The organism is Breznakiella homolactica (assembly GCF_016616095.2).
Taxonomy (GTDB): domain Bacteria; phylum Spirochaetota; class Spirochaetia; order Treponematales; family Breznakiellaceae; genus Breznakiella; species Breznakiella homolactica.
Map to the genome: position 1 here is coordinate 3,627,350 of NZ_CP067089.2, position 115,343 is coordinate 3,742,692.

At 53.7% G+C, this 115,343-nt stretch carries 94 protein-coding genes and 1 tRNA gene (2 of these 95 running past the window's edge); 42 read left to right on the forward strand and 53 right to left on the reverse strand.

Features of this window, described 5'->3' with window-relative positions; all coding sequences use genetic code 11:
• The 3 genes in view from floA to JFL75_RS16395 are tightly spaced (at most 46 nt apart) and all read left to right on the forward strand, a layout consistent with a single transcriptional unit that may run on beyond the window.
• Positions 1-299: the 3' end of a flotillin-like protein FloA gene (gene floA / locus JFL75_RS16385; RefSeq protein WP_215627750.1), read on the forward strand. It extends 685 nt beyond the left edge of the window; 299 of the gene's 984 nt are visible here — the last part of the coding sequence; its start codon lies beyond the left edge, outside the window; the stop codon is at positions 297-299.
• A 3-nt stretch (positions 300-302) separates the two neighbouring features.
• Positions 303-854, forward strand: a complete 552-nt coding sequence (locus JFL75_RS16390; RefSeq protein ID WP_215627751.1) for a hypothetical protein — start codon at positions 303-305, stop codon at positions 852-854.
• 46 nt (positions 855-900) lie between these two features.
• Positions 901-2,328, forward strand: coding sequence for an AMMECR1 domain-containing protein (locus JFL75_RS16395; RefSeq protein ID WP_215627752.1), 1,428 nt, complete (start codon positions 901-903; stop codon positions 2,326-2,328).
• Positions 2,329-2,365: 37 nt separating this feature from the next.
• On the opposite strand, the gene amrB is transcribed toward JFL75_RS16395, so the two are convergent.
• From amrB to JFL75_RS16435, 8 genes are all read right to left on the reverse strand, one after another.
• A complete protein-coding gene (amrB, locus tag JFL75_RS16400; protein ID WP_223292680.1) occupies positions 2,366-3,241 on the reverse strand; it encodes an AmmeMemoRadiSam system protein B in 876 nt (291 codons plus the stop codon).
• On the reverse strand, positions 3,238-6,078 hold the full coding sequence (locus tag JFL75_RS16405; protein ID WP_215627753.1) for a DUF3160 domain-containing protein: 2,841 nt from the start codon (positions 6,076-6,078) through the stop codon (positions 3,238-3,240). The genes amrB and JFL75_RS16405 overlap by 4 nt, the downstream gene beginning before the upstream one ends.
• Before the next feature lie 125 nt (positions 6,079-6,203).
• Positions 6,204-6,449 (reverse strand): isocitrate lyase/phosphoenolpyruvate mutase family protein, encoded by a 246-nt coding sequence (locus JFL75_RS16410; protein WP_215627754.1) that lies wholly within the window; start codon positions 6,447-6,449, stop codon positions 6,204-6,206.
• A gap of 94 nt (positions 6,450-6,543) precedes the next feature.
• Positions 6,544-7,032, reverse strand: coding sequence for an HD domain-containing protein (locus tag JFL75_RS16415; protein WP_223292682.1), 489 nt, complete (start codon positions 7,030-7,032; stop codon positions 6,544-6,546).
• Positions 7,033-7,141: 109 nt separating this feature from the next.
• The gene (locus JFL75_RS16420; RefSeq protein WP_215627755.1) at positions 7,142-7,681 is read right to left on the reverse strand and encodes a methylated-DNA--[protein]-cysteine S-methyltransferase; all 540 of its coding nucleotides are present in this window, start codon (positions 7,679-7,681) and stop codon (positions 7,142-7,144) included.
• A gap of 13 nt (positions 7,682-7,694) precedes the next feature.
• The gene (locus JFL75_RS16425) at positions 7,695-9,155 is read right to left on the reverse strand and encodes a DNA-3-methyladenine glycosylase 2 family protein (RefSeq protein WP_215627756.1); all 1,461 of its coding nucleotides are present in this window, start codon (positions 9,153-9,155) and stop codon (positions 7,695-7,697) included.
• 88 nt (positions 9,156-9,243) lie between these two features.
• Positions 9,244-10,518, reverse strand: a complete 1,275-nt coding sequence (locus tag JFL75_RS16430; protein ID WP_215627757.1) for an RNHCP domain-containing protein — start codon at positions 10,516-10,518, stop codon at positions 9,244-9,246.
• 151 nt (positions 10,519-10,669) lie between these two features.
• Positions 10,670-11,029, reverse strand: coding sequence for a CD3324 family protein (locus JFL75_RS16435; RefSeq protein ID WP_223292683.1), 360 nt, complete (start codon positions 11,027-11,029; stop codon positions 10,670-10,672).
• A 524-nt stretch (positions 11,030-11,553) separates the two neighbouring features.
• Between JFL75_RS16435 and JFL75_RS16440 the strand changes: the two genes are divergently transcribed.
• The 12 genes from JFL75_RS16440 to JFL75_RS16495 all read left to right on the forward strand — a co-directional run bounded on the left by JFL75_RS16440 (position 11,554) and on the right by JFL75_RS16495 (position 23,498).
• Positions 11,554-12,171 carry a TetR/AcrR family transcriptional regulator gene (locus JFL75_RS16440; RefSeq protein WP_215627758.1) on the forward strand — a complete coding sequence of 206 codons (618 nt, stop codon included), beginning with the start codon at positions 11,554-11,556 and terminating at the stop codon, positions 12,169-12,171.
• A gap of 99 nt (positions 12,172-12,270) precedes the next feature.
• Positions 12,271-12,828 (forward strand): methyltransferase family protein, encoded by a 558-nt coding sequence (locus JFL75_RS16445; protein WP_215627759.1) that lies wholly within the window; start codon positions 12,271-12,273, stop codon positions 12,826-12,828.
• Between the two features lie 2 nt (positions 12,829-12,830).
• On the forward strand, positions 12,831-13,256 hold the full coding sequence (locus tag JFL75_RS16450) for a DUF2141 domain-containing protein (RefSeq protein WP_215627760.1): 426 nt from the start codon (positions 12,831-12,833) through the stop codon (positions 13,254-13,256).
• Positions 13,257-13,480: 224 nt separating this feature from the next.
• Complete coding sequence (locus JFL75_RS16455) at positions 13,481-14,965, forward strand: lyase family protein (protein WP_215627761.1); 1,485 nt, start codon at positions 13,481-13,483, stop codon at positions 14,963-14,965.
• A gap of 56 nt (positions 14,966-15,021) precedes the next feature.
• Complete coding sequence (gene guaB / locus JFL75_RS16460) at positions 15,022-16,458, forward strand: IMP dehydrogenase (RefSeq protein ID WP_215627762.1); 1,437 nt, start codon at positions 15,022-15,024, stop codon at positions 16,456-16,458.
• Positions 16,459-16,566: 108 nt separating this feature from the next.
• Positions 16,567-17,796, forward strand: coding sequence for an adenylosuccinate synthase (purA, locus tag JFL75_RS16465; RefSeq protein ID WP_215627763.1), 1,230 nt, complete (start codon positions 16,567-16,569; stop codon positions 17,794-17,796).
• Entirely contained in the window at positions 17,781-19,433 is a 1,653-nt protein-coding gene (guaA, locus tag JFL75_RS16470; protein WP_215627764.1) for a glutamine-hydrolyzing GMP synthase, read from the forward strand. Before purA ends, guaA begins: the two co-directional genes overlap by 16 nt.
• A 273-nt stretch (positions 19,434-19,706) precedes the next feature.
• A complete protein-coding gene (locus JFL75_RS16475) occupies positions 19,707-20,498 on the forward strand; it encodes a hypothetical protein (protein ID WP_215627765.1) in 792 nt (263 codons plus the stop codon).
• A gap of 44 nt (positions 20,499-20,542) precedes the next feature.
• Positions 20,543-21,112 carry a hypothetical protein gene (locus JFL75_RS16480; RefSeq protein ID WP_223292684.1) on the forward strand — a complete coding sequence of 190 codons (570 nt, stop codon included), beginning with the start codon at positions 20,543-20,545 and terminating at the stop codon, positions 21,110-21,112.
• A 119-nt stretch (positions 21,113-21,231) separates the two neighbouring features.
• Positions 21,232-21,696, forward strand: a complete 465-nt coding sequence (locus JFL75_RS16485) for a GNAT family N-acetyltransferase (protein WP_215627767.1) — start codon at positions 21,232-21,234, stop codon at positions 21,694-21,696.
• Between the two features lie 176 nt (positions 21,697-21,872).
• On the forward strand, positions 21,873-22,673 hold the full coding sequence (locus JFL75_RS16490; protein ID WP_215627768.1) for a hypothetical protein: 801 nt from the start codon (positions 21,873-21,875) through the stop codon (positions 22,671-22,673).
• 138 nt (positions 22,674-22,811) lie between these two features.
• A complete protein-coding gene (locus JFL75_RS16495) occupies positions 22,812-23,498 on the forward strand; it encodes a pentapeptide repeat-containing protein (RefSeq protein WP_215627769.1) in 687 nt (228 codons plus the stop codon).
• A gap of 138 nt (positions 23,499-23,636) precedes the next feature.
• On the opposite strand, the gene JFL75_RS16500 is transcribed toward JFL75_RS16495, so the two are convergent.
• The 7 genes from JFL75_RS16500 to JFL75_RS16530 form a co-directional block, all read right to left on the reverse strand.
• A complete protein-coding gene (locus tag JFL75_RS16500) occupies positions 23,637-23,960 on the reverse strand; it encodes a GNAT family N-acetyltransferase (RefSeq protein ID WP_223292685.1) in 324 nt (107 codons plus the stop codon).
• 46 nt (positions 23,961-24,006) lie between these two features.
• Positions 24,007-27,384, reverse strand: a complete 3,378-nt coding sequence (locus tag JFL75_RS16505) for a UvrD-helicase domain-containing protein (protein WP_215627771.1) — start codon at positions 27,382-27,384, stop codon at positions 24,007-24,009.
• Positions 27,385-27,428: 44 nt separating this feature from the next.
• Positions 27,429-28,091 carry a lysoplasmalogenase gene (locus JFL75_RS16510; RefSeq protein ID WP_215627772.1) on the reverse strand — a complete coding sequence of 221 codons (663 nt, stop codon included), beginning with the start codon at positions 28,089-28,091 and terminating at the stop codon, positions 27,429-27,431.
• Positions 28,092-28,232: 141 nt separating this feature from the next.
• On the reverse strand, positions 28,233-31,364 hold the full coding sequence (locus tag JFL75_RS16515) for a chromosome segregation SMC family protein (RefSeq protein ID WP_215627773.1): 3,132 nt from the start codon (positions 31,362-31,364) through the stop codon (positions 28,233-28,235).
• A 197-nt stretch (positions 31,365-31,561) separates the two neighbouring features.
• Complete coding sequence (locus JFL75_RS16520) at positions 31,562-32,929, reverse strand: hypothetical protein (RefSeq protein ID WP_215627774.1); 1,368 nt, start codon at positions 32,927-32,929, stop codon at positions 31,562-31,564.
• A 105-nt stretch (positions 32,930-33,034) separates the two neighbouring features.
• Positions 33,035-33,421, reverse strand: a complete 387-nt coding sequence (locus JFL75_RS16525; RefSeq protein ID WP_215627775.1) for a hypothetical protein — start codon at positions 33,419-33,421, stop codon at positions 33,035-33,037.
• Positions 33,408-34,796 (reverse strand): hypothetical protein, encoded by a 1,389-nt coding sequence (locus JFL75_RS16530; protein ID WP_215627776.1) that lies wholly within the window; start codon positions 34,794-34,796, stop codon positions 33,408-33,410. The genes JFL75_RS16525 and JFL75_RS16530 overlap by 14 nt, the downstream gene beginning before the upstream one ends.
• A 166-nt stretch (positions 34,797-34,962) precedes the next feature.
• Between JFL75_RS16530 and JFL75_RS16535 the strand changes: the two genes are divergently transcribed.
• Complete coding sequence (locus JFL75_RS16535) at positions 34,963-37,356, forward strand: asparaginase domain-containing protein (protein WP_223292686.1); 2,394 nt, start codon at positions 34,963-34,965, stop codon at positions 37,354-37,356.
• A gap of 49 nt (positions 37,357-37,405) precedes the next feature.
• Here the strand turns inward: JFL75_RS16535 and JFL75_RS16540 are convergent, their stop codons facing one another.
• Positions 37,406-39,199, reverse strand: a complete 1,794-nt coding sequence (locus JFL75_RS16540) for a hypothetical protein (RefSeq protein WP_215627778.1) — start codon at positions 39,197-39,199, stop codon at positions 37,406-37,408.
• A gap of 588 nt (positions 39,200-39,787) precedes the next feature.
• Between JFL75_RS16540 and JFL75_RS16545 the strand changes: the two genes are divergently transcribed.
• The 3 genes from JFL75_RS16545 to JFL75_RS16555 are packed head-to-tail and all read left to right on the forward strand — an operon-like array spanning position 39,788 to position 43,492.
• Positions 39,788-41,254, forward strand: coding sequence for a tetratricopeptide repeat protein (locus tag JFL75_RS16545; protein WP_215627779.1), 1,467 nt, complete (start codon positions 39,788-39,790; stop codon positions 41,252-41,254).
• A gap of 1 nt (position 41,255) precedes the next feature.
• Positions 41,256-42,314 carry a DHH family phosphoesterase gene (locus tag JFL75_RS16550; RefSeq protein WP_215627780.1) on the forward strand — a complete coding sequence of 353 codons (1,059 nt, stop codon included), beginning with the start codon at positions 41,256-41,258 and terminating at the stop codon, positions 42,312-42,314.
• Entirely contained in the window at positions 42,311-43,492 is a 1,182-nt protein-coding gene (locus JFL75_RS16555; RefSeq protein WP_215627781.1) for a TraB/GumN family protein, read from the forward strand. The genes JFL75_RS16550 and JFL75_RS16555 overlap by 4 nt, the downstream gene beginning before the upstream one ends.
• A gap of 103 nt (positions 43,493-43,595) precedes the next feature.
• Here JFL75_RS16555 and JFL75_RS16560 read toward each other — a convergent pair whose 3' ends face one another.
• The 10 genes from JFL75_RS16560 to JFL75_RS16605 form a co-directional block, all read right to left on the reverse strand.
• Positions 43,596-44,918, reverse strand: a complete 1,323-nt coding sequence (locus JFL75_RS16560) for a DUF58 domain-containing protein (RefSeq protein WP_215627782.1) — start codon at positions 44,916-44,918, stop codon at positions 43,596-43,598.
• Positions 44,915-45,889 carry an AAA family ATPase gene (locus JFL75_RS16565; protein ID WP_215627783.1) on the reverse strand — a complete coding sequence of 325 codons (975 nt, stop codon included), beginning with the start codon at positions 45,887-45,889 and terminating at the stop codon, positions 44,915-44,917. Before JFL75_RS16565 ends, JFL75_RS16560 begins: the two co-directional genes overlap by 4 nt.
• Positions 45,889-47,157, reverse strand: a complete 1,269-nt coding sequence (locus tag JFL75_RS16570) for a DUF4350 domain-containing protein (RefSeq protein ID WP_215627784.1) — start codon at positions 47,155-47,157, stop codon at positions 45,889-45,891. The genes JFL75_RS16565 and JFL75_RS16570 overlap by 1 nt, the downstream gene beginning before the upstream one ends.
• Complete coding sequence (locus tag JFL75_RS16575; protein WP_215627785.1) at positions 47,150-48,667, reverse strand: hypothetical protein; 1,518 nt, start codon at positions 48,665-48,667, stop codon at positions 47,150-47,152. The genes JFL75_RS16570 and JFL75_RS16575 overlap by 8 nt, the downstream gene beginning before the upstream one ends.
• Positions 48,660-49,625, reverse strand: coding sequence for a stage II sporulation protein M (locus JFL75_RS16580; RefSeq protein WP_215627786.1), 966 nt, complete (start codon positions 49,623-49,625; stop codon positions 48,660-48,662). The genes JFL75_RS16575 and JFL75_RS16580 overlap by 8 nt, the downstream gene beginning before the upstream one ends.
• Positions 49,622-50,350, reverse strand: coding sequence for an RDD family protein (locus JFL75_RS16585; protein WP_215627787.1), 729 nt, complete (start codon positions 50,348-50,350; stop codon positions 49,622-49,624). The genes JFL75_RS16580 and JFL75_RS16585 overlap by 4 nt, the downstream gene beginning before the upstream one ends.
• Before the next feature lie 12 nt (positions 50,351-50,362).
• The gene (locus tag JFL75_RS16590) at positions 50,363-50,872 is read right to left on the reverse strand and encodes a hypothetical protein (RefSeq protein WP_215627788.1); all 510 of its coding nucleotides are present in this window, start codon (positions 50,870-50,872) and stop codon (positions 50,363-50,365) included.
• A 156-nt stretch (positions 50,873-51,028) separates the two neighbouring features.
• Positions 51,029-52,846 carry an ABC transporter ATP-binding protein gene (locus JFL75_RS16595; protein ID WP_215627789.1) on the reverse strand — a complete coding sequence of 606 codons (1,818 nt, stop codon included), beginning with the start codon at positions 52,844-52,846 and terminating at the stop codon, positions 51,029-51,031.
• On the reverse strand, positions 52,843-54,657 hold the full coding sequence (locus JFL75_RS16600; RefSeq protein ID WP_215627790.1) for an ABC transporter ATP-binding protein: 1,815 nt from the start codon (positions 54,655-54,657) through the stop codon (positions 52,843-52,845). Before JFL75_RS16600 ends, JFL75_RS16595 begins: the two co-directional genes overlap by 4 nt.
• Positions 54,658-54,746: 89 nt before the next feature.
• Positions 54,747-54,819, reverse strand: a tRNA-Thr gene (locus JFL75_RS16605).
• A gap of 223 nt (positions 54,820-55,042) precedes the next feature.
• Here JFL75_RS16605 and JFL75_RS16610 point away from each other — a divergent pair.
• Both JFL75_RS16610 and JFL75_RS16615 read left to right on the forward strand, forming a co-directional pair.
• The gene (locus JFL75_RS16610) at positions 55,043-55,525 is read left to right on the forward strand and encodes a MarR family winged helix-turn-helix transcriptional regulator (protein ID WP_215627791.1); all 483 of its coding nucleotides are present in this window, start codon (positions 55,043-55,045) and stop codon (positions 55,523-55,525) included.
• Positions 55,526-55,616: 91 nt separating this feature from the next.
• On the forward strand, positions 55,617-56,510 hold the full coding sequence (locus tag JFL75_RS16615) for a diacylglycerol/lipid kinase family protein (protein ID WP_215627792.1): 894 nt from the start codon (positions 55,617-55,619) through the stop codon (positions 56,508-56,510).
• 45 nt (positions 56,511-56,555) lie between these two features.
• On the opposite strand, the gene JFL75_RS16620 is transcribed toward JFL75_RS16615, so the two are convergent.
• Genes JFL75_RS16620 through JFL75_RS16630 form a run of 3 tightly spaced genes read right to left on the reverse strand, consistent with a single transcriptional unit; the run spans position 56,556 to position 59,349 of the window.
• Complete coding sequence (locus JFL75_RS16620; RefSeq protein WP_215628641.1) at positions 56,556-57,191, reverse strand: Crp/Fnr family transcriptional regulator; 636 nt, start codon at positions 57,189-57,191, stop codon at positions 56,556-56,558.
• Positions 57,192-57,202: 11 nt separating this feature from the next.
• Positions 57,203-58,210 carry a cyclic nucleotide-binding domain-containing protein gene (locus tag JFL75_RS16625; RefSeq protein ID WP_215627793.1) on the reverse strand — a complete coding sequence of 336 codons (1,008 nt, stop codon included), beginning with the start codon at positions 58,208-58,210 and terminating at the stop codon, positions 57,203-57,205.
• 14 nt (positions 58,211-58,224) lie between these two features.
• A complete protein-coding gene (locus tag JFL75_RS16630) occupies positions 58,225-59,349 on the reverse strand; it encodes an amidohydrolase family protein (protein WP_223292687.1) in 1,125 nt (374 codons plus the stop codon).
• Between the two features lie 369 nt (positions 59,350-59,718).
• On the opposite strand from JFL75_RS16630, the gene JFL75_RS16635 reads away from it, so the two are divergent.
• Positions 59,719-60,555, forward strand: a complete 837-nt coding sequence (locus tag JFL75_RS16635; RefSeq protein WP_215627795.1) for a PHP domain-containing protein — start codon at positions 59,719-59,721, stop codon at positions 60,553-60,555.
• Here JFL75_RS16635 and JFL75_RS16640 read toward each other — a convergent pair.
• Complete coding sequence (locus tag JFL75_RS16640; RefSeq protein ID WP_215627796.1) at positions 60,552-62,141, reverse strand: YifB family Mg chelatase-like AAA ATPase; 1,590 nt, start codon at positions 62,139-62,141, stop codon at positions 60,552-60,554. The genes JFL75_RS16635 and JFL75_RS16640 overlap by 4 nt on opposite strands.
• 87 nt (positions 62,142-62,228) lie before the next feature.
• Here JFL75_RS16640 and JFL75_RS16645 point away from each other — a divergent pair, with 87 nt between their 5' ends.
• Together JFL75_RS16645 and JFL75_RS16650 are read left to right on the forward strand one after the other, a co-directional pair.
• Positions 62,229-63,815: a UTP--glucose-1-phosphate uridylyltransferase gene (locus tag JFL75_RS16645; RefSeq protein ID WP_215627797.1), complete on the forward strand. Its 1,587-nt coding sequence runs from the start codon at positions 62,229-62,231 to the stop codon at positions 63,813-63,815.
• A gap of 18 nt (positions 63,816-63,833) precedes the next feature.
• Positions 63,834-64,055, forward strand: coding sequence for a DUF3783 domain-containing protein (locus JFL75_RS16650; RefSeq protein WP_215627798.1), 222 nt, complete (start codon positions 63,834-63,836; stop codon positions 64,053-64,055).
• Positions 64,056-64,061: 6 nt separating this feature from the next.
• Here JFL75_RS16650 and JFL75_RS16655 read toward each other — a convergent pair whose 3' ends face one another.
• Both JFL75_RS16655 and JFL75_RS16660 read right to left on the reverse strand, forming a co-directional pair.
• Positions 64,062-67,073, reverse strand: a complete 3,012-nt coding sequence (locus JFL75_RS16655) for an insulinase family protein (protein WP_215627799.1) — start codon at positions 67,071-67,073, stop codon at positions 64,062-64,064.
• Between the two features lie 98 nt (positions 67,074-67,171).
• The gene (locus JFL75_RS16660) at positions 67,172-68,449 is read right to left on the reverse strand and encodes a flagellar motor switch protein FliG (RefSeq protein WP_223292688.1); all 1,278 of its coding nucleotides are present in this window, start codon (positions 68,447-68,449) and stop codon (positions 67,172-67,174) included.
• A gap of 214 nt (positions 68,450-68,663) precedes the next feature.
• Between JFL75_RS16660 and JFL75_RS16665 the strand changes: the two genes are divergently transcribed.
• The 3 genes from JFL75_RS16665 to JFL75_RS16675 are packed head-to-tail and all read left to right on the forward strand — an operon-like array spanning position 68,664 to position 71,675.
• Positions 68,664-70,019, forward strand: coding sequence for a helix-turn-helix domain-containing protein (locus tag JFL75_RS16665; RefSeq protein ID WP_215627800.1), 1,356 nt, complete (start codon positions 68,664-68,666; stop codon positions 70,017-70,019).
• 35 nt (positions 70,020-70,054) lie between these two features.
• Complete coding sequence (locus tag JFL75_RS16670; RefSeq protein ID WP_215627801.1) at positions 70,055-70,705, forward strand: cobalamin B12-binding domain-containing protein; 651 nt, start codon at positions 70,055-70,057, stop codon at positions 70,703-70,705.
• 10 nt (positions 70,706-70,715) lie between these two features.
• On the forward strand, positions 70,716-71,675 hold the full coding sequence (locus tag JFL75_RS16675; RefSeq protein WP_215627802.1) for a GTP-binding protein: 960 nt from the start codon (positions 70,716-70,718) through the stop codon (positions 71,673-71,675).
• Between the two features lie 45 nt (positions 71,676-71,720).
• On the opposite strand, the gene JFL75_RS16680 is transcribed toward JFL75_RS16675, so the two are convergent.
• Positions 71,721-73,451, reverse strand: a complete 1,731-nt coding sequence (locus tag JFL75_RS16680) for a DEAD/DEAH box helicase (RefSeq protein WP_215627803.1) — start codon at positions 73,449-73,451, stop codon at positions 71,721-71,723.
• A 556-nt stretch (positions 73,452-74,007) separates the two neighbouring features.
• On the reverse strand, positions 74,008-75,135 hold the full coding sequence (locus tag JFL75_RS16685; RefSeq protein ID WP_215627804.1) for an ABC transporter ATP-binding protein: 1,128 nt from the start codon (positions 75,133-75,135) through the stop codon (positions 74,008-74,010).
• A gap of 572 nt (positions 75,136-75,707) precedes the next feature.
• Between JFL75_RS16685 and JFL75_RS16690 the strand changes: the two genes are divergently transcribed.
• The 6 genes from JFL75_RS16690 to JFL75_RS16715 all read left to right on the forward strand — a co-directional run bounded on the left by JFL75_RS16690 (position 75,708) and on the right by JFL75_RS16715 (position 84,889).
• On the forward strand, positions 75,708-77,132 hold the full coding sequence (locus JFL75_RS16690) for an MGH1-like glycoside hydrolase domain-containing protein (protein WP_215627805.1): 1,425 nt from the start codon (positions 75,708-75,710) through the stop codon (positions 77,130-77,132).
• A gap of 10 nt (positions 77,133-77,142) precedes the next feature.
• A complete protein-coding gene (locus tag JFL75_RS16695; RefSeq protein ID WP_215627806.1) occupies positions 77,143-78,681 on the forward strand; it encodes a Ppx/GppA phosphatase family protein in 1,539 nt (512 codons plus the stop codon).
• A 37-nt stretch (positions 78,682-78,718) separates the two neighbouring features.
• The gene (gene ppk1 / locus JFL75_RS16700) at positions 78,719-80,842 is read left to right on the forward strand and encodes a polyphosphate kinase 1 (RefSeq protein ID WP_215627807.1); all 2,124 of its coding nucleotides are present in this window, start codon (positions 78,719-78,721) and stop codon (positions 80,840-80,842) included.
• A gap of 13 nt (positions 80,843-80,855) precedes the next feature.
• Positions 80,856-82,202 (forward strand): class I SAM-dependent rRNA methyltransferase, encoded by a 1,347-nt coding sequence (locus JFL75_RS16705; protein ID WP_215627808.1) that lies wholly within the window; start codon positions 80,856-80,858, stop codon positions 82,200-82,202.
• A gap of 100 nt (positions 82,203-82,302) precedes the next feature.
• Positions 82,303-84,444 (forward strand): cation:proton antiporter domain-containing protein, encoded by a 2,142-nt coding sequence (locus tag JFL75_RS16710; RefSeq protein WP_215627809.1) that lies wholly within the window; start codon positions 82,303-82,305, stop codon positions 84,442-84,444.
• Between the two features lie 115 nt (positions 84,445-84,559).
• The gene (locus tag JFL75_RS16715) at positions 84,560-84,889 is read left to right on the forward strand and encodes a hypothetical protein (protein WP_215627810.1); all 330 of its coding nucleotides are present in this window, start codon (positions 84,560-84,562) and stop codon (positions 84,887-84,889) included.
• Between the two features lie 171 nt (positions 84,890-85,060).
• Here the strand turns inward: JFL75_RS16715 and JFL75_RS16720 are convergent, their stop codons facing one another.
• From JFL75_RS16720 to hprK, 9 genes are all read right to left on the reverse strand, one after another.
• Positions 85,061-85,678, reverse strand: a complete 618-nt coding sequence (locus tag JFL75_RS16720; RefSeq protein ID WP_215627811.1) for a manganese efflux pump MntP — start codon at positions 85,676-85,678, stop codon at positions 85,061-85,063.
• Positions 85,679-85,791: 113 nt separating this feature from the next.
• Positions 85,792-86,733: a polyprenyl synthetase family protein gene (locus JFL75_RS16725; protein ID WP_223292689.1), complete on the reverse strand. Its 942-nt coding sequence runs from the start codon at positions 86,731-86,733 to the stop codon at positions 85,792-85,794.
• A 53-nt stretch (positions 86,734-86,786) separates the two neighbouring features.
• Positions 86,787-88,889 (reverse strand): FAD-dependent oxidoreductase, encoded by a 2,103-nt coding sequence (locus tag JFL75_RS16730; protein ID WP_215627813.1) that lies wholly within the window; start codon positions 88,887-88,889, stop codon positions 86,787-86,789.
• A 100-nt stretch (positions 88,890-88,989) separates the two neighbouring features.
• The gene (holA, locus tag JFL75_RS16735) at positions 88,990-89,985 is read right to left on the reverse strand and encodes a DNA polymerase III subunit delta (protein WP_215627814.1); all 996 of its coding nucleotides are present in this window, start codon (positions 89,983-89,985) and stop codon (positions 88,990-88,992) included.
• Positions 89,986-89,988: 3 nt separating this feature from the next.
• Positions 89,989-90,603, reverse strand: a complete 615-nt coding sequence (lexA, locus tag JFL75_RS16740; protein ID WP_215627815.1) for a transcriptional repressor LexA — start codon at positions 90,601-90,603, stop codon at positions 89,989-89,991.
• Positions 90,600-91,991: a sigma-54-dependent transcriptional regulator gene (locus JFL75_RS16745; RefSeq protein WP_215627816.1), complete on the reverse strand. Its 1,392-nt coding sequence runs from the start codon at positions 91,989-91,991 to the stop codon at positions 90,600-90,602. The genes lexA and JFL75_RS16745 overlap by 4 nt, the downstream gene beginning before the upstream one ends.
• Positions 91,988-93,700: a sensor histidine kinase gene (locus tag JFL75_RS16750; RefSeq protein WP_223292690.1), complete on the reverse strand. Its 1,713-nt coding sequence runs from the start codon at positions 93,698-93,700 to the stop codon at positions 91,988-91,990. The genes JFL75_RS16745 and JFL75_RS16750 overlap by 4 nt, the downstream gene beginning before the upstream one ends.
• Before the next feature lie 299 nt (positions 93,701-93,999).
• Positions 94,000-94,266 carry an HPr family phosphocarrier protein gene (locus JFL75_RS16755; RefSeq protein WP_215627818.1) on the reverse strand — a complete coding sequence of 89 codons (267 nt, stop codon included), beginning with the start codon at positions 94,264-94,266 and terminating at the stop codon, positions 94,000-94,002.
• A gap of 10 nt (positions 94,267-94,276) precedes the next feature.
• Complete coding sequence (hprK, locus tag JFL75_RS16760) at positions 94,277-95,266, reverse strand: HPr(Ser) kinase/phosphatase (RefSeq protein ID WP_215627819.1); 990 nt, start codon at positions 95,264-95,266, stop codon at positions 94,277-94,279.
• 164 nt (positions 95,267-95,430) lie between these two features.
• Between hprK and JFL75_RS16765 the strand changes: the two genes are divergently transcribed.
• The 4 genes from JFL75_RS16765 (at position 95,431) to JFL75_RS16780 (ending at position 99,354) form a co-directional block, all read left to right on the forward strand.
• Complete coding sequence (locus JFL75_RS16765) at positions 95,431-96,054, forward strand: redox-sensing transcriptional repressor Rex (RefSeq protein WP_215627820.1); 624 nt, start codon at positions 95,431-95,433, stop codon at positions 96,052-96,054.
• 78 nt (positions 96,055-96,132) lie between these two features.
• On the forward strand, positions 96,133-97,227 hold the full coding sequence (gene serC, locus JFL75_RS16770) for a 3-phosphoserine/phosphohydroxythreonine transaminase (RefSeq protein WP_215627821.1): 1,095 nt from the start codon (positions 96,133-96,135) through the stop codon (positions 97,225-97,227).
• 2 nt (positions 97,228-97,229) lie between these two features.
• Positions 97,230-98,402 (forward strand): 3-phosphoglycerate dehydrogenase family protein, encoded by a 1,173-nt coding sequence (locus tag JFL75_RS16775; RefSeq protein WP_215627822.1) that lies wholly within the window; start codon positions 97,230-97,232, stop codon positions 98,400-98,402.
• Between the two features lie 178 nt (positions 98,403-98,580).
• Positions 98,581-99,354, forward strand: coding sequence for a transglycosylase SLT domain-containing protein (locus JFL75_RS16780; protein ID WP_215627823.1), 774 nt, complete (start codon positions 98,581-98,583; stop codon positions 99,352-99,354).
• A gap of 39 nt (positions 99,355-99,393) precedes the next feature.
• On the opposite strand, the gene JFL75_RS16785 is transcribed toward JFL75_RS16780, so the two are convergent.
• Entirely contained in the window at positions 99,394-101,283 is a 1,890-nt protein-coding gene (locus tag JFL75_RS16785; RefSeq protein WP_215627824.1) for a glycoside hydrolase family 5 protein, read from the reverse strand.
• A gap of 94 nt (positions 101,284-101,377) precedes the next feature.
• Between JFL75_RS16785 and JFL75_RS16790 the strand changes: the two genes are divergently transcribed.
• Both JFL75_RS16790 and JFL75_RS16795 read left to right on the forward strand, forming a co-directional pair.
• Complete coding sequence (locus tag JFL75_RS16790; protein ID WP_215627825.1) at positions 101,378-102,253, forward strand: hypothetical protein; 876 nt, start codon at positions 101,378-101,380, stop codon at positions 102,251-102,253.
• Between the two features lie 22 nt (positions 102,254-102,275).
• Positions 102,276-103,442, forward strand: a complete 1,167-nt coding sequence (locus JFL75_RS16795) for a hypothetical protein (RefSeq protein WP_215627826.1) — start codon at positions 102,276-102,278, stop codon at positions 103,440-103,442.
• A 61-nt stretch (positions 103,443-103,503) separates the two neighbouring features.
• On the opposite strand, the gene JFL75_RS16800 is transcribed toward JFL75_RS16795, so the two are convergent.
• Positions 103,504-103,950 (reverse strand): PTS sugar transporter subunit IIA, encoded by a 447-nt coding sequence (locus tag JFL75_RS16800; RefSeq protein WP_215627827.1) that lies wholly within the window; start codon positions 103,948-103,950, stop codon positions 103,504-103,506.
• On the opposite strand from JFL75_RS16800, the gene JFL75_RS16805 reads away from it, so the two are divergent.
• Positions 103,951-104,172 (forward strand): hypothetical protein, encoded by a 222-nt coding sequence (locus JFL75_RS16805; RefSeq protein WP_215627828.1) that lies wholly within the window; start codon positions 103,951-103,953, stop codon positions 104,170-104,172.
• A gap of 12 nt (positions 104,173-104,184) precedes the next feature.
• On the forward strand, positions 104,185-104,571 hold the full coding sequence (locus JFL75_RS16810; protein WP_215627829.1) for a hypothetical protein: 387 nt from the start codon (positions 104,185-104,187) through the stop codon (positions 104,569-104,571).
• Positions 104,572-104,950: 379 nt separating this feature from the next.
• Here JFL75_RS16810 and rbp read toward each other — a convergent pair whose 3' ends face one another.
• The 8 genes from rbp to JFL75_RS16850 form a co-directional block, all read right to left on the reverse strand.
• Positions 104,951-105,244, reverse strand: a complete 294-nt coding sequence (rbp, locus tag JFL75_RS16815; protein WP_215627830.1) for an RNA-binding regulator — start codon at positions 105,242-105,244, stop codon at positions 104,951-104,953.
• Positions 105,245-105,559: 315 nt separating this feature from the next.
• The gene (radA, locus tag JFL75_RS16820; protein ID WP_215627831.1) at positions 105,560-106,936 is read right to left on the reverse strand and encodes a DNA repair protein RadA; all 1,377 of its coding nucleotides are present in this window, start codon (positions 106,934-106,936) and stop codon (positions 105,560-105,562) included.
• Positions 106,937-106,976: 40 nt separating this feature from the next.
• On the reverse strand, positions 106,977-107,492 hold the full coding sequence (locus tag JFL75_RS16825) for a hypothetical protein (protein WP_215627832.1): 516 nt from the start codon (positions 107,490-107,492) through the stop codon (positions 106,977-106,979).
• Positions 107,464-107,736, reverse strand: a complete 273-nt coding sequence (locus tag JFL75_RS16830; protein WP_215627833.1) for a hypothetical protein — start codon at positions 107,734-107,736, stop codon at positions 107,464-107,466. The genes JFL75_RS16825 and JFL75_RS16830 overlap by 29 nt, the downstream gene beginning before the upstream one ends.
• 3 nt (positions 107,737-107,739) lie before the next feature.
• Positions 107,740-108,165, reverse strand: a complete 426-nt coding sequence (locus tag JFL75_RS16835) for a hypothetical protein (protein ID WP_215627834.1) — start codon at positions 108,163-108,165, stop codon at positions 107,740-107,742.
• 420 nt (positions 108,166-108,585) lie between these two features.
• Positions 108,586-110,445, reverse strand: coding sequence for a molecular chaperone HtpG (gene htpG, locus JFL75_RS16840; RefSeq protein WP_215627835.1), 1,860 nt, complete (start codon positions 110,443-110,445; stop codon positions 108,586-108,588).
• A gap of 197 nt (positions 110,446-110,642) precedes the next feature.
• The gene (gene ilvB, locus JFL75_RS16845; protein ID WP_215627836.1) at positions 110,643-112,352 is read right to left on the reverse strand and encodes a biosynthetic-type acetolactate synthase large subunit; all 1,710 of its coding nucleotides are present in this window, start codon (positions 112,350-112,352) and stop codon (positions 110,643-110,645) included.
• 386 nt (positions 112,353-112,738) lie between these two features.
• Positions 112,739-114,148 (reverse strand): response regulator transcription factor, encoded by a 1,410-nt coding sequence (locus JFL75_RS16850; protein WP_215627837.1) that lies wholly within the window; start codon positions 114,146-114,148, stop codon positions 112,739-112,741.
• 521 nt (positions 114,149-114,669) lie between these two features.
• Between JFL75_RS16850 and JFL75_RS16855 the strand changes: the two genes are divergently transcribed.
• Positions 114,670-115,343, forward strand: the start of a protein-coding gene (locus JFL75_RS16855) for an alpha-2-macroglobulin family protein (RefSeq protein ID WP_215627838.1). It continues 5,254 nt past the right edge of the window; the window shows 674 of its 5,928 coding nt (coding positions 1-674); the start codon lies at positions 114,670-114,672; its stop codon lies off the right edge, out of view.

Here is a 115,343-nt window from a genome sequence, read left to right on the forward strand (position 1 = left end):
TCGATGTCGGCGCCAACGTAGGCGCCAAACTCCAGGCCGACCAGGCTGAGGCTGATAAGCGCCGGTTCCAGGCGGAAGCGGAAAAACGCCGCGCCGCCGCCCAGGCTCAGGAACAGGAAATGCTTGCCCTGGTCCAGGAAAACCGCGCCAAGGTTGTGCTCGCGGAAGCGGAGATCCCCCTGGCTATCGCGGAAGCTTTCCGAAACGGCCACCTGGGGGTTATGGATTATTACCGGCTTAAGAATATCCAGGCCGATACGGATATGCGTTCCTCCATCGGGACCTCCGGCGACAAATAAACTATGGAAGGTTTGTTCGACACCATTATTACCTTCATCCCCATCGCGATAATTATCGCCGTGCGGATCGCTGCGTCTAAAAAAAAGCAGAACGACGAGAAGAAGGAAAAAAAGGAGAGCACTTTCGCCAAGTTTATGGCTGACAAGATGAAGCCGCCCGAAAGTCCTCCTGCCCGGGGGCACTGGGAAGAAGATACCGATGATGACGATGATTTTTCTCCCTTTGCCCTGTCCAACGGAACCGGAACGTATTCAAAAACGGTTTTTTCCGGAACCGGAAAAGAACCGGTGCCTGTCCGTGCCAGTCCCGTAAAAAATGACTGGGAGTCCATATCCGAACCATTGTCAGAGTCAATGCCGGAATTCGTCCGTGCTTCCGTTTCCGCGGAAGCACGCTTAGCGGTGCCGGCAAAACCCGTTCCTGAAGCCGATGTTTCTCCTCAGCAGGAGCGGTCCCGCAAAGGCGCTTCCCTGCCGGAGAAACTGGAATCATTGACACCGATGCAGCGCGCCGTTGTCATGGCGGAAGTTCTCGGTCCGCCCAAAGGCGCCTGACTGCCGTACCGGACAGGAATTCCTGTCCGGTAATGGCTTCACCCAGATGGTAAAATATTCTGCCCCCGCTGCGATAGCCGGTTTCCTGTTTCTGCTTTTCTTTTCGTGTACCGCGCCGAAAAACGAAATACATCTCCATGACCGGCACGGGCTGTCTTACCCGCTGATACGGGAATATACCCGCGGTAAATCCGCGCCTCTGCTGGTGCTCATCGATTACCACCATGACGCCGGTCCTCTTGCTGACGGCCTTGTAACCAGCTTCAACTGGGCGGGAACCTTGCTTCTTGAAGGAAGCGTTTCAGGAATACTATGGGTCCCCGGGGTTTCCCTGCCGGAGCATCAAAAGCAGCAAAAGGCTGAATGGCTTGCGTCCAGTCTGAACCGCCTGCCGCCCGGTGACAGCGCGGATATTCTGGATCGAACTGGAATTTACGGCTGGGATGAATTAATCCGCATGAAACTTAAACAGCCCGCAGCAATCAGCATTGATCTCGATTTTTTTACCCTCAATGGAATTGGCGACAGCTCATTTATAAAGCAGGCTGCTGAATGGACGGCCCTCAATAATTCCGGCCTGGTAACGGTTGCGCTGTCCGCGGCGTATCAGAAAGATCCCGGGACCGCGTGGAAACTGCTGGAGGAATTTATCCGGGTTTACCCCGCGGACAGGACTGCATGGTTCCTTGAAGCGGACGGTTCTGATGTGTACCCGGAAAGCAATGAAGAGCGGAAAGCCTGGGAGCAATGGACAGAGCGGCAGGATGTTTTCCAGGGATTAGTTTACGGCTTCTATCCCGGTGAAACCCTGTGGATCAAAGCCCCTGCCGCGATTCGCGCGCTGCTGTGTGCGTTCAATATCCAGCCCGGGGATGATCCGGCGGCAGCGGTCCTGTCTTTCTGGAAAAGCCCGGATCTCGCGGCTCTTGAAAAACTATATCCGCCGGAGCGGATAGCGGATTTGTTCCGTACCGCCGCGGCCGGAATAGAAGACGCGTGGGCGGACAGAACCGCCGCGTATCCTGACCAGGCTTTCGCTTCTTTTGGTACCGCGGTCAGGCTGACGGACGGTACCGGGGACCGGGGCTGCCTGGCGCTGTATTCCGGGGTGTCCGATGCGGAAGCATCGGTCCGTTACTGCGCGTATGAAGCGGCGCTGGATCCCCGGTATATTCCGCTGCTCCCGGATGCGCGGGAAACCCTCGATGTGGAACTGTCCTTTTTCGGTGAATGGCGTGACATGGCCGGACCCTATGATTTCAGGCCCGGTATCGACAGCCTGCTTGTCACGGGCGGCGGCGAAACCGCCTTCCTTCAAGCCGGCGCGGCCGCGGACCGGATGGCCGAAAAGGAAGTCTTCCTCAGGGTTCTCCTCCGCAAGGCAGGAATTTCCGGGTCTCCGGAGGAATCCGGTCTGGCATTCAAAAAAGCGGAAACCCTTACCTTCCGCCGCCGGCTGGATCTTATTGAGTAAGGACCGGAAGACCGCCGCCGCCAATTCGGTTTAAACATCATTCCCAGAAATACGAAAAGAAATAACTGGTAATATCATCCTCCTGCTCCCCTGACAGCCGGTATGAATCGGTATGGTACAGGATACAGCTGCGGGTCCGCGGCGGCAGAAGACGGGCCAGTACATATATACCCGGAACATTGTCGCAGACCACGGCATACCATGAACGTGCGGAGGGTTCTGCAAAAAAATGTTCCGTCTTCGCGTCGTTCGCGGCGGTTGTTTCCCGGCCGCCGTGGTGTGAAAAATCCGTGGAGATCAAAAGAAAAAAATCATCCTTTGATTTTTCGCTGAAATACGGAGAGAGGGCGGCGGTTAATTTTTCCGCCATGGGCTGGTTGAGGGGTGCGTCCCCGGTATAGGCGATACAGACAGCCTCCGCTTCGGGAAAGTACCGCGCGATATACGGCATCAGCGTTGAGACGCCGTGCTCGTAAGCGAAAACCCGGTCATCCCCGGAGACGTCCAGTTTCCGGGATACATCCCGGACGATTGTACCGTTTGACCTCACATCCCCGGAACCGGTCCGCCAGCTGCCGGCGGTCAGGGAAAACCGCTCCGTGGAAAGTCCCCAGTGGGAAGGGCTCAGAATGAAGAAAACCGAAACCGTCCTTCTGGCGGCTAGTTCCCTGAACCACGCGTCGATGAGCCGGTCGGCCAGGATGTGGTGGCTTACCGTTCCGGCCCAGGGCACCGCGTCCTGCGGCGGCCGGTGCAATACCGGCGCAGACGCTGTCTTTCCCGGCAGGTCCCCAAGGGATTCCCAGGTATGGAAAAAAACCGGCTCGGCGGTTTCCTGCTTTTTTTCGCATGAAACCGCGCCGCAGAAAATCAGAATCCCCGCGGCGGCGGCAAAAAATTTCCGGACTGTCACTTCTGGGGCTTCGCCGGCGGCAGAAGTATTCCGTTCGTCCAGAAGGGCATGTATTTAGCCATATTGGTTTTGTCCGCGTATACGATGGATTTCCATGTTTCATTGGTCATGCGCTGGGACATGGGATAATTAAATTCAAAATAACTGAAACAGTACCCCATGGCGATCCGTTTGCCTCCCTGGGCATCGTTGAGCGGTATATACATCCGGTAGGGAATCCCCACGGCGGTTTCCAGTACCATTCCCAATTCCCCGTTGGTAAAGACATCCGCCACCAGCGCCATCCTGAACTGCTCGGTATCTTCCGCGTAGCCGCCCTGGGGTTCCTGAAACAGCACCATCTGGGCAAGCTCCAGGGGAATGGTCGGTATCCACCGGAGTTCCTTTTCATCTACCGGTTTGTTGTCAAACTCGGCCATGGCAATGCCGAGAGCCCGTTCACAGAGCCGGGAAAACCGCTGGAGCACCGAAGCGGTTCTCTCATCCAGCATATTGTATTGGGCAAGGGTTCTGTGGAGTATGTTTACGGACTGGACGGTTCCCCGCCAGAACGGGAGGTTCGGTTCAATATAATGAGCCGGGTGGGGTACCGGCTCGGTCCTGAATGTCGCTTCGTCATCACCGCCGGCCCGTTCCGCGTAGGACTGCTTCACATACAGAATCGTATCATGCCGCAGTTCCGCCCAGGTTCCGTGGGAGGCAAGCATGGACTTGATCCCCCAGAGGGGTGACTCGGTGAAATAAAACCCCGACCCGCTTTCAAACTGCGCCTGGGTTTTTATCTGACTCAGAACGGAATTGTAATAATTTCTTGTCCAGAACGTTTCATCATAAGAATCGAATTCCTTTTCCTGTTCATCCAGAATTTCCTTGAGACCGTCCATCACGGGATAATCGGAAAGTTCCAGCAGGGCGTCGGCGGTTTTTGATCCGAAGGCCTTCATGATATCCAGGCCCCGCACCATATCCCGGGGCATAAAACGGGGAGGGGAAACCGCGTGGTGTATTCCCGAATCATAGGTGAACCGCTGCCCGAACAGCCGCCATCCCATGGGCGGTTTCCGGTCTTCTCCGTCGCTGGGGCCCTTAAAGACTGATCCTCCGGAAAGCGCGGGCGGCCGCAGTTCACGGTGGGCTTTCGCGCCGAATGCCAGCACGGCTTCGGGGTCCGCGGCCCAGGATGAAAAGTCCCGGATGTTTTCTTTCTGCCAGAAGGGCAGGATTTCCTTGAAGCTTAAGTCATCGGACTCACCGATCAGCGCCGTAATCGGATCGAAAAGACTCTGCCATTCTTCATACAAAGCCGGATTATCCGCCGCTGTTTTCGTCAGAAGCATTGCCGCGGGGATCATTCCCAGGGCAAGTTTTACAGAATCGTCTTTTTCCCAGAGGGGCTGATTAAGCCAGTCCGGATTCTGGCTGCGTTCCGGTGAATCCGTTCCGCCGATGGCCGCGCTGCCGGATGCGGCAGCGACGGCAGGATCTGTCACGGAAATCAGAAAATGAATTCTTCCGAACCACATCATGGTCCGGAAATACGCGGCCAGGATGCCGTTCTTCGTGTAATGGCCCCGGAGGATATATTGTGAATAATCTTCCTCCAAGACCGCGCCGTTTTTAAACGTAAAGACCGGAGACGGGGAGAAACCTTCAGCCGCGTCGATTTTTGCGATCTCCTGCCGCACCAGATCGGGGTACCGGGATAAAACCTGTTCCCGGTCTTTGTCCCGGTACGTTGTTTCGGACCGGCCGTAACGGTCCTGCTGCTCAATCTTTTCCGGGGCCAGGTCCAGCAGCGCTTCGGCGACCTGGAGATACAGGACTGCCTTTTCATAGGTTTCGGAGAAACCGGAATGGTCGGTTCCCGCGAGGCCGGCTGTATAATTTTTCATCAGTTTTTTTAGACGGGGAACGAAGAAGTCTTCTTCCAGGGCCTGCATTATCCGGTCAAACAGAATGTGCTGTCCGTGCGCGGCCAGATCCGTTGTAATAAAGACCGGTATGCGCCGGTAGGTATTATCCGAATAGGATGAGTAACTGGTTTTGTAGAGATCCATATACAGCGCTATCAGATCATCCGGTTTGTCGGCGCTGAGGCGGTATTCATTTTTCGTAACTTCCTGGATTACAAGCCGGTTTTTTTCCAGGGCTTCCCGGACTTCTCCGGGCAGGATACTGTATCCGCTTATCGGATAAAAGCTGTCGAACCTCCCTTCGGTGCTGTACAGCATGGCCGCGATCCTGTTCTCTGTTTCCGATTTTCCAAGCCCATAGAGGTCGGCGCCGAATACGATTCCGGGTTCGCCGTTGTATTCGGTAGGGTAAAACCAGTTAAAGTTGTCTTCAAACGTAAAAACATTAAACCATTCATACTGCGAGGTACGGTTCACGATTTTATCACCCGTTATCGGGAGCAGCGTCCCTATGGGAACAGGTATCCCCGCCGGCAGGGTTTCCAGATCAGTGGGGCTCGATACCGTGACGTTCGGGAAGAAGCGGCATTTACTGCTGCCGACAACCGCTGTTTTTTTGCCGGTCTCTTCCAGGCCGGGAATATCCGTGAATATCAATTCTTCTCCCAGATATTCCCGATGCGCCGCGGTTACGGGATCGGCAATGGGCGGAAGCAGCAGAGCTGAGAGTTCGGGAATATTTTTCTGCGGACGGTTGGCCGTTCCGTCGCGGGACTGATCCTCCTGCGGAACTTCCTGGGCAGAGTCCGTGTCCATGCTCTGGGAAGTGTCCGGCGGCTTCGGGCCGGAGTCCTCTTTGCCGCAGGCTGAGACGCACAGTACCGCGATGATACAGAAACAATAGGATAACCGCTTCATATTCATTACTAACCCCGCTTCCGGATGTGTTTCAATGTAAAAAGGCTATAGTACGTTCATTCCATTGTCAAGTTTTCCATTGTTGATTGTTGCCCGCAAAAATTTCAGGATACGGTTCCATTCTGAAGAGGTTATTCATTTTCGTGAAGTGAAATACTCATTTGCTTCCGCGTAGGAATTTCTGCACGGTTTGCGATTTTTTCTGCCACATACAGCAGATCGCCGAAGGGTATATCCTCCCCGTCCGGATAGCCCAAATCATAAGCTATCCCCGCGCTTGAAGTCGCCACAGCCTTAAAGCCCTGTTTTTCAAACACATAGGCGCTGCCGGCGTTCCGGGCATTGGGAAGCACAAACATTTTGTTTTCCCTCTGCATGGCAGAAAAAATACACCCCTTCTCTTTTTGTTTTTCGGTTATCATTGCAGCTCAGCCTTTTCTTTTTTTCGTTTCGTTTTAAAAGCGATTGATTTTATGGGTAGAGGCAGTCAAAAATTTGCTTTCCGCTTTCGGTGCGAAAAATATTTTGACGGACTTTCTTTACGGCTTCCGGCGGCATTTCGTTTTCGAAGATATTTACCAGAAAGTCAGCTTCAACCAAAATCTGGTAATCGGGTCCATCGATATTGCCGTATGTATGGTGATGGGCGATAAGGTAGCAGACCCGGTCTGTCACGTCCTTTTCATAACCTAACGCTTCCAGCATGGGCTGTGCTATCGGCGGCCCCTCGATTTGCTGATAATTACCCGCGCCGCTGCCATGTTTTTCAAGACTGACTCGTATGCCTATGTCGTGGACAACGGCGGCGGTCTTTAAAATGCAAAACGTTTCTTCGTCCAGATTTTCCATCCGTCCTATCTGTTCTGAAAAAGATAGTACCTTCAAAAAATGCTGTATACGCTGCGGACAGCCTTTTTCATATTCCATCATCTGCAGCAATAAATTTACATGTCGGTTCATTTATATACTTCCTTGTTCCTTCCTGTATGGCATTTAAGCGGACGGGCTTGCCTGCGGCATGCCCCGGTGCGCCGATCATAAACCGCCGCGTTGATAATATAAAAATAGTTTACAGCGCCGTACCTTTTTTAGGTACAAACATTCCGGACAAGTCAACGCCCTCTAATTCAAGCAGCGTAATCTTCATTTGAACGCCGCCGGAAAAGCCGGTCAAGCTGCCGTTTGAACCGACTACCCGGTGGCAGGGAATGATGATGGATATGGGATTGTGTCCGACCGCGCCGCCGACAGCCTGACTAGACATGCTGGGCTTGCCCATTTTTGCCGCCATTTTTTTAGCAATGCCGCCGTAAGTAAAAACTTCGCCGTATGGGATTTCACGCAGGATGTTCCAAACCTCCTGGCGGAACTTGCCTCCGATGGGCGCTAAGGGTAATTGGGAGCTGCTGGGTTTTTTGCCCGCAAAGTACCGGTCCAGCCATTTTTTTGCGGAATCGAATACCGGTATATTGTCCCGTTCTGTCATGGTTTCGGGTACGGTATCTCCGAAGTATTTTTGTCCTTCCGTCCATAAACCCACAAGATTGCCGCCGTCACATGCAAGCATAATTTTTCCAATTGGGGACTGATAGGTCGTTGAATAGTACATTTTACGGTTCTCCTTATAAGGTGTTCCAGAGATTGACGGTGGCGTAGCTGCGCCACGGCCGCCAGGCTTCCGCCATTTCCAGCAATTCCTTTGATGTGAATGACGGCAGCGCTTTTTTTACGCCGACGTCGGTTTCGAGAAACGCGTCAGGCCATTCCATGGCCCGCATGGCGATATACTGCGCTGTCCAGCTCCCGATACCGCGGATCCCCATCAGCTTTTTCATTTCTTCTTCCGGCCGGGCGCAGAGGTCAACGTCAATGTCCCCCTGTGACAATGCCCGGGCCAGTTCAAAAATGGTATTGGAACGCGCGGAAATAACCCCCAGTTCGCCGAAATTATTGGTAATATTTTCACCCATAGCTAATACGTCTTCGGGGGTTGGGAAAACATGGGTCAAACCTTCAATCCCGGTTTGAATCGCGGTCCCGTAGTTTTCAACAATTCTTGCGGCCAGCGTGCCTGCGGCTTTTACCGTGATTTGCTGCCCCAGCACCGCGCGCACCGCCATTTCGAAGGTATTAAAACAGCCGGGTACCCGGGTTCCCAAAGTACAAAGTCCCGGCCGGATGTTATTCATTGTCTGGAGCGTTTCATGTACCGCGGTTGGGTCGCAGTATAAATCAAACAGGTGCCGTACCCGCGCCAATACCTGCGGGAGGACCGGCAGCAGTGTTTCACTGACCGTGACGCTCAGGGCGTTCTGTTTCGGTTTGTGGCCTATCCGAACCCAGCCGTAAACACGTTTTCCCTCCGCGTTTTTCAGATCCACGGTGCGCATGTACTCACCGTCTTTCACAAGCTCTATCCCGGTGATCGCCCGTCCCGCAAGGAAGCGGAGCATTTCTTCCCAATGATAAGGCGGGCGGTAGCCCAGCGCCAGGGTAATATTGCCGCTGCGGTCTTTCTCCTCCGGCACGCGTTTTCGCAGCGCCGTGGGTGAAAGATTATAATGTTTTTTGAAAAGATCGTTGAAACGGCGAAGGCTGCCGAAGCCGGATGCCATGGCGACTTCCAGCACCGGCAGGTTTGTATCCGTAAGCAGATTCTTAGCGAGAAGCAGCCGGCACGTTTGCAGATACTGAACCGGTGATACATTGTATTCCGCCGTGAATACACGCCGCAAATGCCGGCCGGTATAGCCCAGCTTCCCGGCTATTTCCTCCAGGCTCTGCCCGTTTCCACAGGTTTTCTCCAGCATCCTCGCCGCCCGGCGGACCAGATTAGCGTTGGCGTCGGTTATGGAAGTTCCGGGGGCAAGCTCGGGCCTGCATAAAAGACACGGGCGGTATCCCGCCTGTTCCGCCTCCGCCGCGGTTGGGAAAAAAGTACAGTTTTCAGGTTTAGGCTGCCTTGCCCTGCACACCGGACGGCAGTATATCCCTGTGGAGGATATTCCGACGAAAAACCGTCCGTCAAAACGGGCGTCTTTCGCCTTAAAGGCGGCATACAAACCGCTGTCCTTTTCTGTCACATTTCGCCCCTCTTTTTGATTCTGACTTTATTATATCATGGTCCGCTTATTATTCTCGCTGTTTTCGGACATGGTTTTTATACGGATATTACCCCGTTTCGTCCAATGTATACAGCGGGAACGGCGGCGCGGCCAAAGGCTTTACCGCAATGGACATGAGTACGGTCTGGCTGTCATCCGCCGCGATCCTGTTGGAGCTGAGAACCCCGCAGGACCTGCACCGGTGAATAACTGCCCACTCACCGTCTTTGCGGACCCATACGCTGATGGGGTCCATAATTCCCCTGCACAACGACGCGCGGTCCCCCGGTTCGTCGTCAACGTGTACGCTGGACAGACATTTCGGGCAATGGTTGCGGTGTCGGCTCCCCGCGCCTTCCGGAGGAACGGGGGTCCCGCATACTTTGCAGGTAAAACTTTCAGCGCAAGCCGAATGCCGGTAATCGATCTTAGGCTCATGACTGGAAGCGGAATCCGGGGCGTTCATCTTTTTATAAGCCTCATACCGTTCTCTCTTAATCAGTTTTTTTCTGACCCCTTCAATAACCTGGCATTCATCTTCATATATATGGCGGCAGTTTCTGAAACGGCAGTTAACCGCGTGTTCGGCTATCTCATGAAAAACGGTGTTTCTCTCTTCCTCTGTAATATGCTGCAGCGCGAAGTCACGGAACCCGGGGGTGTCGATCCACATCGTTTCTCCGTTTCCCCGCAGCAGGGAAACGGCATTGGTACTTACGGGTTTGCCGCCGCGGGCTGCCGGTCCAGTCCGGCCCTTTACATGTCCGTTAATCAGCGTCGTTTTGCCGCAGGACCTGTCTCCAACCACGAGTACGGTTTTACCTTCAGTTTTTTCGGCTAAATCACGGTGGTGGTCACCGGCAGAACCGGCGATAACAAAGTTTGAAACAGACCGGTACAATTCTATTTTCGGCAGCAGCGCTTCCTGTGCGCCTCCGGTGATTTCGTCCCATTTGCTGATGAATATGCCGATCTCGATATTGGCCCTTCCCGCGGCGATGATTGCCGCTTCCGGATAACCGGCCTGGTTCATCAGATAGTCCGCCGGTACAACAACGAGAAGGATTTCCGCGTTTGCGGCGATGAGTATTTCTTCACCCGGTGAGCGCCGGTTCCCGCGGTACACCGCTGTTTTTCTCGGCAGTATGTGTAATGCCCTGTACTGGCTGTTTCCAATATCTTCCGCCTCTATCCAGTCTCCAACGGCCAGTTTGTTTTTGCCGGAAAGAATATCGCCGGTTAACGAACAGGAAAGTTCTGAGTGTTTTGAAAGTATCTTCGCTTCCTTGTTCATGATATTGGTTACGATTGCCCTAACGGCCGCCGTACTGCCCCTTTTCATTGTCTTCTCCTTCCGCGTAATTACAGACACACAGGGTATGTCTGTAATTACTAGTATAAAATCCGCGGCCTCTCTGGAACAACCGAATAGACGTTTCGTAAATAAAAAAGCGCCATGATCTTTCACGGCGCTTTTCAGTAAATGTATGGGTTTATCCACCCCCTTTATTTTCTCCTGCTGATAAATCTTCCCAGCGCTGCCGGGCGATTATTTTCTGTACGCTTTTCTGCGACAGGAAATATACCCCGGCAAGTTCACGGGCAGACATTCCTTCAATATAGTTTTTGTATATTTCTTCATTTCTGCGCAAAACAAATTCTTTGCTTCTGGTGTTCTCCCCCCAAGTCTTTCGGTTGGATTCCTTTCTTGGAATGTAAATATATTCACCGTCAACGTAATGTTGTATTTTATCGATAATCTCCCGGGGCAGAACATCCGCTGCCTTGATATAGCTCATTAGCTCACTCCTTCTGATTGTGTATGCAAGGATTGAGCAAAGGCTGTTCATCATATTTTTTACGTTATGCGATAGCCTTTGCTACTGCATAACCACGGTCGGACGGTACATAAAAAATTCTCCCTATATGTTTATTCTCTTGCCGTAAATTTTCTGACAAAAAAAGCAGATAACCCTACCGTGTAGAATTATCTGCTTACTGATTGGAATACTTACAGGAAGGGAATTACATAAATCCCTCTTTTTATGTTGCATCAGCCGTTAATTCCGCGGCTGTTATATGCGCTGGCAAACCCTTATGAAACAGGCGGCCTGAGTGTATTTATCCAATTAATAATAACAAAAATAATTCCACGCAGTACTGCAGCGTATTATTGATTGTTACTTATTACCGGACAACGGACACAAACCTACCTCTCTTCAAATGGTTTAAGGCATTGTAGCAAAGCAGGGCGTAAACTGCAAGACGTGTTTAACGTTTTCCCTTTATTTACTGTAATCCACCCCTCTTGAGGGATCCACCGGAACAGGATATTGTTGCAGAATGAATATATTCATTCCTCACCAGGAGGTTTGCCGTGGCCCGGATATCAAAATCACCGGAAGAAAGAAAGCAGGAAATTATTACAACCGCTTTGACTCTTTTTGAAGAAAAGGGGTATGAAAATACCACCATCCAGGATATTGCGGAACGGATGAATGCTGCCCAGGGATTATGTTACCGGTATTTCAAATCCAAGCAGGAGATTTTTGCGGCCAGCTCGGATTTTTATGCACAGAAAGCCGTTGAGAATATGCGGCAATCCATCCGCGGAACCGTTGACGCAATTGGTAAATTCAACGCGGTTATTCAATCGCTTTTAACCTACGCTGCAGCCCACGGTGAGTTTGAGTCGTCATATAGGGATGTTCCGGAGATCAGCGCCGAACGGATCAGGCGGATCGCGGTTCATATCTCAGACATCCTGATACCAATTGTGGAGCAGGGACAGCGGGAAGGTGTTTTTCACTGTGACGACATTTCCGGTACAGTACGGATACTCTCCTACGGTATAATCAATCTTATCCACAGTGAAATGCCTAAAAAAAATGTGCCGGAACATATTGTGTCTTTTGTTCCCACAATCAGGAGAACCTGTAAAATCCTTCTGGGCAGCGAAGAAAACCGCCTGGGAAGAGGCTGGGGCAAGCGGTAGATTCGGGAGCAGTTTTTTCCATTGACATAAACGTATACCATATACATAATAGTGAATGAATTCATTCACTATTATGTATAAAAGGAAAAGGTATATACCATGTATTTAGGCCTCACACACGTATTCTGGTATTTTCTCGGATATGGACTTGTCACATCCATGGTGATGTTTTTTGTTCCCGCGGAGAAGCGCAGGAAAATTCTCACCTTTGCCAGGCATGGATCATTTGCAGAAAAAATGTTTGCCGCTGTCAGTCTCGTTTCCCGGTATGCCATGATGGGGCTTTCCCTGTTTATTCCGGTTTATCCCAGAGGGATTGCCTTCATCGCCGGAAATCTCCTGTACTGTGCCGGCCTCATACTGACAAACCTCGCAATGTGGCAGTTTTCCAGGGAGGAAACCGATAAGCCGATAACCTGGGGGCTGTACAAGGTCTCCCGGAACCCGATGCAGGTTATGGTTTTTGGTATGTATTTGGGGATAGCGCTTATAGCGGATAACGGCTGGTTCTGGCTGGCGGCGGCCATCAATATTGCAGCGTCATACCCAATGTTCTTTATGCAGGAACGGTACTGTACGGAGCGCTACGGTGATGAGTATCTGGAATATATGAAAAAAACTCCCAGGGTTTTACTTGTCCGGGGCGGGAAGAAATAAATATGTCAAGTATCAAGAAACCCATCCTCTTTTTCTTTCTGGTTTTCCTTGAGCTTTCCGGTTTGTCCGCGGATGTTCCGGTCACCCTGGAGATCCGTAATGTGGTTCGTGACGGTGGAACCGTATACGCGGCCATTGCCACTGGGGAGGAATTCCGCAGCAAATCGCCGGGACTGCGTTTTGAAATCTCCCCTGACAGTGAAACCGCGGTTCTGGACGTGTCCGTGCCGGAAGGGGAGTATGGTATCACCGTTTACCAGGACCGTAGCGGAAACAACCAGCTGGATACGGGGTTCCTCGGCATTCCCAGGGAACCGGTTGGTATGTCCAACTATGACGGCAGGGGAATACCGGGAGGGTTTAAGAAAATAAAGGTCCCGATACACAGCAGAACCGGGACAATTACCATCCGGCTGTATACGTTCTGATGGTATGTAAAAATCACCGCACCCTGGGATCTCCGCTTAGCCAGGCCTGGTTCCAGCGGATCATCGGCAAGATTGTAGAGATATCCCGTACCCAGCACCCCCCGCACAGGCAGGACCCCCGGACCCGGTATCCCATGCTTCTGTGTCGAGTACTATCTTAATAATGCAGGTACCCTGCGTTTCATCACCCTGGACAAATTCATAATTCTATGCCATAGTCTCGTATGGAAGCCCGCAGTATTTTCCGCAATATTTCACCCATCGACCACCGGTACTCAATTTCCGAACAGGAGCTTTTTGACGCCCTCACGCCCTGGATTTCCGAGGAAGCCGCGGTGGCGTCATGTATAAAAGCCGAAGTCGCCCTTATGGTCGCCCATCTCTCCATGCGGGGGCAGCTCACGCCGGAACTGCGGGAAACCCTGGAAAAAGCCGGGGCTTCGGTGGATCCCGCGGAGGTTTACGCCGAAGAGGAAAAGACCCGGCACAATATCCGGGCTCTGGTCAATGTCCTTAAAACGAAGGTCCCCGCCGATACGGCCCCCCTGGTCCATCTGGGGGCCACCAGCGTCGATATCCTCGATACCGCCCTTTCATACAGGATGAAGGGTGTTACCTATGAAGTGGTGCTCCCCCTGCTGCGGAAGCTCGAGCTGCTTCTCTGTGATTTTGCTGAAAAAGAAGCGGAGACCCCCCAGGTCGGCCGGACCCACGGACAGCACGCGGTGCCTGTGACCGTGGGTTTTGCCCTGGCGGAATACGTCTCCCGCCTGGGAAAATCCATCCTCGAGATCGAACGGCTCGCCTCAGGGCTTAAGGGGAAACTCGCCGGCGCCGTGGGCGCCTATAACGCCACCACTATGATCGTCAGGGATCCCGAGGAACTGGAACGAATCTATCTCGCCGGACTCGGTCTTGAGCCGTCGGAGCATTCCACCCAGCTGGTGGAACCCGAATATCTGCTCCGGCTGCTTCTTGAATTCAACGTTGCCTTCGGTATCATCGCGAACCTGGCGGACGACCTCCGGAACCTGCAGCGCACCGAAATCGGCGAACTCCGGGAAGGGTTCGGAGCGGACCAGGTGGGCTCTTCCACCATGCCCCAGAAGCGGAACCCCTGGAATTCCGAACATGTTAAAAGCCTGTGGAAGGCCTTTATGCCCAGGACAATGACCTTTTTCATGGACCAGATCAGCGAACACCAGCGGGACCTTTCCAATTCCGCGAGCCAGCGCTTTACCGCCGATTACGTTGCTGGTTTTTGCCTGGCGGTAAGCCGCATGAAGGGAGTCGTGGAAGGCCTCGGGGTTGACCGGGAACGGCTGCTCTACAATCTCCGGGGCGGTACAGGGACCGAAGCGTCCGGCCGCGGTTCCGGGATAGCCGGCGGGGTTATGGCGGAGCCCGCGTACATTCTCCTGGCGGAAACCGGTGTTTCCGACGCTCATGAGGTAATCCGCCGGATTACCCTGGCCGCGGAAAAGGATGGAATCAGCTTTGCCGAAGCCCTGGCAAAGGAACCGGAAGTCCTGGAGCGCATCGGCGGGAAAATGGCGGAGCTCGGCCTGACGGCTTCCTCCGGCGAAGCCCTGGCCTTTTTCAGGGAACCGGAGCGGTACTCCGGCCTGGCGGCTAAAAAGGCGAAAGCCCTGGCCGCGAAATACCGGAACCTTATGGCCGGCTCCTGTGCCCGGCCCTCTGCTGAGTGAAATACGGCGCCCCTGTGGGCGCCTTTTGTGAATTTATATAGTAAGGAGAGAAAAATATGTTTAAAGAAGCCTATTCCTATGATGATGTACTCCTCCTGCCGGGTTATTCCGACCTGCTCCCCCGGGACTGTGATGTCAAGACAACCCTGTGCGCCGATATTCAGCTCAATGTTCCGATCATCTCCGCCGCCATGGACACGGTTACCGAAGAACGGCTCGCCATTGCCATCGCCCTGGAAGGCGGCACCGGCGTGATCCACCGCAATCTCAAACCCGAAGCCCAGGCCCAGCAGGTGGCCAATGTTAAGCGCTTCCTCAACTGGATCATCGACGAGCCGGTGACGGTGGGTATGGACGCATCGGTACGGGATATAAAAAACCTCATGGAACGGACCAGAGTCTCCGGAATGCCGGTCCTCGACGATACCGGACACCTGGTGGGCATTATTACCGCCCGGGACCTCCGGTTCTGCACCGACGATACCCTTTCGGTCCTGGATGTGATGACCAAGGACCCCGTGGTGGAGCAGGGGGATCCGACAACCTCCAGCGCACGGGCGAAATTCGACAAACACCGTATAGAAAAGCTTCCCGTGGTGGACGCCTCGGGGCGGCTCACCGGGCTTATCACCGTAAAGGATATGGAAAAACACGATATGTTCCCCCACGCAGCCACGGATAAATCCGGACGGCTCCTGGTGGGCGCCGCGGTTTCGCCCCAGGACTACGATGTCCGGATGCCGCTGCTAAAAAACGCCAAGGTTGACTTTGTGGTTCTGGATACGGCCCACGGCGATTCGAAGAACGTCACCGACGCGGTGGCCGGGATCAGGAAGAAATTCGGTGTCCCGGTTATCGGCGGAAACGTCGCATCCAAAGAAGGCACCCGCCGGCTCATCGATGCCGGCGCCGACGCGGTCAAAGTCGGCATCGGACCCGGTTCAATCTGCACCACCCGGATCGTCGCGGGAATCGGCGTTCCCCAGTTTACCGCGGTCTGGGACTGCGCCGAGGAAGCCGCGAAAGACAATATCCCCATCATAGCCGACGGCGGGATCAAATTCTCCGGGGATATTACCAAGGCCATCGGCGCCGGTGCCGGCGTAGTCATGGTCGGCAACCTCTTCGCGGGTCTCAAGGAAGCTCCGGGCCGGGAAATCCTCTACGACGGCAGGATCTACAAGGAATACCGGGGTATGGGAAGCATGGGCGCCCTCAAAGACGGCTCCGGCGACCGGTACCAGATAACCAAGGATGAAACCCCGGTGCCCGAGGGCATTGAAGGCCGGGTCCCCTATAAAGGGGAGCTCAAGAATTACCTCCACCAGCTTGTGTCGGGTCTCAGGAAGGGTATGGGCTACTGCGGCTGCAGGAACATCGATGAGTTGAAGAAATACCGGAATTTCGTTAAGATTACCGCCGCGGGCCTCCGGGAAAGCCATACCCATGACGTTACCATCACCCAGGAGGCGCCCAACTATTCCCGCTCATAGAGTGAGTGTTTATAAAGCGGGAATAGGGGATGCGCGTCTGCCTGTCAGACGCTCACCGGAAAGGCGGCTCTCCGGGGCCGCCATCAACACAAAGGCAAGGTATTCCGCATGAATGTTGTTGTAATCGGTGCCCAATGGGGCGATGAGGGAAAGGGAAAGATCGTTGATTACCTGGCAAATGAAGCCCAGATAATCGTCCGTTTCGCCGGAGGCGCCAACGCGGGACATACCATTGTCATCGGTGACGAACAGTACGCCCTTCACCTCATTCCTTCCGGTGTCCTGTATCCCGACAAAGTGGTAATCCTCGGCGCCGGCATGGTGATCGACCCGGTGGCCCTTTTTAATGAACTGTCCATGCTGCAGGAACGGGGTATCGACACCGCGGGCCGGGTTTTTATTTCAGACCGCGCCCACATAGTGCTTCCCCGGTACATAGAAATCGACAAGCAGCGGGACGCGGCCCGCAAGACGCCCATCGGCACCACCGGCCGGGGTATCGGCATCACCTATTCCATGAAAAGCGACCGGGACGGCATCCGCATCGCGGACCTTTCCTGGAAGGAAAAAATGGATGAGCTGGAACCGGCGGACCGGGAATTCCTGGCTCCGTTCATAGACCGGCTTCAGGATATGGCTATAGACGTTTCGGTGTACCTTACCCACCATAAGAATTCCCAGATTCTTTTTGAAGGCGCCCAGGGAGCGCTCCTGGATCTCGATCTGGGAACGTACCCCTATGTTTCCAGCGGGATGTCCTGCGCCGCCGGCGCCGCCGTGGGCGGATGCGTCGGCCCGCGGAACCTGGACAAAATCCTGGGGGTTTTCAAAGCCTATTCCACCCGGGTCGGAAACGGCCCTTTCCCCAGTGAATTCAACGATAATTCCGAAGATGAGATCTGCCGCTTTGTCCGGGAAACCGGCCGGGAATACGGGGTCACCACCGGGCGGCCCCGGCGCTGCGGGTATCTCGATCTCGTGGCGCTCCGGTATACCTGCCTTACCAATTCAATTGATTCCCTGGTCATGACCCACCTGGATGTCTACGATACCCTGGACGAGATTCAGGCCTGTGTCGCCTATCAGATCGGCAGCAAACGGGTGGAAACTTTTCCCGCTTCCATTGAATCTCTCAACGCCGCGAAACCGGTACTCCGCCGTTTTCCGGGCTGGAAGAAATCCCTCAAGCAGGCCCTTACCTATGAGGAGTTCCCCGAGGAAGCTATGGAGTATATTGAATTTATCGAACGGTTCTGTGAAACCCCCGTCGATATAGTTTCCGTCGGATACGACCGGAAAGAAACCATTATCAGGAAGAGTCCATGGACAAAATACTGATCCTCGATTTCGGAAGCCAGACCACTCAGCTTATCGGACGGAGAATCCGGGAGCTTGGGGTGTACGCGGAAATAATCCCCGGGGACGCGGCTGTCACCGATGAAACGCTCGCGGACGTAAAGGGGATTATCCTTTCCGGTTCCCCCGAATCGGTGTACAGCCCCGACGGGGAAGTGCCGGATCAGCGCATCTACTCCCTGGGACTTCCGCTGCTGGGGATCTGCTACGGGATTCAGCGTATGACCGTGGATAACGGCGGTACGGTGGAGGCCCTTCCTGAACGGGAGTACGGCAGCCTCGAAGTAAATCTTACGGTACCGGATGATCCGGGTAAACTCGCCGGGGGCGATGCCGCAGCGGCGTTTTTCTCCGGCTTCGACGGTACGGTTCCTCTGGATGCCATCCGGGGCAGTACCGCCGCCAAATCAAAACCCGGAGCATCCTTTTCAATCAATTCCTGGATGAGCCACGGCGATACCATCACAAAGCTCGGCCGCGGTTTCCGGCAGTTCGGAACCAGCCTGCACGGCGCTCCGGCGGTGCTTGTCCATGAGGAGCGTCCCTGGTTCGGTGTCCAGTTCCATCCGGAAGTTACCCACAACGAACGGGGAACGGAAATAATCGCCGGCTTCGTGTTCGGAGTCTGCGGCTGCAAACCGGGCTGGAGTATGGAACAATATATAGAAGAAGTCCGCGCGTCCCTGGGTCAGCGGGTCGGGGCTAATCCGGTGCTGCTCCTCATCTCCGGCGGTGTGGATTCCACCGTGGCCGGCGCGCTGCTCCTCAAGACCCTCAATCCCGATCAGGTCCACCTGATGTATATGGATACCGGGCTCATGCGGAAAAACGAAACCGAAACCGTCCGGGTCAACCTTGAGCGGCTCGGCGCGAAGCACCTGCACATCATCCACTGTGAGAATGAATTCCTTTCCGCGCTTAAAGGACTTACGGACCCTGAGGCAAAACGCAAGGCCATCGGGGATCTCTTTATTACGATCCAGGAACGGGAGGTCACACGGCTCGGACTTCCTGATTCATACTTTCTGGCTCAGGGGACGCTTTACACCGACCTCATCGAAAGCGGGAAGGGGATCGGGAAAAAAGCCCACCTCATCAAGAGCCACCACAATGTGGGCAGCCCTCTGGTCGACGCCAAGCGCAAAGCCGGCCGGATAATTGAACCTCTGGACCGGCTGTATAAGGATGAGGTCCGCAGTCTCGGCCGTATCCTCGGCATCGATGAGGATGTTGTCCGGCGGCACCCCTTTCCGGGACCCGGCTTGGGGGTGCGCATTCTCGGGGAAGTTACCAAGGAAAAATGTGACATCCTCCGGGACGCGGACGCAATTTATATTGAAGAGCTGAAAAAGCGCGGCCTCTACGATGAAATCTGGCAGGCCTTTGCGGTGCTCCTTCCCATCCGTTCCGTGGGGGTCGCCGGGGATGTACGCAAATACAGCTGGGTCCTCGCCCTCCGGGCCATTACCAGCGATGACGGCATGACCGCCGATGTGTATCCCTTTTCCATGAAGGACCTTCTGGAAATTTCAACCTTGATCACCAACACCGTTACGGACATCGGCCGGGTAACCTACGACATCTCATCCAAGCCCCCGGCAACTATTGAATGGGAATGATCCGTAAGACAGTGTAAACCCCGGTAAGCAGAACGGCTGCGGCCAGCGGCAGTTAAAAGAGATACAGTGCCGGCAGGCGCCTCTTATACTTTGAGGGGCGTTTGTTTTTTTATCAGCGTTCCGGTACGCGTATGTCAGCCGTTATTTTTTTGAATTATCGATATACGCAAGGCCGTCGCCTAAGACAGCATTGTATGATAACCTGATTATACGGTTGATACATGTTAGGCTAAACGATGCAGCGTTTTTAAAAAAATAAAAGGATCCTGAGAAATGGGAAATCGAACGTATATCCTGAGAACTTCAAAAGAAAACTCAATAGAATTATTTGAAGCGGACAATACGCTGCCGTTATTCTGGCAATGCTTGCTTGACATCAATGCGATTGAAAGCATTGAACCTGAAATTATCCGGGTTTTTGCTATGGGTGATGAGGATGTACAAACGTATCTGGAGAAAAACCCCTCGGGGGTTACTGTAAAATTACCTAAACAGGTATTTTTAAATAACGCCAAAGACGGAAGGCCATTTATCGAACGGTACCTGGAGAATGACGTAATAGTGTTTGATGATTTTATGCGCTATCTGGATAAAAAGTACGGAGAAGAAGATATTTTAGAACTATCAATTTTTGAAATGGGAAATTTTGAAGGGATGGCGAAATATATCAATAATTTAAAAAAGAATCTAACCGCGATAAAACAAGAGAACTATATACCAAAACTATTCCCCATGACAGGTACTATATTTGAGCTAACAGGATACGACAGGTATTTGGGCAATGGTTTCGCAGGCTATTCTGAACGGTATGCGGATGCGTGCAGGAAAGAAGAAGACGAAAGAAAGAAAAGACAATCCTTACTTGACGAGCAGGAAAGAAAAAGATCAATAAAAAATAAGATTGAATCGGTGTTTATAATTTTTCTTGGAATGGTATTTTTACTCGCGTCAGTGTTCTTTATAACAAAGGAAGGATTAAGTGTTCTCCTGGTATGCGGAATATTATTTGGTGTTGTATCAGCAGTATACGGCGTTATAAAGCTTGGAAACAATAAAAGTAAATAACAATCAATGCCGTATCAGGTATAAATGATTTATGGAAGTTGCTTATGAAATATAAAAGATGCAGTTTTTTTCTAATCGTATTATTGCTTAATACTACCCACGCGTTTTCACAGAACGATGATCTGCAGCCCTTTATGATTTACGGCCAAGATTTTATAGCGACTGTTACTTTGCCAAACACCTGGTTTGTTGACATGAGTTATGCCCGGCAATTGGGCGTTAATGGATTTTTTTATTTAAAGCAATACAATAAAGAAACATCCCCTGCAATAACAATTTTAAATTTAGCCTATAAACCTGAAGACCATACACCATTGGAAGAATGGATAGAATATGACCGGGATAATTTTCTGGATTATTATGATAATTACACAATGGAAAAAGCAGATATAGAAATAAAAAATGACGCTGTAAAAAGAATAATTATCTATCTGGTAAAAGACGATCAAAACGAAATAGTACAGTATTCAGCATATTTAGATATGGGGTTACACTATTTTGCGAATATCTATATGACAATAACGGATAAAAATATACGAGACAGTATGTATAAGGATTTTAAACGCTGTATCGAAAATTCGGTATTCCTGAATATAGGAGTAAATATAAACTAAAACAAACGGACAGATACCGCCTGACAACGCTGTACGCTGTGTCACTGACTTCTGCCATTCCTCTTTACGTTCAGGCCGTACCGTATACCATACAGGATCAAAAAGAAAAGAGACTGGTGATGGAATTTATTGAAAAGACACAAGATCACAATAAAGCCGTATCGGATATAATAAAAGGCTGGGGCTCCGATATAATTGTTACAAGAGGGACCATATACAGAGCCCATGATTTAGATGGCATACTCGCGTATGATGATGGAAAAATTGCCGGGATAGGACTTTATCGGATAAAAAAGGATTGTGAAATAGTATTGCTGGAAACTTTTATTCACAACCGCGGAATAGGAACGCAAATAATAGAGAGAATAAAAAAGATCGCAAAAAGCAGCAAGTGTAAAAGAGTTTGGCTGATAACCACAAACGCCAATATTCATGCCCTGGGATTTTATCAGAAAAGAGGATTCCATATTTCAAATATATATAAAAATGCAATGGAAAATTCCCGCAGAATAAAACCTGAAATACCGGAAATGGAAGATGGAATAGAAATACGTGATGAGATAGAGTTTGAAATAAAACTATAAACGGGGCCGGTGCTCTGTACAGCTGTAATATCAAGTGGAATAAACCGTAATGTATGGGAAGAGGTTTTGCTTTCAGTGAACATTATAATATAGAACAATCAATGGTGATTGGGGGATTGAATTTATTTTGCCGGGTTTTATCAGTTAATTAAGCAAAGAATCAAACCGGAGAAGTTATGAACGCGAAAAAGATGGTTAAGCTGAGTAATGGTATTGGTTTTGTCGCCGTTATATCCCTGCTGTATTGGGTCATTATTTTTATAACGGTTCAGGTGTTCGGGCTGAAAATATTCAAAGAACATATAACGGAAGTTTTTATCTACAGCATCATTGGCATACTGGTTTTAATGTCCGGCGCGTTAATGATCAATGTTATGATCAATCTTACCAGAATAGCTGAGAAGATAAATAACGATAATGAACTTGGCAAAACAACAAAAAACAGAAAAGGTATTCTGGTCTTCCTGGTTTCAATTCCATTGATTATTATGGGATTGTTTCTCGGAAATTTTTTATCGACCAAAAAAATTGAGAGAGAATTAAAAATGTCCGGTGATGAAATAATTAGTACATACCGGAGCGAGATAGATACTATAACCGATTATTCTCTGTCAAAAGAGTGGATAAACAGTGTCGTAAATATAATTAATTTCATGCTGAGAATCGACACAAATATCACAGACGCCGCGATAATATTAGAGGATGAAATAAACGGAAATAATTTTTATCTGACATTTAACCGATGGGATGAAATATCAAAGAATGAAAATACTGAAATAAATAAATTACGGTATATCAGAAATTACGACTTTAAAGAGAGACAGTATTTGGAACGGGTGTTTAATGACGGCTATAATGAGAAGTATTTTATCCAGAACAATGATTCCTATGACTTGTTTATCCCGTACCGAAACGGAGAAAAAACAATTATCGTTTTCTTCAGCAATCGGCAGCGGTACGGAAGTCTAAGTAAATAGCGATGCAGCGCGGCGCCGGACAAACATCCTGTGCCGTGTCCTGCCAGCGGTCCGCGGCCGGATATCTCCGTGTTTGCCGGCTGCCATGATATCTATGTAACATTTTATATGATTGTACCGGCAATCGGTTGAAAAAATATGAAGGTTGGTATTGAATTAGCAGCAGGGTACATCATGGAAAATAAACAGGCAGTATTGGATTTTCAGGAAGAACAAAGAAATACATTAAAGGATTGCGTTGAAAAGGCAATATCCGACGAAAATACCATTGAGAATTTGGTTTTTGAAAATGAGGAACTTTCAGAATTTGATATGTCTAGTATCGATTTTGAGAAAGTTCAGTTTATAAAATGTACTTTTCATAAATGCAATTTCTCCCGGTCCAGGTTTTATTACGTGGATTTTATTAACTGCAATATTTCCCTGTCCGATTTCAGTAAAACCTTCTGGAAGAAATCAAATATAACCGAAAGCAACGCCGTCGGCGGAAAGTTTTTGGAAAGCTCTATAAAAGAAACCAAAATGACAGACAGTATGTTTGACTACGGGAATTTTTCTAATTCCATAGTAACTGATTGCGTTCTCGATAACTGCAAGTTTATCGAAAGCTCTTTTGCGGAATCAAAAATAAAAAAAATCAAACTGAAAAAAATTACATTCAGCGGAACGGATTTCTTCAAAACCCCATTGCGGGGAATTGATCTTTCGGATTGTTTAATTGACGGTATTAAAATATCCGCAGATCTTTTTGAATTAAAGGGCGCAAAAATCAGTTCCGACCAGGCCGTTGAACTTGTACGGGTTTTTGACATTGAGATAGTGTAATGCTAAATGTCTGCAGCCGGTGCCAAAAAAACTAAGTGCGGTACACGCATGCATCAAGTCTTCGGCGGCTATGGGATGGGAATACTCTATCCGGTCAAGCCGGCTGAAGCCGGAAAAACGGCGGTACGGAGATCCGCGTTATTCGAGGGAGAAGGTAAATTCCACGGCGGGGTATTTCCTACCGCCGAACTCGAAATCCTGGGTTTGATTCTCCGTTCCGCCCTGTTTCAGATAGAATGAATTGTTCCGCGCGCCCAGCAGCGTCCGGGCCGCCATGGTCCTGCATCCGAGTCCCCGGTAGCAGTACATCATGTATTCAAGCAGCTGTGACCCGATCCCGCATCCCTGGACTTCCCGGGAAACATACAGCCTGATAATTTCACAGTCGCAGTAAGCGGTATTCCGCATGCCGGAAATGAAACCCCCAATGCGGCCATTCCCCGTCCAAGGCCGGCATATCACTTACCGATACCGCCCGTATCATGCCATCACTCCGTTTTTATAAAATTCAGAATAAATCCAGCTGGGAATCTTTTTTCCGGATAGGAATTCCGTCTGAGAGAGGGATAATGCTTTCCAGGTCCGCGAAAAACCGGCTGGGGCCATTCCGGAGTTTTCTTCCCTGGTATTGCCGTGAGTTTGCCCAGGAAAGGTAGAGGCCGATCCGTGCGCGGGTCATGGCCACATACAGGAGCCGCCGCTCCTCGTCGATATAATTTTCCGGATCCGCTGAGGAACCGCCGCCGTCTCCGAAAAGAGTGAAGGGCAGAATTCCTTCTTCCGCTCCGGCTACAAAAACATGATCGAATTCCAGTCCTTTGGAAGCATGGATGGTCATAACCTGTATCCCGTCACGCCGTCGTCCGGAACCTTCTTCGGGCTGAACCACCGAGAAGGAATCCATAAAAGTTCTGTAATCGCCGTACAGTGATGCCAGTCTTATTAACTCTTCTACCGACGCGGGTACTTCCCGTTCGTTTTTGCCGGGGCCGCCTGCTCTCCGCAGCCGGTCCCACGAAAGACCGAGCGCTTCCTCCGGTGTTTTTTCGAGGAAGAATGTACGGATCTCGCGGGATAAGCCATCGCCATGGGGAGCGGCCTCACCGGGATTGCCGCCGGAGAGGGCCAGTCTCACCGCGTCAAGCAGTGTTTTGGCGGCTCCCTCTTCCCACCAGGGTTTTTCGCCGGCGAATTGAAAGGGAACTCCGTAACTTTTCAGCGCTTCCACGATGGGTGCCGCCAGAGCTGCCGCCCGGACAAGAACCGCGCATTCTCCCAAATCGCTGAGGGCCGCTTCCGGGCTGCTTGATGATGCGGCGTCCCCGCTGTCCACCACGCCGGTATCAAAGGAAAAAAATGTTGTCCCGCCGATAAGCCGGGCAATGTGCCGGGCAATGCCTTCGGCTTCGGATTTTTCCGTAGGGTACCCTGTCCGGAACAGGTTAACCGCCGTTCCCTGTCCGCTGAGGCGGGTATCCATGAGCCGCCCTGCGGCGTCGATAATCGGAGCGGCGCAGCGAAAGCTTTTGGACAGACGGAACGAAGCTGCTCCGGGATAGTCACAGAGAAAACGGTCAATGAACCGTTTGTCGGATCCTCTGAACCCGTAAATTGCCTGGTTCGGATCGCCGATGACACAGAGTTCCGGCAGCTGTTCTCCCCGCTCCTCCGGACCGGCGGGGACCAGCAGCCGTATCAGAGCATACTGGGCAAAGTTGACATCCTGGTATTCGTCAACAAAAATATACCGGAAGCGGTTTCTGTATTCCGAAAGAATTTCGGGTCTCACCATAAAGAGCCGGACCGTACCGGTTATAAGGTCGTCAAAGTCCAGGACGCCCAGGCTGCGGAGGCGCTCCCGGTAAAGGCTGTAGAGATCTTCCATGTCCGGGTTCTGCCCGGGCATTCCCATCTCCAGGGCAATTTCTTTCAGCCATCCGCAACTGCCGTAATTAGGTTCCGTTTTTCCGGGCATGAGGATATACCGTTTCCGTTCCTCAATATACTTCCCCAGGCTTTTCGGGGCGGCTTTTTTCTTTTCCCCGGTTCCGGCGGCGCAAAGTTCCGCAAGTATTTTGTGCCTTTCATCCTCGGCGAGTATACCAAAGGATTCCGCCAGGCCGATTTTGGAAGCCTGTTCTCTGAGAACGGAAACGCAGAAGGAATGAAAAGTCGCGGTCGGCAGCTTCCGCGATTTTCCGGGACCGGCGGTTTTCGCGATCCGTTCCCGGAGCTCCGCCGCGGCTTTGACCGTAAAGGTTATTCCCAGTATTGATGAAGGATCCGCCCCTTCGGATAAAAGTCTGGTGATGCGGTTCGCCAGCACCGCGGTTTTTCCCGTTCCCGGTCCCGCGATGATTATGGAATGGTTTCCCCTGTGAGTTACCGCCTTTTCCTGATCCGCGTCGAGGGCAAAGGGCCGGTCATTCGCCGGAGGTGATTCCGCTGCGGATAATTCCGCTGTCTGGTTCTTGGCCGTATACCGGGGTTTGGGCTTTTTCTGAACCGGCAGTTCCGGCAGTTCCCCGAACAGGCCGGCTTCGGATTTTTCATTTTGCTGTTCTCCGGGACCGAAGGCGCGGATAATACCGTATTCCCCATCGTACCCCGGAGTTATGGAGACTTCTCCGGAACGCATCCGGCGGACTGCCGCCGCCAGGAGTTCCCCGGAGACACCGGGACAGTCCAGTTTCTCAATTTCTTCCGGTGCCATATCCATAAGAACCGACAGTTCATTCCCGGTCTTGCGTATGAGCCCGCTGTAGGCGGCGTCAACTTTTTTTGATCCCGTTCCTGTTTTCAGAATTTCCGAAAGGATTTCCTTCAGCGGAATGAGTGACCGGTAGGGGCTTTTGTTTGTGCCGGCGGAGTCCGGCGGGCAGGGGGCTTCCTCGTCAACGGGACGGTCCGCAAGTTCCATGACTCTGCCCATGACGCCCCGGGTGAGGGCCTTGCCGCAGACGGGGCATATTCCCATGGAATCGGCGGCTTCTTCCGGAGTTAGGTATACGCTGCACTTCCGGTGGCCGTCGTAATGGTATTTTCCTTCCTGCGGAAAAAACTCAATTGTTTCGATGATCCCCGGATTTCCCGGATCGTTCCCGATACGCAGAGCCGCGGCCAGGGACGCGTAGCTTCTTTCCATCTCAAAGACCGTTGCTTCCCGGGCAAGTTTATCCGGTGAGTGGGCGTCGGAATTCGATATAATGGAAAAACGGTCCAGGGACTCCAGGGCCCAGTTCATGGGAGGATTGGAGGAAAGGCCGGTTTCGATGGCGGTAATATGGGGAGCAAGGTCGCCGTAGCATTCGTCTATGGAATCGAACCCCGATTTTGCCCCCAGGGCCGAAAACCATGGGGTCCAGATGTGAGCGGGGATAAGGATCGAACGTTCATCCGAATCGAGGAGTACCTCCAGGAGGTCCCGGGAGTCCAGCCCAAGGATCGGCCGTCCGTCAGAGGCGATGTTTCCCAGCTGCTCCAGCTTCCGCTGGAATGTGGCGGCGGCCTCAAACCCGGGCAGCAATACCACATGGTGGACCTTTCTGGTTTTATCGCCTTTCTTGTAGATGGTGCTGATTTCCCCGGTAAGAACAAACAGCGGCGGATTGTCCCCTGGCTGGCCGGGGTCGGGAAGTTCCCCGGCCATTGCCTCTCCGGCGTCAAAGCCTGAGCGTACCGTGTGTTTAAGGGCAAACAGTCCGTCCCCGGCGTCTTCGAGCTGGTCCCTGAGTTCCCTGAGCCACACCGGATGGGTGCAGTCACCGGTCCCCAGGAGGCTGAGGCCTTTGATTCTTGCCCACCGGTCAAGATACGCCGGGGTAAGCTTCGAACTGGTCGCCCGGGAAAACCGGGAGTGAATGTGCAGATCGGCAATGGTTCGCATGGGGCCTAGTATAGGGAGTCTTCAGAATCTGGACAAGGGAATTTTCAGCAGCCGGCCAGGCCGATAACAATGAATGTCTGGGCCAGAATGTAAGGCAGCATGATGTAAAAACTCCCCCGCTTCGGCATGGTCCCGAAAGTGAAAAACGCCAGCAGGCTGTCAGAAATGAGGAAGCAGAGGCTTCCGATAAAGACGGCAAATCCCTGGCCGTCCATGCGGAAGAGCATCAGCTGCAGGGCGGTGACACTCATCAGCACAATCACCAGGGAATAGACCGCCGCTGGAATCCGCATGGGTTTGTCGGGGTTGACGAATTTTATGACCAGGTACGCCAGGGGAACCGCGATAATCAGGGAAATCACCAAGGCCAACACATGGACATCCCCGGTAAATTGTATCATCGCCGGAATATAGCACAGGTGCCCGATAAGGAAACTTGCCAGCCCCAGCCTGAAGAATCGGGTACTGGAAATTTTCAGCAGAAATACATCCCCAAGCCATCCGAAGACAGCCGCCAGGATGACCATGACGGTCAGGTCCCGGGCTGTGAGCAGGTAAAACAGCAGCAGCAGCGGCATGATCAGGACCTTGGTTATTGCCCTGGGAATATTTATTGAAAGGTATGAAAAAACGAGATGCAGCAGAGCATTGCAGATAAATAATCCTAACACTACCTCGGTCACCGGCGGCCTCCATTGGATGTTCATCCCTTCCGCCTTACGGCAGCAGTCACACGGCGGAAAGTAAAATCATTATTAAGTATGGTTATGAAACCGGAAAAAGCAAGGGCGTCACATTAGGGCTGGTCCGGGATCTTCAGCGCCGGTATCCGCTTACTGGTGTTTTTATTATTCCTGCCTGCTTTCTTCCGGGGCAGTGTCTCCGGTTTCCGGGTCGGTCCGCTCCGCGGGAACCCCGGGTGTTTCCGGCTCATGCTGTTCCGCCCCGGTATCTTCCGCCGGAAAATCCTGCTGACCCGGAGGCGCTTCTTCCGCGGCGGGTTCGGGATGCTCCTTGGCTTTGCTTCCGCCTGACCGGATAGGCCGCAGTTCCGCCTCGCTTACCAGCGCCGGGTCATCGATGCCGATGGGGAGTTCCCTGCCTTCTTCGGGTTCCACTTCCTCTTCCTCAAAGGGCTCGGGATCGGGAATGGATTCGGCGGGAGCCCCGTGTTCGTCATTTTCCAGGCGGACCGAAATCACTTTGGTGACCCCGGATTCCTCCATGGTGACCCCCAGAAGGGTCCCGGCCCCGGTGACTGTCCGCTTGTTGTGGGTTATTACGATAAACTGGCTGGTACTCCCGAACTCCCGGAGGAGCTGGACGAAGCGGAGGACGTTCTGCTCATCCAGGGCCGCGTCTATTTCGTCCAGAAGACAGAACGGCGAAGGTTTGACCATGTAGGTGGCGAAAAGCAGGGCCACCGCGGTCATGGATTTTTCGCCCCCCGACAGCAGGGTAATGTTTTCCAGCTTTTTCCCCGGAGGCTGGGCGTATATTTCAATACCCGACTCCAGGACGTGGTTGGGGTCCGAGAGCCGGAGCTCCGCCCGTCCGCCCCCGAAGAGGCGGCGGAACATGTTGTGGAAATTTTTCTTTATTTTATTGTAGGTTGAAAGGAACAGGTCCGAGGATTCCGCCCGGATTTCCGCGGTGATGCGCTCCAGGTCGTCCCGGGCTTTGGCAAGGTCCTCCAGCTGGCTGGAGAGGAAATCGTACCGTTCTTTTGTCTCGGCAAATTCTTCCGGGGCCATAAGATTGACCGATCCCAGTTCCCGGAGGCCCGATCTGGCGGCGCTCAGTTTTTCCCGGAGTTCCTGGGCCGGGACGGTTATGGTAAAGATCCGTTCCTCGAATTCCATGAGATCCCGGGAATGGGTTTCCCGGAAGTTGTCCTGGATATTCCTGATTTCCGTTTCCGACTGCACCAGATCGAGGTGTATTTTCTCCAGGGATTCCTGGACCTTGGCCAGCTCCTGGATCCGCTGTTTGATGGTTTCCTGCTTTCCCGCCACATCGCCGTTTCTCAGGGCAATGTCTTTTTCCAGTTTTTCCAGTTCCGCGGTAAGCTGGATGCCCTTCCGCTCGATGTCGGCTATATCCGATTCAGCGTCGCCGATGCGTTCGGCGATCTCGTCGAACCGTTTCCGGTTGAGGAACAATTCGTCCTGGACAGTTTTGAGCAGGTTTTCCTGACCCGCCAGTTCCCGGCGTATAAGCTTGGCCTGTTCCTCGGCGGACTGGGCCTGGGTGGCCATGCGGACCCGGCTGACCCGGAGTTCCTCCAGGGTCGCCCGGTATTCGGTTATCTTTATATTGAGGTTTTCAGTATCCTGCCGCAGTTCCGCGATACGGTTCCGCCGCTCCGCCGCCCGCTCCCGGGTTTCCCGGATTTTCGCGTCCAGGGCCCGTTTTTTGGTTATGATTCCTTCGGGGGCGAGGAACTCGTCAATAAACGAAGGGGTGCTTTTCCGGTAGGATTCGAAAAGCTCGGAAGCCTTTCCGCTCTGGGCCGCCGCGTCGGACAGCGCCTGGGCCAGGCTGTCGGCTATGCGCTTCAGTTCCGCCGGGGCGGGCAGTTTTCCGCCTTCCGCCGCCCGTTCGGCGGCGGCGGCCAGATCCCGGATTAGAGTCTCCCGGCCGGACAGAAGGGTCTTAAGCAATCCCAGGGATTCGTTCAGTTCAGCCTCTATGGACCGGCGTTCCGAGGCGGAATAGCCCGCTTCCTTAAGCCCCGCGTCCAGGGCGGCGACAATGTCATCGGTGATGCTTTCGAGTTCCCGCTCCAGGGAAACCCGTTCCTGCTCCGCCCGGTGGATGTCCTCCTCGGCCTTGCGGACCGCCGAATCGTTCTCGCCGATCCGGGAGGATGCCAGCTGGATATTTTCCTCAAAGGAGGCGATATTGCTGCTGATGTCCTCAACTTTTTTCTGAAGATCCCGGACAACGCCGTCCTGTTCCTCCGCGTCGTCGATGAGTTCTTCAATCTTTATCTGAACGGCCCGTTCCCGGCCTTCGTCCTGCTGGATCTTCGCCTTGGTCTCGTTCCGCTGCTCCGCCAGGAGCTTTACTTCTTTTTCCTTGGCGTTTTTTTCTACCGCCAGGCCGTAGATGTTTTTCTGGTATTCAACGAGCTTCTCCTCCAGGGAGTTGACCGCGTCCATATTTTCTTCCAGGGACTTGTTGATGGCGTCCATCTCGGCCCGGATACGGTCCCGTTCCTTGGTGCGGGTCTCCAGATCCCCGTTCCGCCGGTCCCGTTCGTACCGGAACTGCTTAAGCCGGAGCAGCTGGATGTCCAGTTCAAATTCGAATATCTCGTCCCTGAACGCCCGGTATTTGAGGGTTTTTTCAGCCTGAACCCTGAGGGTGTCGTAGGACCGTTTTACTTCCCCGAGGATTCCCTCAACCTGGCGCATGTTTTCTTCGGTTTTGGCCAGCTTCCGCTCGGCCTCGGCGCCTTTGACCTTGTACCGGGTGATTCCCGCGGCTTCCTCGAAAAGGTACCGCCTTTCATCGGGTTTCGACGAAAGGACCTGGTCTATTTTCCCCTGTTCCATCACCGAATACGCGGCTTTGCCGACGCCGGTATCCCAGAACAGTTCCCGGACTTCCTTGAGCCGGGAAGGGGTGGAATTTATATAATATTCACTTTCCCCGGACCGGTAGAGCCGCCGTTTAATCTGAATCTCCGGCATGTCGATGGGGAGGAGGCCGGTTTCGTTGGCCAGGGTCAGGGTGACTTCGGCGACGTTGAGGGGCTTCCGGTTTTCCGTTCCGTTGAAGATAACGTCTTCCATCTTCTCGGCCCGGAGGGACTTGGACGCCTGTTCGCCGAGTACCCACTTGATGGCGTCCACCACGTTTGATTTTCCGCAGCCGTTGGGGCCCAGGAGGGCGGTAATCCCATCGGCGAATTCGACCCGGGTACGGTCGGCAAAGGACTTGAATCCGAATATATCAAGGCTCTTTAAGAACAAAGGCTTTCTCCGTTTATGACTTTTCCAGAAATTCGCATCTTTTTTTAAATAATACACAGCCGGACTGTATATTCCTTATATAAAAATAGCAGAAAAGAGCCCGTGGGTAAATGCTATACGTGCGTATACTCTACCATTGCCGGAGGCCGGGGTCAAGAAAGGGGGTGAATTGTAGTGAATTTTGCGGAAATTGGGGATTATTCCCGCGCCGGAAGGGGTATTGCCTGTCCGGACTGGATACCCTTTTGGCTGTTTAAACCCCGGGGATCCACGGGATACCGGAACGGGATACTGTAGGCGGAACGGGCCGTCCGGGCGGCGTCTCCGTGCCCGGTGAGATACCCGGTCCCGTAGGAACCGGTGTCGATTTCAGCGGTGCCATTATGGTGGATATAGGCCTGGCTGTTTTTATTGAAGGTGAGCAGCCGGTCTCCGGTATAGGCTCCGGTACCGGATATGGTTCCGGTTTTGGTAATCCCCGCGTAGGCAATGGATGAATCCGTCCCCGGCGGGGTAAAGGAGCCTCCGGCGGGTATACCGCTGAATACCCCTTCACCGGGGGCCAGGAGAATGCTGGCAGCGGATACGGCAGCCGTCCTTGTCTGTATTTCACCGTTGTATCCCAGGGTGCCGGAGGACGCGTTGACGTAATTGGCCAGGAGCCATTGCCGGATCAGCGCGGTCCATGAGCTGAATTCCGCGTTGATCTGGGTGCCGGCCGCCTGGGTTACCGCCTGGTAGTCGTAATACGGAGAGTATACTATATCCTTGTATATCCCGGTTCCTTTGCTGGAATGGATCCTGAGCCATTGGAAAAAAAGATACGCCGTGGCGTACTCATCCAATACCGAATCATCCTCCTGCCACACGAAAAAGTTGTTTCCCTTCGCGATGGTCCCCATGGGATCGGCGTTGAAATAGGATACCCGTGATGTCTGGCTGCCTCCGTATATGTATTCCGCGGCGGTGGAAAGGCCTTCATTGATCCAGGTGTCCTGGGGATAAAAATACAATCCGTTTTTCCGTGTGGTTAAACTCACCGAGTAATTGATCAGGTGCTGGAATTCGTGGGCGATGGTTGAATAAAATTCACTGTCCCCGGGGGTGCCGGGGTTTACATCCAGGTACAGCAGTTCCCCCAGGTTGGAATAGGCGTGGTTTTGGAACAGGTCGTCAGGGTCAAAGTACCCCGCAATATAGCCGCCCCCTGCCGTCCTGCTGTACCCGTCTCTGATATCCAGAAGCAGGAGGATTATCTGGTTGTTACCGTTAATACCGATAGGGCTACCGAAACTTTCGGTGATTTGATTGTAAATCGCGTTTTTAAAGGTTGCCGCGATATTTTCTCCGGTTGACGCGGAAATGCCCGCCTGCACATCGGCGTATACTTGGCAGACGCTGTTCTGTGCCAGGAGAACCGTATTTATCGTGTAATAGCTGGAGGTGGTAAAATCATAGGCGTAAAACTGCCCGTCGTCGAGGTCCATCCGTGTGTTTAGGTTACTGCATGAAACAGCCAATAGCGCCAGGCACAATCCTGTGACAGAAAAGCGGATGGTTTTCATGTACTGCAACTCCGTTTTTAAATAGACGTATTTGATAAATTATTGAATTTAACCAAATACGGCAAGAAAAAACAGAGTATTTATGACATGAATAAAGAAGGCTGTTTATTCTATGAGCCGTATTTCCCGCAGGTAATTGCGGATACCCGCGCTCCGTCCGTCCGCCAGAACCAGTTCCTCCGTTTCGGCTTTGCCTTCCACGGTAACCCGCCGCTGCTGGAAATCCATGAGTATCTTCTGGTCCTGGCGTTCAATATACCATTGAACGCCGTCATCCGCGGAAATCACTATGTCGGGCAGCGGATTGCTTCCCACCAGCCGTACCAGGCCCGTGACACTGACCGTGGGCAGATCCTTTGCCGGTTTTTCCGGAACCGTAAGCCCCTCCTGGGTCTCGGGAACGTCCTTTTTTCCCATAGAAAACACGTTCCCGGCGGTCCCGCAGCAGAAAACCGCCGCCAGGACCAAGCCGAGTATTCTAGTTTTTTCCATACAGCAAATCCGTTCCGTCAAAGGTCCGTTCCCGTTCTCCGAGAATCGCCGCCGCGTCCACAGGGTATTTTCCCGGATTTTGATAGGCCTGCCTGCCGGCTTCTACGACGCTCCGGCTGTCTCCGTTTCCGGTCAGCTGCCCCGTCTCGTAGGCGGAAGAAACGATATTTCCAGAAGTGTTGAAAACCGCGTTGCTGTCATTGGAATTAAACGTAAGGAGCCGCGTTCCGGTATAAGGCGTTGTTGTGGAAATTAAAGTACTATTCTTGGTCGCCCCAGCATATCGTATATTTCCTGTGTCGGTTACGTCAAATTGTGTGTTTATTTTACTGTAGACCCCCTCGCCGGGCAGCAGGTTCCTGGTATTATCCGATATAGCGTAGGTAGTGGTCTGTATTTCACCCTTATACCCGAGGGTTCCGGTGGCGCTGTTTACGTAATTCGCCAGGAGCCATTCCCTCATGAGGGTGCCCCAGTCGGAATAAGGTCCGCCGATAGAGGTCGCGGCGGCCGTAACGGCGTGATAATCGTAATCGGGTGATTGTATTATATTTTTATAGATACCTGTACCGCCGGACTGTATACGCAGCCACTGGAAGAACAAATAGACCGTGGCGTATTCGTCCAGGACATTGGCGTCGTTCTGCCACACAAAGAAGTTGTTCCCCTTGGAAATGGTTCCACCGCGGTCGCTGTTGAAATAGTTGATCCGCTGGGTGTAGTGGCCGCCCCGGTAAATATATTCCGCCGCGGAGGAGAGCCCCTCGTCGATCCAGGTATCCATATCGTAAATCGTATTGCCGATTATCCGGTAGTCAACACTGGCAGTGAAGTTAATCTGGTGCTGGAGCTCATGGGCTATGGTCGAGTAAAACTCGGTAGTACCCGGCTGGCCGGGATTCGTATCGAGGTAGATCATGTCCGCCTGGTTTGAATAGGGATATCTCGTGGAACGCTGAAACATGTCAGATGGATTAAAATACCCCGCCACATAACCGCTCCCGGAATACCCGTCCCTGATATCCAGGAGCAGCAGGATTAGTTTCCGGTTACCGTCCAGATCCCCAAACGGACCGAAGGCATTTGTTATCTTGTAAACAATATTGTTCTGGAATTCCGCGGCGATTGTCTCCGCCGTGGCGATTGAGACCCCGGCGTTCCTGTCGGCGTACACAATGCAGGTGCTGTTTTCCGCCAGATGGACCGCGTTGACGGTGTAGTAAACGGATTTATTCTGCAGTTCGGACTGGTAAATATCCTGGGCGTAGAACTGCCGCGAGCTCCGGCCCGCGTAAGTTCCGCCGCCGGAGTCCTCGCAGGAAGCCAGGGCCAGCAGCAGGGGGGTAATTATGTAAAGTACCATGGTTTTTTTCAAAACATACTCCTATGCCGAACCGGAAATAAATGCATAGATAAGCGGATCGGCTACTATGTACAATAATATACAGCAATTTCGGTTAATTTCATGGTCCTGCACTGTATTTTGCCCCCTTGACAGTATGTTTTCCCTTACCCATCATAAATACGAGAGGTTGGAAACTGTGTATAAATCCCATATTTACCTTGAAGTCCGGATTCTTCTCCTTACGGGGGTAAAGACCTTCTGTTCCTGCGGAGATGAAGCCCTGTCCTGTCCGATCTGCCGGGAGGAACCGGGGGCCGCGCCGAGCCTCAATTCCGGGGCCGCCCGGAAGGCCTATTCGGTGATCCGGAGCCTGGGCGGGACCATCATCAAGGACGCCCCCTACGAACGCAATCTCTCCACCCCGAAGACCCCCGACGGCATTTCCCTGTCCCGGCTTTCGGTAAAGCTTGGAGTGGACGGGGCCATGGATATCAGCTTCCACCGGCGGAAAAAACGGATCCGCATCGCCGAAGTCCGGGTTGAGGAAGACGCGGGCCGCCTTACCCATTCGGGCAGCGAAACCCGGATGGATTATTCCCGGGCGGGCATGCCGAGCCTGCGGATACGGACCGCCCCTGATTTCGAAATAGGAGAAGAAGCTGAAGTTTTCTTAAGTGATCTCCGGCGGCGTATCCAGTATCTCGAGGTTATTCCCGGGGTTCCCGTTGAAAGCGTCATGCGCTGCAACGCCTATGTGGCCATCGCTCCTTACCCGGAAATCCCGAAGAATTTCGTCAAACTCCGGAACCTCAATTCATTCAACTTCGTGTGGAAGGCCATCAATACCGAACTGACCCGCCAGGAGGAGATCCTCATCAACGGCGGGACGGTGCTCCCCGAGAGCCGGATCTGGAACGAGGCCAAAAGCATTACCGAATCCTACCAGAAGCGGAAGAGCGACGAGAAACCCCGGTTCGAACCGGTGGCCGGGGTACCGCCCTTTGTTCCGGGGCCGGATATCCTGGAAGCGCTGGATAATTTTTCCGTGGAGCTGCCCGAACCCCGGCGTGACCGGTTCATGCGGGAGTACGGATTGACCCTTCCCCAGGCTGAATTCGTCTGCGATGAAAAAAGCCGGGCGGATTATTACGAAAAGACCCTGTCCCTGGGGGCTTCGCCCAAGGAAGCGGCCCAGTGGCTGGCGTCCTATGTGATAAAGGAATTCAAGCGCCTTAATTTCACCCCAATGAACAGTCCCCTTACCCCGGAACGGCTTGCCGCGGTTCTCGGGATGCTGGATGAAAAGCGTATCCACGGCGGCATCGCCAAGCAGACCATCACCGCCGTGCTGGAGGAAAACCGGGATCCTGAAATACTGGTCAGGGAGCGGGGCTGGGAGCAGCTTACGGACCGGGAAGCCATAGAGGGAATTGTAACCGCGGTTATTGCCGCCAATCCCGAGGAGGTCCGGCGGATCAGGGAAGGCGACGCCGGACCCATCCAGTTCCTTACGGGGCTGGTCATGCGCGAAAGCTCGGGGCTCGCGGAGCCGTCCCTGGTAAAGGATGTGCTCCGGGAGCAGCTTTCGGTTTCCCTGATCTACGTACTTTCCATGGGCGGGGCTATTTCCGGGAGGATCAACGAAGACGGCGCCGTTGAAAGCGGCGATGAGAAGGTCCTCAGGGATCTGCTGGCCAGTCATACCGGGACCGACAATTCCCGGGTGCGTTTTGAATCGATCCAGGTCGGCCGCCTCCTTTCGGAGGAAATTGTCCCCAGCGACTGGGCGGCGCTTATCGAGGCGGTGGCGGAAAAACTGAATTCCGGGACAGCCAACGGTATTGTGGTGGCCCACGGAACCGATACGCTGCCCTATACGGCGCCGCTGCTGTACTGGCTTTTTGCGGACGCCAACGCGCCGGTGGTCCTGGCGGCGTCGTCCTCGCCGCCGGGGGTGACCTCCGAGGCGGCGGACACCATGAAGGCTGCCATCGAACTTGCGGTGGATAAAACCAAGGGTGTGTACGTCGTCCACGGGGGCAGGGTGCTTTCCCCGCTGAATATCAAATTCGAGCGGATCGGCACCGACGGGTTCAGAAACTGGAACATGAAGGAACCGGTCTTTTCCGGATCCTCTCTGCTCACCGGCCCCCTGGAGGCGGACCAGTACGTGCTGTCCCAGCTCCTGGAGGATGCCGCCAACTCCATGTGCGTTATCCGGATTTACCCCGGCATACGAAGCGATTTTCTTATTTCCCTGATGGACAAGGGTGTCCGTAACTTCTTTCTGGAACTCTACGACACCGGCACCGCCGGTTTCCGGGAAGGGCCCTATTCACTCAAACGGGCATTCAGCGCGGGAAAACGGCGGCAGACCTGTTTCTACTGTACATCCCAGCAGGAAGGTATCGTTGATTTTTCGGGGTACAGTACTTCCAAGGAACTGTGGCGGGAAGGGGCGGTACCCATGGGGCCTCTTACCACTGAGACCGCGGTGGCCCGTTTCCTGGCGGCCAGCATTATCGCGGACAGCGAATCGGAGCGGGCGGAACTTATGGAAGTCGCCGGCCCCGAGGCCGCTTCCGTCTGAGCAGGGCTTATCAGAGCTGTTCGATAACTTCGGTTATCGAACAATTTTTTTACTGGAATATCCGTATATTTTCCACCGCGGACCGGTGTTTCATTTTTACGATGAGGGTCTGCTCCGAAGGTGAATAGGCCCATCCCGAAGAATCGTACCGCTCAAACTGGGGATCGGTCCGGTAATCCATGTTGTACAGCTGTATTTTGGTGAAGGGCCGCACTCCCCGGATAATCATGTGATGAGTTTCTCCCGGCGGAAAACTCACGGCAATGTTCAGGACCCCGCCGCTTTCCTCCGCGATTACCGCCGATGCCGCGGTCCATGCCCATACGCCGTTATGCGACGCCGGCACCGCAATGCCCCGGGGGTAATATTCTCCGGGATTGAAGATATGGTACAGCTTTGCCGATTCTACCCGGTTCTCCGCGGTATTCCGGATCGTGCCGTCGTCGTTTATCTGCAGTTTTACCGGAGCGCTTGTCCCGTCGCCGGCGAGGCTCAGCATGGATAATACCAGGGACCGGCCGATGGCGGCGCGGTCCTGCCTGCCTGATTCAAGGCCGTACCGCGCCAGGGCATCGCCGAGGCGCAGATTGTATTCGGTGTCCGCTTCACCGTTATGGGCGGTAAAGACAATCCTGCCGTCGGGGCTTTTCTGCATTGATTCAGTGATTATGAACCAGCCTTGATCCAGAAACCGGTCAAAGGGGTTATCCCGCCCGGGGTAGAGGCTGTTCCAGTCGATCCAGCCCTCAAACAGCCCGGGGACCGTATCGGACTGTACCGCCGCCGGGTCCGCGGTTCGGAGCATGTCCGCGGCGCCGGTGATGAAGGTTTCCGCCCCGCGGATTGACAGGTTATGCACCACATGAATTTCCTTGAGGAAATCCATGGATTTTTCGTTTATCTGCCGGGAGACCCGGCTCAGGAATTCCCGGTCATACGCCGAAAGCGTCCGGAGCCCGGTGTCGAGCCGTCCGAGGTACACCGATGAGTTGTAGGTCCGCTGTCCGCTGTTCAGGAAAGATCCGGGGATTGCCGCCAGGGCGCTTTTGTACGTCCCCCGCAGTATGGATTCACCCAGATATGCCGTAACCAGGTCTTCCGACGGGTTGTTTCCCACGGTCTGGGTCCAGACGGAAAAAGCCTGATCCCGCCACCGGCCCACCGCCTGGTTGTACGCCGCGGTGTTTTCCGCTCCCGCGACGGTATAATCCGCCGGCGCAAAGGGCAGCCGCTCGGGAATAATGCCGTAGGAAGCGGTGGGAAGATTCCGGGCCAGGACCACCTTCCGTTCTTCATGGTCAAGCCGGGAATTCATGAAGGTATATTTTTCTCCCCCGGAAATAACTACCAGCTGTCCGTCCCGGTCATCCCCGGAGCGGGAGGAGCGCAGCGGCCGGTACGGAATTTCCAGCGTTTGGCTGTTTCCGCTTATCGCGGCGCTGATGCGGAGTTCCTGGTTCCCGCCGGAGTAGGAGGTGGCGAATTCCAGGGATGATCCGTCAGAAAGCCGGAAAACCACGGATTCTCCCTGGATGGCCATGGATTCCGGGAAAAGCTGGAAGGGCCCGGCGCTGCCGTCATCCGCAGTAAAGCCGTCGTTTCCGGAGAGCCGGAATTCCATTCCCCCGAAAAAAACGCTGGAGTCCCCTGTCAGGGCGTATTCGGAACCGCCGGGGGGTTCCTGATTTGCCGTATCATCCCGGAAATAGCCGGAAACCACCAGGCCGCCTATCCGCTGGGTAAAGGAGCTCCGTTTCGTAAACTGTATCAGGATTAACCCTGCCAGGACCGCGGCGTACAGGATAAAAAGGCCGACAAACCGGGGGAAAATAGCTTTCTTCATCAATGATTACAATACCGCAAGAATCGCTAATGTTCAACTGACAGGGCTGCCGCGGTATGCCTCTGGGAAAAACAAAGAAACATGGGTATGACTGGTTTAGGGGTCCTGTCATGGAACACAGAGGATGGCGGCGCGTCGGCCTGCGGCCTCGAAAGCCGCTCCTCCTCTGTGTTCCATGACACCCCGCGTTACCAATACTCCTATGTTTCTTTGCCTTTTTCCGACAGAAGAGGGGACTGCGGCTGCCCTGTCATGGGGAGAGGTTTTTTGCCGCTGGCCTGCCTCAGCGGCAGAACCTCCATCTGTAGGTACCATATCTTTCCGGAAATATCCCCATACCCAGCCCTCCCGCGGAGGGCAGCACAGAACCGGTTAAGCCGGAACGCACCCGGGCCGTAACGGTAACGCCGGGTCCCTGGAAAGAACGACTTTCGAGGCCGCAGGCCGATGAGGAGCCAAACCCATTTTTATCCGACAGGACCCGCGGCACCGGTATCCACCGGGTGCTTTCCGGATTGTCAGATTCTGTACTCCCCCGCATAGTTGCCCTGATCCCTGCGATTGTATAATATGGAATGAATGATGCGTATGACCAATACATTCCGTAAACTGGTAAGCTTCCGGTTTTTTGGAAGCACCGCCGCGCTGGTACTGCTGACGGCGGCGGTTTTTTCCTGTTCAGGTACCCCCAGCCCGGAGCGGCCGCCGGAAACTTCAGGCACGGCGGTTCCGGAGCGGCCGGGAACTGCGGAACGGCCTCCGGATGTCCCGGATACAAGTACCGGAGCCATTCTCGGCAGGATGATGGACCTGCTGGCCTCCGGGGATTTTGACGGCGCTCTGGCATTATTCGAAACTATAGATCCCGAAGAGGCCAATACCTCCGGGCTTCAGCTTGTAAAGGCTTCGGTGCTGATCTCCGCCGGGAGACCTGGTGACGCCCGTGCGGTAATCGACGGCATTCTCGCCGCGGAGCCGGACAATACCGACGCGCTTTACGCGCTTTCAACCCTGGAAGCCCTTTCAGGGCGGACCCGGGAGCAGAAAGCTCTCCTGGAACAGATTGTAAAAAAAGATCCCGCCAACGCCGACGCCCTGACTTCTTTGGGTGATCTTTCCATGGATACCAAATCCTACAGGAACGCGGCGTCATTTTACGACCGGGCTCTTCAGGCTGATCCTGACCATGGGGATGCGCTCCTTGGCCGGGCCGCGGTGTACCGGTACAACCGGGATCCCCAACGGGCGGAACAGCTTCTCAACCACGCGGTTGCGGCCTATCCGGGCTGGACCGTACCCCTGATCGAGCGGGCACGGATTTACCGGGAAGAAGGCTATCCCAAGGAAGCTCTGGTTGATTTGGATAAAGCCAAGGGGCTTGAACCCTGGAATTACTGGGTCGCGGTTGACCGGGGCAGCACCCTGCTGGATCTCCGCCGGATGGCCGAAGCCCTGGATGAATTCAACCGGGCGATAGCCATCGATCCGGATAACTTTCTTGCCTATGTATACAGCGCGGGAATCAAGGACGATCTTGGTGATTACACCGGCGCTGAACACGATTACGAAATGCTTACCAAGCTGAAACCCGAGTACTATTTTGCCTTTGAGGGGCTTGGGATTCTCAAGATGCGGAATGGAAAATGGGCCGAGGCCCGGGATGCTTTCCGGGAAGCCTACAAATACGATTCCCAGAATATTTCCTACGCCTTCCTGGTGGCGGGAAACTGGATGCGGGCCGGAAGGGTGGGGGATCCGAAACAGTTTCTGGCCCAGGTCATCCGGACCGTTCCCCGGGACAGTATCGAATGGTACCTCCTCAGGCTGTACCACGATCTGGCGGGGGATGTGGACATCGCGGTCCGTATTGACCGTGAAAAGGACCTGGATAAAAAGGCGCAGATGCTTTATTACCTGGCGGAATACTACGATATCCGGGGAAATAAATCCCTGGCGGACAGGTATTTTCTGCAGGTCAAGGATATGAACCGTCCGATGATTCTGGAATGGAAGCTCAACGAAATGGCTCTGGAAGCCAGGAATCTCAAAGGATAGTATGGGAGCCCCCGACGCGTTTACCCGCCTCCGCGGTATCCTGGACGAACTTCCCTGTTTCCTCCGGAATCCAGTTAAAAATGAAAAACCCGATGCCGGCGGAGAAGCGCCCCCGGAACCCAAGAAAACCGTGGTAATCCAGCCCCATGATTACCCCGATCACGACGCGGTGGCATCTGCCTTCGGTCTGGCAGGACTGCTGAGCCGGTTCGGGTTCCAGCCCCAGATCCTGTACCGGGGTCTGATACGGAGCCACTCCCTGTGGGCCATGATTACCGAACTGGACATACCCATGGTCCGGGTCCGGGAAGGTCAGGCTCCGGAGGATCTCCTGGATTGTCCCTGCATAGTTGTTGACGGCAATCCCAACAATACCAATGCCCGCCAGATAACCAATAACCTTATCGGCGTGGTAGACCACCACGCGAATTCCGTAAAACCGGACTGCCCTTTTGTGGATATCCGTACCAGCTACGGTTCCTGCGCGACCATAATCGCCGATTACTGGGACGAAGCGGAACTGTTTCCCAACAAGGATACCGCCACGGCGCTCCTCATGGGCATAGAGATGGATACGGATTTCCTGTCCCGGCGGGTCAGCCCTCCGGATCTCGACGCCCTGCACCGGCTCTTTTTCAGGGCCGACTGGCAGTTCGGGACCCGGGTGGTTAAGGCATCCCTTTCCAAGAAGGATCTTCCGGCGTTCGCGATGGCCGCCGCCAACGCCCGGATCCAGGGCGGGCTTTTCTTTACGGTTCTTACCATTGATACCACCCAGGAAGTCGTTTCCATCCTGGCCGATTTTTTCCTGCGTCTCAGGGAGATTTCCGTATCCGTGATTATCGAGAACCAGGGGGAGCGCCACCATGTTTCGGTACGGAGCAGGGTGGCGGATATTTCCGCCGCAAAGGTAATCCAGGACGCCCTTACCGATATCGGACAGGGCGGCGGCCACGATCACATGGCCGGGGGAGATCTGGACCCGTCAAAAGAAACCAGTGAAGAAATTCTTTTTCAGCGGTTTGTGGAAGCCGTTGAAAACGCCCAGGAGAATCAATGAGCAACGATACCCGCATGAATATTCAGCTTGGTGAACGGGAAATAATACTGATCGGCACCGCCCACGTATCAAAAGACAGCATTGACGAAGTCAGTCAGGTTATCCGGGACTCAGCACCCGATATGGTATGCGTCGAACTGGACGAAGGCCGGTATACTTCCATGACCGAAAAGGAAAACTGGGAAAAACTCAATGTGGTAAAGGTTTTCCGGGAAGGCAAGGGGTTTCTCCTTATCGCCAATCTGGTTCTTTCCAGCTTTCAGCGGCGGCTTGGCCAGGAACTGGGGGTCAAACCCGGGGAAGAAATGCGGGAAGCCGTGGAAGTGGCTAAGGAACTCGGAATTCCCTATTCCCTCTGTGACCGGGAGGTACAGATAACCCTCCGCAGAGCCTGGGGGTTCTGCAATTTCTGGAGCAAATGCAAACTCCTGGCTTCCTTGCTTTCCAGCGCGTTTACCACGGAGAAAATGAGCCCGGAGGAAATTGAAAACCTTAAGAACCGCAGCGAGCTTGACGGCATGATGACGGAACTCGCCGAATACCTTCCTTCCGTAAAGGGTACGCTTATTGACGAACGGGACCGGTATCTGGCGGCGAAAATATGGGCTGCCGGCGGAAAAAAGTCCGTGGCGGTTATCGGCGCCGGCCATATGGGCGGCGTAAAGCAGCATCTCGAAAAAATCGCCGCCGGTGAGGAAGGGCAGGACGTGTCCGCCCTCAACCAGATTCCCCCGCGCTCATTTCTTTCAAAAGCCGCCGGCTGGATCATTCCCCTGCTTATTGTCGCCCTCATCGTGGCGGGATTTTTCCGGGCCGGGGCGGGTGTCAGTTTGGCCATGCTTCTGCGGTGGGTTCTTCTCAACGGCTCCCTGGCAGCGCTGGGTACGCTTCTCGCCCTGGGCCATCCCCTGTCGATCCTGGTTTCCTTCCTGGGCGCGCCCATCGCCACGATCAACCCTTTTATCGCCGTGGGGCTTCTTTCGGGAGTCACCGAAGCAACCATGCGGAAACCCCGGGTCGTGGATGCCCAGAACATTTCCGATGATATTACCAGCCTTCGGGGAATTTACCGGAACCGGATTACCAAAGCGCTCCTGGTATTTTTTCTTTCTTCCCTGGGCGGAGCCATAGGAAACTTTATTTCGATTCCGTCCCTGGCGGCTCTCCTGGTAAAATAACAGAGTAACCGCATTATCACGATACCACAGTCCCGCAGCACGGAGGGGCAAATTCCGTTTTTCCCATGCTGCGGAGACTATTCCTTCCGAAAATACCGGATCCCTACAGCTGCCCCGACCGTTTGAGGCTGAGGTACCGGTTAATGAGTTCCGATGAAAGTTCCTCTGCGGAAGCTTCCATGGTGAGGAGCCCCGAATGTTCCCAGGTTTTGTACAGCTGTTTCCGGCTGTACAGATAAGAAAAAGCCGCGGCTTTTTCCATGCTGTCATCCAGAGTAACCGGAACTTTGCGGCTCAGTTCCTCGGCTTCCTTTTCCCTGAGACTTACCGCCAGGAACAAATGGCGCCGCTGTATCCGGGGCAGAATCCAGGAAAGGGATTCACCGTCTTCCTCCCGCAGATTGCTGATAAGTACAATAAACGTCCGGCGGTTGAGCCGGGAAAGGGCCGTTTCCAGGGCCGAAAACGGGGACGACGGCACCGGCGCGCTGTGAAGATCGTAGAGGCTGTTCATGAGTGCCGTCAGCGTACTCATACCCTTCCGGGGCTGCAGCCACCGTTCTCCGTTCCCGAAGCTTGCCATGGCCACCGTATCCTCATGTTTAAGCGCCACATAGGCCAGGAGCAGGGAAGCGTTAAGGGCGCTGTCGAACTGCGTATATTCCCCTTCCCTGCGGTGGAGCCGGTATCCCGAGTCGAGGAGTATCAGGATCTGCTGGTCCTGTTCTTCCTGGTATTCCCGGATTATAGGTTTCTGCCGCCGGCTGGTGGCCCGCCAGTCGATGTTTTTAACCGGGTCCCCAAGCTGGTATTCCCGGAGGCTCATAAACTCCAGTCCCTGTCCGCGTTTGCGGATATTTTTCAATCCCGTCTTTTCCATCAGCGCCCGGATATCCAAACCTCCGGAACCGATAAGTTTTTTGAAATCCGGGTATGTCCTGCCTGTGTTTTTCGTTTCGTGGACCGTCCGCAGGCGCCAGAAACGCAGCGGAGAAGCCAGGAGCAGTTCCAGGGAAGCAAATTCCCAGGGGCCGCGCTCAGCGGGGATCAGCTGATATTCAAATAAGATAGAAGCTCCCTCTTTGAGGAGTTTCCGGTCCAGCCTCGCCGGGAATGCCTGACATTTCATCGAAGCCGGATACATATCAAACAGGGTGATGCCGAAGGGGATGATGCCCTTTCCGTTCCGCCGCAGATAAATCTGAACCGCGGCGGGCTGACCCAGGGCAAGGGAATTGCTTATTTTCCGTTCCGACGAAAGCCGGTCGGTAAAAAACACCAGAAACAGCGCGTCCGCAATTAAAAACGGGAGCAGTGTCACCCCCGACAGGAACCAGACCAGAGAAAGGGATTCCGAAAAAAACGCTCCCGCCCCCAGTACGAGCCACAGAAGGGCGGCTATGAATAAGCTTCGTCCCGGTTTCATGTCCGGGGCGCCTCGGTTTTTGCCACCAGGGTTTCAACAATCTGCACTTCCGTAAGCCCTTCCAGTTCGCTTTCGGCGGAAAGTGTCAGGCGGTGAGCCAGAACCGGTGAGGCCACTGCTTTGATATCATCGGGAATCACGAAATCCCGGCCCTGGATAAGAGCCACTCCCCGGGCGCAGCGGATCAGCGCCAGGCTTCCCCGGGGGCCGGCGCCTGCCTGGAGGGACGGCACCGACCGGGTGGCGTTGACCAGCCGCACCGCGTAATCGATCAGCGACGGATCGACCCTGATGCCCGCGGCCAGATTCTGGATATCCCGGAATGCCTCGGTACTTATGACCGCGGAAACGTCTCCCACGGAAAGTTCCGCCCCGGTACCCTGGGAGAGAACCCGGGCAACCATTTCCTTTTCCTCATCTTCCGAAGGATATTCCGCGAGAACCTTCATGAGAAACCGGTCCTTTTGGGCATCCGGCAGGGGATAGGTTCCCTCATGCTCATAGGGGTTCTGGGTGGCCAGCACCATAAAGGGGTTCGGCAGCCGGTGGCTTGTACCGTCGAGGCTCACCTGGAATTCCTGCATGGCCTCAAACAGCGCCGCCTGGGTTTTTGCGGGGGCCCGGTTGATTTCGTCGGCAATAAACAGGTTCGTAAAGACCGGTCCTTTTTTTGTCACGAAATCCCCGGTGGCGGAGTTGAGCATGATGTTTCCCGTAATGTCGCTGGGCATAAGGTCCGGCGTAAACTGTACCCGCTTTGAATCCCCGCCGATTGCCCGGGCAATGGAACGGACCAGGAGCGTTTTTCCGAGGCCGGGGACCCCTTCGACCAGGATATGTCCCCCCGCCAGGAGGCTTATCATTAACCGCTCCACCAGGGCTTGCTGGCCGATAAATGCTTTGGCTATTTCCTGCCTGATTGTTTCGATGGCCGCGGCGGCGGATTCAATGGTATACTCGGTTTTTTCCATTACAAACGCTCCATTATGTGGTTTATGGTTTTCATATATACGGTAAAATCCCTGCCCCTGATATGGCGGGGCGGTTCGATTATGGGCATGACTTCTTTTTCATCCAGGCCGGTGACAGCGGCCAGCCGGGCGCACAGCGACGCCGTGTTCCCGGATGTTTCGCCGTAGGCTGTCCTCAGACGGTGCTGTATGGCCTGGGAATACGTCTCCAGGTAGCTCGGCAGGCTGCCGTATTTTTTCAGGAACCGGGCTTCCGACAGAAACCGCTCGCCTATGGGTTTGCCCGGAAGTTCTTCTTCCCCTATGAGCCTCCCGAATACGGGAATTACCATCCAGAAGCCCACAACTATGAGAAGTATACAGGAAACAATCAGCGGTATGAAGTTGCCCCGTTCGGCGAATTTACCCAGCGCCCCTTCGGCCAGTTTCCTTCCCCGGATAAAAAGTATCCCTTCGCCGCGGGTATCCCGGGCTCCGGTAAGTTCCCAGCTCAGTTCCGCGTTCTGTTCCCGTCTGAGCTGCCGGCTCCGCATAAAATAGGGCTCCCCGAGGACTGTCACGGAACCGTCGCCCAGGGGAACGGACACAAGCCGTATGGTACCGCTTCTGTCCGTACGGTACTCAGTACCCGGAAGTTCGGTTTCCAGGGTAAACCGGGCAAAGTAATCGAAATTAGGGTACACCGCGGTATCGGCGGCTTCACCCGCGGCTTCTTCCGCCTCAGCCGCAGGAGTAGCTTCCGGGATATCCCCGGTGTTTTCCGGTTCTTCAGGCGCTTCCTGCTCTTCCGGGGAATCCGGTTCTTCCGCTTCTTCTTCCGTTGTTTCTTCTGCAGCCGCAATATCAGCATCATAGAAAAAACGGCTTCCGTTGATTCCCAGGTTTTCGAAAAGGAGGACCAGTCCCGGGACGTTTTCGGAGTTCCAGGTAGTATCCAGGGCAACCAGCAGATTTCCCCCGTTCCGGACCCAGGATTCGAGAGTATGGAATGTCTGTTCCGGCCAGTCGATATAGGAAGCCTGGATGAAGACGGTTTTTTCGGGTACGCCGGAAATATTGTCCGCGGCGGCGGGATCCTGGGTTTTTCTTACCGGGTGGCCTGTCTGGGTAAGCCACCGTTCCAGGGCAAGGTATTCGTTGGCCCGGGACTCTCTGCTGGGCCGGGTGTACCGCGTGGTTGGCACAATTTCGAAAAACGTATACCCGAGAACGGCAAGCACCGCCAGGGTGCTGATAATTATGAAAAAGACAGCCCCGTATTTACGCATGGGAGGCCCCTTGGGAATCCCCCGCCCGCAGCTGTTCCTGCAGGGCCGAACAGAACGCCAGGGTCTCCTCGAAGCTTTCCGGCGCGGGAGCCTTCCCTCCATAGGCGAAGCTGACCCAGACCCGGATAAGCGTTCCGAATCCTTCCGCGCCGGGAGCGCCGGACCGCGTTACCATGGCGAGGCATTCGTATTCCGTCGCGTCCGCGGGGAACGTGAGCCCCCCCTGTATTTCGTAGGTTCCTTCCGCCGCGGCCACGCAGCTGGCCCAGGCTTCCCGCAGAAATCCCTGGTCAAAATATTTCCTGGCCTGTTCCAGCAGGGCTTCGGGACTGTCCGGTCCCGCATCCGGAGCGATCCGGGATGTTTTGCGGAAGGGCTGCCCCGTCCGCAGTTTGCTGTACCGGTACAGCCTGTACGCCGCATAGACCACCGCGGCGCCGATTGCCGCGACAAGCAGTGTCCGTATGAAGTAACCGAATCCGCGCTTTATGGCTTCCGTCCAGTCGGGGATGTCAAAATCCGGGGACTCTCCCTGTTCCGGAGGATCCTTCAGCTGGATCGTCCAGGTTTTCCGTTCGCCCCCGAAATCGGGAGACGCCAGAACTTCCTCAAGGGTATCCATGGGAACGGCCCCGGCTTCCGCGGAGAGAGCTTCCGGATTGCCGGAATTTTCCTGCGCAGTGAGATGAGGCACGGAACAGAGCAGGGCGGCGGCGAGTATACAAACCATGGCCAGGGATTTTACCGCGGGATGTATTCCTCCCGAAGAAGCAGGCTTGTTTTCCCGGGCGAAGGATGAAAATTCCAGCTGAATATCCCAGCCTTCGGTTTCCAGCCGGCTGTTGATATACAGCCCGAAACCCATACACACATAGAGGGTTTCGACGATGAAAAGATTCACCGTCATCGCGCTGATCAGCAGGATTTCGTAGGTGTCCAGGGATTCCCAAATTGTGGAAAAAGAAGGCGCCTGGGTTAAATCCATAACGGCAATAAAAAAGAAAATTTCCCCGACCAAAAGGGCTGTCTCCAGAACAATCCCGAGGAGGGTTACGAGAACGCTGAATCCCAGTCCGCCCCGTTCCAGTATCCGGATGCGCTGCCGTGCTTTCTTTCCCCTTTGGCGTTCCAGAACCCGTACGGGCATGCGGCCGGAACGCCAGAGACTGAACCGCCGCCAGAGCAGGTCTCCCGGGAGGGCTGTTACCAGGGAACGGAAATACCCCTTCATAATATGTTTCAGCGACGCGGAGGGATTGAAGAAACGGACCGAGATACTGTGGAGCACCGGCCGGTCAAAAAGCGGTTTGAGCCACCAGAGGGCAATGAATATCCAGGGCTTTGTCCAGTCCGGCATAGCGTACGCCGCGGCGGCCAGGATAATCAGGGGGATTCCCAGGAGCAGCGCGAAAAGCCCCAGTCCGTTCCGCCAGAGCAGGAGTCCCGAGTCGGCGGCTTCCCAGCTGCTCCGCTGGCGCAGCCTGAAGAAATTTATTCCCGGTTCAGTCATGGCTTTTCCCGCGCCCCGCTAAGATGAAATACAGAAAAAGCAGAACCCATCCGGCGATCCCGGCGCCCAGGCGGAGCGCCATGGGAAACTGATGCTGGGAAGACCAGAACGCTTCGATTACCGCGGCAATGACCAGCATGATGGCGCTGCCGCTGATAATGGGGATAACGGTTTTTCCCGCCCTGCGCATGGATGCCGCCCTGGTCAATCCCTGGGTTATAAAAAGCCGGTATCCCAGCTGCAGCCCGCCGAAGGCGCTCAGCACAATCGCGGTCAGTTCAAAACTGCTGTGTCCGATGATAAAACCGAAAAACGTTTCGGCGAATCCACTGTTAATTATATGCCCCGCGGCGGCGCCGAGAAAAACCGCGTTAAAGGCGAGTATGATAAGGCTGCCGACCCCGGCAATAATACCGCCGGCAAAACTCCTGAAGGCAATGGAAATATTATTGTAGATATAAAATCCGAACATATCCGCGTCGCCGCTCACATCCCGGGGTTCCAGAAAGTGGTCGCTTTCGGGGTCGTACATCTGTTCCATGTTCCAGGCCTGCCGTTCCCCCATGATTTCGTATACCATTTCCGGAAACCGTACACAGAGGAATCCGGTAAAAAGCATGATGCCGTAAAAAATCAGGTGTACCGCCGCGATTCCTTTCCAATGGGTTCTTATTGATTGGGGGAACGTACGGAGGATGAAATCCACCAGACCTTTAACCGACCAGGAATGCTGGCCGTAGAGGAGCTGGTTTCCCTCAAGCACCAGACGGTTCAGCCGTTCGATGATAACCGGGTCAAACGCGTGCGCCCGTGCGGTATTGAGATCCTGGGTCAGCTCGCGGAACGCCCTGGGAAACCATGCGGCGTTGTTCCGGATGTTTTTTGCGCTGCCGTTGACGATGCCTTCAATTTTATCCCACGAGGCCTGACGCCGTTCCAAGAAACGTTCCTGGGTCATGGCCGGTCCCCGCTTAATCCCCGGGCAATCCCCAGCAGGTACTCCGCGTCGGACTTCGACTCCCAGGCTGTGCCGCCGCTCCTGAGTACCGGAGCGTATATGCGGGCCAGTTCTTCGGCTCTGTCCTGGCCGAGCAGAGGATACCGGCGGGCGAACATGAGGATGGTCTGTTTTTCCTCATAGGACAAATTCCGGGACGGGCGTATGATTTCAAACCGTGAGAGCCATGCCATATTGGAACGCCGTGTGGGTGCAAGCGAATTGGATGTGTATACCACCAGGGTATCCGCGGCCCAATCCCCGAGGCGCCGGAATCCGGGGCTGAGGCTGATGGAGAAAAGGGCAATATAATACAGAAACATAAAAGTATCGGCGAAACGGAGCAGGTTCCGCAGAAACGACGACCCGGGATTAACCGGCGAGCCGTCGCTGCGGACAACCCTGAGCCCCATTATTTTCTTTCCCAGGCTCTGGCCTTTGAACGTGAGTTCGCAGAAAACATGGTAGAACCAGCTTACCAGGAAAATCATGATCATCAGGAGCCAGGTCCCGGTTATTTCCGCGAGGGTCCCCGCGGTTAAGTATACCGACAGCAGTATCGCGTATTGAACCAATTCGTCTATGGCGTACGCGCAGAGACGGATCATCAGCCCGGCGGGGTAGAGGGTAAATTCAATCCCCTCAGGAGTTTCCACTCTGCGCGATGTGTCCCGTAAATGTTCCAAAACCTTCCTGCGCTACATAAATGCCGAGCTTATTCCAACAGCGATGGCAATAATGATGAATATCGGGATGATTGCCAGGTAAATAATACAGACAATGCCGTAAAATTTCCATAAAGACTTGTTGTTCTTTAATGCCAGTTCGAGTTCCTGGTCGGAATTATTCTGGAGGTAATTCCGGATTTTCACGCCGAAGAAATAGACGAATTTCGCCGGAAAAAAGAATATTACCGCCATAATGATATACAGCACACCCATGGAAGCCCCCGCGGCGGCTACCCCGAATGATGAACCGACGGATTCCGTCAGGCTTGTCAGGAAAGGCGCGGTAAATATTACCACGATTCCGCCTACCGCCATAAAACCGCACATGATAAACCCCAGAATGCCCACAAAACGGAGCCAGGGGGAGGCTTCCTTGAGATACCGGAGCATGGTTTCGTTCAGGGAACCCGCGGAAAAAGCCGGTCCCGCCGCGGCAATATCGGATTTGGGACTTTCATAGGGATTAATAGAATCAGACATGACAGCAATTCCTCCTTTGCGTAGTCACGAATAATGGTGAGATATTCTTAAGTATATACTAAAGTCTGAAAAGTAACTGGATTTTGCCGTCCCGAAGGGCCTGTTTCTGCGGATTTTCCGCGTTTGCGGATCCTAAAAGGCCCGCCGCCGGCGGCCTCACCGGTAATTCTGAAGCTGAACTTCGTACATTTTTTTATATACCCCGCCAAGGGTCATGAGTTCCGCATGGCTGCCGTCCTCTATGATCCGGCCATCCTCAAACACAAGAACACGGTCGACAATGCCGGTAATGCCGAGGCGGTGGGAAATAAGGATCGTGGTTTTGTCTTCCGTGAATTCCGCAAAATTACGGTACAGTTCCGCTTCTGCCATGGGGTCCAGCGCCGATGTGGGTTCATCAAGGATCATGATTTTCGCGCCGCTGCGGAACATTGCCCTGGTGAGGGCTATTTTCTGCCATTGGCCGCCGGACAGGTTGTTGCCGGTTTTGCTGAACCGGCCGACTTCTTCATCCGGGCCTCCGGGCTGCGCGGAAATAATTCTGTCCGCTCCTATTTTGCGGGCCTCCGACAGAATGGCCTCATCGGACGCGGCCCGACTTGAATCCGAAATGGCAATGTTTTCACGGATAGTGGTTTCGTATCTGCCGAAATTCTGGAAAACCACGGACAGGGTATTGCGGATCGCCCGCAGATGGTCCGCCGCGTTACGGCCGCCGATGGTTATTGAACCCGTATCGGGCTTGTACAGGCCGCATAGCAGCGCGATGAACGTGGATTTTCCCGAACCATTCCTTCCGACAATGGCGACTTTTTCCCCTTTCCTGATCGTAACCGTGATTCCGCGGAGCGTCTCCTCCGGAGAGTTGGGATAGGTAAAATGTACATTTTCGAAAACAATATCCGGCTCATCGATGGTCACCGGCCGGTTCTCGAGTTTTTCCGCGGCTGTATCCTGCAGATCAAAAAAATCCTTCATATACGGAATATCCCCGAAAAACCTGGCCGCGCCGGTGAACAGTTTCGCGGTGATGGTCTGCATTTGGCCCGCCGCGGTATAAACCAGAGCGAAGAGGCCCAGGCCAAGGGCGGGATCCGCGTAAATACTGCGCACGATTATCAGCATCACCGCTATGTAGACGCCATTCCGCAGCAGATCGGCAATGGAATTATACAAGACGTATTTTTTCGTTACCGTCTGCTTTTCCCGCAGGTAGCGTTCCGAAACAGCCTTCCATTTTTCCTTGACCCAGGGAAAGATATTGTTGAACCTGAGGTCACCCATGGAACGGCAGTGTTCGTTGGCTCCCGCGGCGATATAAAATAAATGGACCGACATGGCTCCGTCTTTCATTCCCTTGGTTTTGCTTTTGTATTCATCATCCTTCTGCATAATGGACAGGATAACCGCCGGAATACTGGTCGCGAGAAGGATGAGAAACAAGACTGTGTTCGCTTCTATCAGAATGAACGAAATGCTCAGGAAGCTGATCAGGTACTGAACACAGAGGATTACCTGCTGAATGCTGCCAGCCACCCGGATGCCGCCGAATTGTTCGGAGAACAGGAGTTTTTCCCGGAAATCCGATTCATTTTCGATATACTTGTATTCCACATGGCTGGTGCAGTCGATGATCGCTTCCTTGATGAAACGCTGGGTATTGAAGGTATCCCGTTCCGAAAAATAAAGCTGCGCCTGGGCATACAGAGTCTGAACAAGATAGGACAGAATCAGCAGGCCCAGAAGCATGAAGCTCTGCCGGATTTCCGCCCGGCCCTGGGTCAGCGACTGTATGCTGTCGGTGAATGACCGGAGCAGCAGGGCTATGGCCGCCGGAAGGAGCGCCGCGGGGAATCCCAGAATGCTGACCAGCATTGAGGCCTTTCCCTTGGTCCGGATGCTGATGCTGAACGCCCGTTTGATTATGCCCAGGGTTTCCCGGAAACCGACCCGCGGATGGCTGCTGCTGCTCATGGCTGGTCTCCGGAGGAATCGGTTTTGTACCATTGGGCCTGTTCATGAAAGAACTGCGCGTAGAGGCCGTTCCGGTTTATAAGTTCATCATGGACGCCCTGTTCTGCGATTCCGCCGCCGGACAGGACGACGATACGGTCCGCCAGCCTGGCGAAACTGATGCGGTGGCTCACCAGAATAACCGTGCGGCCGCCGGCGGTATTTCTGATCTGCGAGAATTGCTCCATTTCCGCGATGGGATCAAGCATGGAAGAGGGCTCGTCAAAGATGAGTATTTCCTTGTCGCTCATATGGGTCCGGGATACGGCAATACGCTGTCCCTCTCCGCCGGAAAAAACGACCCCGGCTTTCTCGACGTTGCGGTTCACCATGGTTGTAAGCCCCCCGGGGAGCTTTCTCAGCAGGGGCAGGGCGCCTCCCTTGTCCATGGCTTCCAAAACCATCTGCTCATTTTCCACCTGCCCTACATTGCCTATCCCGACATTTTCCTGGACGGTAAAATGGAACAGGTAAAAATCCTGAAAAAAAGCACCCGCCCGGCGGTTGATAAGGCCGTGCTTATACGCGTCATAGGGCTTTCCCATAAACAGGACTTCCCCGGAATCGGGTTTCAGCAGGCCCAGGAGGATTTTTATCAGGGTGGTTTTCCCCGCTCCGTTTATTCCCACCAGGGCCAGGGTTTCGCCTTTTCGTATCCGCAGTGAAAGGTTGTCCAGCACCGGGGCTTCATCATTATACGCAAATGAAACATTCTTCAGTTCGAAGATGATGTCCCCGTTTCCCGGCTCATCGGTTTTCTTACCATCCTCTTCGGGGTCAACCTTCGGTGTGTTTGAGAAAAACCGCCGCTGAATGTCGAGGCCGTAGAGTCCGTAATCGAGCTGGTGCCAGCTCCTGGATATTCCCGACACCGCGGCGGCTGTCCCGGCGCAGAGTGAAATAATCATCAGAATTGTGTCCGGCCCCATCCGCCCGGCTCCGGCGGCGGAAATACAGTACAGCAGTATAATTCCCATAAAAATATAAAAACCGGTCTCAAGAACCGTATTGAGGCGGGCCCTGCCTTTATTCTTCCGCATTTCCATTTCTTCTACCTTCGCGTAGGCCTTATTCCACTGTTTTTTTATTCCCTCCGCGGCTTCGTAAATGCGGATTTCTTTGGCGGTATCCCCGTTCTGGGGGAGTTTTTCAAAGTAATCGGCGTGGTGAAGGTGCTCGCGGATTACACTCCAGACAACCTGGTTTTTCCCAGAATTAAACAGGTTCAGCGCAATGCTGAGAACCACATAGGCCAGGGTAATACAGAAAATGAAAGCTGAAATTGAGAGAGCCACCGCCAAGAAAGAGACGATACCGACCAGTTTGGATATAAGCACGCAGCCGGAGCTCGTCAGGTCCGTCAGGGAACCGCACCGCGAAATAACCGCGAAGTACTCATCGGCGGTTTTCTTTTTGGAAAGCTCCGACAGGGGTATCCGCTGGGCCGAATCCATCATGGTTTCTTCGAGGCCAAGGTAATAGGCATCAAACATCACCATATAAAGAAAGTCATCGTTTAACCGGGCGGATATTCCTGAAACAGTGAGAATGGCTCCCATAATCAGAATTGAGGGAATTACCGCGTTAAAGGACCCGGTCCCGGCGGATATGAATACGGAAATCTGTCCGAGTATGCTGCGGTAGAAGAAAAGAATCACCGCGGGAAGTACCGCGAGCAGGACACTCAGGAGCAGCCAGAAGACAATCATGGGTTTGTTGATTTTTAAAGCAAGCCTGGTCCCCCAGGCGGCTGCTTTCAGTTTGTTGCCCATGGCAGACTCCCGGGAGTGTTTTTAGGAATCCGGTTTTCAGTTATCTGTATCTATCTGAAAAAAACAAACATCAAAGAAAGTTATCGTTCAGCCAAGACCGGGAATTGAACCCGGGACCTACGCATTACGAGTGCGTCGCTCTACCGACTGAGCCATCTTGGCGCTGGGGAAAAACTACACTGATTCAGGATAAAGGTCAAGATATTTGAATCCGCCGCCGGGACCCGCCGCCGCGCGGGGGCTTTTTATTGCGGTTTCCCAAAAAACCATAGAATCAAAAAATTATGTTGACTCTTAAAGAATATAGCCATATTTTATAAAAAGCTAAACAGTTTAGCGGTAAACTATTTGGCTGTTATTCTGCATTTTTCCGGAGAATGAAACAATGGATCAAAGCTTGGATACCCAGCTGGTACATTCAATATTTCGGTTTAAAAGGCTGGTAAGCTCAGGCCTCGGAATGGACGCGGCGGAGAATAAAAGCGCCATTAACATGACCGAGCTTATGTTAATGAATGGAATCGTTAACAATACCGCCGATTCAGAAAACAATGTCGGCCCATCCGATATCAGAAGCTATCTGTCAATTTCCAAGGGAGCGGTTTCCCAAATGCTCGGTTCTCTTGAAAAGAAAGGCTTTATAAACAGGGAAATTGACCGGAACAACCGCCGAAACCTTATCGTTACCCTTACCTCGGAAGGACGCCGGATTTTGAAGCGGCAATACAATGAATTCAGCGGAAAGCTGGAAAAAATAATAGGCCGTCTCGGGGAAGATGATGTCACGCAGATGATAAGAATTGTAAACCGTATGATAACGATAACAAATGAACTCGCGGTCGAATCAGAACACGAACAGGCGGGATAAACAATGACGGTATGGCTGAAAATGGCCTTATGGCAATCAGTAAAAAGTAAGAGTGTGCATCGGTAACGTTCAAACGGGAAGGCGGGTAATCATGCAGAAGCAAAATATACTGTTAATAATTAATCCTGTTGCGGGAAGAAAAAAAGCCAACAAGATAGTCTATCAGATTGTTGATTCGCTTTCCCGGAATAATTGCAGGACGGTAATTTTCATGACCACAAGAAAGGGCGAAGCGACGGACCTGATAATTGAGCATGCCCATGACTGCCATAAAATAATCTGCTGCGGCGGCGATGGAACATTGAGCGAGGTTCTGTCCGGATTGATTCGGCTGGATATGAAAATTCCCGTAGGATACATCCCGACGGGTACTACCAATGATTTTGCCCATTCCCTGAACCTGCCCACCGATATTGACTCAGCGATTGAAGCCACCACAAACGGTCATATACAGAAACACGATATTGGGTCATTTAATGAAGGACAATATTTTTCTTACGTCGCCTCTTTCGGGGCTTTTTCAAAAGTTTCTTATTCTACCCCGCAATGGCTTAAGAATTTCTTCGGACATATGGCGTACATTTTTAACGGCATTTTGAGTATCACCGGTATTCGGCCGCATAAGGTCAAAGTGATAGCGGACGGAGATGAAATCGCCGGAGATTTTATTTTTGGCAGCGTATCAAACTCAAAAGTCATCGGCGGCATTGTAAGATTTCTGGAATCGGATGTTTCTTTTGACGACGGCAAGTTTGAAGTACTGCTGATCAAAAAGCCAAGAAGCATCAAAGACTTTGGAAGGATTGTCAAAGGTGTTTTCCGGCGCCGGTATGACGATCAGAATATATGCTTTTTCAAGGCAAGCAAAGTATCCTTCGCCTTTGAAAAAGATACGGACTGGACGATTGACGGGGAATACGCGGGGACACTCTGCAATGTTCAGATAAAAAATCTTCCCTGCACGGCACAGGTCATGATTGTATAGAATACTTACCGAGAGAAGTGTTCTGTATTAATGGTATTGCTTCCGCTACAGCTTTTTGCGCCGGGAATTTACGAACCGGGAAAAATCATTGATATTTTTTACCACAATTTTATCGGAAAAGATTTCCACCCGGCGCTGGTTGACAAAGTGGTTCAGGATTTCCCGTGCCTGGGAGACACTCATCCCTGCCCAGTGGGCAATATCATCCACCGTCGTTTTGAATTCTCTCCGTTCCGTGGCCCGGTCTATGTTTGTCTGGGTTTCGTCGAGCATGAGGAACACATCCGCAATTTTTGCCTGATCGTCGTCAAGGGTGAGAATCATGAACCGGCGTTTCTGGTCGTAGATCCGTTTGGTGAACATCTTAAGGAGTTTCAGCGCGATCTGGGGGTTTCCCAGCATCAGGATTTCGAAATTCTGGCGGTTGAATTCGAGAACCTTGACCACATCCAGGGCAATCGCCGTGGCTGACCGGGGTGAATTTTCGAGGATCGCCATTTCCCCGAACATCTCCGAAGGCTGGAGTATATCCAGGGTTTTTTCAATATCGCCGATGATTTTTACCAGTTCTACCCGGCCGGACTGGATGAGATAAAAGGTGTCCCCGGGTTCAAACTCCGAGAAAATCATTTCCCCGGGCTGAAATGTCCTGGCAAAACGGCTGAACGCCGAAAGATCCATCCCCGCCACGGCTACGCCTCCAATGCCTTAAGCGCCCGGTTAGCTTTCATGTGGGCCCCTGTATCCCTGTCGCCGGGCATGGACAGTATTTTTTTGTAGAAGGTCGCCGCCTGATCCTTGCGGCCTTTCTTCTCATAGGATTGCCCCATGAAGAACAGGGCGTCTCCCAGATCGGGATGTTTCGGATATTTCGTAATCATCTGGGTAAAGTGCTTGATACAGTCGTCGTATTTTCCCAGGAGATACAGGCACCGGCCGATCTCGTATACGCTTTTGGCTACGTATTCCGGTTCCTCATTGGCGTCTTCAATTTTTTTGAAGGCGAAATAGGCCTGCTGGTATTTTTCCTGGGAGATAAGGCTCACCGCGTCGTAATACGCCCGGGCGGTTTCGGTCATATTGCTCCCGGAGGATCCGGAACCGCCTGCCGCGGAGGAAGTCTGGGTTCCCGGGCTCATGGACCCGGTGCCCCTGGGCTGCCCCTGTTTGCTCAGGGACATCTCGGCTATTTCAAGATTTTTCGCCGCCTGGGCGGCATTGCGCCCGGAGGGGTAATAGGTCAGGTACCGGCCGAAGACGTATTTTGCCTGGGAAAACCGTTTGTTTTTAAGGTAATATTCACCCACATTAAAGAGGCCCATCTCGGGATTTTCCTCTTCCTTTTCCATGAGACTCGAAACCTGCCGGTGAAGGCGCCGCATCTGGTTGGAAAATACCTTGAGCATTTTCATGATGATACGGGTGTTGGCCATGGCCATCTGCTCGAATTCCGGGCTCGTGAACCCAACCACGGCAGTGTCCTGGAGCGCGATGGCGTTTTCTTCCCGGGGATACCGTCCCAGGGCGGATTTCACCCCGAAGAACTCTCCGGGCTGCACTAAATCGTGTACATCCTGTCCTGTTTCAATATCCTGATAAGTCAGGTTAACTTTTCCGCTCTGGAGAATATACACCAGCTCGGCGGTATCTCCCTGGAAATATATAACTGAGCCTGACCTATACTGCAGCGATTTAGGCATTCCATTCCTTCCTATTATGCCTCTGGTTCAAAGGGCAAATAGTCGAGCTTTTTCTTGAATCCTACCTTTTTGCGGGCTTCCCGGTACAAAGCCGCGGGGTCTCCGGCGATAAACATCGGCCTGCCGCCCACGGTGATTTCCGTGTACCCCTCGGGGAGTTTCCCCCCGAATATATCAATAAACCGCATTTCACCGTACAGGGGTTTTCCCGCCATAGTCAAGAGTTCAATATCCTTCATGCCGGCGGAGGCGAAATTTTCATAGGGATCGTCTTTTTTCGCTTTGAGAAGCAGTATATCCCCCAATTTGCCTTCATCCAGGGATCCCAGTTTTTTATCGAGCCAGAAAGCCTTGGCCGCGTTGATGGTTACCATTTCGAATATTTTTTTTGCCGGAAGATCTTCGCCGTACATCTGCCGGTACAGTTCCCGGTCGTAGTGCATTTCTTCAAATAAATTGAAAGATCCGGTGTGGGACGAGTCGGTGCCGATGGTTACGTTTATTCCCGCCTTGATAAATTTACGGATTTTGCAGGTCACGTTGAACATAAATATATTGGAAGCTCCGCACCACGAAATACTGGCGCCGGCGTTGGCAACCTTTTTGATATCCTCATCACTGAATCCGATGCAGTGAATCAGCAGACAATGGCTGTCCAGAACCTTGAGATTTTCCAGGGTAATTACCCCGTCCATGGATTCACGGTCAAATCCCTCGGAGAGGTGAGTGATGAAGGGCCAGTGCTTTTTAATGGCCCTGGTGTGCTCAACTTCTATCCCGTCGCCCCATTTGAGGTCATAGGATGAACACTCATGGGCGAGTCCGTACTCTAAAATAGCCCTGATAGGCAGGTGCGGGAGTATTTCCTTGTTCCATGCCTGGGGAAAATGGTCGTTTACGGTGGTTACTCCGGAGAACAGGTTTTTATATGTACTGAGCTGGTACAGTTCCTTGTCCGAGATGTTTGACCGTTCCGTATAGGTTTCGGAAGCCTTGAGGTCATTGTCCCAGGGGAGCCAGTTCATATAATAGACGCCTTTGGGCGGACCAACCCGGGGCAGGTAATTCCCCCGCATATGGTCATGGGTATTGATCAGAGCCGGATAAATAAATGACTTTTTACCTAAGTCTATTGTCAAAGGAGCCGCCGCGGAGACCAGCTTTTCCCCTGATATTGAAATTGTTCCTGAACCGGCTTTTTTCCCGGGCGTTACTACCACACCATTTTTTAAAGAATATTTAAGCACCTTGGGACCGTCCTTTCACCATGTTCTTTTATTCTATGACCGACAACCGGAACAGTCAACGATCTTAGAAGTTCTTCCCCATATTTTCGGCGGAATAGGTATAATTTCTGAATCGGATTATACTACTTTTAATCCGAAGTAAATCCGAATGGATCAAAAGCCGACGGCTTTTGCGGCAGAGTCATATCCAAGTACACTATGTTTTTAAACTATCTGCTTATTATACATTTTATCACATTATGTTAGAATAGTCACATATTTATGATAGATTTACACACCCATTCCACCGCATCCGACGGATCTCTGCGGCCTTCCGAGCTCATTGATGCGGCCATTTCCCGGGGATTGACGGCCCTCGCCCTGACCGACCACGATACCATGGATGGTATCCCCGAAGCAGAAAAACAGGCTGAATACCGCGGGATACGGCTCATTCCGGGGATCGAGATGGAAATTTCCTGGGAACCGGGAGAATTCCACCTGCTGGGGCTGGGAATTCACAGCCCCAGCCCTTCCTTTGAGGCTGCCGTCGGAGAACTGGCCCGCCGAAGGGAGGAACGGAATCTCCGGATACTCGACTTGATGCATGAGATGAGTATTGACGCGGATTACGATGAACTTCGCGAAATTTCCGGGGGGAAAATTATCGGCCGGCCCCATTTCGCCGATTTGCTGATTAAACGGAAGATTGTGAAAAACCGGGAGCAGGCTTTTTCCAGGTACCTGGGCAAGGGCCGGCCCTTTTATGCCCCCAAAGAGGGATTGGATTTTGCCCGGGCGGTTTCGTGCATCCATGAATCCGGAGGGATTGCCGTTCTGGCCCATCCCATGTCCCTGTATGTTGCGTGGGGCCGGCTTCCGGATCTTATCGCGGATTTTAAGGCGCAGGGTCTCGACGGTATCGAAGCATGGCATCCAACGGCAAAGCTCCGGGCCTGTAAACGGCTGGATGACCTGGGCCGTTCATTGGGGCTGTATATAACCGCGGGCAGCGATTTCCACGGCGCTGCCCGGCCGGACCGGAAACTGGGTATTACCGCCGGGGACCGGAAAATAGGGGAGGAGTTTCTGGAAGCTATCCCTCCGCTGTGCCGCTAGAAAGGCGGCTGTTCCAGGGCAAGTATATCGAAAGGGTCGTCACCATACCGGCGGTGTTCTATGGCTTCCAGAATATGGGCCGTACCCAGCGTGCCGGAGCCCTCCAAATCCGCAATAGTCCGGGCTACCCTGAGTATTCCATGGGCGGATCTCCCGGATAATCCGAGTTTTTCCGCTGCCCGGCGGAGCGCGTCCGCGGCATGTCGGTCCATGGGACAGGTTTTTTCTATCATCGCGGGCGGTATCCGGGAATTGCGCCGGACCGGCATCTCCCTGAACCGGTATTCCTGGATTTCCGCCGCCCGGCGGACCCGGCAGGCAATGGCCGCGCTTGTTTCCTCGGCAGCCCTTTCTCCGGAGGATGGCGTTTGGTGCCGTACCGGTACGCGCATCTCAATGCGGTCCATAAGGGCTCCGCCGAATTTTTTCCAGTAACGGAATATTTCCTCGGACGAACAGAAACACTGCGTGTTTCCGCCGTACTGTCCGGAAATATCCTGTTTCGCCGTACCGAGCCGGCCGCAGGGGCAGGTATTTGCCGCCATGATGAGCTGGAAATCCGCCGGAAGCCGCATAGGACCTTCCGCCCGGGAAATGGTTATGACCCGGTCTTCCAGAGGTTCCCTGAGGGACTGGAAAACCGGCGTCTTGAATTCCGGGGCCTCATCCAGGAACAGCACTCCCAGATGGGCAAGACTTATCTCGCCGGGGCGGACCGTCCTGCCGCCTCCGAGGATGCCTTCCGCGCTGGCGCTGTGATGGGGCGACCGGAACGGCGGCCGGTCCATTATTGCGCCGTCGTTATTTATCTGTCCCGCCAGACTGTGGATACGGGTAACCTCCACGGATTCCTCCGGGGTGAGGGGCGCCATAATCGACGGGATCCTGCGGGCCAGCATGGTTTTTCCCGCTCCCGGCGGTCCGAATACCAGGAGGTTATGGCCTCCCGCGGCGGCAATTTCCATGGCCCTTTTGTACCGCCCCTGTCCGGCAACTTCTGAAAAATCCCCCGCGGCGGATTCCGTATTTCCGGTATTTTCAAAAGAACGTTTTTCCTTATCCCACGGCGGAAAACGGTTGTGTCGTTCCAGGAAAATCAATACCCTGACCGCTTCGCCTAAACTTTCCGCAGGGCTGAAGCAGCCGTCGGCGAGGATGGCCGTTTCTGCCGCGTTGCCGGCGGGGACGATGAATCCCCGGATACCCGCCTTCATGCCGGCGGCGGTGGCGGCCAGTACTCCCCTGACGGGACGGACCCTGCCCGACAGCTCGAGCTCTCCCAGAACCATGAGGTCTTCGGGCACGGAGAGCTGCCCCGCGGCGGCCATCACCGCCAGGGCAATGGGCAGGTCCAGCGCCGCTCCGTCCTTGCGTATTCCCGCGGGGGCCAGGTTGATCAGTATTCTGTCCTGGGGAAAGGAAAAACCGGAATTGCGGAAGGCCGCCCTGACCCGTTCCCTGGCTTCCCGTACAGCTCCTTCGGCAAGGCCCGTGATATCCACCCCGGGAATCCCCCGGCGTATATCCGCCTCGACCCGTATAATAATTCCATCGGTTCCGTAGGGTGCGTAAGCCAGCACGTACATGGAGCGCCCTCCCCGGATAATAGGGCGGCGCCGGGTAATCTGCTTCAATATACTTGAAGTTTTTTTTCCCTGGACTATTATAAAGCTATGGACAGCAGAAATACCGTATCACCGGCCCTGGTTTCGGATCTGGAGGCGAAGGGCGTTGATGTTGAAAGGACCTTTACGGTTCTCAGCCTGATCGAACAGGACCGGCTGAAGGCCGGAAAAAAGACCGGCGCGCTGCACCTTCCCGGCGGTGACGACCGGCGGATCAGCGATATGACCGGCCCCGTCTCCGTAACCATGCCGCTGGAAGCGGCGCGGGAACGGTTTGCGGATCTCGAGATAAACCCCGATACCGAAAAAATCGGAACCATCCGGGGCAATTCCATTAGTTTTGATTCCGCCGCCCTTGAACGTCTGGGGGTGCTGCTCTATCCCAAGCTGGCCTATGGTGTCCTCAACGGAGGTATGGCAACCAGTTATACGGATATCAAAAAAAACAAAGCCGTGGATGCCGCGGCATTCAGCCTGCTCGAAAAGGAATTCGACATCCTCGCCCAAAAAGACCGGGGGCTCCCCAAGGGAGCCGGCAGCGCGTATATTGATGAAAGCGGAAAGCCCGGTCCTTCTTTCCTGCTGCTGAAAATGCGTTCCCTTCTTATTAAAGCCCTGGAATACCGTCTGGTTTCCGGGGACACCGCCGCTCCGGTACTGCCTTTTTTCCAGATGACCAGCACCGGAACCGCCGCCGCCCTGGCGGAGGCCTACACACAGTACCGGAAGGACCCGCTTCTGGCTGATTTAATCGACAGGACCGGCACCGATCCTACCCGGGCCCGGAGCCGCGTCCAGGGCTTCCTGGCGGCCCTGACCCATTCGTCCGAAGGATTTCCCCGTAAAATATTCAGCCGCGCCTACGGTGAGGAAAACCGGGGGCTCGCACTTCCCGGGGGACACGGCGAGAATTTCAGGATCCTGGCGCCGCTGTACCGGGAACTGCGGAAAGAGGGAATCCGCTTTGTGTACCTGGGGAACGTGGACAACCTGGGCTACACCGCCGATCCCAGAGCTCTGGCGCTGCTGGCCCTCCGGGGCGGCGAACTGGCCTTTGAATTTTCCTGGCGCACCGCCGTGGATATTAAGGGAGGCGTCCTTACCGAAGATGATTCGGGCCGGCTCAGCGTCGGCGATATCGGCCAGGCCATCAGCGCCGATAAACTCCGGGAGGAGGAAGCCGCCGGGAAGCGCGCTCTTTTCAACTGCGCCACGGGGCTTTTCGATCTGGATTTCCTGACGGACCGCAGCGAAGCCATTCAGAACGGCATCCCCATCCGTGTCTCCGACCAGGACAAGGAAGCGGGCCTTTATGCCCAGGCCGAACAGACCACCTGGGAAGTGCTCGGCCTGGCGGACAACCCCCGTATCCTGGCGGTTTCAAAAGAAGACCGGTTCCTGGCCGCGAAAATGCTCATGGAAACCCTCCTGGCCAGCCCCGTTTCCGCCAGGATTGACAATTCTCCGGAGGTTCCCCCGGAAATCAGGGATGTTTCCCGGGGGCTGCGCCGGGGATTGGGCCGGCTTCTGGAAGAAGAGCTTGGTTTTGCACCCCCCGACAGCCGGGGAATCCGGCGTGTCCTGACAGTTCCGGAACTGGAATCCAATATCCGGAAAAAGTACGGTATCCGCTGATAACGCAGGGAGAATACAATGAAATCACCGGTAGTTTTTTTGCATGGTTTTGAAAACGAGGAACTTTTAACCGTTGTCCGGGCAGTCAAAAAGGCCCTGGCCGAAGCCGGGGAAGACCCGGGAGCAGTGGCTTTCGCGTCGTCAACGCCGAACAACATTGACTGGACCGTTAAGGATCTTATCCGGGAAGTCCGGGAGGAACATGATTATATGAAGAAAAATCCTCCCGTCTCCCCCTGACCGGGTCTATACCGGCAGCTGCCAGACCGAAGCGCCCAGGCGGGCTGCGGCTTTTTCCGCGGCCCCCGTGCCTGTCAGAACCGCCGCGGCGCATTTCTCCGTCAGAGCCGCCAGACGCCGGGCAGCAGCCCGGACTTCATCCCCGGAAATATCCGCCATGGCTTCGAGTTTCCGCTGTATATGGATATCCTCAATCCCGTACAGGTACCTGAAAAAATCGGTCCCGCCTTTTTCGGCGCTTGTCCGGGGCCGGGTTTCCTTGGAATACGCGCCGATAACGGTTTTTTCCAGTTCGCTTTCTTCTATTATTTCGTCCGCCGTATTCTGCAGAATTGTTTTAAAGGAATCCAGTGAACGGACCGGATTGGGGTCGCGGTAGGTTGCCATCAGGAAAACTTCTTCCATACGGTCGGGATAGGCGAACGCCCCGTAGGCCCCGCCCCGCATGCGGATATCCTCCCAGAGGGCTCCCGTGGAAAGCATGTGGGACAGGACGAGTTCCGCCGACTGCTCCCGGCTGGCGTACCGGGTTCCCGGAAGCGCCAGGGCGGCAAAACCCACCTGCAGAGACGGCGAAGCGTATACCGCCGGAGCCGCACTCTGCGCGCCTCCGAGGCTGCCCAGCAGGGAGAGGAAGGGATCGATGCCTTCGGAAGCGGTATTCCGGGGGCGGGGTGAACCGAAGGCGCTGAATTTTTTTTCCAGAATGGCCAGGGCTTTTCCGATGGCGGCCTGTGAGCCGGTGATATTCGCGATGAGTCCTCCCCGGGAAACCAGGGTATCCCGGATGGCGGACAGTTTTTCCGCTGTCTGCCTGCTGTCCATTGTCTGCAGGGTATGGACGAATTCCAGCTGGGCCAGGCCGCTCCAGAGTTCATCAATTCCCCGGGCCCGGGAGAAATACCGTCCCGCCATGCCTGCGGCGTACAGATGGCCCGAAGGCGCCAGGCTGGAATCCACATCGTTCTTCATTTCGGCGGTAAGATCCTCGAGGCGCCGGGTATCGGTAAAATCAGCCTCCATGATAAGCCGGTACGCCAGATCGGCGGCTTCTTCGATTTTTTCATCCAATGCCTTGAGTCTGAATACGATCCAGTCCCGTCCGCCGAGATCGAGAATTCCCGAAGGCGTTTCCATAGTCCTTCCGGTTCCGGGGGGTAATCCTCCGGTTTGGAGCATGCCGTAGAACCCCCCGGCGGTCAGGGCAAGCAGGCTCGAAACCTTCGCGTAGTCCATACCCGGAAGCCCCATGGAAACGGAGGCCCTGGAAAAGAAGGGGAACCAGGGATAGTCCCGGGGTTCAAAAATATCCAGGGGAAGGGCAAAGTCCATGTAGGTAATACCGTTGGTAAAAAGTTCATGGCTCAGCACGGGGACTCCTCCGGCGTCATGGAACTCCCGGGGGACCTTCTCGGTTTCCGTACTCAGTTCTTTCCGGGAAAGGTGGGGAATAGCCGCGAGGTCCTCGGGGCTGTCCCCTTCGGTCTGGATCTGTTCCAGTTCCGCTGATTTTTCCCTGACGGCGGCCCGTTCCTCTGCGGTCATGGACGCGAGTTTTTCCGTGAGCCGGCTTTCCTGCCGGGCTTCCTGGCGTTCCAGGTACTGTTCGTCGGGCTCCACCAGTATGAGCGCCCGGTGGGGATTGTTCAGCAGGTATTTTTCTATCAGGGATTCGAAGTACCGGCTGTCCCCGGCGAGGTTCTTTTTGAGTTTTTCGAATGACGGCGCGAAGAGCAGAGACTCCCAGGGAGCCGTACCGTGGAGCCATCCTCTGAGGGACCGCCGCAGCCATACCAGGGAATAGGGACCTCCGGACCTCCGGATTTCCTTGTGGGAAAATTCCATGGACAGCAGGGCCGCTTCAATCTCTTCCTTGGGAATACCCTCCGCCGCTAATTTTTTCAGCTCCGCCATGATAAGATCCGAAACCTTTCCGGCGTCTTCGGATTGCACTCCCCGGAGCCCCGCGGAGAAAACCGTTTCCCGGATTTCCCCTTCCAGTCCCGAAGCCGGGGCAAGATCCTCCCCGAGCCGGGATTCGGTAAGCGCCTTGGTGAGGGGCGAGCCGTCATGGCCCAGGAGGGTTTCCGTCAGCGCCGCCAGAGCCAAAGTTTCGGCGGAATCCGCGGCGTCGGAACATACCCAGGAAAGGAGGACCGTTGATTTCTGTTCCGAGCCCGCCGGGCAGGGGACCCGGATGGTCTGGGGCTCTGTCCAGGGTTTCGCCTTGGCAATCGGCGGAACCGCCGTTCCCGCAGGGATATCAGACAGGAATTTTTCATTCAGGAAGGCAAGCTGTTTTTCCGTGGGGATGTTTCCCGCCAGGAAAATCCTGCAGTTCGACGGCGCGTACCGGGTCCGATGGAATTCCCTGAGCTGTTCCAGGGTCAGGTCCGGGATGTCCTCCGGGTCTCCCCCGGAATCGTGGGCATATATAGTATCCGGAAGCACTCCCCGGATGGACCAATGCCCCGCGAAGGATTCCAGGGACGAATAGGCGCCTTTCATTTCATTGTATACCACTCCGGTTACGGAGAGTTTTTCGCCGCCTTCGGAGGGGGCAAATTCCAGACGGTGCCCTTCCTGCAGAAAGGTCCATTCTTCCAGAAGAGGCCGGAAAACCGCGTCCCCGTACACGGACATGAGGTTAAAGTAATCGTGCTCATTGGTTGAGCTGGCGGGATACACTGTTTTGTCCGGGTATGTCATGGCGTTGAGGAATGTCTGGAGGCTGCCCTGGGCGAGGATGATAAAGGCATCCTTGAGGGGGTAGTTTTTTGAGCCGCAGAGCACGGAATGCTCCAGAATATGGGCAACCCCGGTGGAATCCTCCGGAGGGGTTTTGAAGGCGAATGCAAAGAGGTTTTCGCTGTCGTCATTGAGTATATGGAAAACTTCGGCTCCGCTGGCGATATGCCGCGCCCAGATTCCCGTGGCCTGGAGTTCCTCCAGGTTCCGTACTTCGGTAATCTCAAATCCGCTGTCCAGACGCTGTCCAGCATGTAATGGGGTGTTCATGGTTTATCTCCGGCGGGCCCGGGGCCCGGTTTCTGATATAACGGCCGCTTTCCGCGGCCGGTCCCGTCACGTTACGCGGCGGGTGCAGCGCCGGCCTGTCAGCCGACTACGTCATCGTCATCCACGAGAATTATACGGCCTTCATCACGGCCCGCCCTGAACCAGACGAGAAAATCGTTGTCCGCCGCGTCCACATCCCGTTTCGGGACCGGTCCGAGAAGTTCACCTTCCTCACGGACGATGGCCCGCCGGGACGCGGACATATTTGAGTAAATCTTCTCGGCAAAGCCGCCGGATTTTCCCTTGAGGAGCAGGGCAATGTCCCGGTCGGACATGGTCCTGAGCTTTGCCTGGATGGGCTTGTCTTCGGCCTTGATCACATCCTCCAGGGTATTGAGGCGTTCCTTCAGGTCCTGGCTCAGTTCGGGATCGTCGGTTTCAAGCTCATCCAGAATCCGTTCGCCGAAGGACGAGTCCGAATACTTGAGTATCTGCGCCAGGGCCGCCCGGCCGTCAATATCCTCGGTATCGGTTTTTCCTATGGATCTTGCCTTTTCCCTGAGGGACGCGGCCACCCGTTCAAGAACCTCCGGAGGGCTTTCGCCGAGCCGGGCAATCCGTTTTACGATTTCAAGCTTTTTCTCAGGGCTGATGTTCGCCAGGGCCGCGGCGGTCGCTTTTGGCGAGAGCCGGGACAGAACCAGCGCGGCGGTGGCCGCGGACTCGTTCCGCAGCAGCATGGCAATCTGCTCCCCGGAAAAGTCTTCCATAAAGGTCAGGGGATTCTCAATGGCCTCCGGCACGGCCCTGCGGAGCAGTGATTCGCCCTGTTCCTTGCCGTAGGCGGCATGGAGTATATCCCGGGCCGCGTCGATTCCCCCTGAAACATGCCCCGCGGCTGTATAGTTGCGGGAAAGAAGACTGCGGAATTCGTACAGTATTGAATCGGCTTCCTCAGGGGTAACTCCCCGGATGGAAGAAATTTCCCGGGTAATCTCCTCGACCTGCCCGGGCTCAAGTTTAGCCAGGATCTGGGAGGCGTCTTCGCTTCCTATTAATATAAGGAATTTCGCGACCCTGCGGTATTTTTCTTCCCGGGGCGACGGTGTTTCTTCGTCTTTTCCCGGAGGAACGGTTTTTATGAACCGTTTTTTTGGTTCTTCCGGGGCGCGGGAACCGGCTTTTTTCCGGGTTTTAATAAATCCGCCGGTACTCTCGGTTTCAACCGGGCTTACCCGGGGAATTTTATCCGCCGGATCGGCCGGGTTTCCCTTTTTGGGAAGTTCCGATGCGGTTTTTCCGTCGCTTACGGACTTCTGGTACGCTGCTATCCGGCGGGCGTTATTCATATTTGCCGGAGGTTTGGATTTACCCATATACTAATAGTACGATGGAGAGGCCTGAGGGGTCAATTGAAGTTTGTTTTTTTCCCGGTTTTCCAGCCCCATGGGGCCCCGGCGGCCCTGAAAAATCAATGTTTTGAAGATATAAAACTATTTTTGGATTTTATGTATTATCTTCCGATTTTTATATAATATTATCGTAATTTGGTTTGCGCCCCGTGATTTGTTCCTTTATACTCTCCTTGGTATGAAAAACATAAAAAGTATCCAGGATGTAATTAACCGCCGCGAGACCGAGCCGCTTCTAAAAAAAGCCTTTGAAATGGCCAAGGCCTATAAACGGGCGGTAAATGCGGACTGCTCTGTCCTGGGAAAGGACGGGCATTGTGTAGGCTCTCCCGATGGTTTGGGCAACATGTTCTGTTCGCTGTGCAAGAAATATTCCGATTCCCAGGAACAGGACAATGATCCGTCGCGATTTCCCTGTACCGATGTCCATCTGGACGCGGTCAAGGAGTCCCAGCGGTTCGGGGGAATCTATATTTATATGTGCGAACGGGGGTTCATTTACTGGACGAGCCCTATTTTTTCCTACGGCCATCTGGTGGGGTCCTTTATATGCGCCACCGTCGGTATCGACCGGGAAGAGGCTATTGAATCGATCCAATCCATGAGCCGCGGGGAAATTACCTATGAAGAAGCCAAAGAGCTTCTGTCCCAGGTTTCCGACGCTACCCCCGAACGGGTCCAGGCTATGGCGCAGATACTCCTGATCTGCGCCGAGCATCTTTCAAAAGGGACGGATGATTATTTTGAAACCCTCAAACGCAGGACCGAACAGCAGTCCCAGCTCTCTTCGGAGATTCACCATTTAAAGGACCAGCAGGCCGCGGGAATGGTGATGCCCGGGTATCCTCTGGACAAGGAACGCATGCTCATGGCCGCCCTGCGCCGGGGAGACAATGACACGGGCCGGAAAATTCTTAATGAACTGCTGGGAAATCTCTTCTTTTCCAACCCTGACAATTTTAAATATATGCAGTTCCGGGCTATCGAACTGGTGGTGCTCCTTTCCCGGGCGGCTTTTGACCCCAGTACCACCGAGGATTCCGTACTGGAGACAAATAACCGGTACCTCCGCCGTATCCAGGAAGCCCAGAATGTGGAGGAACTGACGGATATTCTCCATATAATTGTGGACCGCATGGCAAGCCAGATTTTTTCATTCCGCGGAGCCCGGCACGCCGCGGCCCTGCGGCGGGCCGAGCGGTATATCTGGGAAAATTTCTCCCGGAAAATCAGCCTCCCGGAAATTGCCGCCGCCTCGGGATTATCCGCGCCGTATTTCAGTACGATTTTTAAGGAAGAAATGGGTGAAAACCTGTCCAGTTATCTCAACCGGCTCCGGGTTGAAAAAGCCTCCCACCTCCTGACGGAAACAATGCTTTCATTAAGTGAAATTGCCGGAATCTGCGGATTTGAGGACCAGAGCTGGTTTTCAAAGATTTTCAAACAGTATATGGGAGTAAGTCCCGGAAAATACCGGGAATACGGCGGCGGATTGGTGCCTGAGGTGTCGGAAATTCATAATACGCCTTCATAAACACCCCACCAAAGTCCCGCAGGAGAATAGAAAAAATGGTAGAATTAGCTGAGATTTCCCGGTGTGTCCAATCCGGAAAGGCCAAGGATGTGGAGGCCCTGGTCAGTCTGGCAATAGAGGAACAGTACAGCCCCAAGGAAATACTGGAGGATGGGCTTCTTTCGGGGATGCGCTCGATTGGGGAACGGTTCAAAAAAAATGAAGTTTTTGTTCCCGAGGTACTCATCGCGTCCCGGGCAATGCATATGGGCTTTGCCATTCTCAAACCCATTATACGGTCTTCGGATGTTCAATACAAAGGAGTGGTGGTCATCGGGACGGTCAAGGGAGACCTGCACAATATCGGCAAAAATCTTGTGGCCATGATGATGGAAGGGGCGGGGCTCAAAGTGGTTGACCTTGGCACCGATGTCTCCCATGAGAAGTTTGTTGAAGAGGCAATCATCCATAAAGCCGACATACTTGCCTGTTCCGCACTGCTGACCACCACCATGATGCAGATGAAAACCGTTATTCAGGCTGTTACGGCCGCGGGACTGCGGGAAAAACTGAAAATTATGGTAGGCGGCGCTCCGGTAACGGAAAATTTCTGCCGTTCCGTGGGGGCCGACGTATATACTCCTGACGCAGCCACCGCGGCGGAGCAGGCTCTGGCCCTTTGTTCAAAAAAACGAATTAAAAAATAAGGAGATAGTAATGCCGAAACCTGCCCAGATTGTCCTTGTGAGCGGACTGACCGGTTCCGGGAAAACCACAATTCTCGGAGATATTATGCGGACCCTGCCGGGGAAAAAATCCATCATCCGGATAGATGAATGGGGACGGCTCTCGGTTCACCCCATGGGGATTAAGCTTCTGGATGATTCCGATTCCACGGAGCTGTACGGCGGCCGGGGTTTATCCGCCAGTCTGATACCCATGATCCTAAAGGACCTGAACAGCCTCATCGGTATTGGAACCGAGTATATTTTCGTGGAAACCTCCGGGCTTATCAAACCGGCGACCCTGGATCCGCTCATCCGTGCCGCGGAGGAAACCAACAGCGAAGCCCTGCGCTACCTGGGAATGATCTGTCTTATCGACGCGACGGATTTTCCCGATCAGCCGTCCAATAATATCCATCTGTATGAAAAGGCCGCCTATGCGGACTGTTTTATTATTTCCAAGGCCGATTCCGTTCCCAAAAGAACCCTGGCCGCCATTAATACCGAACTTAAGCGATTCCGCCCCTGCGCGGCGATTTTGGTCCGTTCCCGGAAAGGCCTTTCCGGGAGCGCAATCCTGGATGGATTGGATACTTCTACATGTTCCGTTTCCGCGGCGGTTCCCCGGGGCGTAAAAAACCACAATGTACCGCAGCTCTGTACGCTGCTGCCGGAGGCGCCGGTCCGCCGCGGGGATCTTGAGACGTTTCTGCACGCGATCACTCCCAGGGCGTTCAGAATCAACGGTTTCCTGCATGTACAGGGATCGCAGCCCTGGGTGAATATTGATATGGTGGAAGATTCTATTTCCCTCGAATCCGTTCCGGAGCATGCCGCCCGGTCCATGTGCCTGGGTCTGACTTTTATGTGGAAGAACCCTTCGGTTACGGATACCGAACTTGTCCGGGACTGGGTCAGCGCCACCGGTGTTAAAGGTTCGGTGGTAATGTAGCAGGGCTCCCGCAGCATACCTTCATACAGCGGGCGCCCTGGGTTTTCAGTGCTTTTCTGGGGAAGCCGGCTTTATGGCCGGATGTTCGGGATCGCGGCGGGCAAAGCTGTAGGCCCGTTTTGCCGCGTCCTCCGGCATGGTGGCAAAGGCGCAGAAATCCTTCATTTCGATGGCATCCACCATTTTTCCGGGAATACCTCCCGCCCGCATAAGGAGTCCCGCCACGTCCCTCGCCGAGGCGCCGTGTCTGCGGCCGACCCCTACGTATACCCGGGACTGGCCGTGTTTGGAAACCGGCGGCCCCCGGCGGTTTCTGTCTCTGGGACCGCTTCCCTGGCTGCCTTCCCACCGCCGCGTATAGTCCCGGTCCCGTCCATGTACCGGCCCTTCGGCGAATTCACTGACAGTCCGGTACCGTGACGGATCGAGGGTATCCCCGTAGGATAGATTTACCAGGGCCTGGACCGCCTTTTCCGGTCCCAGTGTTTCGATGAGTTCCCGGGCCAGTTCGGCGGCGGGTTGTTTATCTTCTCTGTCCGGATTGTCCGCGGAGGATTCGGCAATCTGCTGTTCTTCCGCCGCGGCGCATACCGAGGTTATAATGCGCTTTCTTCCGGCAGCCATGATGTCTTCCACTTTGGGGACGCCCAGCCGTTTAATGCTGCTCCCCAGGGTCCGTTCCATGCTTCTGGACAGGTGTGTGATCCTTCCCATTTCCGAGGGGATCACGAAGGTAACGGCCATGCCTTTCCGGCCGGCGCGCCCGGTCCGGCCGATCCGGTGGACATAGGTCTCCCGGTCATTGGGAAGATCCCAGTTGATTACATGGGTCAGCCGTTCAATATCAATACCCCGGGCCGCCACATCGGTGGCGACCAGCATGGTTGTCAGCCGTGAGCGGAATCTCCGCAGCGTGCGTTCCCGGGCTTCCTGGGAAAGATCCCCGTGAATCGCTTCAGCCGCGTATCCCGCGTCCAGAAGGCGCCGGGCCGCCTCATCGGCGCCGGCCTTGGTGGCGCAGAAAACAAGCCCGTAAAATTCATCCGACGAATCGGCGATGCGCCGCAGGGCTTCAAGCTTGTCCTCTTTCCTGAGAACCATAAAATACTGCTCCGTCAGCGGTGTTTCATCCGCCGGGGCCGTATCTTCGAGGATATCCGTTTTGCCGATATGCTGCCGGACAATTTTCAGAATGGCTTCCGGCATGGTTGCCGAAAAGAGGGCCACCCGCCGTCCGGGATTGGTTTCGGAAAGGATTTTTTCCACATCATCGAGGAAGCCCATATCAAGCATTTCGTCGGCTTCGTCCAGGATGAACCATTCGATAGCCGAAAGGTCCAAAACTTTCCGTTCCATAAGATCCATAACCCGTCCCGGGGTTCCGGCGACGATTTCGACGCCATCCCGGAGTTCCTTGATCTGGGTCCGGATAGACGCGCCGCCGTACACGGTACAGATCCGGGGAACCGGACTGCCCGCCAGGGAACGGATTTCCCTGGTGATCTGGATTGCCAGTTCCCGGGTCGGCGTGAGAATCAGCGCCCGGGGCTTTTTCCCGGTTTCGGTGATCCGTTCCACCAGAGGAATCCCGAAGGCGGCGGTTTTGCCGGTTCCGGTTCTGGCTTTTACGATCACATGGCCTTCGTCCGAGAGAAGCCGCGGGATGGCAATGGTCTGGATTGAGCTGGGAGCGGAAAAACCTTTCCGTTCCAGCGCCGCAAGCACAGGTTCGGACAGCCCGAACGATGAGAAAGTAACTGAATTGTCTAACGTCATAATGTCCTTGGCGAAACAATCCCGGCGGAGCGCAGGATAGCCGCCGGATCTGTGGGGCAGGTTCAGCAGAAATACAAATTTGCTCTACACTAACTGCGGGATTTAACGCAAAAAAATGATTAGTAATAGTAGCATATGCGGAATATTCATGTCTAGGGGGAGCACCGAGTCTGACAAGCCGGAAAACACCCAGGGAGTACTGGTACTGCGGGTCCTGTCGTATAAAAAGGGGATTAGCTCCGTGTCGGCCTTCGGCCTCGAAAGTCGCTCAATCCCCTTTTTATACGACACCCGGCGTTACCAGTACGGCCGGGTACTTTCCGGCTTAACCGGCTCGGTGCTGCCCGGCGGAGAGGGCTGCTCCCCCTCGTTTCATCCTTGCCGATCGATATGTGGAGTTTTGCTCTGCAAAACTCCTAAAAGACTTGCCGCCACAGGCGGCAAGTCTTACACCACTCCTGGTTCCGGGTGATTCCGCAATGGTATTGCCTATGTCCAGCCTGGATATAAAAAGGGCCGCCCAAAGGGCGGCCCGCTGTTTCACTGAAAAACCGGATTAGAAATCCTTGGCTGCCTTTTCGTCGAGTTCCGCGAGAATGGAAAGTTCGGTTTCCTTGTCGAAATACCGGGCTTTGTCCATGCGGGGCACAAAGTTGGCGGTGTCGCCGACTTTGAAGGAGTAGTGGGGTTCTGTCCGTGCTACCAGGGGCTGGGTTTCGGTGGTCAGCCAGAGGTGGATGTCGGCGCCGAGGGGCTCAACAACCGTAATCTTTACGGGCATGTTGTTTTCCGCGGCGGGTTTTTCGCTGTAGGCAATATCTTCCGGCCGGATGCCGAAGAATACTTCCTTGCCCACGTATTTCTTGAGGTATTCCGCGTGTTCCTTGTCGGCTTTTACCTTGAAAGAACCTTCGTCGAGGACAATGGCGCCCCCTTCTTCGGATACCTTAACGGTCATGAAGTTCATGGGCGGGGAACCGATGAAGCCGGCGACAAACTTGTTGATCGGATGATTGTACATATACAGGGGCGAACCGATCTGCTGGACCTTTCCGTCCTTCATAACCACGATTTTGCTGGCCATGGTCATGGCTTCTACCTGGTCGTGGGTAACGTAAATCATGGTGGCGTTAAGCCGGATGTGCAGGTCTGACAGTTCCGCGCGCATCTGTACACGGAGTTTCGCGTCGAGGTTGGAAAGGGGTTCGTCGAAGAGGAATACCTTGGGATTCCGGACGATGGCCCGTCCGACGGCGACGCGCTGGCGCTGGCCGCCCGAAAGTGCCTTGGGTTTGCGGTCCAGGAATTTCTCAATATCCAGAATCCGGGCCGCTTCATGGACCCGGCGGTCGATTTCAGTCTTTTCTACTTTCTTGATCCGCAGACCGAATGCCATATTGTCATATACGGTCATGTGGGGATACAGGGCGTAGTTCTGGAACACCATGGCGATATTCCTGTCCTTGGGGGGAACGTCATTCATGAGTTCACCGTCAATGTACAGTTCGCCTTCTGTAATGTCTTCAAGACCCGCGACCATACGAAGGGTCGTGGACTTGCCGCAGCCGGAGGGTCCGACGAAAACGACAAATTCTTTGTCGTTTACTGTAATGTTGGCGTTGTCCACCGCGCGGACGCTGCCGTCATACACCTTAGAGATACCTTTGAGTTCTACTTTTGCCATTATGGCCTCCCTTTATGGGCTAGTTTATCCCATTATGGTAAAATGAGCGGGCGATTTTGTCAAGAAAAACCGTATGAGGGGGAGCATAGAGTCTTTCAATCCGGAAAGTACCCAGGAATACCGCAACTGCGGGGCCCGTGGGTACTTTCCGGCTTAACCGGTTCGGTGCTGCCCGGACAGCGAGGGCGGCGCGTGTCCGAAGGACACGACCCCTGGCTCCAGCCTTGCCGCCTGGGGCGGTAAGGCTGGAGCCACCCCCACTTCTGGTTCCTTGGTTCGGCTGCCGTTCCGCGGTATTATGGGGTTCTGCGGCTATCCTGGGCTTCGGGATGAAAAAATATGTAAATATTTACATAAAAATGATGAAATAGTAGTATCTTTTGTCCAGGGAAACGCCGATAGAGTGAAAATTTTCTGGATAAAAACCACTTTCCCATTTATAATGGTTTTACATTTAAGATGATAAGAAATGGAAAAAAGTGTATTATTTTATCTGTATACAGGTTAAACAATTAATTTGACATTTTACTGTCCATAGGGTACTCTCGACGGGATAGGGGCAAGGAGCATGTGTGACTAAACGTGATTTCCCAAAAATCCATTTCTATGATCAGGATTTTGTGGATATTTATGATAAAACATGGGCATGGATACAGGATTGCTGGCTTTCCGGGGGAGAAAAAAGCCGGCTCGATGGTAAGTTTTTCGCGTACCCCGGCAATTCGGCGGTACTGCAGACCGACGCGATTTTTTCTTCATTTTTTCTTGTATATTCAAACAGAATTTACCAGGCCCATCCTACTCTGGACCTGTTTTACAGCCGCCAGGAGCCCAACGGGGCCATCCGCTGCGCCTATAATATAGAAACCGGCCTGCCGGAGGTATCGAAAAACAACCCCGAAGGACTCGGGCTTCCCCTGTTCGCCTGGGCGGAATTCAACCTGTACCATAAAACAGCGAATAAAAAGCGGATCAAGGAAGTTATTCCCATTCTGCATAAGTATATGGAATGGATCGATTCGCTCTTTAAACGGCCCAATGGCCTATACGAAGTCCCTCTGGCGGCGACAGGTATGGATAACGCCCCCCGGGAAAAAGCCGCGTATCCGGTGGATTTTAACACCATAATGGCCATAAACGTGCTGTATATGTCGGCCCTGGCGGACATCCTCAACGATAAGGAAACCAGTTTCCAGTACAAACGCCAGTATTTTTCCCTTAAAACCCGGATCAACTCCCTCATGTGGGACCCGGAAGAGGGTTTTTACTGTGATATCAATAAGGAAGAGAAACGGCTTCCCGTAAAGACCCTGGCGGGATACTGGCCGCTTCTGGCGGAAATTCCCAACGATGACAAAGCCGAGCGGATTATCGAAAAGCTCTCGGATCCCCGGTTCTTCGGCGCGCCCCATCCGTTTCCGACGGTGGCGGTGAGCGAACCCGATTTTGACGAAAACGGCAACGGATACCGGGGATCGGTGTTCCCCCACCTGACATTTATGGTCATCAAAGGCCTGGAACGGTACCAGCGCTGGGATCTTGCCCGGGATTTTGCCATCCGGCATCTGTATTTTGTCCTGGATTCCATGAGTCCCGACGGAAACCACCATAAAGGCAATCTCTGGGAAGCGTATCTGCCCCTTAAGGAGGGGCCCGCCCAGAAAAAGCGGGATCCAAGCTTTCCCAGGCCTCAGTATCTCAGCTACGCGGCGCTGTCCACAATCTGCCTGACCATCGAGAACATCATCGGCCTGTTTATTTCGCTTCCCCGGAAAACCGTGGACTGGATAATCCCGAACCTTGAGGTGATGGGGGTCGAAAACCTTTCACTCAAAAAGAATATGATTACCATTCTTTCGAATAAAAGCGGCAGGGGATGGGAAATTCACATGGAAAGCGAAAAACTCTACTATTTTACCATCAATATCCTCGGAAAAAAGAAAAAAACGCTGCCCATACCCTCGGGCAAGTGTTCTATGCTCATAGATAAACTATAATATAGATACTATGAATGCAAAGAATCAGCTCGCCGCGATCCTGGAAATCGGTTCCACGGGGATCCGGCTTTTGGTGGCTGAAATTTACGGAAACGACACCTGGCACATTCTGGACAGGGCGGGGCGGCCCGTATCCCTGGGGCGGGATGTCTTTACCTCCGGCCAGGTTTCCCGGGAATCCTTTATGGAATGCCTTTCGGTGCTCCAGAATTTCAGGGAGCTAATCGCCGGCTGGGGAGTCGCGGACGATGATATCCATGTGATCGCCACCAGCGCCCTCCGGGCCGCAAAAAACCGGGATATGATCGTGGACCGGGTCCGGCAGGAAACGGGTTTCCGGATCAGCATTGTCGAGGGGATCGAAGAAAACCGTCTCATGTACCTGGCGGTACGGTTTGCCCTGAAAAATGATTTTCCCCTGTTCTGGCGGGCCAATTCCCTGATTATTGACGTGGGCGGCGGCTCCACGGAACTGATGCTTCTGCGCAGGGGTAAAATGGTCGCCGCCCACAGCCTCAGGCTGGGGACTATCCTGGTGGACCAGCAGTCCCGGCTGGCCACGGGGTCGGCTGTTTTCCAGGAACGGTATTTAAACGAAAATGTCCGGAATACCGCGGAACTGCTCCGCTCGGAGATGGACCTCAGCTATGTGCGCACCTTTGTCGCCGCCGGTTCCGACGCGCGGATGGTGGCCAGGAACATTGGCTGGGAGTTCAACGAAAACTGCTGGATCGCGGACCGGACGGCATTCATAAAGTTTATAGAAAAAATCAGCAGCTATTCGGTGGAGGAATGCGTCAAGAAACTCAAGATTCCCTATGTTGACGCGGAAGGTATTATCCCGGGGCTGCTGATATACAAGCTTTTTCTCGAACGGACCGCCGCGAACCGGCTTATTGTTCCCACGGTTTCCATCCGGGAGGGAATGCTCATAAACCTGACGGCCCAGGTGGACCCCGAGATCCAGGAGGAATTTTTCTCCCAGGTTATTGCCTCGGCCATGAACCTCGGCCGGAAGTACCGGTATGACGAAGCCCATAACCGCCACGTCGCGTCCCTGAGTCTCGTTCTTTTTGACGCCCTGGTACAGGAGCACGGCATGGGCCGCCGGGACCGGCTGCTTCTGGAGGTGGCTGCCATACTCCACGATATCGGAATGTTTATCCGGAGTTCCGGGCACCACCGGCACGGCCAGTACATTGTGGCGAATTCCGAAGTTTTCGGGCTCCACAAGGATGAGCTCAGCATCGTATCCAACGTTGTGCGGTACCACCGGAGCGAACTGCCGTCGGAGACGGATATTGACTATATTGCCCTGCAGCGGGAAGAGCGGGTGCTGGTGCAGAAAATGGCCGCCATCCTCCGGGTCGCCGACGCGCTGGACCGGGGCCATTCCCAGCAGATAAAGAGCATAACCGTCGAACGGCGGAACGATATGGTGTTTATTACCCCTTCGGGGGTTCATGATACGAGTCTGGAACGCATAGGACTGGAAGAAAAGGGGAATTTGTTCGAAAATGTGTTCGGATACAAAATAATGCTTGCCTGAGGCGGCTGCTTCGGGCTGCTGTATAGCGGGTTGCTGCATGGAAAATACGGAGCCAATTTTTTTTAACCGGGATCTCTCATGGATTGAATTCAACGGCCGGGTTCTGAGCGAAGCCATGCGGCCCGATCTGCCTCCCCTGGACCGTTTCAAATTCCTTTCCATCGTTTCTTCCAATTTTGATGAATTTTTTATGGTCCGGGTGGCGGCCATGAAGCGGGCCCTTAAATCCCGTTTCTGGAACGATCCCTCCGGCCTGAACATTGAGGATCAGCTTAAGGAAACCTCGGAAAAGGCCCGGGCCATTATTGAGCGCCAGTACACATGCCTCAGGGACGAAGTTCTGCCGGCCCTGGCCCGGGAAGGGCTGGAGCTGGTCCGGCCCGGCGGGTATACCGCGGTGCAGAAAACCTATCTTGAATCTCTCTTTTTCCGGGAGCTGGACCCGGTGCTGACACCCCTCAGGGTTGAAGGCGAAGACGGGCTTCCTTCAACGGAAAGCCTGAAGCTCTTTGTCGTGTTTATGCTGGTCAAGGAAGACAGCGCCGATCCTGACCAGGGGGATTATATGGCCCTGGTGCAGGTCCCGTCGTCCCTTGACCGGGTCGTGTGGCTCCCCGAGGAAGGGGGAATCAAAAACCGCTGGACCCTTCTGGAGGATGTGATTATCAGCTGGGGGACCCATCTTTTCCAGGGGTACGATGTCCGGGAAAGCATGGTCTTTAAAGTCAACCGGGACGCTGATTTTTCCGTGGATGAACAGCGGGATGAGGATTTTGTGGAAGCCATGGAAGAGGTGCTCATAAACAGGGAAAAATCCATGCCGGTCCGGATGGTGTGTTCCTCCGAGAGCCCTTACCTGAGAAAGGAACTGACCCGGCGTTTGGGACTTGAGGAAAACGACATATATGAAATCGAAGGCCCTCTGGATCTGCGGACCCTGTCGGAATTGGTCAATGTCAGCGGCTTCGATCGGCTCAGGTCAAAAATATGGAAGAATTACTGGAACCCCGAATTTCCCGAGGACGAACCTCTTTGGGACCGGATCTGCCAGGGAGACGTTATTATCCATCTTCCGTACAATTCATTCGATCCGGTGCTCCGTTTTTTCCAGGATGCCGCCACGGACCCCAGTGTTATTTCCATAAAAACCGCCCTTTACCGGACCAGCGGGGATTCGCCGGTGGTTAAAGCCCTGGAACTCGCGGCTCTTAACGGCAAACAGGTAACCGCCGTGGTTGAGCTCAAGGCCCGCTTCGATGAAAGCAGGAATATTTCCTGGGCCAACCGGCTCGAAAAAGCCGGGGTCATTGTTGTGTACGGGCTTGCGCGGCTCAAGGTCCATGCCAAGGCAACCCTGATTATCCGGCGGGAAAGCAGCGGGATAAAACGGTACGTCTATATGTCCACGGGCAATTACAACGACAAAACGGCGAAACAATACGGCGATATCGGCCTTTTCACGAGCCAGGAAGATATCGGCTACGACGTCAGTATGCTTTTCAACATGATTACCGGATATTCCACCATCCAGGGAACCCGCAGGCTGGTGATCGCGCCGACGGCTTTCAAGCAGCGGCTCCTCAGCCTCATCGACCGGGAGACGAACCGGTCGAGTCAGGAATCTCCGGGGAAGATCATGGCGAAAATGAACGCCCTGGCGGATACGGATGTCATAAAAGCCCTGTACCGGGCCTCCCAGGGGGGCGTTAAGATCCTGCTGAATGTCCGGGGCATCTGTATGCTGGTTCCCGGTGTTCCCGGCCTTTCCGAAAACATACGGGTCGTCAGCATTGTCGACCATTATCTTGAACATTCCAGAATTTTCTATTTTGACAACGGCGGCGCCGATGAGGTATATCTTTCCAGCGCGGACTGGATGACCCGCAACCTGGAACGCCGTGTGGAACTCATGTTTCCGGTGCTCCAGGGGGATCTCAAGAAAAAAGTAACCCGGATACTCGAAACGTATTTTCTAGACAACTGCCAGAGCCATCTGCTCCAGAGCAACGGCGAATGGAAACGCCTTACGCCGTCAGGAAAGGATGCTCCCTTCAGGGCACAGGAATATTTTTACAATAAAGCCCGGGAAGAGGCGCACAAGCTGTGGACCCCGAAACAGGAGTTTACAGTCCGCCGCAGCCCCCCCGGTGAACGGATCTGATCCCGGAGAATGTATGAAACGAATAATTCTGAAAGCCGGCGAAGAGGTCCGCATTAAGCGGGGCCATCCCTGGGTGTATGACAATGAAGTCGCTTCGGTCCTCGGTCCCCGGGGCCCCGCCAGTCTGGAGCCGGGAGAAACCGCGGATGTGGAAAGTTCCCGGAAGGAGTACCTTGGCCGGGCCTTTGTGAACCCGAACTCCAAGATCATTGCGCGGATTTACTCTCCCTCCAAGGAAGGGGCGGATACGGGTTTTTTCAAGCGGAGAATCCGCCAGGCCCTGGAACGCCGGCTGCCTTTCTGCGATTTGAACCGTGAATCGGCCCGGATAGTGTTTGGCGAGGCGGACATGCTTCCGGGGCTTATTGTGGACCGTTTCGTTGGCTGGCCTCTGGAGAAAATTGAATCGGATATCCCCGGGCGCCCCTTTTCTTATGCCGATGCCGAATCCCGGCTCGGACCGCCGCTCTCCTGGCTTTCGGTGCAGTTTCTGTCTTATGGGATGGACCTCCGCCGGGATGATGTGCTCCGAGCGCTCCATGAGGTTCTGGAATCCTATGATCCGGCAGGTCCTGCCCCGGCGGACCCATCCGGTCCGGCCGCTGTGCTGGGAATTCCTTCAGGAATTATGGAGCGGTCTGACGCAAAAGTCCGGGAGCTTGAGGGGCTCGGTCTGCGTTCCCAGCTGTCCGAGGGAGAGTTTCCCGGATCGGGGATTGTTATTTTTGAAAACGGATACCCTTTTATCGCGGATCTCAGGGACGGCCAGAAAACCGGGCATTACCTGGACCAGAAGGAAAACCGTCTCCGGGCCGCTCACTTTGCCCGGGGCAGGCGCGTCCTGGATGCCTGTTCCAACACCGGCGGTTTTTCCATCCACCTCGGCAGGGCAGGGGCTTCGGAGGTAACAGCCCTGGATTCTTCCGCCCATGCCTTGGAAATTCTGGAAAAAAACGCCGCGCTGAACGGCATCTCGGACCGCATCAATACCGTATGCGGAGACCTTTTTGATACTCTCCATTCCTGGGAGCGGCGGAAGGAAAAATTCGACCTTATTGTTCTCGACCCGCCGGCTTTTGCCAAATCCCGCAGTGCCCTGGAAGGCGCCGTCCGGGGATACAAGGAGATCAATCTCCGCGCTTTGCGGCTGCTTTCTCCCGGCGGAGTTCTGGTAACTTGCTCATGCAGCCACGCCATGGGAGAAGGGCGCTTCAAGGCTATGGTGGCGGATGCCGCCTGCGACGCTGACCGCAGGATTGTGCAGATGGATTTCCGCTGCCAGTCTCCGGACCATCCGGTGCTGGTGGGGTACGATGAATCATTGTATTTAAAATGCGGATACTACCGTATTTTACTGTAAAAAAAACGGGAATAACGAAAAATACATATTGAAATGATTGTCAATATATGTGACAATTTTCAACGTATTTCATAGTTTTTCTTAATTATAGAGGCGTATCATGAGTAAAACCGGTAAAATTGCTATCGCTGTCCTTGGGTTTCTTCTCCTTGGCTCAACGGTTTTTGCCGAAGAAACGGAATCCATAACCGAAGTTATGGCGGAACTCGTTCTCCAGATCGGGATTATTATCTTTGCCGTCCGGATCGGCGGCCGGCTTGTAAAAAAAATCGGCATTCCCTCTGTTCTGGGAGAACTTCTGGCGGGGGTGATAATCGGACCCTATGCCCTGGGGGGCATTGTGCTGCCCGGTTTTCCCCATGGTATTTTCCCCCTTGGTTCAGGAACCCTGGCGGTGAGTACCGAACTGTATTCCTTCGCAACGGTTGCTTCCATAATACTTCTTTTCGCTTCGGGTCTTGAAACGGATCTGGGCTTGTTCCTGCGGTATTCCGTTGTAGGCGGGGTTATCGGTATCGGCGGGGTCGTCTTTTCTTTCGTTCTCGGTGATCTGGTGGGTGTTTTCCTTCTCCACACATCCTTTACCGATCCGCGGTGTCTCTTTTTAGGAATCCTTTCCACGGCCACCTCGGTAGGTATTACCGCCCGGATCCTATCGGACCAGAAAAAAATGGATTCCCCCGAAGGCGTAACCATATTGGCGGCGGCGGTTTTTGACGATGTCCTCGGCATTATCATGCTGGCGGTGGTGCTCGGTATTGTCGCGGTCATGACCGGCGGCTCCGGTACTTTGACGGCCGGCAGTATCCTGGCAATAGCGGGAAAAGCCTTCGGAATCTGGCTCGGGTTTACCGCGCTGGGTCTGATATTCTCGAAAAAAATTGCCAATTTCCTCAAGTTCTTTAAACATTCCTATGATTTTTCAGTCCTCGCCCTGGGCATTGCCCTGCTTCTGGCGGGTATCTTTGAGCGCCAGGGCCTGGCCATGATAATCGGCGCCTATATCGCGGGACTTTCTCTTTCAAAAACCGATATCGCGGCGGTCATTCAGGAACGGATCCATGGGTTATACGAATTCTTTGTGCCCATTTTCTTTGCCGTCATGGGTATGATGGTGAATGTCCGGGAAATTGCGTCGGCGCCGGTGCTGATCTTCGGTGCGGTGTATACCGTGGTGGCGATCCTGGCGAAGGTTATCGGCTGCGGCGGGCCGGCGCTCCTCATGGGCTTCAACGGCAAAGGCGCCATGCGTATCGGTACGGGGATGGTCCCCCGCGGTGAAGTGGCCCTTATTATCGCCGGTATCGGTCTCGCCGCCGGGGTTCTCGACAACCAGCTTTTCGGTGTCGTAATTCTCATGACCCTGATAACAACCCTGGTCGCGCCGCCGCTTCTCAGTGTTACCTTAAAGATTCCCGGTTCCGGGACCCGGAAGCCTGTCAAGGATGACGACACGTCTACTATGGTGTGGGAATTCCCCTCCGACGAAATCGCCGATCTGGTGGTGGATACCCTGCTCAAGGATCTCCGGGCGGAAGGGTTTTACGTTCAGATGATGAATATCGACGACGGTCTCTCCCAGGCCAGGAAAGACGATATTGCCCTTTCGATTACCGAGGAGGAATCCACCGTTACCGTGGAAACCGCCAAAGGTGACATGCCGTTTGTTAAGACCGCTGTTTATGAAGTGCTGCTTGAATTAAGCGACGCCATTGACAAGCTCAAGGCCTCAACCGATCCGGCGGCGATGCGCCGGGAAATATCGAACCTCGACGGACGGACGGACAAAGAGCTGTTTACCATGCTGCAGCCCGAATTGATTTCGCTTGATTTGAAGGGCGAAACCAAGGACGAAATTATCACCGAGATGGTGGACCTTCTCGCGGGCCAGAATAAGCTGCTCAACCGGAATGAGGTGCTCCATGATGTGCTGCAGCGGGAAAAGACCATGAGCACCGGTATGCAGCACGGTATAGCTCTGCCTCACGCAAAAACCGACGGTGTCCGCAGTATGAGTGTCGCCATTGGAATCAAGAAAGACGGGGTGAATTTTGAATCCCTGGACGGCGAAAAATCGAGACTCTTCATTATGGTGGTTTCGCCCAAAAAGACGTCCGGGCCCCATATCCAGTTCCTCGCCGCTATTGGGGCAGTTCTGAAGGATGAAGGTGTCCGGGAACATATCATTTCCGCGGATTCCCGGGATGATGTTATTACGTTACTGAGAAACGCGAAAAAATAGGCGGTAGTTTGGATATAAGACGGCGTTCCCGCGGAGCTTTGTATGGAGATTAAGCCGGCAGAAACCGTATCTGCATGCGGTACCGCGGGAATGCCGGATTCCATAGGAATTCAATATGGATGATTATAATTTTTTCAGAGCATCGATGCCCGATTCGAGGCCCGCGGATTATTATTTGGGATGCTTAAATGGTTCCGTCTTTATAGATTTCAATGATCATAAAGATAATTTAATTTGTTTAAAAAGAATTTCATTTGACGGTTATGGCTGCTGTACCTTAGATGATGAAGCAAATCCAATGAATGAAACAGATTCTCAGGCTTTTAAAGAACTTTATAAAGCTCAGGATTTTGATCAAAAACAGCTCTCTTTGATTGTAAAAAGAACAATAAACAATAATAGAGAACATATTTGGAATGAAGCGTTAACAGAGTACGGTTTTTGATTCATAAAAGCCATTGAATTAAAATTTTTTAAGATCTTAGTTCCGGTATCGCTCCGGAAGCTGGAAGAGGTTTCCCGGGGTTCGGTCTTATTTATCATTATAATTTTCTACGTTCCTTCGGAAAAAGAAATAACCAAGCTTATTGCGTAAATATTTATACGCTGTTCCGCGTCAGGCGAAGAGATGCTCGGCAAGTATTCTGACTCCGATGGCAACCAGAATTACCCCGCCGATTATCTGCGCCCATTTTTCAAAGAAAACACCAATCCGTTTTCCGAACTCAAACCCCGCCAGACAGACAACGAAGGTAATCACCCCGATAATCGCTGCCGGTCCCCAGATATTTTGGTTGAGTACGCTGAAGGAAAGGCCCACCGCCAGCGCGTCGATGCTGGTGGCAATAGATAGCGTCACCAGGGTTCCCAATTTCCGGATGTCCGAAGAATTTATCTTATCCTCCCCGCATCCGCAGGGAAGTCCGTCCTCTGAGGAAGATTCTTCTTCGGGGCACGGAGCCTTTTTTGTCGCGATTCCTTCCTTAATCATTTTGAACCCGATAAAAGCCAGGAGCACAAAGGCAATCCAGTGATCGTATTCCTCAATATACGACCGGAAACTGTTTCCGAGATACCACCCGATAACGGGCATGATGAACTGAAACACGCCGAAAAACAGGGCTCCCCGGACAGCGTGGAAGGGTTTGAGGTTTCGAATGCATATACCGGAACTTACTGATACCGCAAAGGCATCCATGGAAAGGCTGACCGCAATAAGAACAATGGAAAGCATGTCAGGATGCTACCACGGACAAAGACCATGGTCAATAATTCAGGGCATTTTCGGCAGGGCAACCGGTGACGCTGCCCTGCCGGGGCTTTCTTTTTTTATTTTGCGGGTGTTCTTCAGTAATTTCTGATGAGAAGGTGCTGGGTAAGCTTTTCGAGCATGTCCCGGGCTTTTCCCCGGGGGAGGCCGCTGATTTCGGTCAGCGCCCGGCGGGTATATCGTTTAGCGTGTTCCCGGGCGGCTTCAATACCCCCGGAGGACCGGACGATGCCGATAATATATTCCGTATCCGCCTGGGGAAAGGACTCCCTGCTGGTTGCCCGGGCAAGCTCTCCGGACTTATCCAGGGATAGAGCGCAGATCAGGGGAAGGGTGACGACCCCCGCTTTTAGATCGTTGCCCAGGGTTTTCCGGACCACATCCTGGTCGCCGGAATAATCCAGAATATCATCGATGATCTGGAAAGCCATTCCGATATCGTATCCGGCTCTGCGCAGGCGTTCCGTTACGGCCTTGGGCGCCTTTGCCTCGGATGCCCCCACATGGCAGGCCAGGGAAAACAGCATGGCGGTCTTTCCCATGATTTTTCTGAAGTAATGGCGTATGGAAGTATCCGCCCGGTAGCGGTCAATATTCTGCTGGATTTCCATGGTACAGATAACTGAAATTACCTGGGCCAGGGCAACCGCATGTTCCGGGGATGTGTATCCCGCGGCGATCAGAAAACAGCGGGAAAGGAGGTAATCGCCGATGAGGACGGCGTCCTGTTTCCCGAACCGGGTATGCACCGCCGGAAGCCCCCGGCGGAGGGGCGAATCGTCGATGACATCATCATGGATGAGGGTGGCGACATGGAGCATTTCCAGTGCCGCCGCCAGCTTGAACTGTTTGTCTTCTTTCTGAGGTTTGCCGAACTCCGAGGCAATAAGCAGCAGCCCCGGCCGGAGGAGCTTTCCGTCTCCGCCGAAAAGCGATATAAGCCCCTCCGCGATAACGGGATTTTGAGAAGCAACGGATGCCTGTATTATGCCGGAAACCTTTTCCAAGGATTCCGGCATTCCGGGGAAATCGTTCCAATAGGAAGTCATGTAGTATTCGGCTGCCCTTTACGTTATTTTTTCGAAGGTCCGTCGAGGTACCAGTAGCGTTTCCGCGCGAACCTTGTGCCGTTCCACCATTTCTTAAAGAACGGAACCACCCAGCAGTCGAGACCAAACGCGCGTCCCGCGCCGCCCATGAGGAGTATGCCGCCGAAGATAAACCAGACCTGGTTCCAGGCAAACATTCCCGAGAAGGTAAACACCAGACACATAACGATGGAGACCACCGCCGCCCACCAGGTAAAGAGGCCGCCCACCATGGCAAGACCGATACAGATCTCCACCAGGACTACCATGAGCTGGAACGCCTGGAAAGGAATCAGGGCCATGATGGTGTCCATAAAGGTCGTCCTGAACCAGGTAGCCACGGGGCCGTTCATATCGAAAATAGGCTTCGTGAGATCCCAGATCGCGCCGGACGCTGTGGATGCGGCGTCACCAGAGGCCGCGGTAACCGCGTCCGCCGCTCCCGAGGCCGCGCTGAAGGCATCCGCCGCGCCGGCCCCGAAATCGCCGAAGAGATTGTCCGCCGCTCCGCTGAAATCACCGAAGAGGTCGTCCGCTACTCCGCCGAAGTCGCCGAAAAGATCATCCGCCGGGGCGCTGAAGGCATCCGCCGCCGCGCCCGCATCACCGGAGGCGGCGCTGGTGGCATCTATTTTATCCATTCCCGCCTGGACCACACCCTGGGAGAACATCCAGCCGGATTTGGAGCCTTCGCTCCATTTGAACCAGCCTTCGCCAATTTTATTAATTCCTTCAAAAACCCACATGAGGCCCAGCCAAAGCCGGAACGGCAGCAGCCAGTAACCCCGGGTCTTGTAGGCGCCGAAACCCCGCAGCAGGGACCGGCCTTCCTTCATTTCGAGGAATTCATGTTTGATATATTCCCAGCACTGGTTGAAACCCGCCACCCCGAAGAGGTGAACAATGTTTACCAGGTGTTTCACGCCCATGGCGAAGAACCCCGACAGTTTAATGCCCATGGCGTTGGATACGGCGTATTTGCCGCCCACGGAAACCATAAAACCGTGGAAGTTGGATTTGAATTTCTTCGTTTCCGTGCCGTTGATGGCGGCGGCGATATTGTGGGCCGCGGTCTCACCGGTCTGTGTGGCTGTTTCTACAATCTGGGGAAGGGGTTTGTTGTCTTCGATAAACCAGGTGTTGTCCCCGACGACATACACATTTTCGTAATCGATGCTCCGCATTTCATCGGTAACCATGAGGCGGCCGCGCTTGTTTTTCGCGTTCGGGTCGCCGCTGTTTTTGCCGAAGGGGCCGTTGGAAAGGCCCAGGCGGTCGGCGAAATTAGAGCCTGATACACCGGCGGTCCAGATAAAGGTGCCGGTTTCTATGGTGGAGCCATCCTTAACCTTTACGATCCCCGCCTCAGCGCCGACAATGGGTGTGTTGGTCATGAGCTCGGCGCCGTGTTTTTTCATGTAATTTTCGACCTTGGCCCGGAGATCCTCCTCGAGGATGGGAAGAATGCTGGCCATGGCCTCAACCACGATGATGCGGACTTCGCTCCGGTCAATAAGCCATTTTGCGCACATGGTATCGCGCCATTCCATGAGCTCACCGGCCATTTCAATGCCCGTAAATCCCGCGCCGGCCACCACAAAGGTGAGCATTTTCTTCCGCTTTACCGGATCCTGCTCGGCTACGGCCTTTTCAAAAATATCATCAATGTGGAACCGGACCTTCATGGCGTCATCATAGGACCACAGGGTAAAGGCGTTTTCCTGGATTCCGGGAACCCCGAAAAACTCCGGCTCCGCGCCGGTACCGAGCACGAGGTAATCGTACCCGTAGGTCTTTGTGGCGGATTTCGCCTGGTTTTTCTCAAAGTCGATGGAAGCGATGGTATCAAGTTCCACCTTTACTTTGGACGCGCCGAATATCTTGGCAAAGGGTATCCGTACAGAATCGGGTTCCACCCGGTGTCCGGCTACTTCGTGGAGTTCGGTCATGAGGGTATGAAACGGCTGCTTGTCGACAAGGGTAATGGTTACATCGTCACGTTTTTTGAATTTCTTCGCCAGTTTTTTGGCTGTTTCAATTCCGGCGTAACCGCCCCCCAGGATCAGGATATTTTTCCCATTTCCCATAAAAGATTCTCCTCATAAATAATATTTGAATGGCTTTGTTTAATCACAGACTAATGGTCCGGTATTATTATTTCAAATTCTCAAACTTTTTGATATAGCCCTAGTAATAATGCACTTTTTCCAGGGAGGTTCCGGGAACCAAAATTATTTTATACAGAAAAACGTCCAGGAGAATATGCTCCAGCGCAGTACCGCCCGACCGGATAAGTATATCGAATTCCGCTAAAAGTGCAATGCACCGGTCAACACAGTACAGGCTGTACCGCCGCGCGGCCTGGCTGTAATCCTTCCGCACCCGGCTCGATCCGAGACCTATTTTTTTGTATTCAAAATCATTGGCCATCCCGGACTGGGTAAGGAGCAGATAATCCCTCAGTTTATGGAAACACCAGGAAAGGCCCGCCAGAATCGCCTGGGGCGATTCTTTTGCCGCCAGAAGGGTCCGGAGGATCTCCAGGCTTTTCTCCAGATTGCCCTCGCTGATCCGGGCGAAAAGGGTAAAGGCAGATTCTTCCCGGGAATGGGAAAGCCACTGCTCTACATCCTCCCCGCGGATAACCGAATCCTTTCCCAGAAACAGCATGAGCCGGGAACATTCCCGCCGCAGCGCGTCGGTGTTGTTTTCCACCATTTCGAGAATAGCTTCGATGCCATCTTCCTCAATGGTATATCCTTCCCTCCGGAAAAACCCGCTCACCCATTCGGCTTTGCGGTTCTCAAAAAGCTCCCAGAAAATACGTTTGTTATTCGGGGGGACCGCCTTTTCCAGGCGTTTGTCAGCGGAGGTCTGCTCCGATACGAGGATCAGTACCGTATCCTCCTGGGGGGATTCCATATATGAGGCGAGAAGCTCGGTTTCTTCCTTCTTTTTGAGGGATTCAATGTTTTTTATCTGAATAAGCCGGGCATCCGAAAACAGGCAGCCGTTTCTGAGCACGGAGACAATATCCCCCAGCGGCGTTTCGCCCGCGTAAAAGGACTGTTCCTCCGGCGGCGTGCCGTACTGTTTATGCATGGCGGCCCGGATTTCCTGCACCGCGTCCTGGCGTTCCCCTATCTCGGGACCGAGAAAGAGGAGGCATTTTCCCTGAGCCATGGTTTACGAGCCGCAGCTGCGGTAGACCCCCGCAAGCCGTCCTATGACCCGGACATCCTGACTGTATATCGGAGAGAAATCGGGGTTTTCCGCCTGCAGCCGTACCCGGTTGCTTTCCTTGAAAAACCGCTTCAGGGTTACCGCTTCGTCAACCACGGCTACGGCAATCTCGCCGTTTTGAACAATATCCTGTTTTTCAATCAGCGCCAGGTCGCCGTCCATGATACCGGCCTGGATCATGGAATCGCCCCGTACCTTCAGCACAAAGTAATCCCGGTTCTTTTTGAGAAATGAATTGTGTATGGGAAAAGTCCCCTCACAGTTTTCTTCGGACAGAATGGGTTTCCCCGCCGCGACGGTTCCCAGGATCGGAAGACGGACAAACAGTTCGTCGTCGCTGTCCCCGGTGTTCCTGATAACCTCCATGGTTCTGGAGCGTTTACCGCCGTTTTTGAGGCGCCCTTTTTTCTTGAGCGCATCCACGTGGTCGTACGCACCCTTGACCGAAATGCCGAAAAAATCCGCTATCTCCCGGATTGTCGGGGGATAGGCATGGGTACTGATGTACTCCGTGATGAAGGCTAGCACTTCCCGTTGCCGTTCGGTGAGTTCTTTCATCGTTCTGTCCTTATACCGTATTTTCTTAATTTTGCGTGGAGGTTACTGGGATAGATCCCGATATCCTCCGCCGTTTTGGATATGATATACCCATTTTGTGAAAATTTGTAAGTTAAATAACTTTTTTCAAATAATTCTTTTGCTTCATTATATCCTACATTGAATATACCAGATGGAAGCTCGGAATTAAAGCTTTTTGAGATATTTTTTTCCTCTTTTTCCGGCGCGCCTCCGAGGGGCCTCTGCATCAGGTTGGCGATCATTTCGACCCCGATGGTTCCGCTTCCGGCCATCACAGCGATCCGTTCCGCCAGATTTTTAAGTTCCCGTATGTTGCCGGGCCAATTATAGCTTGAAAAGAATTCCGTTATTTCCGGGGTGAAATTTATTTTTTCCGCCCCCAGCTCGGAGAGAAAATGGTTGAGCAGCATGGGGATGTCTTCCGGACGATCCCGCAGGGGAGGCATAAAAATCGGAATGACGTTAAGCCGGAAGAAAAGATCCTGCCTGAACCGGCCGGCTTCGCACTCTTTTTCGAGATCCTTGTTTGTGGCGGCCACCACCCGTACATCCACGGTAATGGTTTTTTCGCCCCCGACCCGTTCTATGGTTTGTTCCTGCAGGACCCGGAGTACCTTCGCCTGGGCGGAAAGGGACATATCGCCGATCTCATCGAGGAAGAGGGTGCCCCCGGAGGCAATCTCAAAACGGCCTTTCCGGGTTGCTATGGCGTCGGTAAAGGCCCCTTTCTCATGGCCGAAAAGTTCGCTTTCTATCAGGGTATCGGGAATGGCGGCGCAGTTTACCTCAACAAAGGCCTTTCCCGCCCGTGAAGAGCCGTTGTGGATTGCCCGGGCGACCAGTTCCTTGCCGGTCCCGTTTTCACCGGTAATCAGTATCCGGGCATCGCTGCCGGCGGCCTGTTTTATCATGGTTTTTACCTGATGTATGCCCTTGCTGGTACCGATAATTTCATCCTTGGGTATTACCGCGTGTTTGCGGAGGTCCGTATTTTCTTCCTTTAATTTCTGAATTGTCAGGGCATTGCGGCAGACCGTGAGAACCTTATCCAGGGAAAGGGGTTTTTCCAGAAAATCGAAAGCCCCGAGTTTTACCGCCCGGACAGCCATATCCACATTGGCGTGGCCCGAAATCATGACCACCTCAAGGTCGGACCAGCGGGATTTTATCCGTTCCAGGGCTTCCAGCCCACCCAGATTCGGGAGCAGTACATCGAGAAAAACAAGGTTGATGGTTTCGTTTTCCAGGACCTCCAGACCAATGACGGCATCCTCCGCGGTAAACACCCGGTACTTTTCATCCTCCAGAATCGAGGCAAGGGTAGTGCGGATTCCCTGTTCATCATCGATTATCAGAATTGCCGTCATTCCGTATCCTTTGCTTCCTGGTCGTTAGAGCCGTCCATGGGCAGATCTATAAAGAAGGTCGTGCCCATTCCTTCGGCGGAATTAAACCAGATTGTTCCCCCATGGTCTGTTACGATCCGTTCCACAATAGGAAGCCCCAGACCGGTACCTGATTCCTTGGTTGTAAAATAGGGAGTAAAAATCTTGGATTGTTCTGATTCGGGAATACCTTTCCCGGCGTCTTTTATACTTAGTCTACAATAACGGCTGTCCCGCTTTTTGACAAGGTCGGTTCTTATTTCCACCGGTCCGCTGCCGTGCATGGCGTCTATGGCGTTGATTATCAGATTGGTAAGTACCTGGGTGATATGGCGGCGGTCAATTTTGACGGATATTCCCCGGCTGACGTGGTCCGTAATAAAGGTAATTCCGGGATAGGAACTTCGGTAGGGAGAAATGGTTTCTTCTATTGATTCGCCGATTTTTACCGTGGACAGCGACGGTTCAATGGGTTTTGATAAGGTGCGGAATTCCGTAAGCAGGGTCGAGAGGCTCTCAACCTCCTGGATGATGGCAAGCATGGAGTTTTCCAGGATTTCGCCTACCTGTTCGGGCTCGTTCCTCCACCGGCGGAGCACCCGTTCCGCGGAAAGCCGTATGGGGGTAAGGGGATTTTTTATTTCATGGGCCAGCTGCTGGGCCATGTTCTGCCAGATCGAGATTTTTTCCGCCTTGACCAGGGCGTTTTGGGACTGTTCCAGGTCCCGGACCATGGAATTGAATGACGCGATAAGGCGTCCCAGTTCATCCTTCGGCCGGGACAGGATCTGGATGGAAAAATCCCCTTCGGCGACCCGCTGGGTGGCTTCGGAGAGTTCCACAATAGGCTGGGTTACTTTGCTGCTTAAGGTGATGGCGATGATAATGGTCATAAGCAGGGTCGGGAAAAAAAAGACCCCGTAGTAGAACAGCAGTATGGTTTTCAGCTGGGACCGAACGGCGGCAATGGCCTCAAACCGCCGTATTTCCGTATCCACGATTTCAACATTGCTGTCGAACCTGTCACCGAGGCCGTAACTGACCACCCGAAGCAGCGAATCCGGGCCCCGCTCTCCGGCGGAAAACGTTATATACCGGATAATATCCGTATCCCGGGGAATTTCCCTGAGAACAAATCCCTGCTTTGTCCCCGGCGGCGATAGGAGGCGCTGTTCCGGGGGCCCGGCATAGCTTACGGGCTCCCAGGAGCCGCTTTCCTGCAGTTCAAAGTCCTGGAGCGCCGCCAGATCGGGATCGACGGCCGCCAGCAGGCGTTCCGCGCTGAAATTATCCCCGGGAATTTCCTGCATCCCCGGAGGGTACAGAACACTGTCCAGATCTTTTTCCCGGACCGTCCGTTCCAGGGCTTCCAGCCGGTAATGGTAAGAATCCAGGGCAAAATCCTGTCCGATGGTCAGCGCCTCCCGGATTTTCATGTTTTCCCATATCCTGACGACTTCATAGAAAAACTGGGTTGTGATAATTGTCGCCGGCGCCGCCGCCAGGAGCGCGACGATGATAAAATACCTCAGAACCCGGGATTGAAACCGGCTTCCGGCCCGCCGGGTTACCAGGTCCCTGATGAGATATACAATGGAGATGCTTAAGAAAATCAGCAGCACCACCGGAATTGTCAGAAGAATGACAAAATTAAGCGTGTCCGGCGGCTTGCTCTCCAGAAGCGGTTCCATAAAGAAATTTCTGGAAAATAAAATCGTTAAGACGCAGAGGAGAAAATAAACGAATAACAGGGCCCGGATGCTTATTATGGAATGTTTCGGCTGTGTCCGGACGGTATTCATGTACTGTGCGCTTTATTTTGAACCGCCTGGTGTAATACCCCGGACCAAGCTCCGCGATATTAAACCAGGCGGTTTAATAAAATTCCTTGCGAAACGAGCCTCCGTTTCGTAAAGACCATTCGATAAAGATACTTCGAACAGAAGGTTCGGCAGACCAAAGGTCTGACAGAGCTCTGCTCTGCGGAGGCTCATTCTTCCTCAAATTTTGAGTTAAAGAGACGGACCACCGCTTCCACGGCTTCCTGTTCGTCCTCGCCTTCGGCAATAACCCGTATTTCGCTGCCGTAGCTTGCCCCCAGGGTGATGATACCCATGATGGATTTGGCGTTGATCCGGTCATTGTCCTTTTCCAGGTAAATATTGGATTTAAAATCCTTGGTAGTCTGCACCAGCATGGCTGCGGGCCGGGCATGGATACCGGCTCTATTCTGTATGGTAACAATCTTTTCAAACATGCCTTTTCCTTTAAATTATATCTTCCTGGCCGAAATAGACCGAACGGGCCGTGTCGCTTTCGATCCATTTGAGAATATTCTGGTTGAATTCCTTGGCGGAATTGTATCCCATTTTTTTGAGCCGCTCGTTCATGGCGGCGGTTTCGATTATCACGGGAATGTTGCGTCCGGGTTTTACGGGGATTTCCAGTTTGGGAACGGAAACCCCAAGGATTTCCTCAAACTTTTCCTCGGTTCCCAAACGGTCGTATATTTTTTCCGAGTCCCATTCTTCCAGGCGGACCACGAGCTGGATCTGTTTCTTGTCCCGGATCGCGCCGACGCCGAAAAGGTGGGTAATGTTGATAATCCCCAGTCCCCGGATTTCCATGTGGTGGCCGATTATTTTGTTGGCCCCGGCCCCCATGAGAATGTTCCCGTTGACGCAGCGGATATCCACCACATCGTCCGCCACCAGGCGGTGGCCCCGTTCAATGAGTTCCAGGGCGGTCTCGCTTTTTCCGACCCCGGAATCTCCGAGAATCAGAATACCAAGACCGTAGACTTCCACCAGAACCCCGTGGATGCTTTTCTGGGGAGCGAAAATATTTGACAGAATCCGCATGATCCGGGATGAAAATTCCGAAGTTGGGAGATCCGTTTGTAAAATCGGGCACTGGGCGCCTTCGGCTTCCTCAAAGAAATCCCTTCCGGGATTGAGGTTGTGGGTGAATATACAGCACGGAATCGGGTAGGTGAACATCCGTTTTATGGTATCTATTTTCCCTTCTTCAGCCAGTTTTTTAAGGTACGCCACCTCTCCCCGGCCGAAGATCTGGATCCGCTGGTACGCAAAGGAATCGTAAAAACCCGACAGCGCCAGGCCGGGCCGGTTCAGGTCGGGAATGTTGACTTCCCGGGACAGCCCTTTCCTGCCTCCTATACAGTGGAGGTTAAGGGAATTGTGTTCCTTGAGATCGATATCAATGAGATCCAGTACGGTAAACCGCTTTACGGCCATGAATTCATCATAAACCAAAGGTGCGTAAAAATACAACCGGAAAAAATTGCTGTAAATAAAAGTAGCCGCCGCTGGTGTTTTAAGCTTTTTTTGGGAAATATATTGACAATAATACGGCGAAGGTATATTTTAACTGTGAAATATTTCACAGTTAAGGCGGATTTATGGTACAGATTCCGGAGCCTGCCAAGGAACGGCTCCTTCACTTAATGCGGATCCTGGAACAGGCGGGGGAGGGGCCCCTCACATCCGGCGAGATTGAGTCCCGGACCGGCTGGGCAAGCCATACGATCAGGAAGGATATTTCCTATCTGGAAGGCGATTTCGGAAGCAGCTCCGGGTATAACATACCCTCCCTTACCCGGGCGATTACGGAGTCCCTGGGACTCAACCGCAGCAGAAAGTTCTGTGTTGTGGGTCTGGGCCGGCTCGGTTCGGCGTATCTTAACTTCAGCGCCTATCAATTGGGGGAATTCGAACTGGTGGCGGGATTTGATTCCAGCGTAAACCGGGTGGAAATCCTCAAATCGCCGGTTCCCCTGTATCCGGCGTACAAAATGCCCGAGGTTATCGGCAGGTTCGGTATAGAACTGGCCCTCCTGTGCGTACCCGAAGCGTCCGCCCAGCAGGCCGCGGAAAAACTGGCCGCCGCCGGTATAAAGGGAATCGTTAATTTCGCGCCGGTGGTGCTCGATATCAGTCAGGATATTGTGGTCCGCAACGTCTATGTGGCGGATGAACTGCGGTCACTGGCCGTTAAAATAACCCCCGAAGGGAACGAAGCCTAGGCGGTTTTCCTCCGCCCGGGAACAAGGAGTATGCGCATAAATGCGCTTCCGATTAAATAGGAATAATAGGAGTATAGTATGAAACGGGTATTCAATTTTTCCGCGGGACCTTCCATGCTCCCCCTGGCGGTGCTGGAGCGGGCCGCTTCGGAGATGACCGACGCCAACGGCAGCGGCCAGTCAGTCATGGAAATGAGCCACCGGTCCAAGGATTTTAAACCTATCATCGAAAACGCAGAAGCCCTTACCCGGGAACTCATGGGGGTCCCGGATGATTACGCCGTGCTGTTTCTCCAGGGCGGCGCGTCGCTCCAGTTTTCGATGGTACCCATAAACCTGGCCGGCACGGAACCGGGCAGTTCTCCGCGGAAGGCGACCTATGTGGATACCGGTATTTGGGCCAAGAAAGCGGCGGAGGAAGCCGCCAAGTACGCTCAAGTCACCGTGGCCGCCAGTTCAAAGGACAAATCCTACACCTATATTCCCGCGGCTCCCGCTCCGGGCCCCGGTGACGCCTATTACCACATCACCTTAAACAATACCATTGTGGGAACAAAATGGCCTTCCCTGCCCGATACCGGCGCGGTACCGCTGGTGGCGGATATTTCGAGCTGTATACTGTCGGAACCCCTGGATGTTTCCCGGTTCGGCCTGCTGTACGCCGGAGCCCAGAAAAACCTCGGTCCCGCCGGAGTCACGGTGGTTATCGTGCGGAAGGACCTCATCGGAAAAGCCCCGGGCTGGACCCCTGCGATGCTGGATTACGAAATACAGGCCAAGGACGGTTCCATGTACAACACTCCGCCCTGCTACGGAATATATATCATCGGCCTCGTCCTGGAATGGCTCAAAGCCCAGGGCGGGGTAACCGCCATGGCACAGCGCAACCGGGAAAAGGCGGCCCTCCTGTACGATTACCTCGACGCCTCGGATTTCTATACCGCCCCGGTGGAAAAGAACTCCCGGAGTCTTATGAATGTTCCCTTTGTCCAGGGGAATCCCGATCTCGAAAAACAGTTTGTGGCCGAAGCTGCCGCTGAAGGTTTGGTGAACCTCGCGGGACACCGGCTTGTGGGGGGAATGCGGGCCAGTATTTACAATGCCATGCCCCGGGAAGGGGTGGAAGCCTTGATTGCATTCATGGATAAATTCGCCAAAGCGCACAGGAGCTGAAGATGTTTCGCATACAGACAATGAACAAGATTTCCCCCGAGGGGCTGGAGCTGTTTCCCCGGGATAAATATGAGATCGCCAGCGAGATTCCCAATCCCGACGCGATCCTCGTCCGCAGCGCCAGCCTCCATGACACGGTGCTGCCGGATACGGTTAAGGCGATCGCCCGGGCCGGCGCCGGGGTAAACAATATCCCCATATCGGCGTGCAGCGAACGGGGGATCGCGGTTTTTAATACCCCCGGCGGCAACGCCAACGCCGTTAAGGAACTGGCCATCGCGGCACTGCTCCTTTCTTCCCGGGATATAGTGGGGGGAATTAACTGGAACATATCCATAGCGGATAAAGCCGACGAAGTCCCCGATCTGGTGGAAAAGGAGAAATCCCGGTTCGAAGGTCCGGAACTCCGGGGGAAAACTCTGGGCGTGGTCGGTCTCGGCGCCATCGGCGTAATGGTTGCCAACGACGCCGTCGCCCTGGGTATGGAGGTGATCGGGTACGATCCCTATATTTCCGTGGACGCTGCCTGGAACCTTTCCCGGGCGGTCAAACGGGCGGAAACCCTGGAAAGCCTGTTAACCAAAGCCGACTATGTTTCCCTGCACATTCCCCTGACCGACGATACCAAAGGCCTCCTGGACGCCGAAAAAATCCGTATCATGAAGAAGGGGGCGCGGATAATCAACCTGGCCCGGGGCGGCCTGGTCAATGAAGCGGATATCATCACCGCCCTGGAAGCGGATAAGCTCCTGTCCTACGTGACGGATTTTCCCACCGCGGAACTGCTTGCCTGCAAAAAGGCGCTGTGTATTCCCCATCTCGGCGCGTCCACCCCCGAGGCGGAGGACAACTGCGCGGTCATGGCCGCGAAACAGCTCATGGATTTTCTGGAATCGGGAAATGTGCGGAATTCCGTTAATTTTCCCCGGTGCCGTCTGGAGCAGCGGGCTCCCTTCCGGCTGCTGGTGGCGAACCGCAATATCCCCAACATGGTCGGGCAGATTACCACCTTGCTGGCGGGAGCGGATATCAACATCATGGATCTCATTAATCACCACCGGGATGAGTACGCCTACAATATAATCGATACGGAGCAGCCTATTCCGGATCCCCTGATGGAACAGCTCGGAAGAGTTGACGGTATCATCCGGGTCAGAACCATCTCAAAAGATTAAATTTTTCTTTGCTTTAAAGTTCTCCCGAAAGCCCCCTGGAATTGCAGGGGGCTTTGTAATTTATTATTATTTATATTGAAAGTTTTCTTTAAAAAACGGTTATTAACGGAGCTTATATGTAAAAAACTTTTTATCCATGGTAGTAAAAAAAATCTAAATAAAAATGGTTGAAAATTGTATGAATTCAGTAAAAAGCAACATTCTACTTTGCCTTGGAATCTTCGGCGTCCTGCTGATGTGTTCCTGCAAAGAAAATTCCTCCGGGGAGTCCCTGCTCCCGGATGGTGTTCAAACTTCGGAATCCTGGAACATGCTCCATCCCACGGCATACCGGTCGGTAATCCTGGAATCAAAAAAGAAACCGGATCCCATTCTTGAGTCCTACCGGGATGAAACCCTCAGGCAGCAGGTTATTGCCTTTTTCGGAGCGGTTGCCCATTCGGAGGTGCTGGCGGAGAATATTCTGCGGTACGCCGATGAGTTTAATATTTCCCCAAGTCTGGCCTTCGCGCTGAGCTGGGAGGAAAGCCGCTTTAATCCCCGGGCGGTCAACCGGAACGGCAACGAAAGCATTGACCGCGGCCTTTTCCAGCTTAATTCCGAGTCCTTCCCCAATCTTTCGGAGGCGGATTTTTTCGATCCCGGGATCAACACCCGGTACGGTCTGGCCCACCTGCGCTGGTGTCTCGATGCCGCCCAGTCGGATGTGGCGGGCATCGCCATGTACAACGCCGGGTTCAGCCGGGTCCGCACCGGGGGTACCCCGAAGGTTACCCTGGATTACGTTTCCCGGATTCTCGAATTCCGGCAGGGTGTGGAGGATCTGTTCAGCGCCGAATGCCTCCGCAAATGGGCTCCCGCGCCGGTGGATGTGCTGCAGCCCATTCCCGTGGAATACGTCCGGCAGGGTGTGCGGGTTTCCCAGGTGCGTCTTCTCAGCGCCGGCGAATAGGGAATGGCCGCGCCGTCTCTCCGCGCATAAGAGCGGTCCTTACTCGCAGAAGGCTCCGCCCTTTGGGGTCCCCGGCTGCCGCTCCAGGGTAAGGGTTATTTCCCCGGAAAATCCCCGGTGGTTTATAAAAAAACGCCGGGCTTCCGGATCGCAGTTCCATACCGTGTCCGGACCGGCTCCCGCCACGGTTACCGCAGGATCCGTTCCCAGACATTCCGGCGGCATAAACAGTTCGGTTTCCGCGTCGATTGTCCCGTCAGCCAGGAACGTAAAAACGCAGCGCCCTTTTTTTCGGTCCCAGAAAAAAGACCGGGGGGTTCCGGCGGTAGCCATGGGATACGGTCTGAGCCAGCCTTTCCAGGCCCTTCCTTTTCCGTCTGAAAATATTGAAAGATCCTCGCCGTTCCAGCCGTCGCCGTGTTCATGGGTGTTTGATGCCGTATAATTCCAGATAGTCGAGTGAAGCAGCTGGTCGTCTACGGCTTCGTAGTACATGGCCAGGGCCTCTTCGTGGAGCCGGTAATCTCCCGTGCGGAAGGCCTTTTTCCCGTTCATGTCAAAGGGCAGCCCGAATTCCCCGAGGAGGCAGGGCATTTCGCCCATGCGGTTCCGGGTCCATTCCAGGCCGCCCCTGAGCTGGTCGGAAAAACTTTTCACCGCGTTTTTCCGACCGAGTACCATTTTCCCCGTGTCCGCCCGGAAGGAAAACCAGGGCCGGAAAAATTTCATATACAGGGTCGCCCCGTCGTACCAGTGGAAAGCGTTTACCACCGGCGCCGTCTCTTCCTTTTCCCAGCTCGGATGTTCCCCATGGGGGACTCCCTCGATAAAAAAGACCGTATTCCGGCCGGCTTCCTCCATCCGGTCAATAAACCGCTTCATGAAGGGTTTGAGGAAATCATCCGCAAAGCGTACGGGCTTCCCGCCGGCTTCCGAAAAGTGGCCGGGTTTCAGTATCCGGGGCGAACCGCCTTCGTCGGTCCAGACCCCGGCTTTTTTCCAGGGGCAGCCGTACCCTTCCCGGAACAGCGAAAGGCCCTGTGGGTTTACGGCCTGTTTTTTCGTGACCTTCGGACCGTTTATACCGGTAACGTACACCGGAAATTCAACGGAATGTCCCGAAGCCGCGGCCATAGCCAGGAGCGGGCTCGGAACCGGGCCGGCGGCCACGGGGTAATTTTCCAGGCCTTCCAGGTTTTTGTAGCCGATGAACCCCGGATGGGGTTCATTCATCGTGCCCCATCCGACAATGGCGGTACAGTTTTTCAGGCGCCGGTAGCAGTGGCGCATGGCCGAGAGATACCGTTCCTGGAGGCAGTCCTGGGCGTTTTCATTGTCAATTTCGGTTTCCGGGGCGTAGGTCCTGCCGCCGAAGAACAGCGTGAACATGGTGGCCGCGGCGTAGCGGTTATAATTCGTCGGCCATATCATCCGGGGGAAGGGATCGCCGTAATGCTGGTGGGTAAAAGCCGCCCCGCATTCATCCAGATTTTCCGGTATGATTCCGAGTTTTTCCATGGTCCACACCGGGGCGCCGTCCCCTCCGGTCCACCGGCTCCACACATCCTGGTGGGGGTCAATAAATATTCCGATCCCCTGGTCTTTGGCGATGTTGAAAATTTTCCTGAGATAAGCCAGGTACGCTTCGTCGTATATTCCCGGTCCGGCGTGTTCCAGGGCCTCCCAGGTAATGGTAAAACGGACAAAGGTCATGCCCCACCGCGCCAGGCGGCGGAAATGGGTTTCAGCTTCCTCCTCCGGGAAAGGCCGGCCGGCGAAGGATACGGTTTCCGGGTTTTTAAGGGAATCCCGGTGCCAGGTGGCCCCCTCCGGCACAGCGGGAAATTTGGAATCCCCTCCGAGGTTGCAGCCCCGGAGCAGAAGGGTCCTTCCCATGTCGTCTTTAACGAAACTGCGGTCTATTTTCATAGTATCTCCTCTTTATTTGCAAATCCCTGTTTATACTTGTTGAAATATTCGGGAAATATGGCATATTATTATACAACAAATAGGGAGTGATACCGTGAAGTTTATAATAATTCTTTTCGCTGCGGCGGTGTTTTTTACCGGCTGCGCCGGGACAAAGCCGATAGAATCAGCGGACCAGCCTGCGTCTGCCCGGGAATCATCCCAGGACAGCAGCGCTCAGGTATCTGCGGGGAAAGCTCCTGCGGATACACGGATACCCGTCCAGAAAAAAATGTTCATAAAATTTTCCGACGGGAATTTGGACGAATACATAACCTTTTCTTACGACAGCGGGGATGTAAACCTTCTGTCCCAGGGGCGGTATTCCGCTTCCGGCGCCTTGGTGGAAACCACCGAATACACCTACCGTGACGGCCGCCTGTCTTTGAAAGTCACAAAAGACGAAACCGGCCAGCCCCGGTCCCAGGTCTCGTATGAATACGACAGCCGGGGGAATCTCGTCAGGGAAATCCTGGCGGGCAAGAACGGGGCTCCCCTTACTTCCTATGATTACCGGTATGACGGAAACGGCAACCGTATTGCCCGGACCATAAGCAACGCCGCGGGGACCGTCCTGGCAGAAACAGTCTATACCTACCGGAATGACCGGCTCGTATCCAATGAGACAAAGGACGCGAACGGCCGCAGAACCGGATCCAGTGAAACCGCCTATGACTCCGCCGGCAATCCGGTCTCCCAGAGGGTCTTTAATTCCTCCGGCGACTTAGTCCGTACCACTACCTATTCCTGGGAGAACGGACGCGAAATCCGGAGCGAGCAGACCGCTGCTGGCGGGCAGGTCCAGCGCCGGGAGAAAAACGAATACGGTTCCGCCGGGGAATTGCTCCGTAAGGTTATTGAGGATATTCAAGGTCAGTCCAGTCAGATTATTGAATATGAATATACGTTCCGCCAGGGACAGCCTACCTAAGGGGTAAAGGGAACTGAAACCTATGAAACGCATAATTTGTGCCATATTGATCCTTTTTGCCGGATTTTCCGTTTTTGCGGATGATGAATTAGAACTGTATAGTTTTCTTTATTACAATGTGGATACCGCGACGGGCCGGCTCGGGATTCTTAAAGCCGTTGTCGAAGCGGATCTGCCCGGGGCCGGAGAGTTTTACGCGGAAGCGCTGAAAAACCTTATTGCCTTCCAGTCCAATATCAGAGCCCCCGCGGACAGGGATGCCACGGACGAATCCGCCCGGATTCTGACGTACCTTCTGGGAAACGCAAAATACACCGCTTCCGCCGGGGATGTGTGGAAAACCGTGGAGGTTTTTTCCAATCCCCTGGTCAAAGCCGAAGCCCTGATTTCCCTGGGCCGCATGCAGGCGACGGAATTTCTTCCCCAGGTAAACAAAGTCCTGAATGATCTCAACCAGGCGCCGACCACGGATTTTGAAACCGGGGAAAAAATAGCCTACGGCGCGATTCTGTGCCTGGAAAAAATGGGTGATCCCGCGGGGTACCTTCCGGTGTTCTTTGCCTCCATCGGATGGTATTCCGAACGCATCAAAGGCCTTGCCCGGCAGAGCCTGCCCCTTATTCTGGAAGATCCCACGGAACCGCTTACCCAGGTGATCCGCTCATCTTCATACGGGTACGATCCAAAATATCAGGCCCTCCGCACCATGGAAGCGTCGAATACATCCAACGAAGCCAAGGCTTCGGTCGCCTTGGCGGCATATTCTGAAGGCTGGCGGGCTTCCACCAGCAATACCCGGGACCGGATGCTGCTCAATACCATACGGAAACAGGCTATGGATATGATCCAGCGCTACGGGATCGGCGATTCCGCGGTATATCCCCTGCTGGAGCGGTCTTATAAGGAAGGAACCGACTGGGAGGAAAGACTCGGCGCCGTATCGACCCTGTCGGCCCTGGCAACGCAGGAATCGGCCCAGCTGCTGTCGTCCTTCCTGATGATTCTCAATTCCAAACTCCAGAGCGGTACCCTGACACAGGATGATGAACGCATGGTGCGGGCTGTTATTCCTGCCCTGGGAGCCACCGGCCGGAGCGAGGGACGCAACGCCCTGAGAACGGTTCTCAGCCTTGACTGGACCAACGCGGTCAAGAATTTGGCCAATGAAGCCTTAAAGAATATCAGTTAAGCGGCGCCGTCCAATAAAAAAGAGACCCTTTGGGGTCTCTTTTTTTTGCGGAAACAAATAGTTATTCCGTCAGAATTTTAAGGACATCCTCTTCGTTTTTCGCGCTGAGGATTTCTTCCCGTTTTTCGGCGCTCTTGAACAGAAGGCTGACTTCCGCCAGAAACTGGAGATGGGGACCGGTTTTTTCCACCGGAGACAGGGTCATGATAAAAATCCTGCAGGGTTCATGGTCCAGGGAGTCGAAATCAACGGGATTATCAGAAACACCAATGCAGGCCACAAGATCCTGTACGGTATTGCTTTTTCCATGGGGAATGGCAATGCCGTGTTTCATGCCCGTGGACATTTTCTGCTCCCGGTCCATGATGGCGTCGAGGGCCGCTTTCCGGTCTTTTATCTTATCTGCTTTTACCAGTATATCAAGCAGTTCATTGATAATTTCTTCTTTTGTGGTGCCTTTTAAATGAAGGCTTATGGTTTCTTTGGTTAACACAGTCTTGAGATTCATATGTTGAGTGTAAAACTCAATACGGGAAAAGTCAAGGATTTGCGGTACCGCAGCAGGGTGCCTGCGTTGCTGCCGCCGAAAAAGCCCGGAAGCATGGGAATAACCGAGTCGGGGGGCCTGCCGGACTGCCCGGCACCCCGCGTTACCGGTATGGCCATGCTTCTGTACTGTTACCCGGAAAAGCATACCGCGGCTGCCCTGGTTCTTTCCCGGTATCTGTAGTATGGTACTGCCATGCGTCCTATAGACCATTTTTTCTCACAATTAAGCAGGGTTGAATCATCCTTCCGGGATAACCGGCTGACGGTCGGCCAGGCGGATAAGGAACGGCTGGCCCATGAGTTTTCCAGGCTGATCGCCCCGGTGATCGGCTCCGCCGCCGCGGAGGATACGTATTTCAGGACCCTTGAACGGATCAGCGGAAGGGATCCCGCTTCCCTCAGGAAACTGGGATATCTGGCGGCTTTTTTCCTGGGGGAATACGATGATGGAACCATGGAACTGGATACCGAAGACTGGCGGGAAATCCGGGAAACCCTGGAGGACGCGTCGGGAGCCATGGATCTCGATACCCTTACCGGCCTCATGGGAGAACTCCTTTCCCGGGGAATTTTAAACTAATGTAATTTTTTTCTTGCTTTCGAAGGGAATAGTAGTATATTTAATTACAGAGAAATACAGTATGATCCGTTAAATATTTGGCTTGACGGAATTTGCTGCGGAATGTTCCGCGTTAGAGGAGGTCCCGTATGGGTAATCCGCCTGAAGTATCATGGCCGGTACGGTAAAACCTGCCGGCCGTTCAGAGACAGTAAGAGTTAACCTAGGAATTAGTTGTAATGCTTTATAAAAGCATGCCCCAGGGAAAACCGGATTGTGAAGACCGGGAGGGTGGGGCAAAGAAAAAGCCGGCGTCATGCCGGCTTTTTTATTATATTTTATGCCTAAGACTTACTGTTCCTCCTCCCGGAACAGTAAGCCGTGTAAACTGATACTGGAATCACCAGCTGCCGTATCCGCCGCCGTCGCTGTTCCGGTCCCGGCGGGGTTTATCCATAGCTTCGTTGACCCGGAGCTGACGGCCGTCAAATTCACGGCCGTTTGTACCGGCGATGGCGGCGTTTGCCTCCTCATCGGTGCTCATTTCAACAAATCCGAATCCTTTGGAATTGCCGGTTTCGCGGTCGAAAATAATTTTCGCGGAGGCGACACTTCCGAAATTTGAAAACAGATTTCGGAGCCCGTCTTCGGATGTGTTGTAGGAAAGGTTGCCGACATACAGTTTCTTAGCCATTGAGAATTTTCCTTCTCCCGGATATGCGCCCGGGTACGCTGTTATTCACGCCCGTTTACACAGACGTCTCCTCTCTTCCTGTATAAGGAGAGTTTGGATGAGATAATTATTGTACTTGGATATTGCATAGAGCGGTAAAGGAGAAAGACAATGAGCTGCTTTTTAAAAGAATCGGACTTCAAAGGAGTCCTGCCATATCATAAAACACTCAACTAATTCCCGTACATTGAAACAGTATCCCAGTTTATGACTGCCGTCAAGCAAAATTTTATTTTTATACCGTTTTTTATGGGGTTTTCCGGCAATGTCAGCGTTTCATGTAAAAAGGTTTGCTATTGACGAACGCAGATCTTTTACGTACCGCAGGGTATCCGTTTCGCTGGGGATGGGATCGCCCGAATAATCCTGGTTATCCGGGACCGGACCCAGGAAACAGTCGAACCCCAAATTCCGCGCGGTCTTGATTCGTCCGGGAAGCCTTCTGACGGGCCTGACCTCACCGGCCAGGGACAGTTCACCGGCTATGGCTGTGCGCGGCGGCAGGGGGATCCCCGTTCTGGCTGAATACAACGCGGCGCCCAGGGCAAGTTCCACGCCGACTTCGGCGATGCGGATACCACCGGCGACATTGACATACAGATCATGGTCCGAAAGATTAAGTTTAAGGTGTTTTTCCAGGGTCGCCGCTACCCGGGAGACTCTTCCGGCATCAATGCGGTCCGAAAAAACCCGGCTCATGGAACCCTTTGCCGGAACCGCCAGTGCCTGGATTTCCACCAGCAGCGTCCTGGATCCTTCGAGTACCGCGGCGGTGGCAACCCCCGGGGGGAGCTCCCCTTCGCGGCTTACGAGAAAAAGTACGGAAGGATCTTCCACCACGGCAAGACCTTTTTCTCCCATAGTGAAAATTCCGATTTCATCCACCGAACCGAAGCGGTTTTTTGAGGCCCGGAGAAAACGGCTGTCTCCGTCGGTCTGTTCGAAATACAGTACCGTATCCACCATGTGTTCCAGCGCCTTAGGGCCGGCTATGGTGCCGTCTTTGGTAACATGGGCTACCAGAAAAAGCGCGGCGTCCCGTTCCTTTACCCAGGAAATAAGTTCAAATGAGCAGAATTTCATCTGGTTAACTGTTCCGGGAACGAGACCGACCTCCGGACTGAAGAGTGTCTGAACGGAATCAACCACGATAATTATGGGCTTTACCGCCTCCAGTATGGTCTCAATATCCTCCAGTCTGCCGGTGCAGACAATTTCTATCCGTTCCCCGGTAATTCCGAGCCGGTCGGCGCGCATGCGGACCTGTCCGGCGGATTCTTCCCCCGAAATATACAGGATCCGCCCGTTGGTCTCGGCGGCCGCGGCAGCCTGCAGCAGCAGTGTCGATTTTCCGATTCCCGGTTCTCCTCCGACAAGAACGGCGGAACGCTTCATGATACCGCCCCCCAGAACCCGGTCGAGCTCCCCGATACCGCTGGGGATACGGCTCCCTTCCTGCGGGTTCACCGATGAAAGAGGAAGAGATTGGGGCACACCGGCGCTGCCGCCCTTGGGCAGTCCGGGGCTGTTTTTCGCCGCCGCGGTCTCTACGAGGGTGTTCCACTCTCCGCACTCCGGACAGCGTCCCAGCCATTTGGGTTCTTCATGGCCGCAGGAAGAACAACGGAAAATAAACTGTTTCTGCTTTTTCATGCCCCACAACTATAGCAAATATACCAGGGGACCGGGAAGGCTATAAACCGCGGATGATTGTTCGTTCGATTCCGAGTCTCCTGCAAAGTTCCAGGGTTTTGATATACAGCTGTTTAAGACTGATGATCGCGGTTTCCATATAATGCAATGAACACTGTCCGATTTCGTTGGTCTTGATGTTTATTTCCAGAAATTTATATTCCTGGTAAAGGGTCCGGAGTCCCTGTTTTTTCTTGTAGGACCCCGGATCCGCGTCCAGAAATTTCTTTATCCGGTATTTTATTGTATCAATAATCGCGATCGTTATATCCTTAAGCCCGCAGTATAGATGTTCTTCTATTGAGTAAATATGCACTATTGATGTGGGTTCATCACCGCTGGCATCGCTGTTTTTCTCAAGCTCGTAGAGTTCCTTGTAATGCCACATGACATCATTGAAATTCTGGAGCGGTGATTGGATAATACTGGCGTTCAGTTCCTTTGCTATCAGTTCCAGCGCCGAAACGTAATCCACATAGGTGTCGATTTCAGAAACTATTTCGTCTATGATTTCCATAGTAGTCCCTTGTCATGAGGTTGTACATGTCGTCGGACTTTATGTCTTTTTCATTGTACTGTTTAGGGCTTGAAATGTTTTGCCGCAGGCTTTTGCTGATATCGCAGACCATGGTTTCTACCCGCAGCGACGCGAACTGATCCCTGACCTGGTCGAAGGTACAGTGCCTGGATTTTGAAACCAGTTTATAAAAATCGATAATTTCTTCCCGCGGGGTCATATGTTTTTTTACATTCCGTTCCATAGTTTATCTCCTTAAATATTCTTCTTCAATTTTTTTCATTTCCGTCAGGTAATCGATGTTAAAGCTGTTTTCGTCCCGCAGTTCATACAGCCGTTTTTCGAACTTGAAATGGGACTCCACCGGCAGGGGCTTCTGATTATTGATATACGACAGGAAGGATGAGGCAAGATAGGAATAGGACTTCTCCATCCGTATTTTTTTGAGGCCCATGAGAACTTTCTGGCATTCGCTGTCCTCCAGGGGGCGCTTAATGGAGTCTTCCATCTTTTTGATGATATTTTCGGCGTTGATTAGGTCCTGCATGTATTGCATGCAGTTGGATTCGGAGTCGACGTATCCGTCAACCCAGTTTTCCCTGATATATTCTTCTTTGATAAGTTCCGACAGGTAGATCGTATAGTAGTGGTACAAAAAGTCTTTTAAATCCATGGCAGTGTTCCTTTTTTACAATTAGGGTTGGGTCATAAAAGACCGGTATTTTTGCCGCAAAAAAAAGCTATCGCCTATTATTTATGGGATAGCAGTAATTACGCACACCGTATCTTCTATGTGCTTGAAACCGGATAATGATATCCGTTTTGAATTTTTATTATTCTTTTTTCAGCATAGGAACACCCTCCCAAAGAAACTGACTTCTTTGTTTCTACTTCCCCTCCAAACTTGACTAATTATAATTTATGCATATTTTAGAGATTTTTACAATTTTTATAGAGAAAATACCGGTATTTTATGACAAATATAATAGAAATCATATATATACAAAAAAATTTATAAAGATTTTTGCGGAAATCAGACAGAAAAGCCCGGAAAACCAGCGGATTTCCGGGCTTTTTGCATAATCGGAATCGGTTATTTTGAGAGTAGCCGGTTGAGCCGTTTGACGAAATCCGCGGGATCTTTGATCTTTACCCCTTCCAGAAGCAGGGCCTGATCCAAAAGAACGCCCGCAGTATCGGCGATCCGTTCCTCATCGTCGGTATTTTTGATGGACACGACAATAGGGTGGTCTCCGTTGATTTCGAGGATGGGTTTTACGTCGGCCATCTCCCCCTGGCCCATGGCTTTAAGCATCTGGGCCATCTGTATGGTGGGATCGTTTTCGTCCGCCACGATGCAGGACGGGGAATCATGGAGGCGCCGGGACAGTTTAACGTCTTTGACCCGGTCGCCCAGGGCGTTTTTGATTTTTTCCAGGACCGGCTTTATTTCTTTTTCCGCGTTTTTATCCTTCTTTTCCCCGATTTCCTCATCCGCGCCGGACCGGTTTACGGCTTTGAATTCCCAGTCTTTGTATTTGCCCATGGAAGGAATGACGATATCGTCAATTTCATCATCCATGATAAGGACTTCGATGTTTTTTGCCCTGTAGGCTTCGAGCAAGGGGGAGGCTTTGAGGGTTTTTTCGTCGCCCCCGGTGATGTAATAAATATACTTCTGGTCGGACTTCATCCTGCCGGTGTAATCCGCCAGACTCGTCCATCCTTCTTCTGAGGAGCTTTTGAAACGGACCAGTTCCTGGAGCGCCTCCCGGTTGGTAAAATCCTGGTACAAACCTTCTTTTAAAGGACGGTTGTACTGGGATACGAAGGTTTCCCATTTTTCCTTGTTATTTTCGGAAATGGTTTTGAATTCCGACAGCAGCTTTTTAACCGAAGCGTTTTTGATGTTGAGCAGGACCTTGTTCTGCTGGAGGATTTCCCGGCTCACATTGAGGGGAAGGTCTTCGGAATCGATGACCCCCCGGACAAAACGGAGGTACGTGGGCATGAGTTCCTTGTCGTCGTCGGTGATAAAGACCCGTTTAACGTACAGCTTGACCCCGGCTTTGTAGTCCACATTGTACAGGTCGAAGGGCGCTTTTTCGGGAATATAGAACAGGGTGGTATATTCCAGGGTTCCTTCCGCCCGGGTATGGAGGTAGAAGAGGGGCGGCTCGGAATCGTGGCCGATCTGTTTGTAAAATTCAACGTAATCCTCTTCCTTGAGCTCGTTTTTTGCCTGGCGCCAGATAGCCGTCCCGGAGTTGATCCGTTCGGTCTTTGTTTCCGAGCCCGTTTCCTTGCCCTTGTCGTCCCATTTTTTCTCCTCAAAGGTGAGGTAAATCGGGAACGCCACATGGTTGGAATACCGTTTTATGATATCTTCGATGGACCACCGGTTGGCGAATTCCAGGCCTTCTTCGGTGAGGTGGAGGATGACCGTCGTGCCCTGGGAGTCACGCTGGGCTTTTTCGATGTCGTACCCTTCCTTGCCGTCGCTGGTCCATTTCCACGCCTGGTCTTCCCCGGCTTTTTTGGTAATCACGTCTATTTTGTCGGCCACCATGAATGCCGAATAGAAGCCCACCCCAAACTGGCCGATAAGGTTGGAATCTTTTTTCGCGTCTTCCGCGAGTTTTTCGAGGAAAGCCCTGGTCCCGGACCGGGCGATGGTTCCCAGGGATTCGGTGAGGTCCTGTTCATTCATACCGATGCCCGTATCGGCAATGGTCAGGGTTTTTGCATCCTTATCGAAGGATATGTCGATCCGCGGATCGAAGGTGACGGACTTATAGGCGTCGTCCGCGACGGTGAGATATTTCAGCTTATCCAGCGCGTCGGACGCGTTGGATACAATTTCCCTGAGAAAAATTTCGCGGTTTGAGTACAGAGAATGGATAATGAGGTGCAGAAGCTGGCTTACCTCGGTTTGAAACTGGTGCTGTGCCATGTATGAGACTCCTTAGCGGTTTGTGAATTGGAGAACTAAAAAGAAACCTAGTCCCTATATCTAAAATACTAAGGTGTCCGTACCATGACAAGGGGAAAAACAGCAGGGCAGCCGCATTCTGAACTATTTCAGGAATAGTGCTGATACTGAGAGTATTTTCCTGACAGGGGTTAGTACCCGGCGGGTGCCTTGAAGTATCAGGCGGATGCTTCCTGTTCCGCGGCGGTTTTGGGTATCCTCCGCTGTCCGTAGGTTCCGACCGCCTCATGGTTGGGCGCTCCCGGAGGAACCATGGGGTAAACATTGGCGCTGCCGTCTACGGGAACCCGCACGATTCCCGGACCTTCGGCCGCGAGAAATGTTTTGAGGTCCGCCATGGGATCACCGCATTTCCGGAGGTCCAGCGACGGAAGGCCGAACCCGGCCGCGATGAGGCAGAAATCGGGACGGACTTCAAAATCCGACGCTACGAAATGCTTATTATAGAACAGTTCCTGCTGCTGTCGGACGAGTCCGAGCTGGCCGTTGTCCATGATGATAATTTTTACGTTTACCTTTGTTTCCGCCAGGGTAGCGAATTCCTGGATATTCATCAGCAGGGAACCGTCCCCTGATATGGAGACAACCCGTTTGTCCGGGTTTGCCAGGGCCGCGCCGATGGCCGCCGGCAGGCCGAAGCCCATGGTTCCGAGTCCGCCGGAACTCAGGAACGTCCGCGGTTCCTCAACGGTGATGGCCTGGGCCGCCCACATCTGGTGCTGCCCCACATCGGTGGCGACTATGGTCCCTGGTTCGAGTATTCCCGAAACGGCGGCGAGGAACGAAACGGGATGTTCCGCGGGGATGGCGGCGGGATCCGGTTCCAGGGATTTGAGGGTCCTGACCCGTTCCTCCCAGTGGGGCCGCTCCGCGGAGGCGCACCGCCGGCTGAGTTCCGTAAACGCGGTCCCGGCGTCGGAAACGAGACTTACCTCGGGGCGGCGGAGTTTCGAGATTTCCGCTCCGTCTATGTCGATATGAATGATCCGTGCCTCCGGAGCGAAGGATCCCAGGGTTCCGGTGGCCCTGTCGTCGAACCGGGCTCCGGCGGCAATCAGCAGGTCGCATTCGCTCACCGCCGTATTCGCCGCCCGGGTCCCGTGCATGCCCAGCATACCGAGGTTGAACCCATTCCCGGGGTCGGGCGCTCCCAGGGCAAGGAATGTATGAACCAGGGGAATGGAAAACTTTTCTGAAAAACCGCGGAGCGCCGCGGCGGATTCCCGGGAAGCGGCGCAGCCAGCCCCGGCGTAAATAAGCGGCCGGGCCGCGAAATCGATCATTGCCGCCATGGTATCGAGGGCCGCCGCATCGGGCACCGGCAGCGGATCGGATTCCCGGGCCGCGGGCCAATGTTCAAAGGAACACAGTTCCGTCTGGACATCCTTGGGAACATCGATAATAACGGGCCCGGGACGGCCTGACCGGGCAATCCGGAAAGCCCGGGGCAGTTCCGTCAGGAGTTCCTCCGCGGAATACACCATGGCGGAGTGTTTCGAAATAGGAAGGGAAAGGCCGAAGGTGTCGATTTCCTGGAACGCGTCGGTGCCCAGCAGCGCCCGGGTGACCTGACCGGTGATAGCAACTATAGGAATGGAATCGAGCTTCGCGTCGGCGATGGCCGTGAGGAGATTGGTTACCCCGGGGCCGCTGGTGGCGAAGCAGACGCCAACTTCTCCGGTGGACCGGGCAATGCCCTGGGCGATAAACCCCGCCGCCTGTTCGTGGCGGGCAAGGATATGCCGGATAGTGCTTTTTCCCAGGGCGTCGTACAGGGGCAGATTCGATCCCCCGGGAATCCCCGAAACTATGGTAATACCTTCCCGTTCCAAAATACCGGTAATTATTTCCGCTCCGTTTAATGTCATAACGCGCTCCTATACAAAAAAAGCCCCCGCCGGTACACACCAGCGGGGGCCAAAGAATACTTTTTCCTGGTCCTACGGCGTATACCGGTTTTGTGAATGAGGTACTACTACGGATACTAGGCCTAGGACATTGGAGGTTGAAGAATACACTGCTATCCCGCTGTACGTCGGTGAGGCATTATACTGATGGGACATTTCCGCAGTGCTCATATTGAAATTGTAACACAGTCTTTTTTTTCTTGTCAATTCCTGCCGCAGGGCAGCCGCATTATTGCCAAAATAGATGCAAATAAGTAAGAAATTACCGGTCCGGGGGTTCTGCCTGAACATGAGGTAAAACTACAGCGGGAAGCGGCAAGGCCGTCCCGCCGCCTTAGCCGGTAAAGTCAATTCCCGGGAAGCCCTTTGTCCGCATACCGTGTTCTCAGTTCCAGTCGGTCGGGCACACCGAGCTTGCGGTATACCCGGTGGTTGTGGTTTTCCACGGTCCCCTCGCTGATGAAGAGCTGTTCGGCGATTTCTTTGTTGGTAAGGTTCTGAATCAGCAGATAAGCGATCTGCTGCTCCCGCCGGGAAAGCTTGGTCTTAATATCCTGATCGGTAATAGTCCGGGACGCGCCGGTTTCCTTTGCAGGAAGAGGCAGCTTCCGGATGAGGAAATAAAAAACCAGGGCCAGCACGGTGGCGGTAAAGGTGCTGATCCCCGTTGAAACGGAAAAATGGCGCAGAGCCCAGGCGCTGAAAAACGAAGGAATACGCCAGGCATAGGTCAGGGAAGCCAGGAAATAAAACCAATAAAGTCTGTAACTGTAAGCCAGGGCCAGAAAAGGAGCGGTATTGGAAAGGGCCAATTGGCAGATGACCACCAGAGTATAGACAAGCACATACAGGAAAGCAGATTCTTCCAGGAGGAAAAGCGCCGGGGCCAGGACAAAAAAGGCGGCGGCTAGGGGATAGCCCTGTTTAAGCAGCCGGGCGGGATGGGTCCCCGCCCAGTAGCCCATCAGCGGCAGGGCTACCAGAATGAGCAATGTCAGAGGCCGGACCTGTCCTCCCAGATGGACAAAGGGATAGAGCTGGGCGTTTAAGAAACCGCTGAGCTGGTAAAACACCACCAGCGCCAGAACAAGCCGCAGGACCGGCCGACCCGGTTCTGCCGGGGCGGCCGCTTCGCGGCCAGGGGCCTCGATCCCGGCATGGCGGTATTCCAGAACGAGAAACAGAGCCAGATTCAAAAGAAAAACGACCAGAGCGATGCCCCGGTTTATTCCGAACACAACCCCGAGAGCCCCGGTGGTGTTTCCCGCGCTTTCCAGATAGTACATAGCCCCGGTCTGAACCAGGGAGGCCAGGGGCATTGCCAGGGCAAAAAGCAGCACCCGCAATCCCCGGCCCCGGGGCCGCTCCTCCAGAGACTCGGTCCCCAGGAAGAAAAAGCCGTGGCTCAGTACCGCCTGGAAGCCTATGAAAAAGGTGACCAGATTGCGGACCAGCGGGCTGTGGATGTATGTTTCAAAAGGGCAGACCGCCATGGCCAGGCCGAATCCGCAGAAGAGACACCCCAGCGCAAGCCGCAGCCGCCGGGGCAAAGTAAGAAGATATCCCCGGGGAACTGGCATTACCAGGGGAAGAATCAGGGCCGCCGCCAGAGCCGCCGCAGAGGCGCTCACGTAAATCCATTGATCACCGCCGCTCATAACCGGCCGGCCCATTTCCGTAAGAACATAGGTAAGAAAATAGCCTGCGGTCCTCAGGGCCAGCGCGGCAAAGGAAATCCATACCATGGTTTTCTTCATCGCCGTATTATAAACGTATGCCGCCGCCTTGATAACCTGGTCTATAGGGAAATTATAGGCCGGACCAGGAATTTTCCCCGGGAATGTCCGGCCTCTGGCCCGTATACTATTGCCGGCTATAGAAGGATTTTAATCAATTGCGGTCTTTCTGTGTCCGAAGATGACCTGCGCCGGGCTGCCGAGGAATGACTGGCCGCGGAATTGTCCGGGCTTGAACAGAACCGCGTCGGCACCGGAGGAGTGTTCACACTGAAAGGCATATACCTTTGGAGCGAGGGAGAACAGCCCTCCAGGAAAGACGTAACCTGACAAGTAGAGGCAGCAAGCACTTAGGTGTAAAAGGGGAACGCCGGGTGTCGGATAAAAATGGGAATGAGCGACTTTCGAGGCCGCAGGCCGACGAGGAGCCATTCCCATTTTTATCCGACAGGACCCGCAGGTACGGTTTGCCTGTGTGCTTGCTGCATATACAGCACTGTGCTCCCCCCGTAATTCGGTGTATACTTAATATGGGGGAATATATGAAAGTACGAAATCGCATCCGCTCCGCCGGTATGGCGCTGATAATCCTTTTTGTACTGGGGTGTTCCCGTAAGGATTCCGGGGAAGTCAGCCGGTCGGTGTCGAGTTTTTCCGGGAGCGCTGTGGCCGCCGGATATTCGGTCCCGGAACTCGCGTCCTACCGTATTGCCTATTACGAAGCCCAGGCGGCGGCCGACACTGAGACCGAAGCGGGCTTGATCCAGGAAAGTGACGATCCTTTTACGGTTACCGATTTTGGTCCCCTGGGAGAGCTTCCCCACGAAATTAAAAATCCCTCTATATACGCGGTTTTTTCCCAGCCTGTGGTGCCCCTGGCAAAATTGGGAGAACCTATCCGTGAAGACGCGGGGGTGTTTACTATAGATCCGCCTTTAAAAGGGGTGTACCGCTGGTACGGATCGAAACTTCTTTCCTTCGAACCCGATGAGGCGGTCCTTCCGCAGCACCGCTATACCGTAACCGTATCCGACCGACTGCGTTCCCTGGGAGGCAAAGGGCTTGAAGGGGAACGGAGCTTCACGTTTGAAACCGAACGCCTTTCGGTGCTTTCATGGCAGCTGGGGGATCCTGAAACCTGGGTCAACATCCGGAGCGCCCATCCCGATGATGCCCGGTATATTACGGTGGTTTTTTCATACCCCGTTGAACTTGA

Excerpts from the sequence above, each read along its gene's own strand:
- JFL75_RS16830 (WP_215627833.1), bottom strand. The coding sequence starts at position 107,736 with ATGGAACGGAATGTAAAAAAACATATGACCCCGCGGGAAGAAATTATC.
- JFL75_RS16575 (WP_215627785.1), bottom strand. The coding sequence starts at position 48,667 with ATGACTGAACCGGGAATAAATTTCTTCAGGCTGCGCCAGCGGAGCAGC.
- JFL75_RS16825 (WP_215627832.1), bottom strand. The coding sequence starts at position 107,492 with ATGGAAATCATAGACGAAATAGTTTCTGAAATCGACACCTATGTGGAT.
- JFL75_RS16680 (WP_215627803.1), bottom strand. The coding sequence starts at position 73,451 with ATGACGTTAGACAATTCAGTTACTTTCTCATCGTTCGGGCTGTCCGAA.
- JFL75_RS16785 (WP_215627824.1), bottom strand. The coding sequence starts at position 101,283 with ATGAAAATAGACCGCAGTTTCGTTAAAGACGACATGGGAAGGACCCTT.
- JFL75_RS16755 (WP_215627818.1), bottom strand. The coding sequence starts at position 94,266 with ATGTTTGAAAAGATTGTTACCATACAGAATAGAGCCGGTATCCATGCC.
- JFL75_RS16715 (WP_215627810.1), top strand. The coding sequence starts at position 84,560 with ATGGATGATTATAATTTTTTCAGAGCATCGATGCCCGATTCGAGGCCC.
- JFL75_RS16595 (WP_215627789.1), bottom strand. The coding sequence starts at position 52,846 with ATGAGCAGCAGCAGCCATCCGCGGGTCGGTTTCCGGGAAACCCTGGGC.
- JFL75_RS16445 (WP_215627759.1), top strand. The coding sequence starts at position 12,271 with ATGTATTTAGGCCTCACACACGTATTCTGGTATTTTCTCGGATATGGA.
- JFL75_RS16475 (WP_215627765.1), top strand. The coding sequence starts at position 19,707 with ATGGGAAATCGAACGTATATCCTGAGAACTTCAAAAGAAAACTCAATA.
- lexA (WP_215627815.1), bottom strand. The coding sequence starts at position 90,603 with ATGAAAGAACTCACCGAACGGCAACGGGAAGTGCTAGCCTTCATCACG.
- JFL75_RS16485 (WP_215627767.1), top strand. The coding sequence starts at position 21,232 with ATGGAATTTATTGAAAAGACACAAGATCACAATAAAGCCGTATCGGAT.
- holA (WP_215627814.1), bottom strand. The coding sequence starts at position 89,985 with ATGGCTCAGGGAAAATGCCTCCTCTTTCTCGGTCCCGAGATAGGGGAA.
- JFL75_RS16610 (WP_215627791.1), top strand. The coding sequence starts at position 55,043 with ATGGATCAAAGCTTGGATACCCAGCTGGTACATTCAATATTTCGGTTT.
- JFL75_RS16625 (WP_215627793.1), bottom strand. The coding sequence starts at position 58,210 with ATGCCTAAATCGCTGCAGTATAGGTCAGGCTCAGTTATATATTTCCAG.
- JFL75_RS16640 (WP_215627796.1), bottom strand. The coding sequence starts at position 62,141 with ATGTACGTGCTGGCTTACGCACCCTACGGAACCGATGGAATTATTATA.
- JFL75_RS16665 (WP_215627800.1), top strand. The coding sequence starts at position 68,664 with ATGAAAAACATAAAAAGTATCCAGGATGTAATTAACCGCCGCGAGACC.
- JFL75_RS16580 (WP_215627786.1), bottom strand. The coding sequence starts at position 49,625 with ATGACCCAGGAACGTTTCTTGGAACGGCGTCAGGCCTCGTGGGATAAA.
- JFL75_RS16555 (WP_215627781.1), top strand. The coding sequence starts at position 42,311 with ATGAGCAACGATACCCGCATGAATATTCAGCTTGGTGAACGGGAAATA.
- JFL75_RS16560 (WP_215627782.1), bottom strand. The coding sequence starts at position 44,918 with ATGAAACCGGGACGAAGCTTATTCATAGCCGCCCTTCTGTGGCTCGTA.
- JFL75_RS16800 (WP_215627827.1), bottom strand. The coding sequence starts at position 103,950 with ATGAATCTCAAGACTGTGTTAACCAAAGAAACCATAAGCCTTCATTTA.
- JFL75_RS16455 (WP_215627761.1), top strand. The coding sequence starts at position 13,481 with ATGGAAGCCCGCAGTATTTTCCGCAATATTTCACCCATCGACCACCGG.
- JFL75_RS16635 (WP_215627795.1), top strand. The coding sequence starts at position 59,719 with ATGATAGATTTACACACCCATTCCACCGCATCCGACGGATCTCTGCGG.
- ppk1 (WP_215627807.1), top strand. The coding sequence starts at position 78,719 with ATGGAAAATACGGAGCCAATTTTTTTTAACCGGGATCTCTCATGGATT.
- JFL75_RS16710 (WP_215627809.1), top strand. The coding sequence starts at position 82,303 with ATGAGTAAAACCGGTAAAATTGCTATCGCTGTCCTTGGGTTTCTTCTC.
- JFL75_RS16545 (WP_215627779.1), top strand. The coding sequence starts at position 39,788 with ATGACCAATACATTCCGTAAACTGGTAAGCTTCCGGTTTTTTGGAAGC.
- JFL75_RS16430 (WP_215627757.1), bottom strand. The coding sequence starts at position 10,518 with ATGAAAAGGGGCAGTACGGCGGCCGTTAGGGCAATCGTAACCAATATC.
- JFL75_RS16570 (WP_215627784.1), bottom strand. The coding sequence starts at position 47,157 with ATGCGTAAATACGGGGCTGTCTTTTTCATAATTATCAGCACCCTGGCG.
- JFL75_RS16775 (WP_215627822.1), top strand. The coding sequence starts at position 97,230 with ATGTTTCGCATACAGACAATGAACAAGATTTCCCCCGAGGGGCTGGAG.
- JFL75_RS16685 (WP_215627804.1), bottom strand. The coding sequence starts at position 75,135 with ATGGCAAAAGTAGAACTCAAAGGTATCTCTAAGGTGTATGACGGCAGC.
- JFL75_RS16600 (WP_215627790.1), bottom strand. The coding sequence starts at position 54,657 with ATGGGCAACAAACTGAAAGCAGCCGCCTGGGGGACCAGGCTTGCTTTA.
- JFL75_RS16415 (WP_223292682.1), bottom strand. The coding sequence starts at position 7,032 with ATGAACCGACATGTAAATTTATTGCTGCAGATGATGGAATATGAAAAA.
- JFL75_RS16745 (WP_215627816.1), bottom strand. The coding sequence starts at position 91,991 with ATGACGGCAATTCTGATAATCGATGATGAACAGGGAATCCGCACTACC.
- hprK (WP_215627819.1), bottom strand. The coding sequence starts at position 95,266 with ATGGCCGTAAAGCGGTTTACCGTACTGGATCTCATTGATATCGATCTC.
- JFL75_RS16850 (WP_215627837.1), bottom strand. The coding sequence starts at position 114,148 with ATGAAGAAAACCATGGTATGGATTTCCTTTGCCGCGCTGGCCCTGAGG.
- JFL75_RS16495 (WP_215627769.1), top strand. The coding sequence starts at position 22,812 with ATGAAGGTTGGTATTGAATTAGCAGCAGGGTACATCATGGAAAATAAA.
- JFL75_RS16405 (WP_215627753.1), bottom strand. The coding sequence starts at position 6,078 with ATGAATATGAAGCGGTTATCCTATTGTTTCTGTATCATCGCGGTACTG.
- guaB (WP_215627762.1), top strand. The coding sequence starts at position 15,022 with ATGTTTAAAGAAGCCTATTCCTATGATGATGTACTCCTCCTGCCGGGT.
- JFL75_RS16765 (WP_215627820.1), top strand. The coding sequence starts at position 95,431 with ATGGTACAGATTCCGGAGCCTGCCAAGGAACGGCTCCTTCACTTAATG.
- ilvB (WP_215627836.1), bottom strand. The coding sequence starts at position 112,352 with ATGACATTAAACGGAGCGGAAATAATTACCGGTATTTTGGAACGGGAA.
- JFL75_RS16480 (WP_223292684.1), top strand. The coding sequence starts at position 20,543 with ATGAAATATAAAAGATGCAGTTTTTTTCTAATCGTATTATTGCTTAAT.
- JFL75_RS16725 (WP_223292689.1), bottom strand. The coding sequence starts at position 86,733 with ATGCCGGAATCCTTGGAAAAGGTTTCCGGCATAATACAGGCATCCGTT.
- JFL75_RS16510 (WP_215627772.1), bottom strand. The coding sequence starts at position 28,091 with ATGAACATCCAATGGAGGCCGCCGGTGACCGAGGTAGTGTTAGGATTA.
- JFL75_RS16540 (WP_215627778.1), bottom strand. The coding sequence starts at position 39,199 with ATGAAGAAAGCTATTTTCCCCCGGTTTGTCGGCCTTTTTATCCTGTAC.
- JFL75_RS16410 (WP_215627754.1), bottom strand. The coding sequence starts at position 6,449 with ATGCAGAGGGAAAACAAAATGTTTGTGCTTCCCAATGCCCGGAACGCC.
- JFL75_RS16810 (WP_215627829.1), top strand. The coding sequence starts at position 104,185 with ATGCGTCCTATAGACCATTTTTTCTCACAATTAAGCAGGGTTGAATCA.
- JFL75_RS16795 (WP_215627826.1), top strand. The coding sequence starts at position 102,276 with ATGAAACGCATAATTTGTGCCATATTGATCCTTTTTGCCGGATTTTCC.
- JFL75_RS16675 (WP_215627802.1), top strand. The coding sequence starts at position 70,716 with ATGCCGAAACCTGCCCAGATTGTCCTTGTGAGCGGACTGACCGGTTCC.
- JFL75_RS16450 (WP_215627760.1), top strand. The coding sequence starts at position 12,831 with ATGTCAAGTATCAAGAAACCCATCCTCTTTTTCTTTCTGGTTTTCCTT.
- purA (WP_215627763.1), top strand. The coding sequence starts at position 16,567 with ATGAATGTTGTTGTAATCGGTGCCCAATGGGGCGATGAGGGAAAGGGA.
- JFL75_RS16390 (WP_215627751.1), top strand. The coding sequence starts at position 303 with ATGGAAGGTTTGTTCGACACCATTATTACCTTCATCCCCATCGCGATA.
- JFL75_RS16525 (WP_215627775.1), bottom strand. The coding sequence starts at position 33,421 with ATGGAAAAAACTAGAATACTCGGCTTGGTCCTGGCGGCGGTTTTCTGC.
- JFL75_RS16650 (WP_215627798.1), top strand. The coding sequence starts at position 63,834 with ATGAAATCACCGGTAGTTTTTTTGCATGGTTTTGAAAACGAGGAACTT.
- JFL75_RS16435 (WP_223292683.1), bottom strand. The coding sequence starts at position 11,029 with ATGATGAACAGCCTTTGCTCAATCCTTGCATACACAATCAGAAGGAGT.
- JFL75_RS16720 (WP_215627811.1), bottom strand. The coding sequence starts at position 85,678 with ATGCTTTCCATTGTTCTTATTGCGGTCAGCCTTTCCATGGATGCCTTT.
- JFL75_RS16730 (WP_215627813.1), bottom strand. The coding sequence starts at position 88,889 with ATGGGAAATGGGAAAAATATCCTGATCCTGGGGGGCGGTTACGCCGGA.
- htpG (WP_215627835.1), bottom strand. The coding sequence starts at position 110,445 with ATGGCACAGCACCAGTTTCAAACCGAGGTAAGCCAGCTTCTGCACCTC.
- JFL75_RS16705 (WP_215627808.1), top strand. The coding sequence starts at position 80,856 with ATGAAACGAATAATTCTGAAAGCCGGCGAAGAGGTCCGCATTAAGCGG.
- JFL75_RS16620 (WP_215628641.1), bottom strand. The coding sequence starts at position 57,191 with ATGGATCTTTCGGCGTTCAGCCGTTTTGCCAGGACATTTCAGCCCGGG.
- JFL75_RS16655 (WP_215627799.1), bottom strand. The coding sequence starts at position 67,073 with ATGAACACCCCATTACATGCTGGACAGCGTCTGGACAGCGGATTTGAG.
- JFL75_RS16615 (WP_215627792.1), top strand. The coding sequence starts at position 55,617 with ATGCAGAAGCAAAATATACTGTTAATAATTAATCCTGTTGCGGGAAGA.
- JFL75_RS16550 (WP_215627780.1), top strand. The coding sequence starts at position 41,256 with ATGGGAGCCCCCGACGCGTTTACCCGCCTCCGCGGTATCCTGGACGAA.
- rbp (WP_215627830.1), bottom strand. The coding sequence starts at position 105,244 with ATGGCTAAGAAACTGTATGTCGGCAACCTTTCCTACAACACATCCGAA.
- JFL75_RS16750 (WP_223292690.1), bottom strand. The coding sequence starts at position 93,700 with ATGGAACCGCTTCTGGAGAGCAAGCCGCCGGACACGCTTAATTTTGTC.
- JFL75_RS16505 (WP_215627771.1), bottom strand. The coding sequence starts at position 27,384 with ATGCGAACCATTGCCGATCTGCACATTCACTCCCGGTTTTCCCGGGCG.
- JFL75_RS16695 (WP_215627806.1), top strand. The coding sequence starts at position 77,143 with ATGAATGCAAAGAATCAGCTCGCCGCGATCCTGGAAATCGGTTCCACG.
- JFL75_RS16645 (WP_215627797.1), top strand. The coding sequence starts at position 62,229 with ATGGACAGCAGAAATACCGTATCACCGGCCCTGGTTTCGGATCTGGAG.
- JFL75_RS16420 (WP_215627755.1), bottom strand. The coding sequence starts at position 7,681 with ATGTACTATTCAACGACCTATCAGTCCCCAATTGGAAAAATTATGCTT.
- serC (WP_215627821.1), top strand. The coding sequence starts at position 96,133 with ATGAAACGGGTATTCAATTTTTCCGCGGGACCTTCCATGCTCCCCCTG.
- JFL75_RS16835 (WP_215627834.1), bottom strand. The coding sequence starts at position 108,165 with ATGGATTTAAAAGACTTTTTGTACCACTACTATACGATCTACCTGTCG.
- guaA (WP_215627764.1), top strand. The coding sequence starts at position 17,781 with ATGGACAAAATACTGATCCTCGATTTCGGAAGCCAGACCACTCAGCTT.
- JFL75_RS16590 (WP_215627788.1), bottom strand. The coding sequence starts at position 50,872 with ATGTCTGATTCTATTAATCCCTATGAAAGTCCCAAATCCGATATTGCC.
- JFL75_RS16490 (WP_215627768.1), top strand. The coding sequence starts at position 21,873 with ATGAACGCGAAAAAGATGGTTAAGCTGAGTAATGGTATTGGTTTTGTC.
- JFL75_RS16780 (WP_215627823.1), top strand. The coding sequence starts at position 98,581 with ATGAATTCAGTAAAAAGCAACATTCTACTTTGCCTTGGAATCTTCGGC.
- JFL75_RS16670 (WP_215627801.1), top strand. The coding sequence starts at position 70,055 with ATGGTAGAATTAGCTGAGATTTCCCGGTGTGTCCAATCCGGAAAGGCC.
- JFL75_RS16520 (WP_215627774.1), bottom strand. The coding sequence starts at position 32,929 with ATGAAAACCATCCGCTTTTCTGTCACAGGATTGTGCCTGGCGCTATTG.
- radA (WP_215627831.1), bottom strand. The coding sequence starts at position 106,936 with ATGAAAAAGCAGAAACAGTTTATTTTCCGTTGTTCTTCCTGCGGCCAT.
- JFL75_RS16565 (WP_215627783.1), bottom strand. The coding sequence starts at position 45,889 with ATGGAAAAAACCGAGTATACCATTGAATCCGCCGCCGCGGCCATCGAA.
- JFL75_RS16395 (WP_215627752.1), top strand. The coding sequence starts at position 901 with ATGGTAAAATATTCTGCCCCCGCTGCGATAGCCGGTTTCCTGTTTCTG.
- JFL75_RS16660 (WP_223292688.1), bottom strand. The coding sequence starts at position 68,449 with ATGGGTAAATCCAAACCTCCGGCAAATATGAATAACGCCCGCCGGATA.
- JFL75_RS16805 (WP_215627828.1), top strand. The coding sequence starts at position 103,951 with ATGTTGAGTGTAAAACTCAATACGGGAAAAGTCAAGGATTTGCGGTAC.